Annotated in this window: 108 protein-coding genes, 1 tRNA gene and 2 pseudogenes (1 of these 111 only partly in view); 40 read left to right on the top strand and 71 right to left on the bottom strand. The window is 69.8% G+C overall.

Features of this window, described 5'->3' with window-relative positions:
• A protein-coding gene (locus U3653_RS29725; RefSeq protein ID WP_323124389.1) for a TetR/AcrR family transcriptional regulator crosses the window boundary here: on the bottom strand, positions 1-558 show its 5' portion. 126 nt of this gene lie to the left of the window's left edge; 558 of the gene's 684 nt are visible here — the first part of the coding sequence; its start codon is at positions 556-558; its stop codon lies beyond the left edge, outside the window.
• 100 nt (positions 559-658) lie between these two features.
• Here U3653_RS29725 and U3653_RS29720 point away from each other — a divergent pair, with 100 nt between their 5' ends.
• On the top strand, positions 659-1105 hold the full coding sequence (locus tag U3653_RS29720; RefSeq protein ID WP_195081971.1) for a cupin domain-containing protein: 447 nt from the start codon (positions 659-661) through the stop codon (positions 1103-1105).
• A gap of 120 nt (positions 1106-1225) precedes the next feature.
• On the opposite strand, the gene U3653_RS29715 is transcribed toward U3653_RS29720, so the two are convergent.
• The 6 genes from U3653_RS29715 to U3653_RS29690 all read right to left on the bottom strand — a co-directional run bounded on the left by U3653_RS29715 (position 1226) and on the right by U3653_RS29690 (position 5874).
• Positions 1226-1624, bottom strand: coding sequence for a hypothetical protein (locus U3653_RS29715; RefSeq protein WP_195081970.1), 399 nt, complete (start codon positions 1622-1624; stop codon positions 1226-1228).
• Positions 1625-1692: 68 nt separating this feature from the next.
• Positions 1693-2310, bottom strand: coding sequence for a DUF1109 domain-containing protein (locus U3653_RS29710; protein WP_195081969.1), 618 nt, complete (start codon positions 2308-2310; stop codon positions 1693-1695).
• 72 nt (positions 2311-2382) lie between these two features.
• Positions 2383-3699 carry a glycosyltransferase 87 family protein gene (locus tag U3653_RS29705; protein ID WP_195081968.1) on the bottom strand — a complete coding sequence of 439 codons (1317 nt, stop codon included), beginning with the start codon at positions 3697-3699 and terminating at the stop codon, positions 2383-2385.
• A 255-nt stretch (positions 3700-3954) separates the two neighbouring features.
• Positions 3955-4686, bottom strand: coding sequence for a TVP38/TMEM64 family protein (locus U3653_RS29700; protein ID WP_195081967.1), 732 nt, complete (start codon positions 4684-4686; stop codon positions 3955-3957).
• A gap of 261 nt (positions 4687-4947) precedes the next feature.
• Positions 4948-5157 carry a hypothetical protein gene (locus U3653_RS29695; protein WP_195081966.1) on the bottom strand — a complete coding sequence of 70 codons (210 nt, stop codon included), beginning with the start codon at positions 5155-5157 and terminating at the stop codon, positions 4948-4950.
• A gap of 219 nt (positions 5158-5376) precedes the next feature.
• Positions 5377-5874, bottom strand: a complete 498-nt coding sequence (locus tag U3653_RS29690; protein ID WP_195081964.1) for a DNA-directed RNA polymerase subunit beta — start codon at positions 5872-5874, stop codon at positions 5377-5379.
• A 229-nt stretch (positions 5875-6103) separates the two neighbouring features.
• Here U3653_RS29690 and U3653_RS29685 point away from each other — a divergent pair, with 229 nt between their 5' ends.
• From U3653_RS29685 to U3653_RS29670, 4 genes are all read left to right on the top strand, one after another.
• A complete protein-coding gene (locus tag U3653_RS29685; protein WP_323124390.1) occupies positions 6104-6997 on the top strand; it encodes a helix-turn-helix domain-containing protein in 894 nt (297 codons plus the stop codon).
• Positions 6987-7193, top strand: coding sequence for a DUF397 domain-containing protein (locus U3653_RS29680; RefSeq protein ID WP_195081962.1), 207 nt, complete (start codon positions 6987-6989; stop codon positions 7191-7193). The genes U3653_RS29685 and U3653_RS29680 overlap by 11 nt, the downstream gene beginning before the upstream one ends.
• A gap of 71 nt (positions 7194-7264) precedes the next feature.
• Positions 7265-7471, top strand: coding sequence for a DUF397 domain-containing protein (locus U3653_RS29675; RefSeq protein ID WP_195081961.1), 207 nt, complete (start codon positions 7265-7267; stop codon positions 7469-7471).
• Positions 7472-7534: 63 nt separating this feature from the next.
• Positions 7535-7717 carry a DUF397 domain-containing protein gene (locus U3653_RS29670; protein ID WP_195081960.1) on the top strand — a complete coding sequence of 61 codons (183 nt, stop codon included), beginning with the start codon at positions 7535-7537 and terminating at the stop codon, positions 7715-7717.
• 76 nt (positions 7718-7793) lie between these two features.
• On the opposite strand, the gene U3653_RS29665 is transcribed toward U3653_RS29670, so the two are convergent.
• From U3653_RS29665 to U3653_RS29620, 10 genes are read right to left on the bottom strand one after another with little or no spacing between them, the layout of a single operon-like run.
• Positions 7794-8093, bottom strand: coding sequence for a gas vesicle protein K (locus tag U3653_RS29665; RefSeq protein ID WP_195081959.1), 300 nt, complete (start codon positions 8091-8093; stop codon positions 7794-7796).
• A complete protein-coding gene (locus U3653_RS29660) occupies positions 8086-8301 on the bottom strand; it encodes a gas vesicle protein (RefSeq protein ID WP_195081958.1) in 216 nt (71 codons plus the stop codon). Before U3653_RS29660 ends, U3653_RS29665 begins: the two co-directional genes overlap by 8 nt.
• Positions 8298-9080: a GvpL/GvpF family gas vesicle protein gene (locus U3653_RS29655; protein ID WP_195081957.1), complete on the bottom strand. Its 783-nt coding sequence runs from the start codon at positions 9078-9080 to the stop codon at positions 8298-8300. Before U3653_RS29655 ends, U3653_RS29660 begins: the two co-directional genes overlap by 4 nt.
• Positions 9077-9460: a gas vesicle protein gene (locus tag U3653_RS29650; RefSeq protein WP_195081956.1), complete on the bottom strand. Its 384-nt coding sequence runs from the start codon at positions 9458-9460 to the stop codon at positions 9077-9079. Before U3653_RS29650 ends, U3653_RS29655 begins: the two co-directional genes overlap by 4 nt.
• The gene (gene gvpO, locus U3653_RS29645; protein WP_195081955.1) at positions 9457-9780 is read right to left on the bottom strand and encodes a gas vesicle protein GvpO; all 324 of its coding nucleotides are present in this window, start codon (positions 9778-9780) and stop codon (positions 9457-9459) included. The genes U3653_RS29650 and gvpO overlap by 4 nt, the downstream gene beginning before the upstream one ends.
• A 28-nt stretch (positions 9781-9808) precedes the next feature.
• A complete protein-coding gene (locus tag U3653_RS29640; protein WP_195081954.1) occupies positions 9809-10042 on the bottom strand; it encodes a gas vesicle protein GvpG in 234 nt (77 codons plus the stop codon).
• Between the two features lie 4 nt (positions 10043-10046).
• On the bottom strand, positions 10047-10808 hold the full coding sequence (locus tag U3653_RS29635) for a GvpL/GvpF family gas vesicle protein (protein WP_195081953.1): 762 nt from the start codon (positions 10806-10808) through the stop codon (positions 10047-10049).
• Entirely contained in the window at positions 10808-11215 is a 408-nt protein-coding gene (gene gvpJ, locus U3653_RS29630) for a gas vesicle protein GvpJ (RefSeq protein ID WP_195046704.1), read from the bottom strand. Before gvpJ ends, U3653_RS29635 begins: the two co-directional genes overlap by 1 nt.
• Positions 11212-12387, bottom strand: a complete 1176-nt coding sequence (locus U3653_RS29625; protein ID WP_195081952.1) for an SRPBCC family protein — start codon at positions 12385-12387, stop codon at positions 11212-11214. The genes gvpJ and U3653_RS29625 overlap by 4 nt, the downstream gene beginning before the upstream one ends.
• 6 nt (positions 12388-12393) lie before the next feature.
• Positions 12394-13170, bottom strand: coding sequence for a hypothetical protein (locus tag U3653_RS29620; protein WP_195081951.1), 777 nt, complete (start codon positions 13168-13170; stop codon positions 12394-12396).
• 319 nt (positions 13171-13489) lie between these two features.
• Between U3653_RS29620 and U3653_RS29615 the strand changes: the two genes are divergently transcribed.
• Positions 13490-13945, top strand: coding sequence for a VOC family protein (locus U3653_RS29615; RefSeq protein WP_195081950.1), 456 nt, complete (start codon positions 13490-13492; stop codon positions 13943-13945).
• 66 nt (positions 13946-14011) lie between these two features.
• Here the strand turns inward: U3653_RS29615 and narI are convergent, their stop codons facing one another.
• The 13 genes from narI to U3653_RS29550 all read right to left on the bottom strand — a co-directional run bounded on the left by narI (position 14012) and on the right by U3653_RS29550 (position 29496).
• The gene (narI, locus tag U3653_RS29610; RefSeq protein ID WP_195081949.1) at positions 14012-14770 is read right to left on the bottom strand and encodes a respiratory nitrate reductase subunit gamma; all 759 of its coding nucleotides are present in this window, start codon (positions 14768-14770) and stop codon (positions 14012-14014) included.
• The gene (narJ, locus tag U3653_RS29605) at positions 14767-15447 is read right to left on the bottom strand and encodes a nitrate reductase molybdenum cofactor assembly chaperone (RefSeq protein WP_195081948.1); all 681 of its coding nucleotides are present in this window, start codon (positions 15445-15447) and stop codon (positions 14767-14769) included. The genes narI and narJ overlap by 4 nt, the downstream gene beginning before the upstream one ends.
• Positions 15444-17186, bottom strand: a complete 1743-nt coding sequence (gene narH, locus U3653_RS29600; protein WP_323124405.1) for a nitrate reductase subunit beta — start codon at positions 17184-17186, stop codon at positions 15444-15446. The genes narJ and narH overlap by 4 nt, the downstream gene beginning before the upstream one ends.
• A 62-nt stretch (positions 17187-17248) precedes the next feature.
• Entirely contained in the window at positions 17249-20959 is a 3711-nt protein-coding gene (locus tag U3653_RS29595; RefSeq protein ID WP_195081946.1) for a nitrate reductase subunit alpha, read from the bottom strand.
• Between the two features lie 609 nt (positions 20960-21568).
• A complete protein-coding gene (gene mtnC / locus U3653_RS29590; protein WP_195081945.1) occupies positions 21569-22261 on the bottom strand; it encodes an acireductone synthase in 693 nt (230 codons plus the stop codon).
• Positions 22258-22833: a 1,2-dihydroxy-3-keto-5-methylthiopentene dioxygenase gene (locus U3653_RS29585; RefSeq protein WP_195081944.1), complete on the bottom strand. Its 576-nt coding sequence runs from the start codon at positions 22831-22833 to the stop codon at positions 22258-22260. The genes mtnC and U3653_RS29585 overlap by 4 nt, the downstream gene beginning before the upstream one ends.
• Positions 22830-24527, bottom strand: a complete 1698-nt coding sequence (gene mtnA, locus U3653_RS29580) for an S-methyl-5-thioribose-1-phosphate isomerase (RefSeq protein WP_195081943.1) — start codon at positions 24525-24527, stop codon at positions 22830-22832. The genes U3653_RS29585 and mtnA overlap by 4 nt, the downstream gene beginning before the upstream one ends.
• A gap of 76 nt (positions 24528-24603) precedes the next feature.
• Positions 24604-24945 (bottom strand): DUF1330 domain-containing protein, encoded by a 342-nt coding sequence (locus U3653_RS29575; protein WP_195081942.1) that lies wholly within the window; start codon positions 24943-24945, stop codon positions 24604-24606.
• A gap of 171 nt (positions 24946-25116) precedes the next feature.
• Positions 25117-25287 carry a hypothetical protein gene (locus U3653_RS29570; RefSeq protein WP_195081941.1) on the bottom strand — a complete coding sequence of 57 codons (171 nt, stop codon included), beginning with the start codon at positions 25285-25287 and terminating at the stop codon, positions 25117-25119.
• Between the two features lie 483 nt (positions 25288-25770).
• Complete coding sequence (locus tag U3653_RS29565; RefSeq protein ID WP_195081940.1) at positions 25771-27510, bottom strand: NTP transferase domain-containing protein; 1740 nt, start codon at positions 27508-27510, stop codon at positions 25771-25773.
• A gap of 82 nt (positions 27511-27592) precedes the next feature.
• On the bottom strand, positions 27593-28348 hold the full coding sequence (locus tag U3653_RS29560; RefSeq protein WP_195081939.1) for a VOC family protein: 756 nt from the start codon (positions 28346-28348) through the stop codon (positions 27593-27595).
• A 54-nt stretch (positions 28349-28402) separates the two neighbouring features.
• On the bottom strand, positions 28403-28714 hold the full coding sequence (locus U3653_RS29555; RefSeq protein WP_195081938.1) for an MGMT family protein: 312 nt from the start codon (positions 28712-28714) through the stop codon (positions 28403-28405).
• Between the two features lie 5 nt (positions 28715-28719).
• The gene (locus U3653_RS29550) at positions 28720-29496 is read right to left on the bottom strand and encodes an alpha/beta hydrolase (protein ID WP_323124391.1); all 777 of its coding nucleotides are present in this window, start codon (positions 29494-29496) and stop codon (positions 28720-28722) included.
• A gap of 72 nt (positions 29497-29568) precedes the next feature.
• Between U3653_RS29550 and U3653_RS29545 the strand changes: the two genes are divergently transcribed.
• Together U3653_RS29545 and U3653_RS29540 are read left to right on the top strand one after the other, a co-directional pair.
• A complete protein-coding gene (locus U3653_RS29545; RefSeq protein ID WP_435406597.1) occupies positions 29569-32985 on the top strand; it encodes an ATP-dependent helicase in 3417 nt (1138 codons plus the stop codon).
• A 40-nt stretch (positions 32986-33025) separates the two neighbouring features.
• Positions 33026-37105, top strand: a complete 4080-nt coding sequence (locus U3653_RS29540; RefSeq protein WP_195081935.1) for an ATP-dependent helicase — start codon at positions 33026-33028, stop codon at positions 37103-37105.
• Here the strand turns inward: U3653_RS29540 and U3653_RS29535 are convergent.
• A complete protein-coding gene (locus U3653_RS29535; RefSeq protein WP_195081934.1) occupies positions 37062-37475 on the bottom strand; it encodes a DoxX family protein in 414 nt (137 codons plus the stop codon). The two genes, U3653_RS29540 and U3653_RS29535, sit on opposite strands and share 44 nt — an antisense overlap.
• 776 nt (positions 37476-38251) lie before the next feature.
• Here U3653_RS29535 and U3653_RS29530 point away from each other — a divergent pair.
• Positions 38252-39307 (top strand): potassium channel family protein, encoded by a 1056-nt coding sequence (locus tag U3653_RS29530; RefSeq protein ID WP_195081933.1) that lies wholly within the window; start codon positions 38252-38254, stop codon positions 39305-39307.
• A gap of 46 nt (positions 39308-39353) precedes the next feature.
• A complete protein-coding gene (gene nudC, locus U3653_RS29525) occupies positions 39354-40259 on the top strand; it encodes an NAD(+) diphosphatase (RefSeq protein ID WP_195081932.1) in 906 nt (301 codons plus the stop codon).
• 36 nt (positions 40260-40295) lie between these two features.
• On the opposite strand, the gene U3653_RS29520 is transcribed toward nudC, so the two are convergent.
• Positions 40296-40526: a mycoredoxin gene (locus U3653_RS29520; RefSeq protein ID WP_157111606.1), complete on the bottom strand. Its 231-nt coding sequence runs from the start codon at positions 40524-40526 to the stop codon at positions 40296-40298.
• A gap of 117 nt (positions 40527-40643) precedes the next feature.
• Between U3653_RS29520 and U3653_RS29515 the strand changes: the two genes are divergently transcribed.
• From U3653_RS29515 to U3653_RS29485, 6 genes are all read left to right on the top strand, one after another.
• A complete protein-coding gene (locus U3653_RS29515) occupies positions 40644-41066 on the top strand; it encodes an SRPBCC family protein (RefSeq protein ID WP_195081931.1) in 423 nt (140 codons plus the stop codon).
• On the top strand, positions 41063-41506 hold the full coding sequence (locus U3653_RS29510; RefSeq protein WP_195081930.1) for an EVE domain-containing protein: 444 nt from the start codon (positions 41063-41065) through the stop codon (positions 41504-41506). Before U3653_RS29515 ends, U3653_RS29510 begins: the two co-directional genes overlap by 4 nt.
• Positions 41507-41515: 9 nt before the next feature.
• Positions 41516-41980 (top strand): MarR family winged helix-turn-helix transcriptional regulator, encoded by a 465-nt coding sequence (locus U3653_RS29505; RefSeq protein ID WP_195081929.1) that lies wholly within the window; start codon positions 41516-41518, stop codon positions 41978-41980.
• Positions 41981-42512: 532 nt separating this feature from the next.
• On the top strand, positions 42513-44660 hold the full coding sequence (locus tag U3653_RS29495) for an ATP-dependent DNA helicase UvrD2 (RefSeq protein ID WP_195082134.1): 2148 nt from the start codon (positions 42513-42515) through the stop codon (positions 44658-44660).
• 113 nt (positions 44661-44773) lie between these two features.
• The gene (locus U3653_RS29490; RefSeq protein ID WP_195081928.1) at positions 44774-45112 is read left to right on the top strand and encodes a hypothetical protein; all 339 of its coding nucleotides are present in this window, start codon (positions 44774-44776) and stop codon (positions 45110-45112) included.
• Positions 45113-45247: 135 nt separating this feature from the next.
• A complete protein-coding gene (locus U3653_RS29485; RefSeq protein WP_157106825.1) occupies positions 45248-45571 on the top strand; it encodes a WhiB family transcriptional regulator in 324 nt (107 codons plus the stop codon).
• A 355-nt stretch (positions 45572-45926) separates the two neighbouring features.
• On the opposite strand, the gene U3653_RS29480 is transcribed toward U3653_RS29485, so the two are convergent.
• From U3653_RS29480 to U3653_RS29470, 3 genes are all read right to left on the bottom strand, one after another.
• Complete coding sequence (locus U3653_RS29480; protein ID WP_195081927.1) at positions 45927-47270, bottom strand: ABC1 kinase family protein; 1344 nt, start codon at positions 47268-47270, stop codon at positions 45927-45929.
• A gap of 135 nt (positions 47271-47405) precedes the next feature.
• Positions 47406-48281, bottom strand: a complete 876-nt coding sequence (locus U3653_RS29475) for a hypothetical protein (protein WP_195081926.1) — start codon at positions 48279-48281, stop codon at positions 47406-47408.
• 85 nt (positions 48282-48366) lie between these two features.
• Positions 48367-49779, bottom strand: a complete 1413-nt coding sequence (locus U3653_RS29470) for a zinc-dependent metalloprotease (protein ID WP_195081925.1) — start codon at positions 49777-49779, stop codon at positions 48367-48369.
• A 127-nt stretch (positions 49780-49906) separates the two neighbouring features.
• Here U3653_RS29470 and U3653_RS29465 point away from each other — a divergent pair, with 127 nt between their 5' ends.
• The gene (locus U3653_RS29465; protein ID WP_195081924.1) at positions 49907-50932 is read left to right on the top strand and encodes a YlbL family protein; all 1026 of its coding nucleotides are present in this window, start codon (positions 49907-49909) and stop codon (positions 50930-50932) included.
• A gap of 146 nt (positions 50933-51078) precedes the next feature.
• On the opposite strand, the gene U3653_RS29460 is transcribed toward U3653_RS29465, so the two are convergent.
• Positions 51079-51660, bottom strand: coding sequence for a PPA1309 family protein (locus U3653_RS29460; RefSeq protein WP_195081923.1), 582 nt, complete (start codon positions 51658-51660; stop codon positions 51079-51081).
• A gap of 210 nt (positions 51661-51870) precedes the next feature.
• Between U3653_RS29460 and U3653_RS29455 the strand changes: the two genes are divergently transcribed.
• Positions 51871-54873 carry a UPF0182 family protein gene (locus U3653_RS29455; RefSeq protein ID WP_195081922.1) on the top strand — a complete coding sequence of 1001 codons (3003 nt, stop codon included), beginning with the start codon at positions 51871-51873 and terminating at the stop codon, positions 54871-54873.
• A 79-nt stretch (positions 54874-54952) separates the two neighbouring features.
• Here U3653_RS29455 and U3653_RS29450 read toward each other — a convergent pair whose 3' ends face one another.
• Positions 54953-55498, bottom strand: a complete 546-nt coding sequence (locus U3653_RS29450) for a transglycosylase family protein (protein ID WP_195081921.1) — start codon at positions 55496-55498, stop codon at positions 54953-54955.
• Positions 55499-56033: 535 nt separating this feature from the next.
• Here U3653_RS29450 and U3653_RS29445 point away from each other — a divergent pair.
• Both U3653_RS29445 and U3653_RS29440 read left to right on the top strand, forming a co-directional pair.
• Positions 56034-56107 (top strand) — tRNA-Met (locus tag U3653_RS29445).
• Between the two features lie 696 nt (positions 56108-56803).
• Positions 56804-57610, top strand: coding sequence for a VOC family protein (locus U3653_RS29440; protein ID WP_195081920.1), 807 nt, complete (start codon positions 56804-56806; stop codon positions 57608-57610).
• Between the two features lie 197 nt (positions 57611-57807).
• Here the strand turns inward: U3653_RS29440 and U3653_RS29435 are convergent, their stop codons facing one another.
• Positions 57808-58479 (bottom strand): response regulator, encoded by a 672-nt coding sequence (locus U3653_RS29435; RefSeq protein ID WP_195081919.1) that lies wholly within the window; start codon positions 58477-58479, stop codon positions 57808-57810.
• Positions 58476-59633 carry a sensor histidine kinase gene (locus U3653_RS29430; RefSeq protein WP_323124393.1) on the bottom strand — a complete coding sequence of 386 codons (1158 nt, stop codon included), beginning with the start codon at positions 59631-59633 and terminating at the stop codon, positions 58476-58478. The genes U3653_RS29435 and U3653_RS29430 overlap by 4 nt, the downstream gene beginning before the upstream one ends.
• A gap of 226 nt (positions 59634-59859) precedes the next feature.
• Between U3653_RS29430 and U3653_RS29425 the strand changes: the two genes are divergently transcribed.
• Positions 59860-60780 (top strand): sterol desaturase family protein, encoded by a 921-nt coding sequence (locus tag U3653_RS29425; RefSeq protein ID WP_195081917.1) that lies wholly within the window; start codon positions 59860-59862, stop codon positions 60778-60780.
• Positions 60781-60860: 80 nt separating this feature from the next.
• Here U3653_RS29425 and U3653_RS29420 read toward each other — a convergent pair whose 3' ends face one another.
• A complete protein-coding gene (locus tag U3653_RS29420) occupies positions 60861-61667 on the bottom strand; it encodes a nuclear transport factor 2 family protein (RefSeq protein WP_195081916.1) in 807 nt (268 codons plus the stop codon).
• Positions 61668-61793: 126 nt separating this feature from the next.
• Here U3653_RS29420 and U3653_RS29415 point away from each other — a divergent pair, with 126 nt between their 5' ends.
• Positions 61794-63143, top strand: coding sequence for a TIGR01777 family oxidoreductase (locus tag U3653_RS29415; protein ID WP_195081915.1), 1350 nt, complete (start codon positions 61794-61796; stop codon positions 63141-63143).
• Between the two features lie 199 nt (positions 63144-63342).
• Here the strand turns inward: U3653_RS29415 and U3653_RS29410 are convergent, their stop codons facing one another.
• On the bottom strand, positions 63343-64206 hold the full coding sequence (locus tag U3653_RS29410) for a MerR family transcriptional regulator (RefSeq protein ID WP_195081914.1): 864 nt from the start codon (positions 64204-64206) through the stop codon (positions 63343-63345).
• Between the two features lie 450 nt (positions 64207-64656).
• Here U3653_RS29410 and U3653_RS29405 point away from each other — a divergent pair, with 450 nt between their 5' ends.
• A complete protein-coding gene (locus U3653_RS29405) occupies positions 64657-65280 on the top strand; it encodes a lipocalin family protein (protein WP_323124394.1) in 624 nt (207 codons plus the stop codon).
• A gap of 152 nt (positions 65281-65432) precedes the next feature.
• On the top strand, positions 65433-66758 hold the full coding sequence (locus U3653_RS29400; protein ID WP_195081913.1) for a cryptochrome/photolyase family protein: 1326 nt from the start codon (positions 65433-65435) through the stop codon (positions 66756-66758).
• 10 nt (positions 66759-66768) lie between these two features.
• Here the strand turns inward: U3653_RS29400 and U3653_RS29395 are convergent, their stop codons facing one another.
• Both U3653_RS29395 and galE read right to left on the bottom strand, forming a co-directional pair.
• Entirely contained in the window at positions 66769-67329 is a 561-nt protein-coding gene (locus U3653_RS29395; RefSeq protein ID WP_195081912.1) for a hypothetical protein, read from the bottom strand.
• A 374-nt stretch (positions 67330-67703) separates the two neighbouring features.
• A complete protein-coding gene (galE, locus tag U3653_RS29390) occupies positions 67704-68681 on the bottom strand; it encodes a UDP-glucose 4-epimerase GalE (RefSeq protein WP_195082132.1) in 978 nt (325 codons plus the stop codon).
• Between the two features lie 278 nt (positions 68682-68959).
• Between galE and U3653_RS29385 the strand changes: the two genes are divergently transcribed.
• The 3 genes from U3653_RS29385 (at position 68960) to U3653_RS29375 (ending at position 70462) form a co-directional block, all read left to right on the top strand.
• Complete coding sequence (locus tag U3653_RS29385) at positions 68960-69163, top strand: hypothetical protein (protein WP_195082131.1); 204 nt, start codon at positions 68960-68962, stop codon at positions 69161-69163.
• An 80-nt stretch (positions 69164-69243) separates the two neighbouring features.
• A complete protein-coding gene (locus U3653_RS29380) occupies positions 69244-69639 on the top strand; it encodes a hypothetical protein (protein WP_323124395.1) in 396 nt (131 codons plus the stop codon).
• 22 nt (positions 69640-69661) lie between these two features.
• Positions 69662-70462, top strand: a complete 801-nt coding sequence (locus U3653_RS29375) for a PIG-L deacetylase family protein (protein ID WP_195081911.1) — start codon at positions 69662-69664, stop codon at positions 70460-70462.
• Between the two features lie 402 nt (positions 70463-70864).
• Here U3653_RS29375 and U3653_RS29370 read toward each other — a convergent pair whose 3' ends face one another.
• The 5 genes from U3653_RS29370 to U3653_RS29350 form a co-directional block, all read right to left on the bottom strand.
• Positions 70865-72397, bottom strand: coding sequence for a sensor histidine kinase (locus U3653_RS29370; protein WP_195081910.1), 1533 nt, complete (start codon positions 72395-72397; stop codon positions 70865-70867).
• Positions 72394-73110, bottom strand: coding sequence for a response regulator transcription factor (locus tag U3653_RS29365; RefSeq protein WP_195081909.1), 717 nt, complete (start codon positions 73108-73110; stop codon positions 72394-72396). Before U3653_RS29365 ends, U3653_RS29370 begins: the two co-directional genes overlap by 4 nt.
• A 204-nt stretch (positions 73111-73314) precedes the next feature.
• The gene (locus tag U3653_RS29360) at positions 73315-75510 is read right to left on the bottom strand and encodes an ArnT family glycosyltransferase (protein ID WP_195081908.1); all 2196 of its coding nucleotides are present in this window, start codon (positions 75508-75510) and stop codon (positions 73315-73317) included.
• 110 nt (positions 75511-75620) lie between these two features.
• Positions 75621-76229, bottom strand: a complete 609-nt coding sequence (locus U3653_RS29355; RefSeq protein WP_195081907.1) for a malonic semialdehyde reductase — start codon at positions 76227-76229, stop codon at positions 75621-75623.
• A gap of 25 nt (positions 76230-76254) precedes the next feature.
• On the bottom strand, positions 76255-76674 hold the full coding sequence (locus tag U3653_RS29350; protein ID WP_195081906.1) for a nuclear transport factor 2 family protein: 420 nt from the start codon (positions 76672-76674) through the stop codon (positions 76255-76257).
• Positions 76675-76844: 170 nt separating this feature from the next.
• Here U3653_RS29350 and U3653_RS29345 point away from each other — a divergent pair, with 170 nt between their 5' ends.
• Positions 76845-77627 (top strand): SDR family NAD(P)-dependent oxidoreductase, encoded by a 783-nt coding sequence (locus U3653_RS29345; RefSeq protein ID WP_195081905.1) that lies wholly within the window; start codon positions 76845-76847, stop codon positions 77625-77627.
• Between the two features lie 15 nt (positions 77628-77642).
• The gene (locus U3653_RS29340) at positions 77643-78122 is read left to right on the top strand and encodes an acetyl-CoA carboxylase biotin carboxyl carrier protein (protein WP_195081904.1); all 480 of its coding nucleotides are present in this window, start codon (positions 77643-77645) and stop codon (positions 78120-78122) included.
• Here U3653_RS29340 and U3653_RS29335 read toward each other — a convergent pair.
• Together U3653_RS29335 and U3653_RS29330 are read right to left on the bottom strand one after the other, a co-directional pair.
• Complete coding sequence (locus U3653_RS29335) at positions 78083-78517, bottom strand: lipocalin-like domain-containing protein (RefSeq protein ID WP_195081903.1); 435 nt, start codon at positions 78515-78517, stop codon at positions 78083-78085. The genes U3653_RS29340 and U3653_RS29335 overlap by 40 nt on opposite strands.
• Positions 78518-78546: 29 nt before the next feature.
• Positions 78547-79038, bottom strand: coding sequence for a luciferase domain-containing protein (locus tag U3653_RS29330; RefSeq protein ID WP_067798258.1), 492 nt, complete (start codon positions 79036-79038; stop codon positions 78547-78549).
• A 103-nt stretch (positions 79039-79141) separates the two neighbouring features.
• Between U3653_RS29330 and U3653_RS29325 the strand changes: the two genes are divergently transcribed.
• Entirely contained in the window at positions 79142-79513 is a 372-nt protein-coding gene (locus U3653_RS29325) for a winged helix-turn-helix transcriptional regulator (protein WP_195081902.1), read from the top strand.
• A 7-nt stretch (positions 79514-79520) separates the two neighbouring features.
• Here U3653_RS29325 and U3653_RS29320 read toward each other — a convergent pair whose 3' ends face one another.
• From U3653_RS29320 to U3653_RS29290, 7 genes are read right to left on the bottom strand one after another with little or no spacing between them, the layout of a single operon-like run.
• Positions 79521-80282: an alpha/beta fold hydrolase gene (locus U3653_RS29320; protein ID WP_195081901.1), complete on the bottom strand. Its 762-nt coding sequence runs from the start codon at positions 80280-80282 to the stop codon at positions 79521-79523.
• Between the two features lie 2 nt (positions 80283-80284).
• Positions 80285-81538 carry an FAD-dependent oxidoreductase gene (locus tag U3653_RS29315; protein ID WP_195081900.1) on the bottom strand — a complete coding sequence of 418 codons (1254 nt, stop codon included), beginning with the start codon at positions 81536-81538 and terminating at the stop codon, positions 80285-80287.
• Complete coding sequence (locus U3653_RS29310) at positions 81526-82452, bottom strand: MBL fold metallo-hydrolase (RefSeq protein ID WP_195081899.1); 927 nt, start codon at positions 82450-82452, stop codon at positions 81526-81528. Before U3653_RS29310 ends, U3653_RS29315 begins: the two co-directional genes overlap by 13 nt.
• Complete coding sequence (locus U3653_RS29305; protein ID WP_195081898.1) at positions 82449-83387, bottom strand: aromatase/cyclase; 939 nt, start codon at positions 83385-83387, stop codon at positions 82449-82451. The genes U3653_RS29310 and U3653_RS29305 overlap by 4 nt, the downstream gene beginning before the upstream one ends.
• Complete coding sequence (locus U3653_RS29300) at positions 83384-83638, bottom strand: acyl carrier protein (RefSeq protein WP_323124396.1); 255 nt, start codon at positions 83636-83638, stop codon at positions 83384-83386. The genes U3653_RS29305 and U3653_RS29300 overlap by 4 nt, the downstream gene beginning before the upstream one ends.
• Positions 83635-84873, bottom strand: coding sequence for a ketosynthase chain-length factor (locus U3653_RS29295; protein ID WP_195081897.1), 1239 nt, complete (start codon positions 84871-84873; stop codon positions 83635-83637). Before U3653_RS29295 ends, U3653_RS29300 begins: the two co-directional genes overlap by 4 nt.
• Entirely contained in the window at positions 84870-86138 is a 1269-nt protein-coding gene (locus U3653_RS29290; RefSeq protein WP_195081896.1) for a beta-ketoacyl-[acyl-carrier-protein] synthase family protein, read from the bottom strand. Before U3653_RS29290 ends, U3653_RS29295 begins: the two co-directional genes overlap by 4 nt.
• Positions 86139-86336: 198 nt before the next feature.
• Here U3653_RS29290 and accA point away from each other — a divergent pair, with 198 nt between their 5' ends.
• Both accA and U3653_RS29280 read left to right on the top strand, forming a co-directional pair.
• Entirely contained in the window at positions 86337-88025 is a 1689-nt protein-coding gene (accA, locus tag U3653_RS29285; RefSeq protein ID WP_195081895.1) for an acetyl-CoA carboxylase carboxyl transferase subunit alpha, read from the top strand.
• Between the two features lie 10 nt (positions 88026-88035).
• A complete protein-coding gene (locus U3653_RS29280) occupies positions 88036-89385 on the top strand; it encodes an acetyl-CoA carboxylase biotin carboxylase subunit (RefSeq protein ID WP_195081894.1) in 1350 nt (449 codons plus the stop codon).
• Positions 89386-89447: 62 nt separating this feature from the next.
• Here U3653_RS29280 and U3653_RS29275 read toward each other — a convergent pair whose 3' ends face one another.
• The 3 genes from U3653_RS29275 to U3653_RS29265 form a co-directional block, all read right to left on the bottom strand.
• Entirely contained in the window at positions 89448-90290 is an 843-nt protein-coding gene (locus U3653_RS29275) for an AfsR/SARP family transcriptional regulator (protein ID WP_324722490.1), read from the bottom strand.
• A 222-nt stretch (positions 90291-90512) separates the two neighbouring features.
• Positions 90513-91172, bottom strand: a complete 660-nt coding sequence (locus U3653_RS29270; RefSeq protein ID WP_195081892.1) for a class I SAM-dependent methyltransferase — start codon at positions 91170-91172, stop codon at positions 90513-90515.
• 92 nt (positions 91173-91264) lie between these two features.
• Positions 91265-91468: a hypothetical protein gene (locus tag U3653_RS29265; RefSeq protein WP_195081891.1), complete on the bottom strand. Its 204-nt coding sequence runs from the start codon at positions 91466-91468 to the stop codon at positions 91265-91267.
• 459 nt (positions 91469-91927) lie between these two features.
• Here U3653_RS29265 and U3653_RS29260 point away from each other — a divergent pair, with 459 nt between their 5' ends.
• Positions 91928-92758: a mycofactocin-coupled SDR family oxidoreductase gene (locus U3653_RS29260; protein ID WP_195081890.1), complete on the top strand. Its 831-nt coding sequence runs from the start codon at positions 91928-91930 to the stop codon at positions 92756-92758.
• 125 nt (positions 92759-92883) lie between these two features.
• On the opposite strand, the gene U3653_RS29255 is transcribed toward U3653_RS29260, so the two are convergent.
• Complete coding sequence (locus tag U3653_RS29255) at positions 92884-93912, bottom strand: DoxX family protein (RefSeq protein ID WP_195081889.1); 1029 nt, start codon at positions 93910-93912, stop codon at positions 92884-92886.
• Between the two features lie 190 nt (positions 93913-94102).
• On the opposite strand from U3653_RS29255, the gene U3653_RS29250 reads away from it, so the two are divergent.
• Positions 94103-94387 (top strand): hypothetical protein, encoded by a 285-nt coding sequence (locus tag U3653_RS29250; protein WP_195081888.1) that lies wholly within the window; start codon positions 94103-94105, stop codon positions 94385-94387.
• A gap of 7 nt (positions 94388-94394) precedes the next feature.
• Here U3653_RS29250 and U3653_RS29245 read toward each other — a convergent pair whose 3' ends face one another.
• From U3653_RS29245 to U3653_RS29220, 6 genes are all read right to left on the bottom strand, one after another.
• Complete coding sequence (locus U3653_RS29245; RefSeq protein WP_195081887.1) at positions 94395-95246, bottom strand: alpha/beta fold hydrolase; 852 nt, start codon at positions 95244-95246, stop codon at positions 94395-94397.
• Positions 95247-95333: 87 nt separating this feature from the next.
• Positions 95334-97085: an N-acyl-D-amino-acid deacylase family protein gene (locus U3653_RS29240; protein ID WP_195081886.1), complete on the bottom strand. Its 1752-nt coding sequence runs from the start codon at positions 97083-97085 to the stop codon at positions 95334-95336.
• Between the two features lie 4 nt (positions 97086-97089).
• The gene (gene casG, locus U3653_RS29235) at positions 97090-98739 is read right to left on the bottom strand and encodes a steroid-24-oyl-CoA synthetase (RefSeq protein WP_195081885.1); all 1650 of its coding nucleotides are present in this window, start codon (positions 98737-98739) and stop codon (positions 97090-97092) included.
• Between the two features lie 37 nt (positions 98740-98776).
• Positions 98777-99823: an NAD(P)-dependent alcohol dehydrogenase gene (locus tag U3653_RS29230; protein ID WP_195082128.1), complete on the bottom strand. Its 1047-nt coding sequence runs from the start codon at positions 99821-99823 to the stop codon at positions 98777-98779.
• The gene (locus U3653_RS29225; RefSeq protein WP_195081884.1) at positions 99823-100980 is read right to left on the bottom strand and encodes a serine hydrolase domain-containing protein; all 1158 of its coding nucleotides are present in this window, start codon (positions 100978-100980) and stop codon (positions 99823-99825) included. Before U3653_RS29225 ends, U3653_RS29230 begins: the two co-directional genes overlap by 1 nt.
• 7 nt (positions 100981-100987) lie before the next feature.
• Positions 100988-102355 (bottom strand): flavin-containing monooxygenase, encoded by a 1368-nt coding sequence (locus U3653_RS29220; RefSeq protein WP_195081883.1) that lies wholly within the window; start codon positions 102353-102355, stop codon positions 100988-100990.
• Positions 102356-102567: 212 nt separating this feature from the next.
• Between U3653_RS29220 and U3653_RS29215 the strand changes: the two genes are divergently transcribed.
• Both U3653_RS29215 and U3653_RS29210 read left to right on the top strand, forming a co-directional pair.
• On the top strand, positions 102568-103188 hold the full coding sequence (locus U3653_RS29215; RefSeq protein ID WP_195081882.1) for a TetR/AcrR family transcriptional regulator: 621 nt from the start codon (positions 102568-102570) through the stop codon (positions 103186-103188).
• A gap of 155 nt (positions 103189-103343) precedes the next feature.
• On the top strand, positions 103344-104096 hold the full coding sequence (locus U3653_RS29210; RefSeq protein WP_195081881.1) for a DUF6319 family protein: 753 nt from the start codon (positions 103344-103346) through the stop codon (positions 104094-104096).
• A 1-nt stretch (position 104097) separates the two neighbouring features.
• Here U3653_RS29210 and U3653_RS29205 read toward each other — a convergent pair whose 3' ends face one another.
• Positions 104098-105630, bottom strand: a complete 1533-nt coding sequence (locus U3653_RS29205; RefSeq protein WP_195081880.1) for a diguanylate cyclase domain-containing protein — start codon at positions 105628-105630, stop codon at positions 104098-104100.
• A gap of 614 nt (positions 105631-106244) precedes the next feature.
• Here U3653_RS29205 and galK point away from each other — a divergent pair.
• The 3 genes from galK to U3653_RS29190 all read left to right on the top strand — a co-directional run bounded on the left by galK (position 106245) and on the right by U3653_RS29190 (position 109578).
• Positions 106245-107366 (top strand): galactokinase, encoded by a 1122-nt coding sequence (galK, locus tag U3653_RS29200; RefSeq protein ID WP_195081879.1) that lies wholly within the window; start codon positions 106245-106247, stop codon positions 107364-107366.
• A gap of 256 nt (positions 107367-107622) precedes the next feature.
• Positions 107623-109314 (top strand): sodium:solute symporter family protein, encoded by a 1692-nt coding sequence (locus U3653_RS29195; RefSeq protein WP_195082127.1) that lies wholly within the window; start codon positions 107623-107625, stop codon positions 109312-109314.
• 12 nt (positions 109315-109326) lie between these two features.
• Positions 109327-109578, top strand: a complete 252-nt coding sequence (locus U3653_RS29190) for a hypothetical protein (RefSeq protein ID WP_195081878.1) — start codon at positions 109327-109329, stop codon at positions 109576-109578.
• 226 nt (positions 109579-109804) lie between these two features.
• Here the strand turns inward: U3653_RS29190 and U3653_RS29185 are convergent.
• Positions 109805-110260: pseudogene (locus U3653_RS29185) on the bottom strand (SRPBCC family protein); the annotation flags it as partial.
• Positions 110261-110356: 96 nt separating this feature from the next.
• On the bottom strand, positions 110357-110662 hold the full coding sequence (locus tag U3653_RS29180) for a hypothetical protein (RefSeq protein ID WP_195081876.1): 306 nt from the start codon (positions 110660-110662) through the stop codon (positions 110357-110359).
• A gap of 384 nt (positions 110663-111046) precedes the next feature.
• On the opposite strand from U3653_RS29180, the gene U3653_RS29175 reads away from it, so the two are divergent.
• Positions 111047-112855 carry a serine/threonine-protein kinase PknD gene (locus U3653_RS29175; RefSeq protein WP_195081875.1) on the top strand — a complete coding sequence of 603 codons (1809 nt, stop codon included), beginning with the start codon at positions 111047-111049 and terminating at the stop codon, positions 112853-112855.
• A gap of 240 nt (positions 112856-113095) precedes the next feature.
• On the opposite strand, the pseudogene U3653_RS29170 reads toward U3653_RS29175, so the two are convergent.
• Positions 113096-113220 (bottom strand): annotated as a pseudogene (locus tag U3653_RS29170) (Rv2640c family ArsR-like transcriptional regulator); the annotation flags it as partial.

Here is a 113220-nt window from a genome sequence, read left to right as displayed (position 1 = left end):
TTCGTTGTTCCCGGTCAGCCTGAGCACAGTGCGCTCCATGGCGGGCAGGATTTCGGCGATGTCGAGATCGGCGTGGGCGAAGCGGCCGATCAGCGCGTAGATCATGTTGGTCAGCACCAGCGCGATATCGGCGGCGTAGTCCGGATCGGCATCGGCGAGCAGGGCGCTCGCGGCGGGCAGCACGGCGTCGAAGCCTTGCGCGTCCAGTCGCCGGCCGCCGGGGCCCGAGCGCGCGCGGTAGTAGGCTTCGAGCATTCGGGGATTGCGTTCCCAGGGTTGGAATACGTAGCGCAACAACCGCATCAGGCCATCGGCCAGCCTCTCGCCTTCGATGGCCGGGGCGGGGGTGGCGTAGGTATTGGTCGCCATCCATCGTTCGACGGCGGCGAGCATCAGGTCGTCGCGGGTGGGGTATCGCTTGTAGACCGTGGCCAGGGAGACGTGCGCGTTCCGGGCGACCGCACGCAGTTGAACCGCGTCGTAGCCGTCCGATTCGAGCAGCGACACCACGGCGTCGAGAATGTTCGCCGTGGAATCCGCTTCGTCTGTCCTGGCCACGTACGTACGGTAATCCAGGATCGCGGCGCGGGTGCTCGTCGCCGCGGCGGCGTTCGGCGAACGGGCGTTCCGCTGCCGCCGACGTGGCTAAGCTGCCAGGATGACGCTCTTTCTTCGCGTCGCCGCGATGCCGGTTGCGCTCGCCGGTGCGCTGGTGAGCGCGGCGCCCGCCGACGCGACGCCCGGTAGCGACATCACCGCCGTCACCCTCGGCCAGGCGCAGATCCCCGCCGGGCTGGTGCCGTTCGTCGCGGGCACCGATCTGGTCGTTCGGGAGATCACCATCGGCCCCGGCGGCTCCACCGGTTGGCACTACCATCTCGGCCCGGTCTTCGGTTTCGTCCGCTCGGGGACGCTCACCCACCCCGGCCCCGACTGCGACGCTCCGGTCTTCCGCACCGGCGAGTTCATCTACGAGCCAGCGGGTGAATGGAATGTGCACATCGGCCGGAACCTCGGCGCGGAGCCGCTGGTCCTCGACGTCGTCTACGCCCCGCCCACGGGCGAACCGCTGTTCGTCGACGCACCAGCCCCGGCCTGCGCGTAGGACCTTCGGTCGCATGGGCGGCTGTCCGACCCGCTGGCGTCGGGGTGTCGGCGGTCGGGCGATCCGGCGGCGCGGGCACCGCAACGGTGTCGGCAGCCGAGAATTCGACCCGTGCCAGGGTTACCGACCGGCGGGACGGGCCGACGCCCCGAGGAGCCAGCGCCAACGTGGCAGTTCGGTGATCGTCGTGATGACCGTCAGCGTGGTGACGACGACGGCCGGCCAGGCCGGCCAGGTGGCCCAGGACGCGAGTACGGCGGCGACGAGTTGGAGCACGACGAGTCCGATGGTGACTACGCCGGGGACAGGGATGAGGACCTGTTTCTTGTCGCCAGGGGTGGAGAAGAGGGTCGGCAGCCCGATGAGCAGGACCAACGCCGCGACCGCGAGCACGAGCGAGTGATCGGCCAGTGCCAGCGGGGTGGCGATCCAGGCGATCAATTCGGTGGTGAACCGCAGAATCGAGGCGGTACGTCCATGGTCGGTGAGGTTCGGCGAGGTGGAGGCCCGGGTGGACATGACGGACAGCCTGTCATACCAGCTGGTCTGGAATGCTCGATGCTCCCAGGGGTGAGCAGGCGGCGACGTCAGCTACGCCACACAGCGGTGAACTCGTACCACGGGCCGCCGAGGTGAGTTGCGGTGAAGTCGTCGAAGCCGACCGGTGTGCCATGAGGGGAGTACGCCCACCCGTTGCTCACCGTGAGCCCGAGCCCGCCATCCTCGATGAAGTACACGGCTCCGTCGGGGTCTTTCCTGGCATAGCTGATGTCGAACCGGCCGATTTCGAAACGGGAGCGTGAAGATTCCGAGCTCGCCAGTAGGTCCAGGGCCACCTGCTCGAACTGCGGACGGGTGTCTTCGAACGACGGGCGAGGCAGGAGCGCAATGGTGCCCGCGACCGCGAAGATCATCGCGGGGGCAGCCGCGATCCACCATGACCATGTCCGGCGCCTACCTACGACATACAGCGTTCGGACCGCCCATACCGCACCGCAGATGAGGAGCACGAGTACGGCCGCAGCGCCGAACAACAGCGGATCGGCCCAGGCGAAGCAGCCGTAGCGGGACGGCCACCAGTCGTAGTAGACGCACACCAACACAACGACTGGAACGAAGGTGAATGCCAGGTGAATCGGCCCGGGAGCCCAGTTCGGCTCATCCTGGTCTACCAATGCCCGGCCATCGGGCTCCCGGTTGCTCACCGGGCCGAAAGTACCGCGCCGCAGTGGTCCTGAACACCGGCACAGGGACGATCGGGGATTTTCGAACGTGCCCTAGTTGTGGCTCGAGACCGGGATCGGCGGCTGTGTGCCGACGATGTTGCTGGCTCGGCGCGAGCGGAGCCAAGAGACGAGGACGGCGGTCACCACCGCGAGATAGATCGCGGGCGGAACACCGCAGACGACCGCCCGGAACCACTGCGGCATTCGTTCCACCGCGGCGTTCATGGCCGGGATGTAACTCGGTGCGCCGGTGAGGTCGAGTCGTTCGATTTCGGTGAAAACGACGGTGGTGAACCACATCGAGGCGGCGGCGGCACTCGTCACCGTGGCCGCCGCGAGAACTGTCCGGATACGGGAACGCTCGCGAATCGCATAGTGCGACAGCAGAATCAGCAGCGGCACGAACCATACCCAGTGATGCCCCCAAGCCAACGGCGGGATCGCGCAGCCGATCAGTCCGGTCACGACCAACCCGAGCAGTTCCTGGCGCAGTCGGTGGGCCGCCCACGCGGCAGCGAAACCGAGTGCCGCCGCGATCGATACGCACAGCAGCCATGTCCCGGTCGGCACCGTGGCCGGTGCCCAGATGTTGGCCAAGACCCCGTTGATCGATTGGTTGCCCGGATGCGTCACCGGCCCGATCCGATCGGTATCGCGCACCGCGTGCAACCAATACTCACGGGTGTCCGACGGCGCCACCAGCCAAGCGAGCAGCATGGTGGCAGCCGTGGTCGTCAGCGCCGTGGCCGCCGCCCGCCACTGTCGCGTGACGATCAGATAGGGGACGAACACGATCGCGGTCAGTTTCACGCCGGTCGCCACTCCCACCGACCACCCACGGAAACGCGCTGACCTGCGACGCGTCAAATCCCACACGATGATCGCCATGAGCACCAGATTCACCTGGCCCTGCCACAACGTCCCCCGCACGGCCTCGATGTCCACCGCGACCGCCGCCAAGCCCAGGCAGAACACCGCCAGGCGCGCGTCGCCGCGGTAGCCGAGCACCCGCCAGCACCGCCAGACGGTGGCCAACAAGGCGAAACAGGTGATCGCGAACCCCGCGATCCGCGCCGTGTCGAACGAGAGCAGCGCCAGCGGAACGAAACACATCGCCGCGAAGGGCGGATAGGTGAACCAGCCACCCGGAGGCACCGGAGCCGCGTACAGCGGGTCCCGATGCAGCAGTTGCCAAGCGCCGCTGCGGTAGATCTCCAGATCGCCTTGGTTGACCAGCAATCCGAATTGCGGAGCTGCCCACAACGGGACCAACACCGCTTGGACGATCAGCGCGCACACGCCGCCCGCGAGCGCGAGCACCGCCCAGCGAGCCGGCACCGCGATTTCATCCACATCGTCACTGCGCAAGCCGCACCCCCGGATCGTCGGCCGGAACGAAACGTTCGCGACAAACGCTAGCAAGCACGCCGACAGCTTCGCAGCAGCATGCGCTTGGAGTCATCGGGGTCGCGTATTTGGAAGAGGCGCTTGCCGTCTCGCGTCAGCAATGGGCAAGCGGTGAGGGACGTAACGGTTGACCGATCGTTTTTTCTCGGTGTCCGAGCCGGGTTAGGCGTAGGGCCACATCGTGTGGGGGAATCGCAACAGTCGGCGCAGGTAGGTCTACTTGTTCGAGTCCCCGCAGCGATCCGGCGCAGCTTCTGGCTCGCGGTTCGCGCCGCCCCGCCAGCTGCGGTATCCGCGGTGGGCGGCGAAGGCTCCGATGATCGCGGTGGCGCACCAGACCGCGATGGCGGTGTAGGCCAGCGGGGCCGACAGATCGCCGATGGACGCGCCGAGCGCGGTGTAGACGAAGGCGCGCGGGGCCGATCCGATGAACGCTCCGACGGCCATCTGCCACAGCGGGACTCCGAACGCGCCGAACACATACGACGCAAGCGCATCCGAGATGCCGGGCACGAAGCGCTGGCCGACGACCGCCCACAGGCCGCGCCGCTCGATCTGTGCATCGATGCGTTCGGCGCGCTCCGCCCCGAGCAATCCGCGCGCGCTTTCGCGGCCCGCCCGCCGCCCGAGGAAGCTGGTGATGATCGCCGTGCCCACCGCCGAGCCAAGGGTCACGAAGGTCCCGACCAGCGGACCGAACAGCAGACCGCTTCCCGCGGCCAGCATCGGGCCGGGCACGAAGATCGCGCCGAGCACCGCCGACGCCACCAGATAGGCGAACGGGGCCGCGGGTCCGGCCGCGGCGATCGCGTCGCGCACGCGTTCGACGTCGATCACTCCGGCGACGGCGACCAGATAGAACATTCCGAACAGGAACACGACGAACAGCGCCAGCCGCGCGATGTGCCGCCGTCGTCCGGTGCGGAGGGAGCCGTCGTTGTCCGTCATGCTGCCCGCAATCCTGCCTCGAGCTGGCCGGACGTTCGCGTCGAGGGCGCAGTGTGCCCGCCGCCGGAGTACGGGGGCACGATCACGAAGCGGGGCTCTACGGTTTGAGCTATCGGCGGTGGCCGACCGGGGTGTGAATCCCGAATCTCCGCGCTTCTGTGGAAACCCGGTCGCGAACCGGCGGGGTCTGTACCCGGTTTCCTGCGCCTTGTCAGGTGCGCACCGTTCAGTTTACTGGTGATCGAAGGAGTCGCCGTCGATTCAGGGTTCCAGATACAGGCGTTCGTTCGGTAGGCGGCGTAGGCCGCTGGTGTCGGTGATCGCTACGGTCACCGCATCGGTGTAGCGGCGGGTCTGGTGTTCCTGGACGAACAGCAGGGCGGCGGTGAGGCAGGCGACGAAGTCGAAGCGCATGCCGTGCAGAGAGATCGACAGGCGGACATCGGGTTCGTCGGGGCGCGGGGATGTCACGGGCGCTCCGATTCGCGGTCGCGGAAGTAGCGGAAATCCTCTCGGCTCACGATCACGGCGGCGACGAGGGTGGAGCAGGTGTGATAGTCGCAGTCACAGTGGAGGTCGAGGGCTCGTATCGCGTTCTTGCGGCCGGACACCGGCCAGTGCGGGTTGTCGTGGGCGAACCGGGACCGCACTGGAAGCGTTCGATCGGTGCGGAAGGGGACGATGACACGGTCATCGCGCACTGGACACCGCCCTGAGCCCGCGACGGCGGTCCGGCATCTGATCAGCCCATGCGCGAATGGCTTCCAGCACGACGCGCCCCGATGGCCGGTACGGTCCGCGCGGCGGCACTATCCACTGGCGGATCGCGCCGGACGAGGCAGTGGGCGAGGGCAGCGCGATCGTCGCTCCGCACCGGGACACGCTCACGTCCAGCCGGAACAGTTCAGCGAACAGCCGGTCGTCCTCGGGCAGGTCCGCGACGACGAGGAACGTCCAGCGCCCCGAACGCGGATGTGCCACAACGGGTCCGAGCGAAGCGCCACGGCTCTGCATATGAGCCTTCACGGCTTGCCCCAGGCGGGTGGGCATCGTCACCCCGGACACGTACCCGGCTCGCAGGACGATCCGCCCCAACTCGGGCGGGCCGATCACGGCGGGTAGATCGCACTCGCGCCGGTAGTACTGACACCTGGATCGCGGTGTGTCCCCGAACGATTGCATCGCCATCGGCGCTCCCCTCGGATCTGTTGCTGGTCATGCGCCCAGACTTGGAGAGGTCTCCTCGGTGGGGAGAAATCGCTCTCGCCAAGACGCGGGGTAAGCAGACGAGAAGTGCTTGGTCCTGGGAGAAGTAATGTGGGAACCCAAGAAAGACAGCCCATTTCCCAGCAGGTTGCCCATGAGAGGTGTCACCATTTCCCCGACAGGGAACTCGGACGACCTCGGGAGGGAAGGCTTGTCAGAGGACGAGACCGGCAGCACGCTGCCGCGTCGCCAACTCGGCCGCCATCTGCGCGACGCGCGAGAGGCGCTCGGCATGACTTTGATCGAATCCGCGAAGCTCATGGAGTGGGGCAAGAGCACGCTGCAACGTCTGGAGAAGGGACAGACGGAGAAGGTCAGGTCGCACGACATCCGGCTGCTATGCGAGCAGTACCAGCTAGGCGAGGAGCGGACTGCGGACCTGCTGTCGCTGGCTGAACAGATACCGGTGAAATCGTGGTGGCACGACTATGGATCGTTGATCACACCGGCGTTCGATGTGTACATGGGACTGGAGTCTTCGGCGGCTCAGCTCACCCAATTCCAACCATCTGTCGTACCTGGCCTGCTGGAAACCGCGGACTATGCTCGTGCTCTCGACATCTTGTACTTCCCCAATGACTCGCAAGAGGAGATCGACCGCCGCGTCGAGCTTCGTCTACGTCGGCAGGGGCTGGTTGCTCGGAGGCGTCGTCCGGCGACGTTCAGTGCGGTACTGCACGAGGCCGTGCTGCGAACGGTGATCGGCTCACCGAAGGTGATGTCTGCCCAGTCGCGCCACCTTGCGGATCTCAGCACTCTTCCGAATGTCGACATTCGGGTGTTGCCATTCCGAGCCGGGTTGCCGGTCGGAACATCCACCGGCCCGTTCCTGATCTTGGACTTCGATACGGACAAGAAGGGTCAGCCGGAGGAGCCCAGTGTCGTCTACGTCGAAAGCTTCACAGGAGGGCTCTTCCTGGAGCGGGTCAGTGATATAGACCGGTACCGTGACGCATATTGGGTGATCCACCGAGCCGCGCTCGATGTTCAACCCAGCCGAGATCTGTTGCGTCAGTTGGCGAAGGAGTACGAACGTGGACATTGACCTATCCGGAGAAAAGTGGTTCAAAAGCAGCCACAGCAGCGGCGGCCAAGATTGTGTGGAGGTCGCCCATCTGGCAGGCGGGATGGTCGCTGTCCGGGACTCCAAGAATCCGACCCGCTCAGCACTGGTCTTCGCGCCTGGCGAGTGGGACGCCTTCACCGCTGGTGTCGTGGGTGGCGAGTTCGACCGCTCGTAGCTGGAGGCGGGGAAAGCCAGCCGCTCTCGCGCACACACTATCCGGTTCATTCACCAGCAGGGAGTACGAAGGTGCACGTCAACCTGTCGAAGGCGCATTGGTTCAAGAGCAGCTACAGCAGCGGCGGCCAGGAATGCGTGGAGGTCGCGCACTTGGCAGGCGGGATGGTCGGTGTCCGAGACTCGAAGAACCCGACTGGCCCGGCGTTAATCTTCGTGTCCGGCGACTGGGATGCCTTCACCAGCGGTCTCGTGTGCGGCGAGTTCGACCGCTCGTAGACCGATGCATGGTGCGCGGTAGTCGCTCTCGCCAGCTTCTTACACCAATAGGGGAGTACAAACGTGCACGTCAACCTGTCGAATGCGAATTGGTTCAAGAGCAGCCGCAGCGGTGGGGGAAAGGAATGCGTCGAGGTCGCCCATCTGGCAGGCGGCATGGTCGGCGTCCGCGACTCCAAGAACCCCACCGGCCCGGCGTTGGTCTTCACCCCCGCCGCGTGGGACGCCTTCACCGCGACCCTCTAAGCCTTCAAGATCAACGGCACATGGCTGTGGCGTTTGCCGAGAAGAGCTCTCCACCATGTGCCGTTGATCTTGATGTTCAGGGTGGGTCGCGGGGGAGGAGGGTGCCGAGTGGGCCCAGGTCGATGTTGAGGTCTTCGGGGGTGAGGCCGAAGTGGTCGCGTAGTTCTTCCATGCGTTGTTCCAGGAGCATGAGGGTGGTGCCGATGCGTTCGATCTGGGCGTCGGTGAGGTCGCCGGCGTCGACGCGGCGGATCGCTTGACGCTCCATGAGTTGGCGGAGCAGTTCGACCAGGGTGAGGACGAGGCTGACCAAACCGCGCTCTACGGATTCGGGCTCGGTGTCGATACGCGGTGGGATGCCGCCGAATTCAGTCATCGCCGGGGGGCTCCAGCGCGGGATGCGTCGCGGGTCCGAGTGATCCGGACAGGGTGCTGATGGAGGAGATGAGTGCGCGCAGCGAGATCTGGACCAGGTCCACGTCCGCGATGGCGAGCTTGATGTCCCCGGTGATCACCACGCCGCCGGCCAGCACCCGATCCAGCAGATCGACCAGCGCGACGCGGCGCTCTTCATCGACCGTCATGCCGGTTCTCGTTCCACACCGGCGAACGAATACGGCGGCCACGGACCGGTGAGTTCGAGGCGGATGCCGGGGAACTCGTCACCGAGCGCCTTGACCGCGGTGGCGAAATCGTCGGTGCGATCGTCGTCCACCAGGTAGGTCCCGTTGAGCACCAACCAATCCCGGCGGCCGCTCAGCGCCGGGTCGGTCAGCGCTTGGCGTCGTCCCGCCGCGGCGTGCCGGAGCAGGCGGTTGTGGATCTGCTCCGCGCGCTGCGCCGCGTCGCGTTCCACGGATTCCTGCGCCGACAGTTGCGCCCGCCGCCGCGCCAGATACGCCGCTCCCGCGCCCTTGCCTTCGCTCGCGGTGCGGGCCTCGGCCACGGCGGCGGTCAGGGCGGCGCGATCGCCGTAGGCCTTCACGCCCCACTCGGTGCGGCCGCTGACCAGCTCCAGCGCGGCGGCGAAGTCGGCTCGCCGTTCGGTCAGCAAATCGCGGACCCGATCGTCACCGAGGAACACGGTCGCCAGCCGGAGCGGAACGACCGGACCCCGGCGCACCATGGCCGAGACGACGGCGTCGTGCGCGCGGGCCGTCGCTTCCAGCCAATCCAAATCCTCCAGCCGCGCCTTCAGCGGTTGCTCGCCGTACACCTCGAGCGGCACCGAGCCGACGATCGCCGTCAGCCCGTCCACGACCACCGCGCGCACCGGCTCGCCCGCGACGCCGGTCAGCCCGCCCAACTCCTCCTCGCCGCGGCCGGGCGTCACCGCGTACAGCCAGACCCCGAGATCCGTCACGAGCGTTCTTCCCTCGGCTGGCGGCGACGCTCGATGGGTTGCGGCTGCCGCTTCGCGCTCTCCAATTCGGCGATCCGGTCGCGGAGCTTCTGATTCTCGAGTTCGAGATCGCGATCCTGCCGTTCCAGCGTGCGGGCCTTGCTGTTGAGCCAGGGATCGGTCTCCCACCAGTCGATGCCCACCGCCTTGGCGGTCTCCAAGGACGCGATCACCAACCGCAGTTTGATCGTGAGCAGTTCGATGTCGAGCAGGTTCACCTGTATGTCGCCCGCGATCACCAAGCCCTTGTCGAGCACCCGCTCGAGGATGTCGGCGAGATTCGTCGACGAATGCCCTCCGAGCGGCTGCGGTGCGGACGATCCGCCGGGCGCCACCGTCATGACCGGGCCCCGCCGATGTCGGTACTGCCGCGCCCGTAGCGCCTGGTTCTGCGGTAGGCCAGCATGTTCCCGTCGAGATCGATCTCCACTTCGTAGAGCGCGAGGATGTCCGCCGACGACGGGATACGGCGGTCCTCCAGCACCTCGATCTCCACTACCCAGCCGTCCTCCGTCGGTTCCATCGAGGTGACGCCCTCGACCTGTTTCGATGTCAGGTCCACGAGGTGTCCGACCGCCACCGCGGCGGCTTGCGCCGGAGTGGCGGGAGGCGGCTCGTCCGAGCCCGAATGGACGTCCTCGGAAGTGGTCTTGCGTGCCACACGGATCACTCCTTCCGGCCGGTGGCGGTCACGCCTGCCGACCGGTCATGCGGTCCAGCACCGCCTGCTGCGCTTGTCTGCGTTCCTCTTCCGACAATCGACCGGCGGCCGCGGCCGCATCGATCTCCTCGAGTTCGCGGCGCATGAGGGCGGGATCGTGCATCTTCTGGTCCACCTGGTCCTGGATCAACTCGCCCAGCCAGATCACCCCGCGGACCGGCGCCAACGGCAACGACAGAATCGATGTGACCACGCCGAACATGTCCTCACCCCTCCGGTCCGCGCTTCGCCACGAAGTCGTAGGCCGCCATCGGGCCGAGCAGATTCAGCTCGACCCGGCCGTCCCACTCCTCGCCGAGCTCGCGCAGCGTCTCCTCCAGCTCTTGCTGCCGTTCCAGTTCGACCAGCAGCGCGATGTGCACGGCCTCCTCCTCGTGGGTGGGGTCGCGGTAGTTGACCAACGGCTCGAACCGCTCGAGCGCGTCGACCACCTTGCGGGTGTCCGCGGCGCGCTTGGACTCGATGGCCTGGTTGATCATCTCGCCGAGCGCGATGCGTTCGTTGCGGGTGGCGTCCTCCGGTTTGTCGCGGATCGCGTCGCGTAGCCGGGCGGCTTCGGCGTTCTCCTCGAGCAGTTCCCGGAGGATGGTGTTCTCGACGTAACGGCCTCTGACCACGAACTGCGCGCGGCCCTCCAACTGCTCCAGAGCGGAGCGGAACTCGGCTTCGTTCGCCCCGAGCAATTCGTTCTCCACCGCCTCGGTGTCGGTCATCACCGCGCCGAAGCGCAGCGGCAGCACCGGAGCGACGGCAGCCGAGCCGTCCAGCAGCTCGGCGTGCGCGGTGAGGTCGTCGGGCGTGCCGAGCGGTCGATCGGATTCGAGCCTGCTGATCAACGCGGCGATCTCGCCGTGCCGCACCACTCCCACCTCGCCGGGTGGATCGCCGACGCCGCTGGCATGCGGCTCGGGCTCCACGTCGGCGGGCACGATGCCGTAGACGTATACGGCGGCTTGACCGGTGGTCATCAGCCCTCCCTACGTTTGGGCCTGTTCGCCGTCTGGCGCTTGTCCTGCACGTCGCCGAGGAAGTCCATGACCTTCTCGCCCGCTGCCTCGAGCGCACCCTGTGTCTTGTGCTTCGCCAAGCCCTGGGTGCCCTCGCCGACGAGGTCGGTGAGTCCCTTCGGCTGGGTGGAGATCTCGAGCCGGTTGACGGCTTCGGCGAAACGCAGATAGGTGTCCACGCTGGCCACCACGACGCGGGCGTCGATGGTCAGCAGTTCGATGCCGACCAGCGAAACGCGCGCGAACGCGTCGATGACCAGGCCTTTGTCCAGAATGGTGTCGATCACGTCGGCCAGGCTGGAGGAGTTCGGGCGCGCCATCGTGCCCGCTCCGCCACCGCCTCCGCCGCCTGCGGGTTCGATTGTCATGCGTGTGCTCCTCGCTTCTCACGCGACCGGCGGGTCACCGTGCTGCGGCGGGCGGCGGGTCGACGACGAGGACGCCGATCTTCGGCTTGCCGGTCCTCGTCTCGCTCGTCCGTCTCTTGCTCGTCGGTCTCGTCTTGCTCTTCCTCGTCCGGTTCCCGACCCGTTTCGTCCTGCTCGCTGTTCTCCTGTTCCTCGCGTCGTGCGGTCTCGTCGTCCTTGACGACCTTGCTTTCGTGGATTTCGCCGTGCCAGCCGACGATGTCGTCGCGGTGCAACACGGACTCGGTCATCACGTGCCGCTGGAAGTGCTTCAGTTCCAGGCGGCAGCGGCGGCCGGCCGCGCGCCAGATATTGGCGGTCTTCTCGAAGACTCCCTGGGGGTGGTACTCCAGCACCACGAGGATGCGGGTGTACTCCGGTGCGATCTCGTGGAAGGTGACCGCGCCGTCGATGTAGCCCTTGTGCCCCTTGGAACGCCAGATGATCCGCTCGAACGGCACCTGCTCGAGAATCGTGGATTCCCAGGTGCGCCGGGACCAGAACACCTTGCCGGTCCAGCTGAGCTTCTCGTCGGCGACCTGCTCCACCTGCTCGAGCTTCTTGGTGAACTTCGGGAAATCCGCGAACTGGGTCCACTGGTCGTAGGCCAAGTCGACCGGAACGCCGACATCGATGTGCTCGACGATGTTGGTCAGCTTGATCTTCTTGCCGCCGCCCTTGCCCTTGCCGCCGGTCAGCGATTCCTTCACGTTCTCGAACTGATCGCGCAGCGTGTGGCCGAGCTTGCTCTTGCCCATGCTCATGGCCGCTTGTAACGGCGAGCCGCCTTCACTGAGCTTCTGCACACCCGTCAGCGCCGTCAGCAAGTTCCCCCCGCCGCTGCCCTCGGCGTATTCGTTCAACCTCCCCGCCGTCTTCGACACCTGGTTGCTGAGGCCCGAGACCGCGCGCTCGGCCAGTGTCCCGGCGAGGTTCTGCACCGACTGCTGCAACAGACCGGTCGGCGTGGGCGGTGGCGCCTTCTTCTTGGCGGAGGACCCGGCTTTCCCGGCGGAGGTTCCCGCCTTCTTCGCGGATGCTCCCGCTCCGGAAGCGGCTTTGCTCGCCCGGCTCGCCGTGTCGGCGGCTACCTTGCCGACTCCGGCCGTCGCGTCGCGCAAAATCTTCGCCATTTCCGGTCACCTCCTGGTGCGACGCACGGGGGCTTGACCGGCCTCTGCGCGAGTTCGGCGGCCACGGGTACCGGACGGTTTGCGGTCCGCGGAGTCGGGCGAACGGTCCGCGGCCCGCGAACTCGCTCCGCGCTTCGCGGTGGTGCTCGACCGGCGGGCATGCCCCCGCGCGGCGGGTCGCTCGGTGTCGTCTTCTTCGGCGTCCTGGTCGGAGGCTTCCGCCCCGGGCGCTCGGTCTTCGTCCTCGTCTTCGGGGGCTTGGTCTTCGTCCTCGTACTCGGCTTCGAGCACGTCTTCGGGGGCTTGGTCCTCGTATTCGTCGTCGGGAGCCCGATCCTCGTCCTCGGAAGCCTCGTCCTCGTACTCGGCTTCGAGCTCTTCGTTCTCGTCCTCGGACGCCGGCTCCTCGTACTCGTCCGACTCCTGGTCGTACTCGCCCTCGTCGGAATCCGTCGCCCGCGAGCCGCCCCGATCCTGGTCCGCCAGGAGCGTCGCCCCCTGCTGCAACCGGTTGCTGAGCGCGTCGATGCGATTGCTCGCCGCGGTGACCGCTGCCGCGCGCGCCGCGCCGAGCAGTTCGTCACGCACGGTGTCGGTGATCCGGGTCAACTCCGGCGTCGATTTGAGCAACTCGGTCCCGCGCCCGATCAGATCCCCCGGCCCTCCCGCGGAGCGCCGGGCCATCGCGGCGCCCGCCAGCGACAACGCGAAGCGCATCTTGCGGGTGCGGCCCAGCAGGTAACCGATGCCGACCCCTAGCGCAATTCTTCCTCCGCCTTTCATCACTCACTCCTTGCTCGCCTCGACTGCCACCGCACCGGCGAAGCCGGGGCGTCGAGACTTGACGTCCCCAGAAGTGGGGTAGACCACATTGCGGCGGCCAAACTTCAGCGTATGCCTGGTTACCGATGAGGTCGATGTCTTTGCCTGCGAAAACTGGTGATCAGATGGGTCTGTCGAGGCTGGTCAGCGACCACTTGGCAGAGAGCAGTGGACACTGCCGGAAAAATAATTCGGGAATCTTCGCGAACTATGTCGAAGGCGAGCGGGCGGCTCCGACCGGTAGGTGACAGCAAGTCACACCACAGCACAGGAGCACATCATGTCCGTCAACACGTTCCTCTGGTTCGACAACGCCGCCGAGGAAGCCGCCGCCATGTACGCCGCGGTGATCCCGAACTCGCGGGTGGTCGAGGTCTCCCGCGATTCCGACGGTTCGGCGTTCATCGTCTCGCTGGACCTGGACGGTCAGGCGGTCACGCTGATGAACGGCGGACCGGATCACCCGCACACCGATGCCGCGTCGCTGCAAGTGGTCGTGGACACCCAGGACGAGGTCGACCGACTGTGGGACGCGCTCACCGCGGACGGCGGCGAGCCCGGCCCGTGCGGCTGGCTGAAGGACCGCTACGGCCTGTCCTGGCAGGTGGTGCCCTCGGCGCTGCCGAAGCTGATGGGCGGTGACGATCCGGCCAAGACCATCGCGGTCGGCACCGCCTTGCGGTCGATGTCCAAGCTCGATGTCGCGGCGCTCCAGAACGCCTACGACAACGCCTGATCACGCGCCGCGAACGCCGAAGACCCCGCCGGGACGCCGTTGTCCGGGCGGGGTCTCGCGGCGTCGTCAGCGCCAGTGTTCGGGCGTCACGGGGGCGTCCCACGCACGGGCGTAGCGGCGCTTGTCCGGAGCGTTGTATTCCTTGCTGCGGTAGACCACATACGGCCGCACCAGGTAGCCGACCGGTGCGCTGAACATGTGCACCAGCCGGGTGTAGGGCCACAGCCCGATCAGGGCGAGCACCACCAGCCCGTGCAGCTGGAAGGTCCACGGGGTGTCCACCATCAGCTCCGGTCGCGGGCTGAGCGTGAACAGACTGCGAAACCACGGCGACACCGTCTCGCGGTAGTTGTAGGTGCCCCACAGCAGATTGCTGCCCCAGGTGTTGAGCAGACCGGTGATCAGCGCCGCGGCCAGCAGCGCGTACATCAGCTTGTCGTTGCCCGTGGTCGCCTTGCGGACGGCGGGAACGGTGAAGCGACGGTAGAGCAGGATGCCGACGCCGGCCAGCACGGCCAGACCGGCCACCGAGCCGGCCCCGACGGCGATCACGTGGTAGACGTGCTCGGAAATGCCGATCGCCGAGGTCCACGATTCCGGGATCAGCACGCCGAGCACGTGCCCGCCGAACACCCCGACCATGCCGAAGTGGAACAGCGGGCTGCCCAGCCGCAGCAGGCGGCTCTCGTAGATCTGCGAGGAGCGGGTGGTCCAGCCGAACTGGTCGTTGCGGTAGCGCCACAGGTGCCCGAGCAGGAACGAGGTGAACGCGACGTACGGCAGGATCAGCCACAGCGAGACGGGCAGATGCGGCGTTGCGTTCATCGTCGGCCTTCCGATCCGTCGAACAGGGAGGGGTCCATCGCGAAAGGTTCCAGCCCGACTTCCTCTTCGGGCGGGCCCTGGGCGGCGAGTTCGGCGATGCGCCTGCGGTCGGCGGTGGTCGGCGGCGGCAACGTCGCCCCGATCGCCGCCAGCACGCCCGCGTAGGGAGAGTTGTTGTCCGACAAGGAGAGTCGCAGCAGTTCCAGCACCGGAACGTGCTCGCCGAGCAGCCGTTCGCCGCCGATCGGGTCGACGGTCGCGGCGAACTCCAGCAGCACCGGCAGGTGATCGGGCAGCTCTTCGTCCCCGAGTTCCACACCGGCGTGCCGGTAGGCGTGCTTGAACCGCAGCAGCGCCATGCCGCGCTTGCGGGTGTCGCCGTAGGCGTAGAAGGTCAGGTGCAGGCTGGCGCGGCGGCGCATGTCGAAGGTGGCGACGTAGGCGGCCGCGAGTTCCAGCGGCGGGGTGGTCCGCAGGTAGTCGAGGCATTCGTCCAGGTGCGCGCGCACCTCGTCGGGCAAACCTGTCGCGGCGCTGGTCAACTGGCCGATCATGGCCAGCGTCTGCTCGCTCGGGTAGTCCAGCAGCAATGCGGCCATGCGCCACACCAGCTGGCGGTCGCGCTGGGCGAGTTCGACCACCGCTTCCGGGCGGCGGCGCAACTTCAGCAGGCTCATCGCCCCGCTCCGCTCGGCGCGGAGGCCGGGTCACCCGCGACGCTGCCCGCACCGTGCCCGTCGCCTGCGACCCCGTTGCCCGCGCCGTTCGCGTGTCCGTTACCCGCGTGCCCGTTGCTCGTGCCGTCGGCGTGCCCGTTGCCGTTCGCGGCGCCATTGCTCGGCACCAGGCCATCGGTGCTCTTGCCGTCCCAGTTCAACAGGTTGATCCGGCCCGACTTCTGCTCCGGCGCGGCGCCGTTGGTGTCGGTGAGGTGGAACTTCTCCACCATCTGGTCGAACGCCGTCATGCCGGGACCGCCGTCGGTGTCCAGGCTGCACCCGGTGGCCAGCGAGTCCAGTTCGTGCGCGCGAGCTCCCGCACCCGTCGGAATGACGTAGCGATGCTCGTACTTGGCGATGGCCAGCAGCCGGTACATCGCCTCGATCTCTTCCGGCTCCAGCCGCACCGACGGCGCGATGGAAGGGTCCGGTTCCTCGCCGAGATTCACCGACCGCATGAAGGAGCGCATGGCCGCGAGGCGTTGCAACGACGCTCGCACCGGCCCCACGTCGCCCGCGGTGAACAACTCGGCCAGGTACTCCACCGGAATGCGCAGCGCGTCGATGGCGCCGAACAGATTCGACACGTTCTCGCCGTCGTGCCCGGTCTCGCTGAGCACGTCCACCACCGGCGACAGCGGCGGCACGTACCAGACCATCGGCATGGTGCGGTACTCCGGATGCAGCGGCAGCGCGATCTGGTAGTCCACGATCAGCTTGTAGACCGGCGAATCCTGCGCCGCCTGAATCCATTCCGGCGAGATGCCGGCCCGTTCCGCCTCCGCGATCACGCGGGGGTCATGGGGATTGAGGAACACCCCCAACTGCGACGGGTAGAGATCCTTGTCGTCGGTGACCGAGGCGGCCTCGAGCACGGCGTCGGCGTCGTAGAGCATGACGCCGATGTAGCGCAGCCGCCCGACGCAGGTCTCCGAGCACACCGTCGGAATGCCGACCTCCACGCGCGGGTAGCAGAAGGTGCACTTCTCCGCTTTGCCCGTCTTGTGGTTGAAGTAGATCTTCTTGTACGGGCAGCCCGACACGCACTGCCGCCAGCCGCGGCACTTGTCCTGATCCACCAGCACGATGCCGTCCTCGGCGCGCTTGTAGATCGCGCCGGACGGGCAGGAGGCCGCGCAGGAGGGATTCAGGCAGTGCTCGCAGATGCGCGGCAGGTAGAACATGAAGGTCTCTTCGAACTCCAGTTTCACCTGCTCCGACAGCTTCGCCAGCAGCGGGTCCCTGCCGACCTGCTCGGGGCCGGAGCCGAGGTCGTCGTCCCAGTTCGCGCCCCAGGTGACCTTCGTGTCCTCGCCGGTGATCAGCGATTTGGGCCGCGCGACCGGCGTGGTGTCCACCGGCGGGGAGGACAGCAGGTTGTCGTAGTCGTAGCTCCACGGCTCGTAGTAGTCCTCTACCGTGGGCAAATCCGGGTTGGCGAAGATGTTCAGCAGCCGCTTCAGCCGGGACCCGGACTTCAGGGTCAGCTTGCCGCGCTTGTTCAGCGTCCAGCCGCCCTTCCACTTCTCCTGGTCCTGGTACTGCCGCGGATACCCCTGCCCGGGGCGGGTTTCCACGTTGTTGAACCAGACGTACTCGGTGCCGCCGCGATTGGTCCACGCCTGCTTGCAGGTGACCGAGCAGGTGTGGCAGCCGATGCACTTGTCCAGGTTCATCACCATGGCCAGCTGTGCCATGACGCGCATGTCAGTACCGCTTTCTCGCGTCGGTGGATGGTGCCGTGCCGCCATCGCCCATGTCAGTACTCCACTTCCTGCGAGCGCCTGCGAATCGTGGTCACCTCGTCGCGTTGGTTTCCGGTGGGGCCGTGGTAGTTCAGCGCGAAGGACTGCTGGGCGTAGCCGCCGATGAGATGCGAGGGCTTGATCATGATGCGGGTGAGCGCGTTGTGGATGCCGCCGCGCTTGCCCTGGCCCTTGGTGTCCTCGCCGAGGCCCTCGATGCGCGGCACGTCCACCGCGCGGTCCTGGGCGTGGTACATGAACACGGTGCCCTCGGGCATCCGGTGGCTGACGATGGCGCGGGCGACCACGATGCCGTTGCGGTTGATCGCCTCGATCCAGTCGTTGTCGGCCACGCCGATCTTCGCCGCGTCACGATCGGACATCCAGATCGTCTGCCCGCCGCGCGAGAGCGTCAGCATGTGCAGGTTGTCCTGGTAGGCCGAGTGGATCGACCACTTCGAGTGCGGCGTCAGGTAGCGCACCGTGACGCCCTGCTCGCCGACCGCGCCGATCGACGGCTCGCGGAACAGCGCAGTCATGTCCAGCGGCGGCCGGAAGATCGGCAGCTGCTCGCCGAGTTCGATCATCCAGTCGTGATCGAGGTAGAAGTGCTGCCGCCCGGTGAGCGTGTGCCACGGCTTGAGCCGCTCGGTGTTGATGGTGAACGGCGAGTACCTGCGTCCGCCGGTCTCGCTGCCCGACCACTCCGGCGAGGTGATCACCGGCACCGGACGCGCCTGGGTGTCGGCGAAGGTGATCCGTTTGCCCTCGTGCTCGGCGGCCAGATCGGCCAGTTTCGTTCCGGTGCGGCGTTCCAGCGCGTGGAAGCCCTCCACCGCGAGGCGGCCGTTCGTGGTGCCCGACAGCGCGAGGATCGCCTCGGCCGCGTGCGTGTCCTTGGCCAGCGAAGGGCGGCCCTGCGCGACGCCGGACACCACCGTGCCGTTCACCCCGGCGAGGTACTCGACCTCCTGGTCGGGGTAGGTGGTGACGCCCTTGGTGGTGACGCCGAGCGTGTCGACCAGCGGCCCGAGCGCGGCCATCTTCTCCGCGATCTTCGGGTAGTCGCGTTCGACCACCACCAGCTTCGGCATGGTCTTGCCCGGAATCGGCTCGCATTCACCGGCTTTCCAGTCCAGCACGCGCCCGCCCGCCTGCGCCGTCGCGTCCGGCGAGTCGTGCTGCAACGGCACGGCGACGATGTCCTTGCGCTTGCCCAAGTGCTTCTCGGCCATCCAGGAGAAGCCGCGCGCGATGCGGTGGAAGGCGTCGAAGTCGGTCTTGGCCTCCCAGGGCGGCGAGATGGCCGGGGAGAAGGCGTGCACGAACGGGTGCATGTCGGTGGAGGACAGGTCGTGCTTCTCGTACCAGGTGGCGGCGGGCAGCACGATGTCGGAGAACAGCGTGGTGCTGGTCATCCGGAAGTCCAGCGACAGCAGCAGATCCAGCTTGCCGGTGGCGGCGGTGTCGCGCCAGTTCAGCTCCTGCGGCCGCACGCCGGCGGCCTCGGCGGCCTGCAGGTTGGAGTCGGCGCCCAGCAGGTGGCGCTGGAAGTACTCGTTGCCCTTGCCGGAGGAGCCCAGCAGGTTCGCCCGCCACACGGTCAGGCAGCGGGGGAAGTTCTCCGGCGCGTCCGGGTCCTCGCAGGCGAACCTCAGCTCGCCGGACTTCAGCCCGTCCACCACGTGCTCCGGCGCGGTCTTGCCCGCGGCCTCGGCCTCGTCCACCAGGTCGAGCGGGTTGCGGTCGAAGGTGGGGTAGCTCGGCATCCAGCCCAGCCTGCTGGCCAGCGCGATGTTGTCGGCGGCCGTGCGTCCGGCGAACTTGCCGGTGCCCAGCGGCGAGGCGAACGACTCGGCGGTGAACGGGTCGTAGCGCCACTGGTCGTTGGTCAGGTACCAGAATACGGTGCCCTGCATCTGCCGCGGCGGGCGCTGCCAGTCCAGGCCGAAGGCCAAGGTGGACCAGCCGGTGACGGGGCGGCATTTCTCCTGTCCGACGTAATGCGCCCAGCCGCCGCCGTTCACGCCCTGACAGCCGGTCAGCAACGTGAGCGTGAAGAACGCGCGGTAGATCTGGTCGGAGTGGAACCAGTGGTTGGTGCCCGCGCCCATCAGGATCATCGAGCGGCCGCCGGACCGATCGGCGTTGTCGGCGAATTCCCGTGCGATGCGCTGCGCCTGCACGGCGGGCACGCCGGTGATGGCCTCCTGCCAGGCCGGGGTGTAGGGCTCGGCCGCGTCGTCGTAGCCGCTGGGCCAGGTGCCGGGCAGCCCGTCACGGCCGACGCCGTACTGGGCCAGCAGCAGATCGAAGACGGTGGTGACGCGCCTGCCCGCGACGGTCGCGGTCGGCACGCCGCGCACGAGCACACCGGGAACGTCGCTGTCGAAGCGGGGAATCTGTACAGCCGCAGCGTCGTCGGTGCGGCCGTACAGACTCAGGAGGGGATCGACGTCCCCGAGATCGAGGTTCCAGCGCCCGGCTGTCGCTTCGCCGAACCGATGTCCGAGCGACCCGTTCGGCACCACCGGCTGCGCCTGCGCGTCCAGCAGCACCGTCTGGAACTCGACGCCCTCGCCGGTGCGGCCGAGGTCGGCGGCGGTAAGGAACTTGCCCGGCACGAACGCTCCGTCGCGCTCGTCCAGCGTGATGAGGTACGGCAGATCGGTGTAGCGCTTGATGTAGTCGAGGAACCGCGGCGTCGACTTCTCGACGAAGAATTCCTTCAGCACCACGTGGCCCATCGCCATGGCCAGCGCGGCGTCGGTGCCGGGACGCGCGGGCACCCACTCGTCGGCGAACTTGGTGTTGTCGGCGTAGTCGGGGGAGACCACGACGACCTTCTGGCCCCGGTAGCGGGCCTCGGTCATGTAGTGCGCGTCCGGCGTTCGGGTGACCGGCACGTTCGAGCCCCACATGATCAGGTAGCCCGCGTCGAACCAGTCCGCGGACTCCGGCACGTCGGTCTGGTCGCCGAACACCTGCGGCGAGGCCACCGGCAGGTCGGCGTACCAGTCGTAGAACGACAGCATGGAGCCGCCGAGCAGCGAGATGAAGCGGGCGCCGACGGCGTGGCTGACCATCGACATGGCCGGGATCGGCGAGAACCCGGCCACCCGGTCGGGGCCGTACTGCTTGATCGTGTAAACGTGTGCGGCGGCGGCGATCTCGGCCGCTTCCCACCATTCGGCGCGGACGAAGCCGCCCTTGCCGCGCGCGGCCTTGTAGCTGCGCGCCTTCTCGGCGTCTTCGACGATCTCGCCCCAGGCCAGCACCGGATCCTTGAGCCGGGACTTGGCCTCGCGGTACAGCTCCAGCAGCGTGCCGCGCACGTACGGGTAACGCACCCGGGCGGGCGAGTAGGTGTACCAGGAGAACGACGCGCCGCGCGGGCAGCCGCGCGGCTCGTACTCCGGCTTGTCCGAGCCCACCGAGGGGTAGTCGGTCTGCTGCGATTCCCAGGTGATCACGCCGTCTTTGACGTAGATCTTCCACGAACAGGATCCGGTGCAGTTCACGCCGTGCGTGGAGCGCACCACCTTGTCGTGCGACCAGCGATCCCGGTAGAACTCGTCGGCGCTGCGCCCGCCGACCTTGTGCAGCGTCCGCTGATCGGACGACACCTCGCCCCGGTGGAAATATTTCCCCAGCCGCAGGAGCGCGTCCCCGGCGTCGGTGGCCGGGCCGGAGGGTGTACGACCCTGGGCACGCGAATTAACCACGAGGTCCCCTTCGAGCTGTGCGATCGGGTGGATGTTCCGACTGTAAAGAGGCGCGCACAACTGACCAAACATCTTTCTCACAGCCCATTCGCACACGTGGTGAGTTGTGAGATCGGCGCAACGTCACGGTCACGGTGACGGGCGGCTGCCGGGCGTCGTCCGTGGGGTCGACCTGGGGGAACCCGCTCTGAACTGGAGAGGACCGGATCCGAGGAGTCCGCTCGCACCCGCGCCGGTGATGCTTTGGAAACGGCGGGTTCTCCAGTGATTTACATTTGTTAACACATCCGATGAGCCGTCGGCGGCGCTGCGTTTATCCGATCCGACGGGTTTCTGCGTCGACTTCCCGGCAATATATTGTAAGCGCAATCACAATTCGCCGGGAATTCGCCATGGCCGATGAATTCCCGTGACCGGGTGGGGCTCCCGGGCCCCGCCGCCGTCGAATCCCTGCTCTCCACGGACGGCGGCTTCCTCAACGGGGGCCGCCGTGCCCGCCGACGGTGGACGCTCGGGTCACACGATTCGGCTACCCGTCGACCGGTTGTTCGGGCGGCGTACCCGGCTCGAACGATTGCGGCACCGGCCATCAAGGTGCCCGCCGCCGGTTCAGGCGGGGGTGACGGGATCGATGGCGGCGAACGTATCGACCCAATGGTGGGGCGGCCGTGGGGGATTGGGCTCGCCGGGGCGGGCGAGACCGACGACGCGCCATCCGGCGGTGACGGCGGCGTCGAGTTCGCTCGGGTGGTCGGACAGGAACAAGATGCGTTCGGCGGGGGCGCCGATGGCTCCCGCGATCTTGTCGTAGGACGACGACTCGCGCTTGCCGCCCGCTGTCGACAGATCGAAGTAACCGCTGATCAGGCCGGACAGGCTGCCGCCGCGCGCGAAGGCGAACCAATCCTGCTGATTGCGAATCGATCCCGAGGAGTAGACGTACAAGGCGAGACCAGCGGCGTGCCACGCGGCCAGAGCCGGTGGCACGTCCGGGAAGAACTCGCCGTGCAGCGCGCCGCTGCGGAAGCCTTCCGCGCAGATCAGGCCCTGCGCGGTCTTCAGAGGCTCGGCCTTGACGTCGGTGTCGAGCCACCCGCGCAGGATCGCGGCGACCTCGGCCGGGTCCGCGTCCGGCCGCCCGGTCAGCTCCCTGGTCGCGGCCAGCACGGGCGCGGCGTCCCCGGAGCTGTTCTCGGCCAGCCACTCCGGGAGCCGCGCGCGGGTGTAGCCGTAGAGGTCCTCGCGAACGGCGGAGGTCGGGCTGGTGGTGCCCTCGATATCGATGACGACGGCGTCGGTCACGGCGCGGTCAGCAGCTGGTCGAGGGTGGGGAAGCCCGCGCTGATCTTGTCGCCGGTGAAGTCGCCGACCCAGCCGTCCTCCTCCTCGAAGAAGCGGATGGCGATGAAGTCCGGGCGCTCGCCCATGTCGAACCAGTGCAGCGTCCCCGCGGGAACCGAGAGCAGGTCGCCGCCCTCGCAGACCACCGCGAGTACTTCCTCGCCCAGATGCAGGTAGAAGCAGCCGCGCCCGGCGGCGAAGAAGCGCACCTCGTCCTCGGCGTGCCGGTGCTCGTCGAGGAACTTGCCGCGCGCGCCCTCGGCGATCTCCGGCCACCGCGGGTCGGCGTCGTCGGGGTGGATGCGCGCGATGTCGATGTGCTTGTAGCGTCCGGACTCGTTCAGTTCGGCGACGTTCTTCTCGTAGTGCGCGAGCAACTGCTCCGACGGCACCGAGGCGGCGTTCTCCATCACCGGCCAGCGGCCGAACGTGATGCCGTGCTTGGCCAGTTCGGCGCCGATCACCTCGTCGTCGCTGGTGCGTACGCGCACGTCGGCCGCGTCGCCGGCGGCCATCACCTGCAGCAGGGTCATGTCAGTCCAATCTCGAGAAAGTCGTCGCGCGGTCCGAACGCCGCCGGACTGCCGGTGCGGGACACCAGCTCACACAATGCTTCCAGGCATTCGGCGCGATTGCGCGCCTGAGCGAGATCGTCGCCCCACGCGGTGATGCCGTGCCCGGCGATGACCAGGACCGGAAGGGCGTCGGGATGGTCGAGCAGGTAGCGCTCGATGTCGGCCCCGATGCGCGGCACCTCGGGCCAGTTCGGGAAGACCGGGATGTCCGCGACGGCCGGGTCGCCACCGCCGAGTCCTTTGATCAGCTCGTAGTCGGTGATCCGCAGCGTGGCGAACGTGCCCGGCGCCGCCGAGCGGGTAGCCAATGCCGTGGCGAACGGCGGATGGATGTGCACCACCGCTTGCGCGGGCCGAGCCCGGTAGACGGCGGTGTGGATCGTGGTCTCCGCCGACGGTTTGCGCCCGGAGCAGGACACCGGCGCTGCATCCGCGACCCGCACGGTCACCATGTCGCGTTCGGTGAGTTCGCCTTTGGACAGCCCGCTGCCGGTGACGACGGCGGTCACGCCCGTGCGCACCGAGATGTTGCCCGCCGTGCCGGGCATCCAGCCGCGTCGATAGAGCTCGCGGGCGATGTCCGCGATCGCCGTGCCGTGCGAGGGATCGGTTCGGAGTTCGCGGGATGGATCCGCGATCGACGCTTCGTGGGAGCGATCATTGCGGTGTACGACGCCGTGCTCGGTGACCACCGCGGTCACCAATTCGGCGGGCGTCACGTCGAAGGCCGGGTTGAACACCTCGGTGTGCGCGGGAGCCGTTGCCACACCGCCGAATCCGGTCACCTCGGCCGCCGCGCGTTCCTCCACGACGATCTCCCGGCCGGTGGCCGTCTTCGGATCGCGGGTGGACTCCGGAGCCACCACGATGAACGGGATGCCGTGGTGGCGGGCGGCGAGCGCGAGACCGTAGGTGCCGATCTTGTTGGCGACGTCGCCGTTGGCGGTGACCCGGTCCGCGCCGACCAGCACGCAGTCGACCTGGCCGGTCGCCATCGCCCACGCGGCGGCGGAATCGATGGTCAGCCGGTGCGGGATGCCCGCCTCGGCCAGTTCCCAGGTGGTCAGCCGCGCGCCTTGGAGCAGCGGGCGGGTCTCGTCCACCAGTACCTGCTCGATCGCGCCGCGCCCGGACAGCACCCGCAGCGTGCCGATGGCGGTGCCGAACGCGCTGGTCGCCAGGCGCCCGGTGTTGCAGTGGGTGAGTATGCGCAGCGGCCGGTCCGGACACAGGCGCTGTACCAGGTCGGCGGCGTTGGTGGCGGCGGCCCGGTTGACCCGGCCGTCCTCGGCCAGCATGTCGAGGGTCTCGGCGAGGACCGCGTCCGCGCCCCGGCCCACCTTCGCCCTGACCCGCCGAACCGCCCAGGCCAGGTTGACGGCCGTCGGCCGCGCCGCCGCGATCCGGTCCGCCTCGGCCTGCACGGCCGCCTCGTCCACCACGCCGTCGAGGGTGTGCGCGGCGGTGGCGAGGACGACGCCGAACGCGCCCGCGATGCCGATGGCGGGCGCGCCGCGAACGGCCAGCGTCTTGATCGCGTCGATGACCTCGTCGACGGTGCTCAACCGCAGTTCACGCACGTCGTGCGGCAGTCCGCGCTGGTCGATGGTGACGAGCGCGCCGTCGTCCCAGACCAGTGAGCTGTCGTCCATCAGGCGCATCCTTCGCGTCGAACCGGGTCGTGCCTGGTCAACGGTATCGGACCGGGGACGGCGAGCCGAAATCGCGTCAGGCCGTCCCGGCGCGCAGCTTGGCGGCGCGTTCGCGCGGGTCGTAGTCGGGGCCCACGCCCTCGATGAGCAGCAGGTCGCCGTCGATGTGATCGGCGCGCAGCCGCAGGATGTCCTGGTAGGCGGGCGAGTGGTACCACTCCCGCGCCTCGGCCATCCCGGGGAACTCGATCAGCACCATGCTGCCCGGCCAGCTGCCCTCCACCACCTCGGCCGGGGGCCCGTGGATGACGAAGCGGCCGCCGAACGGGTCCAGCGTGGCCTGGATGCGCTCCAGGTATTCCAGGATGTCGGGATGCGGCCTGCGACTGCGGAGATGGGCGAAGCCATAGGCGGACATGGTGTGGCGTTCCTTCGTTCGATGACACCGGGGATGACGTCGAACCGACGGTAGGTTCGCCTGGCGCGGGGTGACAATTACCTCTCGGGTAAAACGCACGGCCCCCGGAACGACCGCAGCCGCCGGTCCCGGGAGGAGGTGGGGGCCGGCGGCGCGGGTGGCGCAGATCAGCTAGCGGCGGCGCTCCTGCTCGCCGCGCCGGTCGGGCATCTCGGACCGGTTGCCCCGACGGCCTTCCATGTCAGCGCCCTCACGCATGTCCTGCTCCTGGCGCTGTTGCTGCTGCTGCCTCGGCATCTGCTTCGGCATTTTCTTAGGCGTTTTCTTCGACTTTTCAGCCATCTCCACTCGGTCCTTTCCGGGTGATTGATATTCGCCTAACGAACACACGATAGCGAGCGGATATGGCCCGTGGAAGGGGAAATGGAAAATATGGCTCCGAGCGGCCGGGGTGTTGCATTACTCCAGGTAGAGACGTTTTTGGTGCTTGGATGCAGTAATGAATCCAGTTCAGCTGGAGTCCGGTGCGGACCTTTCTTCCGGTCGGTTGAGCAGCGTCGAGGGAGGAAGTGGACCGATCAAAACATCGCGGTCATGCGTTCGTTTATTTCCTCTCGGTTCGCGTTCTCGGCGCACTCGCGTCGAATTCGGCTCCGCTGTCGTATGGGATTGCGCGCGGCTCGGCGCGGTCCAGGCGAAATCGCTGGAGTGCAATGGTTTCGGGCGAGATCGGCTGCGTGTCGGCATACTGTCGTCTTCTGCTCGTGCCTATTGATCGATGAATTCAAGTGCGGCAACGACTTCCGAACACCGCGACCGAGGAGTTCAGCGCAGCGGCAGGAATTCGACGATCGCGCCGTCCCCCGCATCGGGCGGGACGATCACGAGACCGTCGCGATCGACCAGGCCGCCGAGATGAGCCGTCCGGATGGTCGGGTCGCCGATCCATCCGCCTTCCTCGGCGAGGCGAGCCGGGACGATGCGCGTCACCTGTCCGGCGATCTCGGCGGCGTTGCGCAGCGGCCCGCGCAGCGGGCGCGCGGTGGACGCGCCGGTGCGGCCCTCGACGATCGCGGGAGCGAGCGCCATGAGCGTCGCGACCGCGGCGAACGGGTTGCCGGGCAAGCCGAGCACCGTGGTGCCAGCGGCGAGCCGGGCGACGACCGTGGAACCGCCCGGCCGCAGCCGCAGCCGGGGCACCACGATCGAAGCGCCCGCCCGGGTCAGGGCGGCACGCAGCTGGTCGGCCGCCCCGCCGCCGGTCGCGCCGACGATCACCAGCAGGTCGCACTCGGGCGCGGCGGTGAGGACCTCGTCGAAGCCGTGCGGAGTGTCGCGCAGGTGCACCCGGTCGGTAGTGCGAATGCCGCACCGGGACAGCAGTTCCGGCAGGATCGGGCCGATCGAGTCACGGGTCTGGCCCGCCTGGAGCGGACCCTCGCTGCGGATCTCGTCACCGGTCATGACGACGCGCGCGCGGACCGGCCCGCGCACCGGGGCGGCGGTGACCTCGACGCTCGCGGCCGCGGAGACCAGCGCCGGGGTGACCGGCGTGCCCTCCGGCGCGATCGGATCACCGGCGCCGCGGTCCTCGCCGCGGCGGCGGATGTCGTCGCGCAGCGGGGTGTCGGGCAGGCGGTACAGCGTTTCGTCGGCCACGTGGGCGAACTCGTCGCGCAGCACGCTCGTGGTGCCGTCGGGGACGTGCGCGCCCGTGGCGATGCGCACCGCCTCGCCCGGCAGCAGCCCCACCGGTCGCCGTCCGCCCGCGAAGCCGATGTCGCGCCGCAGGCGCCAGGGTCCGTCGCCCGCTACCGCGTACCCGTCCATCGCCGAGACGTCGAAGCGCGGCAGCGGCCCGGCGGCCGTCAGCGGACTCGCGAGCGCGGCCCCGATCACCGAACGCAAATCGGCCTCGTACGCGGTGAGCCGAGACAGCTGCGAGCGCAGCGAGTTCCGTGCCTCGTCGAGCTCGAGCGGCGGCTGCCGGCGTGGCGCGTCGACCGCAGCCCTGGCCTGCCGCACCTCCTCCTCGGTGTCGCAATCGCCGACGCCGGACAGCGGGATGATCGCGGCGGCGGCGGGCACCAGCGCCTTCATCGGCTGGTTGATCAGCGCGTCGAGCCCGTCCAGCGCGGCCGCGAGCGCCGAACGCCGCCACACCCCGATCAGGTACTGCGGGCGACCGGACTCGTCGGCCGCGAACACCGCGTCCGCGCCGGACTCGGTGGCGTGCCGGATGAGTTCGGCGACCGCCCATGGCGACAGGAACGGCAGGTCGGCGGCGAGCACCACGACCAGCGGTGCGGCGGAGCCGAGGGCACGCAACCCGGTGTCGACCGCCGCCACCGGACCCGATCCGGGCGGCACCTCGCGCACCTGGACGATCTCCGGCGGCAACTCGGGGCGGTGCGGCCCGACCACCACCGTCCGCCCGCACGAGGCGACGGCGGCGAGCGCCACCTCCAGCATGGAACGGCCGCCGATGACGATGGCCGGTTTGTCCACGCCGCCCATCCGGCTGGCCCGCCCGCCCGCGAGCACGATCGCGTCGGCGGCCGTCACACGCCACGACCCGGAGCTAGGTACACCATGGCGGCCATGCTAATTCGTCGGCGCAGGGAAGCCGGGGAGCGGACGGCGCCGATCAGGCGTTCGACCAGAACCGCGCAGGGGGCAGCAGCCGGAACTCGTTGAGTTCCGGGTCGGCGAGCACGAGGTCGGTGTCCCTGGCCGGAGCCGGGGCGCCGCGGTCGATCGAGGTGGCGCCCGCCGCGTGCAGCCTGGCCACCTCGGCGGCCCGGTCGTCGGCCGGGAACGAGGTGAGATCCAGGCGCAGTCTGGTCCGGCCGGTGCCCGCGTCCGGCGTGCGGACGAACTCCAGCCAGGAACCGAGGCCGGTCGGCGCGCGCAGTCCGGCCAGCCGCTCACCGCGCCGCATGGACGGCCAGCCGGTGGCGGCCGACCAGAATTCGGCGAGCCGCTGCGGATCGCGCGTGTCGACCACGATCGCCGCGACGGCTCCGGTGTCCACGTACTCCTCCCTGGGTTCGAGCACGCAGAACTCGTTGCCCTCCGGGTCGGCGAGCACCGCCCACGGCACCGCGCCCTGCCCGATGTTGATCGAGCGCGCGCCCAAGGCCAGCGCCCGGTCCACCTGGGTGCGCTGGTGGTCCAGCGAGCGGGTGGCCAGATCGAGGTGCAGGCGGTTCTTGCCGATCTTGGCCCGCATCGCGGGCAGGAAGGTCAGCGCCAGGTCGCCACCGTCTACATCGGGGGCCGCGACGTTGACCTCGTCGGGACGGTCGACGGTGATGCTCCAGCCGAGCAGTTCGGCCCAGAAATCCGCGACCGAACGCGGCCGGTCGGCGTCGAAGACGACACATGCCAGGCGGGTGGGCATAGATCCACGGTACTGGCCGCCCTCGCGGCACGGAGCCGATTCGGACAGCGGCGCTCAGTCACCGGGGAGATCGGGAAAGCAGTAGCGCGCGGCACGCAGATCGACGCGCCCGTCCCGGATCGGCACGCCCTCCTCGGCCAGCAAGCGCAACTGGCGATGGGCAAGGTGAGCGGCGGGCTTGCCGCCGGCGCCGAGCACCCGGTGCCAGGGCAGGTCGGCGGAGTCGGTGCGCATGATCCAGCCCACCGTGCGCGGGGTGGACAGACCGGCGGCCGCCGCGATGTCGCCGTAGGTGACCACCCGGCCGAGCGGGATCGCCGCCACCAAGGCGCGCACCTGCTCGATCTGGGCGTCGCTGGTCGGCATCGGGCTCAGAGCACCGATCGCACGAGTTCGCCGGTCCGGGCCGGATACGCCTGGGCGACCATGTGATCGCAGTTCCATTCCAGCACGGTCAAGCTGGCGCCCATGTGTTCGGTGAGCGCCGCGCGGAACTCCGGCGTGACGAACGGCGGGTCCACCTTCATCGCCTGCACCAGCACGGTCGGCAGATCGGCGGGCGGCAGCACCCAGTGGCGGGCCAGCTGGCCCCAGTAGGAGTTGATCGCGGGCAGGCTCATCCGCCAGCCGAAGCGCCCGTCCGCGGTGGGCATCAGGTGTTCGTCGAGCTCGGCTTCGAGCAACCGGGGCTCGACGTCGCCCCAGCCGGTGTCGAGTTTGTCCTGACGCGCCTGGTCGACGCTGTCGTAGTCGGCCGAGACCAGGGTGGACAGCGCGATCTCGTTGAGCCATTCCGGCTCCAGCGCGATCGCCGGATCCAGCAGCACGAGCTTGCGCACCAGGTCCGGATGCCGGTGCGCCAGGTGCAGCGCGCACGCCCCGCCGAAGGAGTGCGCGACCACCACCACCGGGCCGTCCGCTTCGGCGGTGACCAACTCGACCAGGTCGTCGACGATGGTCTCGAAGTTCCACGGTGGCAGCGAGGTCGAGCGACCGTGCCCGCGCAGATCCGGCGCGAGCACCCTGACATCGGGCAGGTGCCGGGTCGCCAGGTCTTCCCAGCGTTTGCCGTGACCGGTGACACCGTGCAGGGCGAGCACCACCGGTCCCGTCGCCGGACCGAACCGATGGACATTCAGAACAGACACCGGTCCATTCTGACCTGCGCCGCGATCGGCCGCAGTGCCGGTCGGGCGGAGGCGTGTACCGGCGTGTCGGTCGTGTCTGTTGCAATAGCCCGCGTGGTGCGATCGGATGGCGCGGTGCGACTGGTTCGCCGGAATGTGGTGGCGCCCCGGCCGCGAGACTGGGGGGCCGACGTTCGCGTGCTGCTGGACGCCGCGGCCGCGGACGGTCCCGCCCGTCCGGGGTGGCGGCCGTGGCAGGTGCTCGGCGGACCGGGCTCGGGGAAGACCGCCCTGCTGGTCGACATCGCCGCCGGGCGCATCGCGGCCGGAGCCGATCCGGAATCGGTGCTGGTACTGACCCATTCGAAACAGGCAGCGGGCGCTGTGCGCGATGCCATCACGACGCGGCTGAGCGGTCCGGGGCCCGGCGCGGAGGGCGGTGTGCCCGGCGCCACACGAGAACCCTTGGTGCGCACCCTGCACTCGTACGCCTTCTCCGTGCTGCGCAGGCACGCGATGGCGCACGGCAACCCGCCGCCGCGTCTGCTGACCGGAGCCGAACAGGACGCGGTGGTACGCGAGATGCTGCGCGGCGATCTGGCCGACATGGCCGAGGGCGCGCGCGGACTGTGGCCGGAGCGGCTGCGGCCCGCGCTCGCCCTCGGCGGGTTCGCCGAGCAGTTGCGCGATCTCATGCTCCGGGCCACCGAACGCGGCATCGGGCCGGAGGACCTGGAGCGGCTGGGCCGCGAGCACGCCAAGCCCGAGTGGGTGGCGGCGGGCCGGTTCGCGCTCCGCTACGAGCAGACGATGCTGCTGCGCTGGTCGGTCGGCGTCGAGGCGCCGGAGGCCACCGCGCCGGCGCTGGACGCCGCCGAACTGGTCGGCGCGGCACTGGACGCGCTGGCCGCCGACCCGAATCTGCTTGCCGCCGAACGCGCCAGGATCAGATACCTGCTGGTCGACGACGCGCAGCACCTGGACCCGCAGGCCGCGATCCTGGTGAAGGCGATCGGGCACAGCGCGCGGACCACGGTGATCGCGGGCGATCCCGATCAAGCCGTCTTCACCTTCCGCGGCGCCGACGCGCGGTTCGTCGCCGAACTCGACGTGCCGCCCGAGCGGCGCGTCGTGCTGCGCGACAACCATCGGTTCGGCGGTCAGGTCGAGTTGGCGGTGGCTCGGATCGCCGCACGTCTGCCCGGCACTGCGCCGCAGCGCATCCCCGTGCCGAAGGACACCGGGCCGCGGGAGGACGGCACCGAGGTGCGGGTGCGCGTGCTGGCCACGCCCGCGAAGGAGGCCGCGCTCATCGCCGACCACTTGCGCCGCGCGCATCTGACCGGTGGCGTGCCGTGGTCGCGGATGGCGGTGATCGTCCGCTCGGTGCCGCTGTCGCTGGCGCCGCTGCGCCGCGCCCTGCTCGCCGCGGGCGTGCCGGTGCGGCAGCCCGCGCTGGACACGCCGCTGGCGCGCAGGCGCGGCGCGGCATGGATGCTGCTGTCCCTGCGCGCGATTCTGGCGGGGGAGGCGGCGTCGCGGGACGCGGAACCGGCGTTCGAGCCGGAGGACGCCCTCGACCTGCTGTCCGGACCGCTCGGCGGCGCCGATCAGATCGCCTTGCGCCGATTGCGCCGCGGCATCCGGCGCGCGGTGCTGGAATCGGTGCGCGCCGGGGCGAAGTCACCGGACCAGGGCGACGACTCGCCACCCGCTCCCGATGCGGACATCGACCGCCCTTCCGCGCTGATGCTGCGCGATCTGCTGATCGGAACCGGCGATCCGGTGATCCTGGACCGGCTCACCGAAGTCGAGGCCGCGCCGTTGCGCCGGGTGCTGGACACGCTGCGCCGGGCCCGCAAGGTGCGCGGGCGGGGGGCGGGCCTGGAGGACGTGCTGTGGGCGCTGTGGACCGGTTCCCGGTTGGAGCGGCGCTGGCTGGCGCAGTCGGAGCGGGGCGGCGCGGTGGGCATGCAGGCCGATCGCGATCTGGACGCCGCCGTGGCGTTGTTCGACGCGGCCGCCGCCTATGTCGACCGGCTGCCGCGCGCGAGCATCGAAGGGTTCGTCGAATACCTGACCCAGCAGGAGATCCCGCAGGACGCGGCGCCGCGCACGCTGGCGGGTGAAGCGGTGGCGCTGCTGAGCGCGCACGCCGCCGCGGGGCGGGAGTGGGATGTGGTCGCCGTCGCCGCCGTCCAAGAGGGGATCTGGCCGAATCCGCGCGCTCGCGGCACCCTGCTGCATACCGAGGATCTGGTCGATCTCACCGCCGGGGTGTCCGACGCGGGGGAGCGGGTGAGCCGTGCGGCGCCCATCCTCGCCGAGGAGCGCAGGCTGCTGCTCGTCGCGTGCAGCCGGGCTCGGCGGTCGCTGTTGGTCACCGCCGTGGAATCGGTCGCGGGCGATCGCGATCTGGTCCCGTCGCGCTTCCTCGCCGAACTGCTCGGGCACGACGAGGACGGCGAGCCCGGTGCGCTCCCGGTGCTCGATCCCGGCCGCGCCCTGGTCATGCACGCGCTGGTCGCCGAATTGCGCGGCGTGGTCTGCGATCCCGACGCCGACCAGGAGCGCAGGCGCCGCGCCGCGCACCAGCTCGCGCGACTGGCGGACGCGGGCGTGCGTGGCGCCCATCCCGACGACTGGTACGGCACCGCGGAACTCAGTTCGCGGCGACCGCTGTGGGCCGAGGACGACGGCGCGGTGGCGCTGTCGCCCTCCACCGTCGAATTGCTGCGCACCTGCCCGCTGCGCTGGGCGTTGGAACGCAACGGCGGCACCGACGGCGACAACCCGCACGCCGTCAAGGGAAATCTGGTGCACACGCTCGTGCAGGCGCTGGCGGGCAAAGTGCCGGAGGACCAGGTGCGCGCCGCGCTGGAACGCGCCTGGCGGGCCGTTGATCCCGGCACCGGCTGGCATTCCCGCCAGGAGTTGCGCCGCACCGAGGCGATGCTGGAGACCTTCTCGGCCTGGGTGCGCAACACCCGCGGCGAACTCACCCAGGCCGGGGTCGAGGTGCCGGTGGACTGCGTGCTGCCCGCGCGCACGGAAGACGAACGCGACGTGCGGATCCGGGGCCGCGTCGACCGGCTGGAGCGCGACGCGCAAGGCCGTTTCGTCATCGTGGACGTGAAGACCGGCAAGTCCCCGATCAGCAAGCAGGCCGCCGTCGAGCACGCGCAGCTGGCGACCTACCAGGTGGCGGCCGCCGCGGGAGCTCTCGACGCGGCGGCGGAATCGGGCTCCGCCGAAGCGGCATCCGGCGAACCGGGCGGGGCGCGATTGGTCTACGTCGCGAAGCCGAGCAAGACGGAGGGCGCCACCCAGCGCATGCAGCCGCCACTGGACGCCGAGGCGCTCGAGCACTGGCGCGACACGATCCACCAGGCCGCGTCGTCCACGCAGGGCCCCAGCTATCTCGCCATGCGCAACGACGGCTGCCGCCACTGCGCGGTGGCGGGCAGTTGCCCCGTGCAGGACAGCGGGAGGCAGGTGACCGACGAGTGAGCGCGCTCGCGGTCCCGCCGCCGGTCGCCGGGGCGCCGCCGTGACGGGCCGGGTGACGCCGCATCAGCTGGCGCAGGCGCTCGGCCTGCCGCCGCCGACCGACGAACAGGCCGCCGTGATCGCGGCGCCGCCCGGCCCCACCCTCGTGGTCGCGGGCGCGGGCGCGGGCAAGACCGAGACGATGGCCGCCCGGGTGGTGTGGATGGTCGCCAACGGTCTCGTGCTGCCGGACGAGGTGCTCGGGCTGACCTTCACGCGCAAGGCCGCCCAGCAGTTGACCGCCCGGATCCGGACCAGATTGGCCCGGCTCGCCGGAGCGCCGCTGCTGCGTGAACTCGACCCGAGCGGCCGCCTGCGCGCCCAGCTGACCGGCGCGGAGCCGGAGATCAGCACCTACCACTCGTACGCGGGCAGGTTGCTCACCGAACACGGCCTGCTGCTCCCGGTGGAACCGTCGGCGACGCTGCTGACCGTGACCCAGCTCTGGCAGCTCGCCCACCAGGTGGTCCGCACCTGGGACGGCGACCTGGAGACCGATCGCACCCCGGTGTCGGTCACCGAGGCGGTGCTCGCGCTGTCCGGGCAGCTGGCCGAGCACCTGGTCGAGCCGGAGCAACTGGCCGAGGCGCACACCGAACTGGCGAAGCTGGTGCACACGCTGCCCCCCGGCCCGCGACAGCGTGGCGGGCCGAGTCAGGCGCTGCTCAACATCGTCCAAGTGCAGCGGGAACGGGTAGCGCTGCTGCCGCTGGTGCAGCAGTTGGCCGAGGCTTTGCGTCGACGGGGCGCGCTGGACTTCGGCTCGCAGATGTCCCTCGCCGCCCGGCTGGCCGCCGAGCATCCCGAGGTCGCCGCGGCCGAACGCGCCCGCTTCCGCTTGGTCCTGCTCGACGAGTACCAGGACACCGGCCACGCCCAGCGGGTCCTGCTCTCCGCGTTGTTCGGGGGCGCGTCGGGAGACGTTCGTTCGGTAACGGACGATTCTCGCGACGACGATGATGATCGGGCACACGCGGACATCCACAGCGGTCCGCAGCGGGCGGCTCGGGCAGATGGTCCGGGAAGCGGCGGCGAGTCGCTCGCGCGTGGCGCGGCGGCGAATCCGAGTGCGCAGGGTGGTCCGTCCTCCCGTGCGGGCGGGTCCGGTGGGAGGCCGTCGGCTGACGACGACTCTGTGCAGGGCACACCGTCGCGCGTCGGCGTGGACGACCCCGAAGGGCAAGCGCGGTTCGCCGGCGCACACGACCCGCACGTCGTGGCGAGGCGAGGCGACCAGCACTCGCACGAAACGCAACGCCTGGCGGTGACCGCCGTCGGCGACCCGATGCAGTCCATCTACGGCTGGCGCGGCGCTTCGGCGGCGAACCTGCCCCGGTTCGCCACCGACTTCCCCAGTGCGCCGGGCGTGCCCGCTCCCACGTTGTCGTTGCTGACCAGCTGGCGCAATCCGCCGGAGGCGCTGGCATTGGCGAATCTGGTCGCGCAACCGTTGCGGCGCAAGGCGACCGAAGGCGGCGGGGTGACGGTCGACGCTCTGCGGGCCAAGCCGGGCGCGGGTCAGGGTGTGGTGGCGCTGGCGCTGACCGGCACCGTCGCCGATGAGCGTGAGTGGGTGGCCGAGCGAATCGCCGCGGAGTGGGCCGCCCGGCGTGCGGACGGGCAGCAGCCGCCCACGTCCGCCGTTCTGGTGCGCCGCAACGCCGACGCGGCTCCGCTCGCCGAAGCGCTACGCGCACAGGGGCTTCCGGTGGAGATCGTCGGGCTCGGCGGTCTGCTCGCCACGCCGGAGGTCGCCGACGTCGTCGCCACCCTGCGGTTGATCGCCGAACCGGGTTCGGGCAGCGCCGCCATGCGCGTGCTGACCGGCGCGCGGTGGCGCATCGGGGTCGCCGACATCGCCGCGCTCGCCCGCCGCGCCAGGGACCTGTCCATCCGGCGTCCCGGCTCGGAGAGCCCGGCCGAGATCGCCGACGGCGCCGCGCTGAACGAGGCGTTGCGCGAAGTGGCCCCGGAACCCGCCGAACAGGCCGGGCTGGCCGACGCGATCGCCGATCCCGGTCCGCCCGAGCGGTATTCGCCCTCCGGGTTCGCCCGCATCGAGGCGCTGGGACGGGAGCTGGCCGCGTTGCGCGAACGCAGCGGTCAGCCGCTGGCGGAATTGGTCGCCGACGTGGAGCGCACCATCGGCGTCGGGGTGGAGACCCAGACCAGGCGGGCAATGGCTGGCACCGGGGCCGGCCGCGAGCATCTGGACGCGTTCGCCGAAGTGGTGGCCGGATACGCCGCGGAAACCGGCGCTTCGCTCGGCGGACTGCTGGGGTTCCTCGCCGCCGCGGAAGAAGTCGAGAACGGGCTGGAACCCGGCGAGGTCGAGGTCGCCAAGGATCGAGTGCAGGTGCTGACCGTGCACGCGGCCAAGGGCCTGGAATGGGAGATCGTCGCGGTGCCGCACGTGGTGGACGGCGTGTTCCCGTCCAAGGTCGGCTCCGGCACGTGGCTCGGCGCGCTCGCCGAGTTGCCCACGTCGCTGCGGGGTGACCGGCAGCAGGACGACGCTGCCGAAGGCGTGCCGGTGCTCGAACTCACCGATCTGTACGACCGCGCCGACCTCGATCGGGCGATCAAGGCGCACAAGGAGGCGCTGGAGCGCCGCCGGATCGATGAGGAACGCCGCCTGTTCTACGTCGCGCTCACCAGAACCGAACGCGTGCTGCTCGTTTCGGCCCACTACTGGGCGGAGACCGGCAGCGCCCCGAAGGGCCCGTCGGATTTCCTGCTCGAGCTGAAAGCCGCGCACGAGGACCCCGGCAGCCCCGCGTACGGCGTCTTGGCGATCGACCGCTGGGACGACCCGCCCGCCGCCGACGCCGTCAACCCGTTCACCGACAACCCGGCGACCGCCGAGTGGCCGCGCGATCCTCTCGGCCCCCGCCGCGACCCCATCGAACAGGGTGCCGCCCTCGTCCGCGCGGCCTTGGCCGAGTTGCGCGCCCGTCCCGCCGATAGCAGGGGGCTGTCCGATGCTGCTGCTCGCAACCACAGCGCGGGGTCCGTCCGCGCCGAAATGCCGCCCGGCGACGGTCCGGGGTTCGCAGACGAAACGGGTCACCACCCGCCCGCCGACGAGCCGAGTTTCGCGGACGAATCTGCCTACTACCCGCCCGACGACGACTACCCCCCCGACGATTTCGCGGACGAATCCGAGGTCACGTCGATCGAATACGCCGATCCCTATGCCGATATCGAGCCCTATTTCGGTACGGCGCCGGACCCGGTGGAGGAGTATCTGTCCGCCGACGAACCGGCATTGGCCGCGAGCGGCTTCGCCCCGCCCCCGCCGGAGGACCTGTACCGGCCGGAGCAGGCCCACCCCGTGTCCGACCCCGACGATCCGGAGGGCTGGGCCGCCGATGTCGACGCCTTGCTCGCCGAACACCACGCGGCGGCGGTCACCGACGAAGCGGTCGAGCTACCCGGGCAGATCGCGGCGACCGCCCTGGTCGAGCTGCGCGCCGACCCGGCGAGACTCGCTGCCCGCCTGCGTCGTCCGTTGCCCTACCCGCCGAATCCGCTGGCGCGCCGGGGCACCGCGTTCCACGCCTGGGTGCAGCGCTGGTTCGGCTCGACCCGTCTGCTCGGTCTGGACGAACTGCCCGGCGCGGCCGACGGCGGCGCGGCCGACGCGAGCTCGGACGCCGAGCTGAGTGCCATGCAGGAGGCGTTCCTGAACTCGCGCTGGGCCGATCGCAGCCCGATCGAGGTCGAGATTCCGTTCGAGACGTCGATCGCGGGCACCGTGATCCGCGGCCGGATGGACGCGGTGTTCGCCGAACCCGGCGGGCGCTGGATCGTGGTCGACTGGAAGACCGGCGCCGAGCCGAGCGCCGCCGAAGAGCCCGCGGTCGCCATGCAGCTGGCCGTGTATCGCCTGGCGTGGGCGCGGTTGATGGCCGCGCGCGAGGGACGGCCCGAGCACGAGATGCTCCCTCGGATCGGGGCCGCGTTCCACTACGTGCGCACCGGGCGCACCATCGCGCCGGCGAACCTGGCCGGTCCGGACGAATTGGCGGAGCTGATCAGGAACGCCGCGCCCGCCGGCTCACCGCCAGCGCCTGAATGACGAGCGGAATCTGCAGCGGAAGCCGCAGCGCCGACCCGATCTTCAGCAGCCGCGGCGCCTTCTCGCTGGCCAGCATGTCCACGGTGAACTGCACGTTGGCCGGGAACACCGCGATGAACAGCAGCGCCGCCAGCCGTCCGCCGAACCCGCGGGTGCGCGGAACGGCGAGGGCGGCCGCGACGCCGATCTCGGCCACGCCGGAGGCGTAGGTGTAGTCGCGGGCGCGTCCCGGCAGGAAGCGCGGCACGATCGAATCGAAGGGCTTCGGCCAGACGAAATGCAGGACCCCGGCCCCGAAGAGAATGGCGGCCAGAGCCAGCGCGGGCCGCCGCCCACCATCGGACCCGGACGTCAGCGTGTTTTCTGCCATGCAGGCACCCTTACATCTACTCCGCTTCCCGTCGACCCCGGGCGGCCCCGACATCCCCACACTCAGTCCGAGCACTTACCCGAGCCCAGCGGAGAGGCGTATCCAGTAGCGGCCTGGCTCCAGTTCCATCGAACGGGATAATCCCGCGATTCGTGAGTGCCGGTCGCCCGACGGTCGGTCGCCGTGGAGGAGCGCTCCGCATCGTGAGTTCGAATGCGAACCTGCTCAGCTCCCCCGGCCTCGTGTTGCGAGCGAAGCGGCCCGAGCATGCACTGTGCGCGGATTGGCTGCGGTTCGATCGGCTGGGGCGAATCGGGCCTTGGTGGTGTCGGTCGGCGGGATGGCCGCTCGCAGGAGGCGCGCCGGACTCGTGAGTTCGAATGCGAACGTGCTCAGCTCGCCCGGCCTCGTGTTGCGCGGCTCGCCCGGCCTCGTGTTGCGCGCGAAGTGACCGCGAGCATGCGCAGTTCGCGGCCTGGCCGCGGTTCCGATCGGCTGGGACGTATCGGGGGCATCGCGGAGTCGGCCGACTCGACGTTCGTCGCCGTGCGGCGCGCGCTGGATCGTGCGCTCGAACGCCGACGTGCCCAGCCGACCTCCACCACGACTTTCGAGCGAAGCGAGACCGAGCATCCGCCGTTCGCGCAAACGCGAGCCATAAAGGGGCCGCGAACACGCCGCGACGCAGTCGCGGCAAATAAAACACAGTAGGCTCCCCGGTGTGCCGGAGGGACAAGGATTACCGGGTATGACCGACGCGACGACAGGTGTGCCCGGTGTTCGGTGACCGAGCGCGCGGCCTCGGCTTGGCCAGTCGCCCCGATTTCGCCCTGGTCGGCGTGCTGCGCATCCCGGAAGTGCAGACCAGCCCATGGATTTCGCTGACCAGAAGAGTGCTGTTCGCGACGGCGCTGCTGTTCCTGGCCGCGATGGTGGTGTACCTGGGACGCGCGGGCTACCACGACAACTCGGGCAATGAGCTGTCGTTCCTGGACGCGTTCTACTACGCGACGGTGTCGCTGTCGACCACCGGATACGGCGACATCCACCCGGTGACGCCCGAGGCGCGGCTGGCGAACATCATCATCATCACCCCGCTGCGCATCCTGTTCCTGATCGTCCTGGTCGGAACGACGCTGGGCGTGCTGACCGAACGTTCCCGGCAGGCTTTCAAGATTCAGCGATGGAGGCACACCGTGCGCAATCACACCGTGGTCGTCGGATACGGCACGAAGGGGCGGACCGCGATCGACGCCATGCTCGGCGACGGAGTGCAGCCCGCCGACATCGTCGTGGTCGACACCGACGTGGTCGCCTTGGAGGCGGCCGCCAACGCCGGGCTGGTCACGGTGCACGGCTCGGCCACCCAATCCGACGTGTTGCGGCTGGCGGGCGTGCAGAACGCCGACTCGGTGGTGGTCGCGACCAATCGGGACGACACCGCCGTGCTGGTCACCCTCACCGCCAGGGAGTTGAACAAGGCCGCCAAGATCGTGGTTTCGATCCGGGAGGCGGAGAACACCCATCTGGTCCGGCAGTCCGGCGCGAACTCCGTGGTGGTGTCCTCGGAGACAGCGGGCCGGTTGCTCGGCATCGCGACCACCACGCCCACGGTCGTGGAGATGATGGAAGACCTGCTCACCCCGGAGGAGGGCTTCGCCGTCGCCGAACGCGAGGTGGAGGCGTCCGAGATCGGCGGCTCGCCGCGGCATCTCAGCGATATCGTCCTGGGCGTGGTGCGCAACGGGGTGCTCTACCGGGTGGGCGAGCCGGAAGTCGACGCGGTCGACGCGGGCGACAAGCTGTTGTACATCCGTCGAGCGGGCAAGTGACCCGGCGCGAACCAGGTTGTTGCTCGGGGCGCGATAGTCTCGAACCGTGCCGGCGTTTCAGCTCAACAGTGTTCCGTTGCTCTCCCGCTCCGTCATCGACCGGGCCGAGCACATCCGCGGTGATGCCCAGGCCCTGAAGGAGGGCTGGGCGGAAGCGAAACTTCTGCGGGTCAACCGTCGCGGACAGGTGCGCTTCGACGAGGGCGCCCTGGTCCTGGAAGCGGCCGTGGAGTTCTCCGCCGAGCCGAGTCCTGCCGCGGTGTTCCTCGGTGTGGAGGAGGGCGTGCACCTGTGGGCGGTGCGCGATCCGGAGCTGGAGGGGGCGCTGACCGATCTGCGCGCGCTGGCCGGCGGCGCCGTCGACGACCGCACCGCCGGGTTGCTCTCCACCGCGATCGCGCTGCTGAACTGGCACGACAAGGCCGGCTTCCACGGCGCGGACGGCGCTGTCACCACGTCGGCGAAGGCGGGCTGGTCGCGCATCACCGAGAGCGGTTACGAGGAGTTCCCGCGCATCGATCCTGCGGTGATCTGCCTGATCCACGACGGCGGCGAGCGGGTGCTGCTTGCCCGCCAGAGCAGCTGGCCGAAGTCGCTGTTCTCGCTGCTGGCCGGGTTCGTCGAGGCGGGAGAGTCGCTGGAGCGCTGCGTGGAGCGCGAGATGCGCGAGGAAGTGGGTCTCGACGTGCGCGAGATCAGCTACCTGGGCAGCCAGCCGTGGCCGTTCCCGCGCTCACTGATGCTCGGCTTCGCCGCGGTCGCCGATCCCGCTCAGCCGCTGACCTTCACCGACGGTGAGATCGCCGAGGCCGAGTGGTTCACCCGCGCGCAGGTGCGGGAAGCGTTGGCGGTGGGCGACTGGTCCAACCGGGACGGCGGCTCACGGCTGCTGCTGCCCGGCTCGATCTCCATCGCGCGCACGATCATCGAATCCTGGGCCGCGATCGACTGACGCGCGGGCCGAAGCCGGCCCGCGCGCGACGGCTGCTCAGGACAGACCGGCGAGGACCTGCTTGACCGCAGCCAGCGACGGGTTCGTCGCGGTGGAGCCATCCGCGAACTTGACGGTGGGCACCACGTGGTTGCCCCCGTTCACGCTGCCGACGAACTCGGCCGACGCGGGGTCTTGCTCGATGTCGATCTCGACGTAGCTGATGCCTGCCTCGTCCAACTGCTTCTTGAGCCTGCGGCAGTAGCCGCACCAGGTGGTCGAGTACATCGTCAGGGTGGGGTTCGCGTCAGTCACGGACACTGCAACGCCGGACGACCGCTGACTGTTCCGACTCGAACAATCCGGGACCTTGCGCGACATTTAGTATGCGCGCATACTAAATGCATGACGATCATCGCCAGCGCGCACGCCATCTCCAGTGCGCCGCCGACCGCCTTCTTCGCCCGCTGGGCCGACGTGGCCACCTGGCCGGAGTGGAACACCGACACGGAGTGGGTGCGCTTGGACGGACCGTTCGCCGAGGGCGCCACCGGAACGTTGCGGCCGAAGGGCGGCCCGAAGGTCCGGTTCGTGGTCGCCCGCCTGACCGACCGCGAGTTCGTGGACGTCTCCCGGCTGTTCGGCGCGCGGCTCACCTTCGCCCACGAGGTCGCCGTCGCGGACGGCCGCGCCACGGTCACCGTGACCGTCTCGATCGACGGGCCGCTGCGGGTGTTGTGGACGAAGATTCTGGGCGCCGACCTGGCGAAATCCGTGCAGCCCGACCTGGACGCACTGGTGGCCGTCGCCGAGGGGGTTGCGGTATGAGCGCGACCGGATCGAGCGCGAAGTACTGGCTGGCCGTGGTCTCGAGGGAGCATGTCCGGCGCGGCGTGCGGCTGGGCATCGCCCAGGCCGACCACGGCAAGCGGGCGGCGGTGGAACGCATGCGGCCCGGCGACGGATTGGTGTACTACTCGCCGCGCGAGGGCATGCGCGCCGGAGCGCCGGTGCGCTCGTTCACCGCGATCGGCACCATCGACGACCGCCCGGCCTGGCAGGCCGACCCGCAGGACGGCGGCTGCTTCCGGCCGTGGCGCCGGTCGGTCAGCTACCGAGCGGAAGCGCGGGAGACCCCGATCGACACGCTGCGTGCCGAGCTCGACCTCACCAGCGTGCCGAACTGGGGCATGGTCCTGCGCCGTGGCCTGATAGAACTCAGCCCGCACGATTACGCGTTGATCGCGCGAGAGATGACCGACGAGTGAGGGAGGCCGATGCGCGAGGCGCAAGACGGGCGGCTGCGTTCCCGATTTCGCGCGGCTGAGGAAAGTCCCGGCCTGTTGCTGTGGCAGGTGACCAATCGCTGGCAGGCGGCGCAGCGGGCGGCGCTCGCGCCATTCGACCTGACCCACGTGCAATTCGTGCTACTGGCTTCGCTCACCTATTTGGCTACGGGCCGCGAAGATCCGGTGCGGCAGCGTGACCTGGCCGAATACGCCGCCACCGATCCGATGATGACCTCCCAGGTGTTGCGCGCGCTGGCGCAGAAGGGCCTGATCGAACGCCGCGACCACCCGAGCGATCGCCGGGCCAAGGCGCTGGTCGCCACCGAAGCGGGCGTGGCGCTGGTGAACCGGGCCATCGTCGCGGTGGAGACGTGCGACGCGGAGTTCTTCGCGCCGCTGGGCGCCGAGGACGGCGCCTTCGCCCGCTCCCTGCGGCAGCTACGCGGCCGCTGAACGCCGCGCACGCCCGGCTCGCCGGTCCGATGGTGATGCCCGGTCCGAACGACGAGATCGCGCATGGCGGCACCGCGGGCATCCCTGTCTGCACAGCCGAGCACCGTCGGCGGCCGCGCGGTGCCGGTCCGATGGTGACGCCCGGTCCGAACGACGAGATCGCGCATGGCGGCGCCGCGGGCATCCCTGTCTGCACAGCCGAGCACCGTCGGCAGCCGCGCGGGCCGATGCCGGGCCGTCCTGGGCTGGAATCGATGGGGCGGGCCGGCCACGCTGATCGCGGCGACAACTTCCTCCAACTCGCGAGCCGGAGCGGCCACGCAGACGATGCCTGGGTACACCACCGAACACTGCTCGAGCGTCCGCATGGAACATCCAAGGTTTCGCCGACGGGCCGCACCACCGTTCGGGCTACTGCGGCATGGACTGCGCTGGGCGGTTTCGGCACCCCGGCGCCTTCCCTACTGTGCGGCCGACCCACCGGCGCGTGGCGCCCGCCATGGCGACCGGCGGCTTGTCGGTGGGCGCTGTCATGATGGACCGCGTGCCCGCTCTCGACCTCGCCGACCTCGATCCCGAGCAGGCCGCCGCCGTGCGGGCGCCGCGCGGCCCGGTGTGCGTGCTCGCGGGCGCGGGCACCGGCAAGACCAGGACCATCACCTATCGCATCGCGCATCTGATCGCACAGGGGCACGTCAAGGCCGATCAGGTGCTCGCGGTGACGTTCACCGCGCGCGCCGCGGGCGAACTGCGCACCCGGTTGCGCGCGCTCGGTCTCGGCGGCGAAGCGACCCAGGTGCAGGCGCGGACGTTCCACGCTGCGGCGCTGCGGCAGCTGAAGTATTTCTGGCCGCAGATCGTCGGCGATGTGCCGTGGCGGCTGATCGATGCCAAGTTCCCGATCGTCGCGCAGGCCGCGCACCGGGCCGGGCTGTCCACGGCCACCGACAGCGTGCGCGACCTGCTGAGCGAAATCGAGTGGGCGAAGGCCTCGCTCATCGCGCCGGAGGATTACACGGCGGCGGTCGCGAAGCAGCGGCGCGAGACGCCCTACGACGCATTGCGGGTCGCGGACGTCTACGCGGGCTACGAGAAGCTGAAGGCGACACCGGACGGGTTGCTGCTGGATTTCGACGACCTGCTGCTGCATACGGCCGCCGCGCTGGAGGACTATCCGGCGGTGGCCGACGAGTTCCGCGGCCGCTACCGCAGCTTCGTCGTGGACGAATACCAGGACGTCACCCCGCTGCAACAGCGCGTGCTCGACGCCTGGCTCGGCGACCGCGACGACCTGACCGTCGTCGGCGACGCCAACCAGACCATCTATTCGTTCACCGGAGCCACGCCGAGCTATCTGCTGGACTTCTCCCGGCGCTTCCCCGACGCCACCGTGGTCCGGCTGGAACGCGACTATCGCTCGACTCCGCAGGTGGTGTCGCTGGCCAATCGGGTGATCGGGTCGGCGCGCGGGCGTATCGCGGGCACCAGGCTGCAACTGATCGGCCAGCGCGCCGACGGACCCGAGCCCGCGTTCGCCGAATACGACGACGTGCCCGCCGAGGCGGCGGCGGTGGCCGAGGCGATCGGCCGGTTGATCGCGGCGGGCACACCGGCGGCGGAGATCGCCGTGCTCTATCGGATCAACGCCCACTCGGAGAGCTACGAGCAGGCGCTCACCGAGCGCGGCATCCCGTACCAGGTGCGCGGCGGCGAGGGTTTCTTCGCGCGCGCGGAGGTCAGGCAGGCTGTGCACGCGCTGCGGCAGGTCGCCGCCCGCGAAGACTTGCCCGATCAGGCACGCAGCGGCAGCTCCCTGGTCGCGCTGGTCCGCGCGGCGCTCGCCCCGCTGGGCCTGACCGCCACCGAGCCCGCGGGCGCCCAGGCGCGCGAACGCTGGACCTCGCTGGTCGCGCTGGTGCGGCTGACCGAGGAACTGGTCGGCCACGACGAGCGGCTCGACCTCACCGGACTGCTGCGCGAACTCGCGGCCCGCGCCGAGGCCAGGCACCCACCCACGGTGCAGGGTGTCACCCTGGCCTCCCTGCACGCCGCCAAGGGCTTGGAGTGGGACGCGGTGTTCCTCGTCGGTCTGTCCGACGGCACCATGCCGATCGCGCACGTTCTCGCCGATGACGGTTCGGTCGCCGACGAAGCGGCGCTGGAGGAGGAGCGGCGGCTGCTCTACGTCGGCGTCACCAGGGCACGCGAACATCTGCGGTTGTCCTGGGCGCTGGCCAGGAACGAAGGCGGCAGGCGCACCAGGCGGCGTTCGCGATTCCTCAACGGCCTGGTTCCGGACGATTCACCTGCCTCGCGCATCGCGGCGCCGCCGTCGGCGCCCAACGGCGTCCGCCCGGCCTGCCGGGTCTGCGCGAAACCGCTGATCGGCACCTACGCGACCATGCTCGGCCGGTGCCGTCGCTGTCCGGCCGAACTGGACCCGGAATTGCTTGCGGCACTGCGGGACTGGCGCGCGGAGAAGGCGGAGGCGCTGCGGGTGCGCGAATTCGTCGTGTTCACCGACACCACGCTCACCGCGATCGCCGAACAACTGCCCGCCGACGACGCCGCGCTGGCCGCGATCGCGGGCATCGGCGCCAAGAAGATCGATCAGTTCGGCGCCGAGGTGCTCGCCATCGTCGCGTCGCGACTTCGATCCACATCACAAAACCGCAGGTAGAAAATAGGTTGTCCCGCTCGGCGATCTTGCCTATGGTGTATTTCACGCACCGGGAGGGCATCTCGGCGCGCACAGTTACCGACACACAACGAGTACAGGAGGGAGGCAGAGCAGTGGACAACATCATGAACTTCGGCGCCAGTGGCGTTGCGGTCTATGCGCCCATGGCGGCCTCCCGGGGGATCCTCGCCTTGCAGGGGATCGGTCTGTCCGGAATCGGTGCGTTCGGCACGTCCGGCACGCGAGTGAATTGCGCTGCCATGCATGCGTCGCTGCGTACCCAGATCCAGGACAAGCCCAGCGTGGGCTGGCGCCCGACGGCTGCCGAGGCAGCAGTCGGTGTCTTCGCGGATGAAGCCGGCTTCGAGCCGGCGGACCCGCGGGCAGCACGCCTCCGCACCGCACACCCAGCGACCGTGAACAGGACTCGACACAGATGTCGACCTAGGTAGGGAACTCCTCCCCGACCTCCTGGCCACGGATCGCACGACAGCGAAACCGTGGCCAGTATTCTCCGGCCCTTCAGCCACCGGCACCGGTTTCGCCACAACAAACGAACCGCTGCAAACGAGCTGAAGGAGAACGACGTGTTCACCGCACAGGGTTGGCCGCAGGCCACTACTGACGTGACATGCCGAACCGTGGCGTCGACTACTCGGACCCAGGAGATCACCAAGGTCCTGCCCTGCCGTGCTGGAGACCCGGACCTCTGGTTCGCCGAGAGCCCGGTCCAGCTGGAGCAGGCCAAGGCGCTGTGCGCGACCTGCCCGATCCGCAAAGGCTGCCTGAGCGCCGCCATGGATCGTCGTGAGCCATGGGGTGTTTGGGGCGGTGAGATCTTCGACCAGGGTGTCGTGATCGCCCGCAAGCGTCCCCGCGGTCGTCCGCGCAAGGTCGCGGTCCCGGCATGAGCCGGGGAGTGACTTCCCTCCCTCCGGTCGATGTGCTCGATTCGGTCGGTACCGGCACGGGCCGAGCCAACGAACGAGAAAGCAGAACAGCCGCCCACCGCATAATGGTGGGCGGCTGGTCTGCTGTGTTGGTGTTGGTTTTGCAGCGCCTGCGGCGCTGCGTGTTCGCGGCCCCGGGAAGTCTCGCGTCCGAGCGACCGAGACTCGCGACTGCGTCGCATGCGCTTCGGTCACTCGGACGCGAGACGGGCCGCGAACGGCGCTCGTAAGACTCGCACCCGCCGGGGTCGGGAGCGGCCTGAGTGCGCGATTCAACGCGGGGGCTGCCGCTTCGACCGAGTGGTGGGGATTCGGCTCAGGAGGCTGTGCGTTCCTCGGTGAAGCCGGGCATCCAGGTGCGGACCAGTTGCATGAACGGCAGTTCGGCGTCGAGTTGCGCCAGGATGCCGACGGAGCCGCCGAGTACGCGGAAGATCATCACGTATTGCGCCGGGAGTTGCAGTGCGCGTGCGGTTTTCATCTCGGGGCTGGAGATTTCCGAAGCCTTGCCCGCCACCCGCTGCATCCACCTGCGGGTGAAGTGGAACGAGTCGGCCTGGATCGGGTCGGTGAACGGCCGCAGGTAGTCGGCGATCTCCTGGTGGGTGACCACTCGGCCGGGAATCACCCAGCCGTGGTCGTAGAGCAGCTCGGTGAGTTCGGCGAAGCGTTCCTCGACCGCGAGGGCCAGCATTCGCCCCAGCACCGGAGGGAAACCGTCCGGCATCGGCGCGCAGGCGCCGAAATCGATGACCGCCAGCTTGCCGTCGGGCAGCATCATGAAATTGCCCGGGTGCGGGTCGGCGTGCAGGAGTCCGACGACCTCGGGGGAGGAGAAGTGGAACCGCCCCATCAGCCCCGCGACGCGATTGCGCAACGCGCGGGTGCCCTCCGGATCCTCGGCGCCCTGCTTGATGATCGTGGAGACGGGGACGCCGTCGAGCCATTCGGTGACGATCACCTTCGGCGCGCTCGCCACCACCTTCGGCACGACGATCTCACCGTGCCCGTCGAAGCCCTTGGCGAAAGCGCGCTGGTTGGCCGCTTCGTTGCGGTAGTCCAGCTCTTCTTCGGTGCGTTCGGTGATCTCGGCGAGGATCGGTTTCACATCCGCGCCGGGGATCACCGAAGCGACCAGACCGGACATGCGGTTCAGTGTCTTCAGGTCCGCGCGCAGCGCCTCGTCGGCGCCGGGGTACTGCACCTTCACCGCGACGGTGCGGCCGTCCGACCACACCGCCCGGTGCACCTGCCCGATGCTGGCCGACGCGGCCGGAGTGTCGTCGAACTCACGGAAGCGGGTGCGCCACTGGGTGCCGAGCTGCTGGTCGAGCACGCGGTGCACGGTCGCGGCCGGCATCGGCGGCGCGGCGGCCTGCAGCTTGGTGAGCGCCTCGCGGTAGTGCTCGCCGAACTCCTCGGGGACCGCGGCCTCCATCACGCTGAGCGCCTGCCCGAACTTCATCGCGCCGCCCTTGAGCTCGCCGAGCACTGTGAACAGCTGCTCGGCGGCCTTCTGATTGAGCTGCGCGTTGATCTCGGACCTGTCGCCTCCGGCGAGCTTCTTGCCGAACCCCACGGCCGCCCGTCCGGCTATGCCGAGCGGAATCTTGGCCAACTTGGCGTTGCGGGACGAGCGACGGCGCACGATCTCAGACACGTACCCATCATGGCGGAAGGACCGGCCGGTCGGCCACGGCAATCTTGATCACGCCCGGATTCGGGTGCCGTGTCCTGCGGAAACGTGCGTAGATCCGGGTGCGGGGTGAGGGGGCCCAACCACGCCGATCTTCGATCACCTCCGGATTCCGGCGTCATGTTCGGCCGAAACGTGTGCGCACCCGCAGGCGGGGTGGCGGTCCCATCCGCGGCGGTCGAGGGTGTGGGAATCCAGGTCCAGTTCGAGGGTCGCGTTCAAGGTGGCGGGGGCTCGCCGGGGTGAGCAGTCGATGATCGTCTCTAGTTCGGCCAGGGCGATTGCCGTGGTGGCGGCTATTCCGGCGGGGGAGGCGTGGCCGACGCGGCCGAGGAGTTGGGCGGCGAGGTGGGGCCAGTCGGTGTCGTTGTGCGCGCGGATCAGGTCGGCGCAGCGCAGGCAGCTGGTGACGCCCGGGAGCACCAGCGGGCCGACGACGCCCTTGCTGTCTCGGATGCGCAGCTGAAGATGCGGTATCCGGTGCAGGACCAGGTCGCTCACCAGACGGGGATCGGGCATCAGCGTGTCGGCTAGCACTACGAGATCCGCTCCCCAGGACCGCACCGTCGCCGGACCGGACGGGTAGTCCCGGGAACGGCTCGGCCGCATACCGAGCGCCCGCAAACCGGCCGACACCGCGTCCGACAGCGGGCCGAGACCGTGCACCCGCACCGTTCGCACATGCCCGGCCCGCTCCTCGGGGTGGTCGAGCAGTCCGGCTTCGTCGACCAGCGTGAGCAATGCCACGGCGCGTTCGGCATCGATGCCGCATTCTCCGGCACGCCAGATGATCTGCGGTTTGGTGCGCAGACCGTCGAGCAGACGCAGGAAAGCGACGACGGTCTCGGCGTCCATGCCGTCCGGATCGAGCACCACCGCGGTCTCCGGATCGCACCCGAGCTGGACGACACCGGTCGGGCGGACCAGGACGGTCACCCTCGGGCGCAATCGCGGACCGCGACACATCGTTGTCATGTCATCAGTATGCGGATCGCGCGATGTGCTACCGGTGCCGAAATCCTCGGTTATCCACAGGATTTCGCGTCATCCACAACCCGGATCAGGACGATGCGCCGCCCTCTTCGCCCTGGTCGGCCCCGCTGTCGTCGTCCTTGCCCTCGCGGGCGGCGCGCTCGCGAGCCTCGGTTTCGGCCAATTGCGCCAGCGGGTCGTCGAAGACGGTGGCGGCGCCGCCGATGACCGAGTCGATGAAACCGGCGGGGGAGTCCAGGTCGTCGGAATCCGGCAGCAGGTCCGGGTGCGCCCACACGCGGTCGCGGGCGGTCATGCCCGCGTCGCTGGTGAGCCTGCGCCACAGCGCCGCCGCCTCGCGCAGCTTGCGTGGACGCAACTCCAGCCCGACCAGCGTCGCGAAGGTCTGTTCCGCGGGCCCGCCGGTGGCGCGCCGCCTGCGCAGCGTCTCCGCCAGCGCTCCCGCGCCGGGCAGGCGGTCGCCAACGGCGTCGGCGACGACGACCTGAACCCAGCCCTCGATGAGCGCCAGCAGCGTTTCCAGTCGCTCGAGCGCCTGCTTCTGCTCGGGTGTGGTCTGCGGCTCGAAGGTGCCCTGGGCCAGGATCTCCTCGAGCTTCGCCGGATCGGTCAGCGACATCGGATCGATGTTCTGCGCGGCTTGCTCCATCGCGGAGAAGTCCATGCGGATGCCGCGCGCGTAGTCCTCGACCGCGCCGAGCACCTGCTGACGCAGCCACGGCACGTGCGCGAACAGCCGCTGGTGGGCGGCCTCACGCGCGGCGAGGAAGACCAGGATCTCGCTCTCCGGCTGCTCCAGCCCGGCGCTGAACTCCGAGATCGCCGCGGGCAGCAGCGCCGCGGTGCCGGTGGGGCCGAGCGGCAGACCGATATCGGTGGAGGTCAGCACTTCTTTGGCGAGCTGGCCGAGCGCCTGGCCGAGTTGCGATCCGAAGGCCAAGCCGCCCATCTGGCCCAGCATGCCGACCATCGGCGCGGCGAACTGTCTGGCCTCCTCCGGCAGCGCCGCGGTCCACATGCCCGAGATCTGCTCGGCGACCGGGTCGCACAACCGCTGCCAGGTGGACAGGGTCTGCTCGATCCAGTCGTTGGCGGTCCACGCGACCGTCTTGGCGGCGCCCGCGGGCAGGGTGGTCGCGCTGTCGAGCCAGAGTTCGGCGAGGTGCGCGGCGTCGGCCACCGCGCTCGCGGCGCCCGAACTCACCGGGGCGACGGACGAGCCGAGCTGCTGGCGGGCCAGCCGCTTGGCGACGTCGTAATTCACCGGCCCGGCCTGCGCCGAGCCCGGTTGCCCCATGCCACTGAGCATCTGGCCGAGCGAGGTCAGCATCTGGCCGAGTTGCGCCGGGTCGAATCCGCCCGCGCCGGACCCACCGATACCGAAACCGAACGGGTCGTTCGGGCCGGGACCGCTCGGCTCGTCACCGCGCTTGCGATCGTCGTCGTCGCGGTTGGAGAATCCGAAGGGGAGGTCGTTCATGTTCTTTACGTTACGCGTGTAGCACAGCATCCCTCTGTTCGCGCGGCGCGAAATCGGCGGCGGCGCGGCGGGCCGAAACGACCGCCTCCGGCCACTCGCGCCGCGGGCTGTCACTACTGTGGTCCAGGTGAATCGTCGGATCCTCACCCTGGTGGCCGCCCTGATCCCGGTCCTCGTGCTCGGTGTCGTAGGCAGTGTGCTGACTGTGCCGTACGTCGCACTCGGGCCCGGCCCCACCTTCAACACCCTCGGCACGGTGGACGGCAAGGACGTCGTCGACGTGCGAGGCACCGAGGTCGATCCGACCACGGGCCATCTCAACATGACCACGGTGTCGGTGCGCGACGGGCTGAGCATCTTCGAGGCGTTCGGCTTCTGGGCCAGCGGCAAGCACGGCCTGGTGCCGCGCTCGGAGGTCTACCCGCCCGGCGTCTCGCGCGAGGAGATCGACAAGTCCAACCAGGAGGACTTCAAGGACTCCGAGGGCAACGCCGAGGTCGCCGCCCTGCACTATCTGAACCTGCCCACGGTCGTGCTGCTGCGCAAGGTGGCCGACGACGGGCCCGCTCGCGACGCGCTGCGCGCCGGTGACGAACTGATCAGCATCAACGGCACGCCGGTGACGACGCCCAAGGACGTCGTCACCGCGGTCGGATCCCAGGCGCCGGGCAGCACGCTGACCGTGGTGTTCCGCCGCGACAACGCCGAGCAGACCGCGACGATCGCGCTCGGCGCCCGCCCCGACGACCCGGCCAAGGGCTACCTGGGCGTGACGCCGGGCGAAGGCGCGCGGCCGCCGCTCGAGGTCGCGTTCAACCTCGCCGACATCGGAGGTCCGTCGGCGGGCCTGATGTTCAGCCTCGCCCTGATCGACAAGCTCACCCCCGGCGAACTGGACGGCGGCAAGTTCGTCGCGGGTACCGGGACCATCGATCAAGACGGCAAGGTCGGGCCGATCGGCGGTATCCAATACAAGATGATGGCCGCGCGGGAGGCGGGCGCGGAGACCTTCCTGGTTCCCGCGGCCAACTGCGACGAGGCCAGGCAGCGGACTCCCGACGGCCTGCGGCTGGTGCGCATCGAGAACCTCACCGGCGCGGTGCAGTCGCTCAACGAGATCAACACCGGCAAAGAACCGGTCAGCTGCGGGTGACGCCGGAGCGGTGATCCGCACCGGAAGCCGCGCGCATCTGCCCGGGCGCTCACCGCGGCCACGGCGTGATCCCCGCGCAGGCGAACGACCCGCGTTGTCTGCGCGTGATGCAGCGGCGTCGTGCCGTGGTCTGCGAGGCCGGTAGTTCATTCGAGCGTGTGGTGCAGTGCCTCGACCAGATTCGGCGCCAGGTTCGGGTAGGTGCGCAGGTCGAGGTCGCCGAAATCGTCCGCGTCGTCCTCGGGGCGCAGCTGCAACAGGCACAGCGACGCGCCGTCGCGCAGCACCGCGGCGAACAACCTGGCCTCCCTGCGTTCCGGGTGGGCTTCGGCGGCGGCGCGCGCGGCCGCGTCGGCGGCTTCGTGGTCGGCCAGCAGCGGGGCGAGCGCGTCGTCGAGCGTCGACTCGGCGTCCGGCGGGAGCACTACGATCTCCTGCACCAGCACGCAACCGCGGACGGCGGGCGGCCAGCTGGTGGTGGCCAGGAATTCGTCCAAGGCGATCGAGCCGCCGGTGATGTCGTCCGGGAACGCCTCTTGGGCGACCGGCGTCAGCTCGCCGCCCTCGTCGAGTTGCTCCTCCAGTTCCGGCTGCGCCGCGACCAGGTCCGCGGTCGGCACCAAGGCGAACATCTGCGGGGGACGGCCCCACCCCTCGGCGTCGACGAATTCCGCCACCTCCCGGACGGATCGGGCGAGGACGAGTTCGGCGTGCAGGTCTGGGGTCACCCGAACATCCAATCAAACCGCCGGTGAGCGCAGCCGCAAACCCGGGCGAACGGTTCCCCGGCGCGGCAAGCGCAACCCTGCCAGCTGCATGGTGTCCGATTTCCGTAGAGTGGGCCGGGACGGTCCGGAAGGACCACCCGCAACATCGGACTGCGGCGCATCGGCCGGGCCTCTCGGTGCGAGCGTCGCCGGACCTTGGAGAGTGGCATCGTGGGCATGCGGCCCCCCACCGGCTTACCTTCGCTGTCCCGACGCAGCCGTGTGCTGCTGGTGGCGGCCATCGTGCTCGCGGCGCTGCTGCTGCTCGGGCCGCGGTTGACGGACGCCTACACGAATTGGCTGTGGTTCGGCGAGGTCGGCTTCCGCAACGTGTATCTCACGGTGCTGCGGACCCGGGTGCTGCTATTCCTCGTGGTGGCGGCCTTCGTCGGACTGGTGGTCTGGCTGGCGCTGCTGCTGGCCTACCGCTCCAGGCCGGTGTTCGTGCCGGTGGCGGGCCCGAACGATCCGATCGCGCGCTACCGCACCACCGTGATGAGCAGGCTGCGGCTGTTCGGCGTCGGCATCCCGGTGCTGCTCGGCCTGCTGTCGGGCCTGGTGGCGCAGTCGAACTGGGTGACGGTGCAGCTGTTCCTCAACGGCGGATCGTTCGGCGAGAAGGACCCGGAGTTCGGCCTCGACGTCGGCTTCTACGCCTTCGACCTGCCCTTCTACCGCATGGTGCTGAACTGGCTTTTCGTCGCGGTGGTCATCGCGTTCTTCGCCAGCCTGGTCACCCACTACGTCTTCGGCGGGCTGCGCCTGAGCGGCCGCGAGGGCACGCTCACCCGCCCGGCGCGCATCCAGCTCGCCCTGCTGGCCGGGTTGTTCGTCCTGCTCAAGGCCATCGCCTACTGGTTCGACCGGTACGAATTGCTCTCCAGCAGCCGCAAGGAACCCACCTTCACCGGCGGTTCGTACACCGACATCAACGCGGTGCTGCCCGCCAAGCTGATCCTGCTGTCCATCGCGGTGATCTGCGCGCTGGCGTTCTTCGCCGGCATCGTGCTGCGCGATCTGCGGGTGCCGGCGATGGCCGCCGCCCTGCTGGTGCTGTCCTCGATCCTGGTCGGCGCGGTGTGGCCGCTGGTGGTCGAGCAGTTCTCGGTGCGTCCGAACGCCGCGGACAAGGAGAGCGAGTACATCGAACGCAACATCGCCGCGACCAGGCAGGCGTTCGGCATCACCGACGACAGGATCGATTACAAGGACTACAAGGGCGAGAGCAGCAAGAGCCCGCTCGAGGTGCCGGTGGACGCCGCGACCATCGGCAACGCCAGGCTGCTGGACCCGAACATCCTCTCGCCCACCTTCACCCAGCTGCGCCAGCTGAAGAACTTCTACGGCTTCCCGGAGTCGCTGGACATCGACCGCTACAACCTCGACGGTGACGTGCAGGACTACATCGTCGCCGCTCGGGAGCTCTCGCCCGCGGCGTTGAGTGGCAACCAGACCGACTGGATCAACCGGCACACGGTGTACACCCACGGCAACGGCTTCGTCGCCGCGCCGGCCAACCGGGTGAACAAGCCGCCGTCGGACGATCCGAACGCCGCGGGTGGCAGCGGCGACGGCGGCTATCCGATCTTCATGGTGAGCGACCTGTTCACCCCCGCGGACAAGCAGCGGATCAAGGTGGACCAGCCGCGCGTCTACTTCGGCGAACTGATCTCGCAGGCCAACCCGGACTACGCGATCGTCGGCGCGATGGACGGTCAGCGTCCGCGTGAGTACGACTCCGACACCGCGCAGTACACCTACACCGGCAAGGGCGGCGTACCGATCGGCAACTGGTTCAATCGCCTGGCCTTCGCGGCCAAGTACGCCGAGCGCAACATCCTGTTCTCCTCGGCCATCGGCGACGACTCGAAGATCATCTTCAACCGCAGCCCGCGCGAGCGGGTGCAGAAGGTCGCGCCCTGGCTGACCACCGACGGCAACGCCTACCCCGCGGTGGTCGGCGGACGGATCGTCTGGATCGTGGACGCCTACACCACGCTGGACAACTACCCCTACGCGCAGACCACCTCGCTGGAGGGCGCGCTGGAGGACAGCATCGACAAGAAGACCGGGCGGCTGCTGCCCCGCAAGGCGGTCAGCTACATCCGCAACTCGGTCAAGGCGACGGTCGACGCGTACGACGGCAGCGTCACCCTCTACGAGGTCGACTCGTCGGATCCGGTGCTGAAGGCCTGGCGCGGGGTGTTCCCCGGCGCGGTGAAGCCGGAGAGCGAGATCTCGCCGGAACTGCGGGCGCACTTCCGCTATCCGGAGGATCTGTTCAAGGTTCAGCGCGAGATGCTGTCGAAGTATCACGTGGACGATCCGCGAGAGTTCTTCACCAACAACGCTTTCTGGTCGGTTCCCGCCGACCCGACCACCGAGGGCGGGACCACCGCCAACCAGCCGCCGTATTACGTGCTGCTGGGCGATCCGAAAACGAACAAGCCCACGTTCAATTTGACCAGCGCGATGACCGGCTACAACCGGCCCTATCTCGCGGCCTATATCTCGGTGCGTTCCGACCCGGACGGCTACGGTAAATTCACGATCCTTCGATTGCCAACGGACACACAGACATTGGGTCCGCAGCAGACACAGAACCGGATGACGACATCGCCGGAGGTGTCGCGGGAGAAAACGCTGCTGTCCAATTCGAACAAGATCAAATATGGCAATCTGCTGACCCTGCCGGTCGCCGACGGCGGCATTCTCTATGTGGAGCCGTTCTACAACGAGCGCAACACCGGCCCGAACACCGCGACCTTCCCGCAGTTGCTGCGGGTGCTGGTGAGCTATCGGGACGAGGCGGGCAACGTCAAGGTGGGCTACGCCTCGACCTCGGCGGACGCGCTGAACCAGGTGATCCCCGGCGCGGGCGCGCTGGCGACGCCGTTCGGCGGCGACTCGGGCACCAGGCCCAAGCCCGGCACCACTCCGGCGCCCGCCGAGCAGGGCAACAACGGGACGAGTAACGCCTCGACGCCGCCGCCCGCCTCGGCGCAGCCGCCGGCGACGGGCTCGTCCGCCGCAAAGGACGCCGCCGCGGCCGAACTCAACCGCAAGATCGAGAATGTGCGAAATGCGATGCGCAGCGGGAATTTCCAGGACTTCGGCCGGGCGCTGGACGAGCTGGAAGCCGCCGTCAAGGCCTACCAGGACGCCGGTCGCTGAGTAGCGCCGTTTCCACGGGCACAACGAAAGACGCCGCCATCATCGCGATGGCGGCGTCTTTCGTTCGGCGCGGAACGCGTCAGCGACCGAGGGAGTCGATCAGCGCGCTGTTCTGGCTCAGGATCTGCTCGACCTGACCCTTGAAGCCGTACTGCTCGGCCAGCTCGCTTGCGGCGGACTGGGCCTGCTCGACCAGGGACTGCGCGGCGCTCACGGCGGGCTGGGCGGGCTCGGGCACGGTGGGAAGTTCCTCGGCCCGGACCAGCGGCTCGGGCTCGGAGGTGCCGGGACGCAGGTACTTGCCGCACGTCGGCCACGCGCCGGGGCCCTGGGTGGCGAGCACGTTCTCCGCCACGCGGATCTGCTCTTCCTTGCTGGCGGTGTGGGCCGAGCCCCTGCCGCCGTTGGCGGCCCAGGTGCTCTGCGAGAACTGCAGGCCACCGTAGTAGCCGTTTCCGGTGTTGATCCCCCAGTTGCCACCGCTCTCGCACTGCGCGACGCCGTCCCAATCGTGGGTGGCCGCAGAGGCGGAAGCGGTGGAGAATGCGAACGGGACGGCAACAAGAGCGCCGGTGATGGCGGCGAAGCCGATGGCGCGGGTGCTGATCTTCCGGTTCTCGGTCATGGTCGTTTCCCTCCCTGCGCCCGCCGGCACGGCGATCGAAGCTTTTGCCGTGCCCCTGTCCCCAGGTCGTCGGGGATCCTCGAACCGCGGGACAGGGTCACCGGTGTTCGGCGGTTCGAGTTCGAGCCCGTCTCGGATGATCCGGGCCGTGGAGTGACGGTAACGAAGAATTCTCAGCAGATCACATCTTGATAACGCCGGAATTGCATGAAGCGAATAACCCGAATATCGGTGTTTTACCAGCTGGGAAACGCTGTCAACACGCTGAATCTTGGTGAAGTTATCGCATCGTTATGTGAGTGAGATCACCACGATATGGTGAAATAGGTCACGTTTGAAGTGGGTATTCAGTGGTGAATCTTGTGGGCGCGGTGCCGTGGCGGGGAATATCGCCGCCATCGGATTGCCGCAGGGCCTTTCCGGCTCGGAGATGGGGCCGCGGGGATGTCGCGTGGTCTGTTCAACTCCTCGAAACCGTCCCTGAGCTGGCGATTTGCAGACTTCGCGAACCCGTGTGTAATGTTGTGTTCACCGACGCGGGGTGGAGCAGCTCGGTAGCTCGCTGGGCTCATAACCCAGAGGTCGCAGGTTCAAATCCTGTCCCCGCTACTAGGAACGGCCCCGGAACACTGGTTCCGGGGCCGTTTTGCGTTTGATCTGGAAGTGCGTCGTCTTGTCTCGGCGGCGGCGGATCCGGTGTCGATGGCGGGGTGGTTGCGGCGGGTGTGCTCGGACGCGTCCCCTGCGTCGAACCCGAAGGGGGAACGCATGCCGTGAAGCCTCCGACGGGACGGCCGGCGAACAGGGCGGCATTGGTAGGCGAGATGGCGTACCTGTCCCGCGCCCTCGGTTGGGATGCCGAGCGCGCACGGCGCGATCCGCTGTGCTGAAGGATGTCCGCGCTGCCGTGGGTGGCGCCCGCTCCCCGCCGGAGAATTGGCCCCGCCGACCTCTTGACTAGCGGAAAATGTGGAGGAAACTGGTCATTACACCGGAACAACGGTCGGTGAGCGCACTGTCAGCTGAGACGTCGGCAGGCAGTGAAGACACCGATACGGGATCCGGCTAGGCCCCCGGCAAGCCAGTCGAAGACCGGAGCCGTCAGCGACGACTGAGGCTCACGGAACGACGAAGACTACCGGGGACTGATCTGTGTAGGGGGTCTTTCGCCTGGGTTTCCAGGCTCGCGAACTGGACCGGAGTGCTCGGCCGAATCGCCCACTCCAACGGAATGCTGATGGTTGACTAGCCGTGTGCCGGCTGTCTCGGCCGGACATCGGCAACCCGTATCAGGAGGCACCCGCAATGCCCACTCATGACGGAAGCTGGCCGCAGGGAACACCGTGCTGGGTCGACTGCCAGGTCGACGACCCGGCACGCGCCCGCGAGTTCTACGGCGAACTCTTCGGCTGGGACATTCAAGACAGCCCGCCCGAGGCGGGGGGTTATCTGATGGCGATGCGCAACGGCCGGGCGGCCGCGGGCATCGGGCCCAAGCCGGAAGGCATGCCGATGCCGTCGGTGTGGACCACCTACCTCGCCGCCGACAGCGCCGACGCCATCGCGGAGAAGGTGAACGCCGCGGGCGGCTCGCTGATGATGCAACCGTTCGACGTGCTCGATGTCGGCCGCATGGTCGTCGGCGCCGACCCCACCGGCGCGGTCTTCGGCATCTGGGAGGCCAAGGCCCACAGCGGCGCGGGGATCTACAACGAGCACGGCGCCTACTGCTGGAACGAGCTGCACACCAGCGACTACAAGCAGGCTCAGCAGTTCTACGCCGAGGTGTTCGGCTGGCACTACACCGAGATCGGCGACGGCGAGAACTTCGTCTACTCCACCTTCAGCCTGGCGCCCGACGGCGACGCCGTCGGCGGCATCAACGATTCGACGAAGATGCCGGGCGACAATCCGTCCTATTGGCTGGCCTGGTTCCAGGTCGGCGACACCGACGACGCGCTGGCCAAAGCGCGCGATCTGGGCGCCACCGTCATGACCGGGCCAGACGACAGCCCCTTCGGCCGCATGGGCATCGTCCAGGGGCCGCAGGGCGAGGTGTTCGGCGTCATCGATCCGACCAGGACCGTCGGGGAGCCGCCGACCGGCGCGTGAGTCGTCCGGCGGCGACACCCGAGCCGCCGCGCTCGGTTGTCGCCGCCGCGGCAATCGTGGTTTCGGCGGGGGTGTCGACGGGCTCCGCGGCTCGCGGCGAGAGAGCGTAGGGCGCGGTCGACACGACTCGTGCACGACGCTCGTGCCGACGGGTGCGGCGATTGGTCGAGGTCCGGGCGACGGCCGGTATACCCGGGTCAGTCGGAGCGCGCCGATCCCGGCGCCACCAGGCCGTGCTGATGGGCGTAGACCACGGCGTGGATGCGATCGCGGACGCCGAGTTTGGCGAGGATACGGGAGACGTGGGTCTTCACCGTCTCCTCGCCGACGCCGAGCTGCGCGGCGATCTCGGCATTGCTGCGCGCGTCGGCGAGCAGCAGCAGCACCTCGAGTTCGCGGGCGGTGAGCTGCTGGACCTCCGGCGGGGTGCGCGGCGGTGCGAGCGTGTTCGCGAAGCGGGAGACCAGGCGGCGGGTCATCGAGGGGTCGATCAGCGCGTCGCCGCGCGCCGCGATCCGGATGGCCGTGACCAGTTCTTCCGGCGGCAGGCTTTTCAGCAGGAACCCGCTCGCGCCCGCTTGCAGGGCGCGATACAGGTTGGCGTCGCTGTCGTAGGTGGTGAGCACAAGGACGTGGGTGCCCCCCGCGGCGACGATCGCGGCGGTGGCGGCGAGACCGTCCAGCTTCGGCATCCGCACGTCGAGGATCGCGACGTCCGGGCGCAGCAGGGCGGTCTCGCTGATCGCGGCGCGGCCGTCGCTCACCTCGGCGACGCAATCCAGGTCCGGCTGGCTGTCTACGACGGCGCGCAGGCCGGAGCGGAACACACTGTGGTCGTCGGCGATCAGGACGCGGATGGGCGGGTTCACGATCCTCCGATCGGCACCGACACGGTGGTCTGCCAGTGCGTGGCGTCGCGGCCGTAGTCCACTTCGCCGTCGAACAACTCCGCGCGGCGGCGGATGCCGTTGAGGCCGCGCGGCACCGAGGTGCCGGTGGTGACCGGTCCGGGAGCGAGGGGGTTGGTCGCGCGCAGCACGACCCGCTTCGGCAGGTACTCCACCTCCAGGCGCGCGTGCGTGCCGTCCCCGTGCCGCAGCGCGTTGGTCAGCATCTCCTGCACGATCCGGTACAGGGTGATGTTCAGCGAATCCGGCAGTTCCACCGCCTCGCCGCGCAGGTTCGTCTCGACGTCCAACCCGGCGGCGCGGACGTGCTCGATCAACCCGTCGATGTCGGCGAGGCCGGGCTGGCGCTGCCCCTCGTCCTCGCGGCCGTGCAGCAGGTCGAGCTGGCGGCGCAGATCCACCATCGCGGCCCTGCTGCTGGACTCCACCGCGGACAGCGATCGGGCGGCGGCCGCGTTCGCCGTGCCGCCGAGCGCCAGCCGCGCCGCACCGGCGTGGATGCCGATCGCGCTGACGTGATGGGAGATCACATCGTGCAGGTCGCGGGCGATGGCCGCCCGTTCCTCGGTGACCGCGCGCTCCACGGCCGTCCGGTGCTCCTGCTGCCGCAAGCGCGCCCGCTGCTCCAGATCGGCGATGTAGGAGCCGCGCGCCGCCGTATAGCGGCCGACCAGCCAGGGCACGCAACCGGCGGAGACGGTCGTGGCGAGCAACAACCTCCAGTCGTGCGCCGCGGCGCTGTCGGTGAACAGGTGCGCCCCGGCGACTCCCGCGCACAGCAGCAACATGGTGAACACGGAAGTCGGCCCGGCCAGCCATGCTCCCGCGCGGTATCCGGCCACCAGGAACCCGACGTCGGCGAATCGCACCGGGAATCCGTGCCGGTACAGCAGCAGCGCGGCCAGCAGGCGCACCAGCACCTGCACGACCGCGACCACGCCCGCCGTGCGTGGCGGCGCGGCCAAGGCGAGATCGGCGGCGACGATCGCGATGATGGCGGCGACCGTCTGCCACGGCGCCACCGCGAACACGCCGCACAGGCCGAGCACCACCGCGTCGATGGCGGCGGCCACCACGGCGACGACCACCGACTGACGCGCCAGCGACCTGCTCACGTCCAACAGTTCGTCACCGCCTCCGTCTGGTTCCGGTGCCCGTCCTGAGGGTGATCCTAATGATCGGAACCTCCCCGGAAGACGACGCACGGTCGACAACTCTGCCGGTGCGCCTGCGCGCCCGCGTCCCCCGCGCGAGGGACGCGAAGTCCCTCGGCGGCGCGATGTTTTCCCAGGCACGAGCCCGTAGCGTCGGAGGCCGACGGCAGACGACGAAGGAGTACCCATGGGCCGTGTGGAGTTCGAGTTGCTGACCTATGCCATACCAGCATTCGCGGTGCTCATGCTGGTCGAGTGGATCGCCTACCGGCGTGATCCCGACCGATCCGGCAACGGCGGTTCGGCCCGCGACACCGCCTCCAACGTGGCGACGTTCACGTTGGGCCGGTTGACCAAGCCGCTGATGCAGTACGTGGTGCCGTTCTCGGCGGTGGTCGTCGCCGCGGCGGTCACGCCGCTGCACCTGTCGCCGCGATCGTGGTGGGTCTGGGTGCTCGGCCTGATCGTGACGGATCTGTGCTACTACTGGGCCCACCGCGCCGATCACCGGGTGCGGCTGATGTGGACCGCGCACAACGTGCACCACTCCAGCGAGCACTTCAACCTCTCCACCGCCATCCGCCTCTCCTGGCTGCATCCGGTCCCCAACATCCTGCGCGGCCTGGCGTGGGTGCCCGCCGCGCTGCTCGGCTTCCCGGCCTGGATGATCTTCCTGCTGCAAGGCATCGGGCTGCTCTACCAGTTCCCCATTCACACCCAGCGGGTGAAGACGCTGCCGCGCCCGATCGAGTTCCTGTTCAACACCCCCTCGCACCACCGTGTGCACCACGGCTCCAACAAGCCCTACATCGACAAGAACTACGGCGGCATCCTCATCATCTGGGACCGCATGTTCGGCAGCTTCGCCGCCGAGTCCGAACCGGTTCGCTACGGCCTGACCAAGAACATCGGCACCGACAATCCGCTGAAGGTCAACTACCACGAACTCGCGGCGCTGATCCGCGACGTGCGCGGCGCGAGCACCTGGCGCGGGCGGCTCGGGTACATCTTCGGCCCGCCCGGCTGGACCGAGCACCCCGCGCCGCCCGCCGCGGTGGCGGAGCCGTCGCCCGAGGAGCGCGTCACAGCCGTGCAGCTCGCGTCCTGATCGACCGCTGTGGAGCCGGGCGGTGCGAGCCGTCCGGCTCCGGCATGCCGAGCGCGTGCCGCAGGTGACCTCAGCCCGGATCAGGCGGGATCGAGGTAGAACCGCAGACTCGCGATGCCGTCGCCGCCCTGAGCGAACTCCACGACCGCCACTCCGGATACCGCGCCGAGCCGCACACTCGCCGTGACGGTACGCCCGGCCGCGATCACCTTGCTCCAGCGCATGTTGCGAGCTCGATTCGTGAATTCCTCCACCGACACCGGTGTGCCCGCGGGCAGTTCGATGTCGGCCCGCTGCCCGAGCAGCTCGCGCACACGGCTCAGGTCGGTGCTCGCCGCGGCGGCGAAAAGCCTTGTCGTAGCCCGCTTTCCGCGACCACCCACGCCGCCGAGCGCCCGCAGCATGCCCAGTGCTCCGCCGACGCCCTGATTGACGACCAGTTGCGGCCCGAGCTTCACCGCGGCGGCGATGCCGGGTAGCCCGGTGCGCAGCAGCTGCCGGATCATGCCCGCCAGCTCCCAGTGCGCGGCCAGGTAGGCGATCTTCCAGACGCCGTCCTGCTCGACGAGCCGGTAGCGCAAATGCATCGGGACGAAGACGGTGGCGCCGGTCGACATCGTGGTGACGATGGTCAGGTCGCGCACCACCATCGGCGGATGGACCAGGTCGCGGTCTACCCGGAACGCGATGGTGTTCGGCCCGATGAAGGTGTCGTAGAAGCGTTCGATGGCGGCGCGGCCGATGTGCGGGCGGGAGCCCACCGGGTCGTTGACCTCCGCGTCCGGGGCGAACAGGCCGACCCACGCGGACTTGTCGTGCGCCGCGACCGCTCGTGGCGACGCTTCGACGGCCGTCAGCAGCGCTGCGCCCGAATGATCCAGCGGCATGGCGGAACCTCCGTCGACGTGATCAGGTCTGGACCAATGGTAGAACAAGTTCTAATTCCGGCGTCTCGATGGCGAGAAACGATGCGGGAACGCTGCATCGAGTCGGGTGCGGACTACAGTCGGGACATGGGTATCGAGTACGCGAGCGTCATCGATCTACCCCGCTCCGAGGTGTTCGCCTGGCACGCGCGCCCCGGCGCTCTCACTCGCCTTGCCCCGCCATGGCAACCGGTGTCGCCGCGCGCGGAAGCGGACTCGCTCTGCGACGGGCAGGCGGTGCTCGGACTGCCCGGCGGGCTGCGCTGGGTGGCGCGGCACGACTCCCGCGAGTACGACCCGCCACGCCGGTTCGTCGACGCGGTGACCGTCGACGGCATCGGGTCGCTGCCCGCCGGACTGCTCCCGTGGCGGCACACCCACGATTTCGAGGTCGTCGACGAGACGCGCACCCGGGTGGTGGACCGGGTGGACGCGCCGGTGCCCGCCGCGGTGCTGCGGCCCATGTTCGCCTACCGCCACCGTCAGCTCGCCGACGATCTCGCGGCGCACGCGCGGGCGGCGCGGGAAGGTTTCGTGTCCAAGACCATCGCGGTGACCGGAGCGTCCGGCACGGTCGGTTCGGCGCTGGCCGCGTTCCTGTCCACCGGAGGGCACCGCGTGCTGCGGCTGGTCCGGCACCCGCCCCGCGCCGGGAACGAAAGGCGCTGGGACACGGCCGATCCCGCGCCGGACCTGCTCGACGGGGTGGACGCGGTGGTGCATCTGGCCGGAGCCTCCATCGCCGGCCGGTTCACCGAGGGGCACAAGCGTGCCGTCGCCGACAGCCGGATCGGCCCAACCCGCGGCCTCGCCGAGGTAGCGGCCGCGGCGGGGGTGCCGGTGTTCGTGAGTGCCTCCGCGATCGGCTACTACGGCGCCGACCGGGGCGACGAGGCGCTGACCGAGCAGTCGGCGCGCGGTGCGGGCTTCCTCGCCGGCGTGGTCGACGGGTGGGAGGCGGCGACGGCGTCGGCGGCGGAAGCGGGGGTGCGGGTGGTGCGTGTGCGTACCGGGATCGTGCAGTCCCCGCGTGGGGGCACGCTGCGGTTGTTGCGGCCGTTGTTCGCGGCCGGGCTCGGCGGGCGCATCGGTAGCGGTCGGCAGTGGCTGTCGTGGATCGGGATCGATGACCTGATCGACGTCTACCATCGGGCGCTCTGGGACACCGGATTGTCGGGGGCGGTCAATGCCGTTGCGCCGCAACCTGTCCGGAACGCGGAATACGCCGAGATCCTCGCGGGCGTGCTGCGCAGGCCCGCGCTGTTCCCGGTTCCAGGTTTCGGTCCGGCGCTGTTGCTGGGCCGGGAGGGCAACCGGGAGGTGGCGTCCGCCTGTCAGCGCGTCGTGCCCGCGCGGCTGACCGCAGCCGGTCACCGGTTCCGTACCCCTTCCTTGGAACCGGCGTTGCGGCATCTGCTCGGCAGGACTGCGGACTGACCACGGCGATGATCAGGGGTGGAAGCCGGATGCGCTGGACGAAGGGGCGCTCTGGATTCGGCCGGGCGTAGCCGGACAGCCGGCGGAAACTATCGGCGGGATTCGGCTGTGTCCGCGTGAGTTGCTGGGGCATGGGCCATCGAGCCGACTTGCGACGACGATGTCGCAGCGAGACGTCCGGCGGTCGTTCGGCCCGGCGTCATCCGTCGGACGCGCGCACAGCGAGCAGATCCGCGGCGTCGAGGAGACTGTCGACGCGTTCCACGCCGTCCGGGAGGAAGACCGCCTCCCATCCGGGGCCGCCGACCAGGACGCGTGCGCCCGCGCCGAGGCAGGCGCGCACCGCGGAGGTCAGCGCGGTGGACTCCTGCTGCGACCACAGCAGCACGGCGGCGGGGCGGTCGAATCGGGCCAGGGTGTCGGCGAGCGCGGCGGCGGGCACGTCGGCGCCGAGCATCCGCGCCCCCACACCGCGTTCGGCGAGGGCGGCGCGCAGCACCTCCAGCGGAAGCGAATGCGTTTCTCCGCTGGTGCAGGCGAGCACCACCGGCGTAGTCCCGGCGGGCGCCGACGGCGGATTCGTCCGCTGCAGCACCGAGATCACGCACCAGGACAGCAAGTGCTCCACATCGATGCAGCCCTCACCGCTGAGCTGGCGCTCGACGATGTCGGCGAAAGCGGGACGGCACAACAGATTCCAGGTGTCCACCACGCCGAACGCGCGGACGTGCGCTTCGATCCGGTCGGATACCGCGGTGGTGTCCAACGCGAAGGCCGCCTCCAGCAGCGCTTCGCGGCGGCCGAGAGCGGGTGCGGGCCCGCGCACCGCGGCGGCCGCTCCCGCCGGGCTCGCGCCCGTGCGGATCAGCGTGAGCATCCGCTCGAGCATGGCGATGTCGGCCTCGGTGTACAAGCGGTGTTTCCCCGGGCGATGCTGCGGCGGGCCGATGTCGTAGCGGCGGTTCCAGCTGCGCAGCGTCGCGGTCGGGATGCCGAGACGTTCGGCGACCGCGCGCACCGTGTATCCGGCCGCGTCGGACACGGGGACGGGACCGGCGGGCATCGCCCCATTCTGCCCGCCGCCGACGAGATCCGTTCCACCCGGCCGGTCGGTGGGCCCGGGCGGCGGCGTCACGTCACCCTCGCTCGCGCGGCGAGCCGTTGCGCGCGAATGCGCGGCGGCCACCGCGGTTCACGGCAGTGGAGTGCGGCGGCGTCCCCGGTGCGACGGCATCCGAGCATCGCAGCGACTAGGACCGGCGACTCTCGGTGGAGAACGGTCCTCGCGCCGACGCGGCGCCGCCGGAGAACGGTGGATGGCCGACGGGGTGGCTGCGGTGCGCCGAGGTTGTCGGCCTGCGGCGTGGCGCAGCGGCGCGGGCGTCCGAGCCCGGCCGTGCCCGCGAGACGGGGCGCTGCTGTCGGCGTCATCGTTCCTCCAGAAGGACTGGATGCATCAATTATGCATCGTTTATGCTAGTGTGGTCAGCGTCGCCGATTACGAGGAGTCAGCGTGCACCGTCGCAACCTGCTGCGTACGTCGACCCGCCTGCTCGTCGGGGTGGTGTCGGCGCTGTCCGTCACGGCGCTGGCCGCGGGCGGCGCCTCCGGTGAACCGGGCGCGGTCGCCGGGCCCGCGCCGGTGCCGCGCCTGGAACTGGACCGGTACCTGGGCACGTGGCGTCAGCTCGCCGCCGTCCCGCAGTACTTCAATCTCGCCTGCGCGCGCGACACGCAGGCGAACTACGCGCTCGATCCGCAGGGCAACATCGCGGTGCGCAACACCTGCACCACGTGGTCGAACACGCGGAACGAGATCACCGGCACCGCGGTGGTCAACGACCGGGAGACCGGGGCGCAATTGCACGTCAGCTTCCCCGGCGTGCCGACCCAGGACCGCCTGGACGGGCCGACCAACTACATCGTCACCGCGCTCGGCCCGGACTATTCGTGGGCGGTGGTCACCGACCCGAGCCGGACATCCGGATTCGTTCTCGCGCGCGCCGCGTCGCTCGACGCGGACGCATGGCAGCAGGTGCGCGCCGCGATCGTCGCGGCAGGACAGAACCCGTGCCTGTATCTGACCTCCCCGACCACGGGCGGTGAGTCGCGCATCGTCCCGCTCTGCGCGAGCTGATCCGGCGTGCTCGGCGCTCGCGAGGGACGCGTCGCAGACGGTAGGGCTGAGCCGCCCGATGCCGCCGCGGCGCGGCCCTCACGGGCGCCGAGCACGTTCCGGCGAAAGGACTTGCTGATGACCATCCGGGCCGTGCTGCGGAAGCGTGCGCGATGACCGTCACGATCGCGTTGTTCACCCGCGATCTACGGGTGCGGGACAATCCCGTGCTGACCGCCGCGCACCGGGCGGGCGCCGCGGTGGTGCCGCTGTTCGTCCTCGACGACGCCATCCTCTCCGGCCGCTTCGCCGCGCCGAACCGCGCCCGGTTCCTCGCCGCCGCCCTCGCCGAACTGGACGACGAATTGCGCGCCGTCGGCGGCGCCCTGGTCCTGCGCCGCGGCGACGTGGCCGCCGAGGTCGATCGCCTGGTGGCGCAGGTGCGCGCCGAGAGCGTGCACGTCGCCGCCGACGTCAGCGGTTACAGCCGCAGGCGCGAACGCGCGCTGCGTGAGCTTCTCTCCCGCCGCGGCTGCCTGCTGCACACCCATCCCGCCACCGTCACCGTCGCCGATCCGGCGACCCTGCTGCCCGCCACCGGGCGCGATCACTTCGCGGTCTTCGGCCCGTATTTCCGGCGCTGGTCCGACGCGCCGCGGCGCGAGCCGCTCGGTAGGCCGCGCCGCCTCACGGTGCCGCCGGTGGCCGGCCTGCCGCTGCCGGACGCGGCCGAACTGTGCGCGGGCCCGACGTCGCCTCGACTGGCCGTGGGCGGTGAGACGACGGGCCGCAAGATCGTGCGGGACTGGCTGTCCGGGCCGGTCGAGCACTACGCGCGCGACAACGACGACCTCGCCGCCGACGCCACCTCGCGGCTGTCGCCGTATCTGCATTTCGGTTGCGTGTCGCCGGTGGAGCTGGCGCACCGGGTCGACATGGCCACCGAGGGCGGGCACGCGTTCGCCCGGCAGCTGGCCTGGCGCGACTTCCACCATCAGTTGCTGGCCGCTCGCCCGTCCGCGGCCTGGTCGGACTATCGCCCCCGCTCGATCCGCTGGCGCGACGACCAGCAGGCCGTCGACGCCTGGCGGGAGGGACACACCGGGCACCCGGTCGTGGACGCGGGGATGCGGCAGCTGCGCGCGGAGGGCTGGATGCACAACCGGGCCCGCCTGATCACGGCCAGCTTCCTGACCAAGTCGCTGCGGATCGACTGGCGAGTGGGCGCGCAGCACTTCCTGCGCTGGCTGGTGGACGGCGATCTGGCGAACAATCAGCTCAACTGGCAGTGGGTCGCGGGCACGGGCACCGACACCAGGCCGAACCGGGTGCTCAATCCGCTGCGCCAGGCGCAGCGCTACGACCCGGACGGCGCGTACGTCCGGCGCTGGATCCCCGAGCTGGCGCATCTGCCCGGGGCGCGCGTCCACCGGCCGTGGCGCGAACAGGTCGATCCGGCGGACTATCCGGCGCCGATCATCGACGTCGCCGGGATGTGACGGCCCCGGATCACCTTCGCGGCGCGCTCGGTCGCCGCACGGCGTCGGCGACCGACTCGAAGGCTCGCACCACGTTCTCCAGTTCGTCGCCCATGTCGCGCATCCCGGCCACCGCCGCCGGATCGTCGGTGTCGAAGTACCACCGTGCGAACAAGCGGCGGAACGCGTCGTCGGCATCGCGGGCGAGTCGCAGGATCTCGGCGCGGTAGCGTTGCGCGCCAACGGAATCCAACGGCGCCGCGAACGATCGGGCCGTGCTCCGGCCGCAATCCTCGACGATGCCGATGAGCTCGGCGAGTTCGTCCGCGAGCGCTGTCACACTGTGCCGGTGTGTCAGCTCGGCTGTCGTCCCGAGATGGACGACCACGGCGCGCAGAGCGCGGGTGAGATCGCAGTCCGGCTCGCACGTGTCGTCCTCGGCGAGTGCCGCGAGCCCGGCGTAAACGGCGGCGTGATCGGCGGGAACGAGATGGAGCATGCCGAGGATCGCCGTGGCTTGCCCGACCGTGCTCGCCGCATGCCGAGCGCAGTCGTGCGAGGGTTTCCGGGCCAACGGTTGCGAGGACGTCACAGGTGCTCCTGACGGTGGATCGAAAGGCGTGCGCGCGGCGATGATCGGCCCCACGGTCGCGGCAGGCGCCGCGACACAGATGATTCGAAGAGCACGGCCGCGCGGATCAACCCTCCTGGACCACACGTGTGGCGGCGTGAGCTTGGCGAATACCGTTCGCGCGGGTTTGAATTGAGATGTCGAGGATTTGCCGCATCGGAGGAAAGGGGCCTGTCATGGGCACCGTCGAAATCGCGATCACCATCGGCCGCATCGTGGACACTCTGCAGAAGGCGCTGATTCTGCTCATTCTCTGAGCGACCCGTGCTTCCCGGGCTCGCCGGCGGAGGTTGCCCGGGAATTACGGAGCTTCGCCGGATCGTCCTCCCGATCGATCAGCCGCCGTAGCCCGACCGGTGGAAGTCCCATGCGTCGGCGACGATGTCGGCGAGGTCGGGACGCTGTGGCTTCCACCCGAGCCGGGCGCCCGCCTTGCCGCTCGCGGCCACGCAGACGGCCGGGTCACCCGGCCTGCGCGGGCCGTAGTGCACCGGGAAATCGCGCCCGGTGACTTCGCGCACGGTGTCGAGCACCTGCCGGTTGGAGTACCCGCTGCCGTTGCCGAGGTTGTACACCTCGTACTCGCCGGGGCGGATGGCCTCCAGCGCCAGCAGATGCGCGGCGGCCAGATCGGCCACGTGCACGTAGTCACGGATGCAGGTGCCGTCCGGCGTCGGGTAGTCGGTCCCGTAGAGAGTGAACGAATCACGTTGTCCCGCAGCGGTTTGCAGCAGGATCGGGATCAGGTGCGATTCCGGCTCGTGCCGCTCGCCCAGCCGCGCGTCCCCGGTGACGACGGCGCCGGAGGCGTTGAAGTAACGCAGCGACGCCGCGCCGAGCTCGCTCGCGCCGCATTCGCCCGCGATCATCATGTCCACCGTCGCCTTGGTCGCCGCGTAGGGATTGGCCGGACGCACTTCGGCGTTCTCGTCGAAAGGTGTGCTGCCGTCGCCGGTGTACATCGACCCGGTGCTGGAGAAGATCAGGCGCGGGGTGCCGGCGGAGCGAACGGCGCGCAACAGCGCGAGCGAGCCTTCGATGTTGTTCCACCAGTACTTCTCGGGGTTGGCGACCGATTCGGCGACTTCGATCTTGGCGGCGAAGTGCAGCACGCCGTCGAAGCCTGCCGCCGGGGTGAGCACGTCGGCGACGCGGTGGATCGACAGCTCGTGGAACGTCGCGCGCGGCGGGAGGTTCGACGCGAAGCCGGTGGACAGGTCGTCGAGTATCTCCACTTCATGGCCTGCTTCGACGAGCTGGTGCGCGACGACGCTGCCGATGTAGCCGGCGCCGCCGGTGACGAGAAGTTTCACGGGTGTCCTCTCCTTGGATGGCTGGCCGAAGACCTCAGGGTAGGCCGTGGCGAGCGCGCCGACGGCCGGGTCGGTGTTCGGATTCATCATCGCGTCCGGATCCGCCCCGGCGGCTCTGCCGAGCCTGTGCGTTGGCTCGAGATACCGGCCCCGGTTGTCAGCTACTTCTCAGCGCACTACCGGGATCTCTCGAGATCCCGCGCCGAGGATCGTTCTCACGGTCGAAGTCCGGCCGGCGGCCCGAGGGGCCCGGACCTAGGAGAACGAGTATGAAGGCGTTGAAGTCCAAGGTGGCGAAGGCCGCGGCGGTCGGAGGCATCGCTCTGGCGGCGGTCGGCGTCGGCGCGGGCGTCGCGAGCGCGGATCCCGGTCACGACGACCGTGACCGCGGCCGCGGCCCGGTTCCCGAACAGCACCACCAGGACCCGCAGCCGAGCCCGCACGGATTCTGGTTCTTCAACCAGTGGATCCCGCTGCCCTGAGTCCGTCGACTCGCCGCCGATCAGGTCGATTACCTCGCGGGTAATCGACCTGATCGGCGTTGTGGGCCAGGCTCGGGACCATGGTGACGAACAGCATGCGGCAACACCGCTCGGCGCTGGCCGGTGCGCTGCGCGGCCTTGCGCTCGGACGGGTCGCGCTCGGCTCGGCCGCGCTCGTGGCTCCGCGGACGCTGAGCAGGGCGCTGGGCGTGCGGCCGACGCCCGAACTCGACTACATGACCCGGATCTTCGGCGCGCGGGCGATCGCGCTCGGCCTCGGATATCTGACCGCGCCCGCCGAGGAGCTGCCGCGCTGGCAGCGCCTGGCGTTGCTGGTGGACATCCTCGACACGACGCACGGCGGGGTGCGCCTCGTGCGCGGCGACGTCCCCCGGCCCACCGCGGTCGCGCTGGTCGCTCTGACCGGCGGGTACATGCTGGTCGGCGCGACCAGGCTGGCAAGGGACCTCGTGTGAATGTCTTTGGCACACTGTTGCGATGGCGACCGTTGTGGCATTCCACGCGCACCCCGACGACGAGACGCTGCTGACCGGGGGGACGCTGGCCGAGCTGTCCGCCGCCGGGCACCGCACCGTCATCGTGGTGGCCACCGACGGCCACATGGCCGATCTGGACGGCCGGAAGGCGCTGCGGCTCGATGAGCTGGAGGCCAGCGCCGCCGCCCTCGGCGTGCACCGAGTGGCCCACCTCGGCTACGCCGACAGCGGGCACGGCGCGGTGCTGTACGCCGACCCGCCGGACCGGACGCGTTTCGCCCGCGCCGACCCCGAGGACGCGGCGCGGCGGCTGGCCGCGATCCTGCGCGAGGAGAACGCGGAGATCCTGCTCAGCTACGACGCCAACGGCGGGTACGGGCATCGCGACCACGTCCGCGTGCACCAGGTGGGCAAGCGCGCGGCCGAACTGGCCGGGGTGGCGCGGGTTCTGGACGCCACACTGCCCCGCGATGGCTACACCCGCCTCGTCCGTTCACTGACACGGCTGGGCTTTCCTTTCCGCTACGACTCATCGGTTCTGGACTCGCTCTACAGTCCGCGTGCGGCGATCACCCATCGCATCGACGTCTCCGCCCACGCCGCCCGCCGCAAGACCGCCCTGGCCGCCCACCGGTCGGTCATCGAGGGCTCCAGCCGCTTCGCGGCCATCGCCAAGGTGCTGCTGCGCATGCCGACCTCGGTGCTGGCCCGGGTCATGCGGTGGGAGTGGTACGCCGAAGAAGGCGCTACCCCTACCTCCGGCCCTCCCCTCGACGACATCTTCCGGCCCGCCTCCCGCTGAGCGGTTCGCGTGCGGAGGTTCGTGACGAGCCGACCCGTGTGCCGAGACCACCCGCGACCCACCTCGCTACGCGCGCGGTGCCGAGGGGTCGGTGATCCAGGCCGATTCGACTACATCGCAGGTCGCGATGCGATCGCGGTCGCCGATCCGAGCCGTACGATCGTCGGCGGGTCCCGGTGGGCCGGGTCGTTCTGCGGCGGGCCTGCGCGTTCCTGTGGTGGACCGGCTCCTTCCGCGGTGGACCCGGGCGGACCGGCGCCTTTCTGCGGTGGACCTGCGCGTTCCGGTGGTACCGATGGACCACGCCGGCTGGCCTGTGGGCCGACAGGGAAGCCGACCGGTCCTCGACGGCGACACCTGGCGAGCACGGGCTCGGCGGCGGGCTTCGGCGCGGAAGCTCGCCTACCGCGCCGGCACCGCGCCGGCGGTGTCGACGGGCTCCCGAGGCAGCACCACGGTGAAGGTCGCCCCGCATCCCGGTTCGCTGTCGACCGACACCCGTCCGCCGTGGGCGGTCACCAAGGCTTGGACGATGGACAGGCCGAGGCCGGTGCCGCCGCTGGCGCGGGTGCGTGAGGCGTCGGCGCGGTAGAAGCGTTCGAACACCCGGGCCGCGGCGTCGGGGGACAGGCCGGGGCCCGCATCGATCACGTCGATGCGGACGCGATCGGGCGCTGGGGTGAGCCGCACCGTGATCGGTGTTTCCCGCGGAGTGTGGGTGAGTGCGTTGCCGATCAGGTTGTTCAGTACTTGGCGCAGGCGGGCCTCGTCGCCGACGACGTCCATGGTCCCCTCGCCGTCGCCGAGCGCCAGCGTGATCGGACGATCCGGCGCGTCGGGGGAGGGTTTCTGGCGGGCGGCGATGGCCCTGGCGTTGTGCACGGCGTCACCGGCGAGCGCGAGCAGGTCGACGGGTTTGCGCTCCAGCGGCCGTTTCTCGTCCAGCCGCGCCAGCAACAGCAGGTCTTCGACCAGCAGTCCCATTCGCTCGGCCTCGGCCTCGATCCGGCCGACCACCATCCCCGCGTCGCTGCTCGCGCCCTGGCGGTACAGCTCGGCGAAACCGCGGATCGTGGTCAGCGGCGTGCGCAGTTCGTGGCTGGCGTCCGCGACGAAGCGGCGCATCCGCGCCTCCGATCGGCGGGCCGCCTCCTCCGAGGCCTCGGTCGCGGCCACGCCGTGCTGGATCTGCGCCAGCATCTCGTTCAACGACCGCGCCAGATGATCGACCTCGGTGTCGACGCCGCGCACCGGCACGCGCCGGTGCAGGTCGCCGCCCGCGATGGCCGCCGCTGTCTGCTCCACCTCGCGCAGCGGCCGCAGGCTGCGCCGGATGACCAGGTAGCCGACGGCGCCGAGGGCCAGCAGCGCCGCGGCTCCCGTGCCGATCTCGAAGAAGATCAGCCGCGAGACCGTCTCCTGGTTGTCGGTCAGCGGCAGGCCGATGGTGGTGGAACCGTACTGGTTGGTGGTGGTCAGGACACGCCAGCGCACCGAGGAACCGTCGGCGGAATCCACCGTCCGCGGCGTGCGGGTGTTCGCGCCGTCGAGTTCAGGGGCGCCCGCGGCGTTGTTGGCGCCCGGTAGCTCTTGGTACACCTGCCCGTCGGCTCCCGTGCGCAGTTCGAAGAAGCGGCGCGGCTGCTCGCCCGCCGACCTCGGCTGCACCGGCACGGCCGGGAGGTCGGCCGGAATCCATTGAGTGCGACCGTCGTTCGTGGTGACCTGCCGCATCGGGCGCGGCTGCGCCCAGGACCGCGCCGCGTCGTAGAGCTGCTCGTCGGTGCGCTGGGTGAGCGACCGGCTCAGCGCCGAGGTCACCGCCGCGCCCGAGGCGAACAACGCCGCCGCCGTCAGCAGCAGCAGCACGATCACCAGCCCGATTCGCAGCGGAACCGCCGAGACCCGCCGCGCGAGTTCCTCCCGTGCGCTCACGTCCGGCTCGCCTGGGGTTCACGCAGCACGTAGCCCACCCCGCGCAGCGTGTGCAGCAGCTTCGGTTCGGTGGTGTCGATCTTGCGCCGCAGGTAGGACACGTACGACTCGACCACACCCGCGTCGCCGCCGAAGTCGTAGCGCCAGACGTGGTCGAGGATCTTCGGCTTGCTCAGCACCTTGCCCGCGTTGACCATGAAGTACCGCAGCAGCGTGAACTCGGTCGGCGACAGCGACACCGGCGCGCCCGCCTTCCACACCTCGTGGCTGTCGTCGTCGAGCACCAGGTCGCCGACCGCGATCCGGTTGGCGCTCTCCTGGACGGACTGTATTCCGCTGCGGCGCAAGATGACTCGCAGACGCGCGATGACCTCCTCCAGGCTGAACGGCTTGGTCACGTAGTCGTCCGCGCCGAGGGTGAGGCCGGTGAGCTTGTCGTCGACGTCGTCGCGTGCGGTCAGGAACAGCACGGGGGCGCTCACCCCGTCGGCGCGCAGCCGCCGCAGCATCCCGAACCCGTCCATGCCCGGCATCATCACGTCGAGGATGAGCGCGTCCGGCCGGAAGGTGCGCACCCGGTCCAGCGCCTGCGTGCCGCTGAGCGCGGTGGCCACCTCGAAGCCCTGGAACCGCAGGCTCACGGCGAGCAGTTCGATGATCATCGGTTCGTCGTCCACGATGAGGACGCGGGCTTCGGGTTCGGTGCCGGTCATGCACCCATGGTTGCGCCGCAAGCGCTGAGCAACCTGCGAGCAAGCTGGACGTTTCCTGTGAACGGGGATCACCGCAGACGTGCGTGGGCAACGCCCGGCTGGCCTTGCCGGGCGGTCGTGGACAGTGATGCCGCGCGGCCCTCGAACCCGCGGAACGCGATATCGCCGCGTCGTGGGACGCGGCGATATCGCGGACCGGAATCGTCAGCTGGTCGGTGCGGTCAGGTCGTAGACCGTGACGCCGCCGACTGTCTTCGCGGTGTAGTGCGCCTTCACCCACTCGGTGATCTGGTCCGCGGCCGACTTCTCGCCACTGGAGCCGGGCCGCATGCCCTGCCCCTGCGCGATGAAGTAGTGCACCTCGCCGTTCGCCACGTACTGCTGGAACTGGGCCAGCGTCGGCGCGTCGTCGCCACCGCTGAAGCCGCCGATCGCGATCACCGACGTGCCGGTGCGCAGTTCCAGGCTGGAGGCGGTGCCCGAGCCGATGCTCGCCGCCGACCACCGGTTGTCGGTGTCGGCCAGCAGGGCGTCCAACTCGGCGTTGTCGGCGCTGCCACCAGGTCCGCCGCCGCCGGGACCGCTCGCGGGAGCCCCATCGCCGGTCGGCAGGCCGCCGTCGGCGAGAGCCGCGTCGCCGGTCGGCTGGCCGGTGGGGGCCGCGTCGCCGGTTGCTTGGCCGGTGCCGGTGGGGGCCGCGTCGCCGGTTGCTTGGCCGGTGCCGGCCGAGTCTCCGGTCGGCCGACCGGTCCCGGACGCTCCGTCTGCGGCCTGGGCGCGGCCGTCGTCGGCTCCCGCGCCCCGGCCGGGTGCACCAGGCCCGCCCATCGACCCCGTCTGCGCGGGTCCGGAGGTGGGGATGCCGCCGCTGTGCGCGTGCGTGACCGTCTCGATCGCGTAGGCCGTCGATCCGGCGAATCCGGCGAGCAACGCCGTGGCCGCGATCACGACGGCGATCCGGCGCGACCGGTGCGCGCCGAGCAGCAGCGCCACCGCGGCGATCGCCGTCACGGCCACCACCGTCCAGCGCAGCCACGGCAGCCAGTCCGGCGTGCGGTTCAGCAGTACGAAGGCCCAGGCGCCGGTGACCGCCGACAGCAGGGCCAAGGTGATCCTGGCCGCCACGTGTCCGCGCCGCCACCACAGCTGCGTCACCGCGATCGCGGCGACACCGGCGACGCCGGGCGCGAGAGCCACCGTGTAGTACGGGTGGATGATGCCGCTCATGTAGCTGAAGACCAAGCCGGTGCCGACCAGCCAGCCGCCCCACAGGATCATCGCCGCCCGCAGCCGATCGGTGCGCGGTGCGCGGCCGCTCAGCCAGAGCCCGGCGACCAAGCCGATCAGCGCGACCGGAAGCAGCCAGGAGATCTCGGTCGCCATGGTGCCGCTGAACAGCCGGGCCAGTCCGGTCTCGCCGCCGAACGCCCCGCCCATGCCGCCACCGCCCGGGCCGCCCGAGCCGCCGCCGCTCGGATTGCCGCTGCCGCCGAGCAACCGGCCCATGCCGTTGTAACCGAGCGCCAGTTCCCACAGGCTGTTATCGGTCGATCCGCCGATGTACGGGCGCGAATCAGCGGGCCACAACTCGACCAGCAGCACGTACCAGCCGCCCGCGACCACCATGGCCGCGCACGCGGTGATCAATTTGCCGACGCGCGACCAGAATCCGCCCGCTCCCGCGACCAGGAACACCAAGCCCAGCGCCGGCAGCACCAGGAACGCTTGCATCATCTTGGTCAGGAACGCGAACCCGATGGCGGCACCGGCCAGCGCGAGCCAGCCGGTACTCGCCGAACGCCAGCGCGGGGCGTCCGAGTCGATCGCCCGCACCGTGCAGTAGGCCGCCGCGATCAGCAGCAGGGTCAGCAGCGCGTCCGGGTTGTCGAAGCGGAACATCAACGCGGCGACCGGCGTCGCCGCCAACGCCGCACCCGCGAGCAGGCCCGCGCCGGGCCCACTCCACCGCCGCACCGCGGCATACAGCAGCGCCACCGAGCCCACGCCCATCAACGCCTGCGGCGCCAGCAGCGACCACGAGCCGAACCCGAGCAGCCGCCCCGACAGCCCCATCACCCACAGCGCCGCGGGCGGCTTGTCCACCGTGATCGCGTTGCCCGCGTCGTGCGCGCCGAACAGCAGCGCCTTCCAGCTCTGCGTGCCCGCCTGCGCCGCCGCGGCGTAATACTCGTTCGCCCAACCGGACACCGTCAGATTCCACAGATATAGCACCGCGGTCGCGACGAGCAGCGCGAGCAGCGCCGGGCGCGCCCACCGCGGTTGCGTCGCGGGCCCGAAGAACACGCGATCCGCCCAGGACCGTCCGGCCGGGGCGCGATGGGCGCCGACGAGTCGCTCGTCGGCCTCGACGCCCGGCGGGACGCTCGTGATCAGCGCCATGATTTCGCCTTCCTTTCGTCAACCTCTGCTCGAAGGCTAGGAAGGCGGGCTGCCCGCAAGCTGGGGCAAAGCTGGGAGTGCGCTGTGCGGCCGGGCAGCGCTCGCCCGGATCACACCGTGCTGACGACCTCCGCGTACTCGAGTCGCGGCGAACGCGGGAACCAGGCGTTCGGACCGGGTTTGCCGATGTTGACCACGACGAGGCCGGTGTGTTCCCCGCCGGGGAAGAAATCCGCGTCCAGACCCGCGCTGTCGAAGCCGTTCATCGGCCCCGCCGCCAGCCCGGCGGCGCGGACGCCGAGGATGAAGTAGCCGATCTGGATCGACGCGTTGAAGCGCGCGGACTCGGCGCGATAGCCGGGGTCGGCGAAGTAGTCCTTGGCCTCCGGCGCGTGCGGGAACACCTTGGGCAGGTGCTGGTGGAAATTCAGGTCGGCGGCCAGGATCGCCGACAGCGGCGCGGCGGCCGTCTTCGGCTTGTTGTTGTCGATCATGTGGCCGACCAGCCGTGCCCGCGCCTCGGGACTGCGTACCAGGACGATCCGCAGCGGCTGCTGGTTCATCGACGTGGGTCCGTATTTCACCAGTTCGTAGATCTCGCGGATCTGCTCGTCGGTGACCGGCTCGTCGGTGAACGCGTTCGCCGTGCGGGCCTCGCGGAACAGCAGGTCTTGAGCGTCGGCGGCGAGTGTGAGCAAGGCGGGCTGAACGGAGTTCACGGGTTCTCCTCGAAGGGTGGTCGGATCAGTCGTGGACGACGCGCCGCGACCGGGTCAGCAACCCGCCGTCGGTGCGGACGAGCACGTCGTGCACGACGCAGCTCGGCGCGATCTCCGGCTTGCTGTTCGGGCGGATCTTCACCACCAGGCAGTAGGCGGTGGACACGATGGTGCCGTTGTCCTGCGGTTGCAGGTTGATCATGTTGAACCAATGCCTGCGCTGCATCGGGTCGGTGTCGAAGCGCTTGTGGAACTCGACCAGGTCGGCGATGATCCCCGCCCTGGTCCGGGCGGGCGAAATGCCCGGCGTGTGCTCGAATTCCGCGTCCTCGGTGAAGGTGGCGGCGTAGCCGGGGATGTCGCGGTTGTCCAGCCGCTGCATCTGCTCGGCGTAGAACTGCTGGACCTCGGCGTACAACTCGGTGCGGCTGGCGACGGTGGTCATGGTTGCTCCTGTGGTCGCGGCGGGGCTCGGCTGCACGCCAGCGTGGTGCACGCCGCTAGAGCCTCGGTTGAGCCGAGGCACGGGCGCGGTTGACCGGATCTATAGGACGCGGGTCGACCCTGGTGGTCGAGAAGCCCGGCGGGTTCGGAAGTTCGACCGATGGAGGAGTCATGGCGGAAAATCGGCGCGTCGCGCTGGTCACGGGAGCGACCAGCGGAATGGGCCTGGAGATCACCAAAAGCCTTGCGGCCAAGAGTATCGCGGTGTTCCTCTGCGCTCGCGATCAGCAGCGGGTGACCGACACGGTGAAGAGCCTGCAGGACGACGGTCACGAGGTGGACGGCACCGTCTGCGACGTCGCCGACGCCGCGCAGGTCCGCGAGTACGTCGACGCCGGTGTGCGGCGCTACGGCCCGATCGACATCCTGATCAACAACGCGGGCCGCAGCGGCGGCGGCGTCACCGCGCAGGTGCCCGACGAGCTGTGGTTCGACGTGATCAACACCAATCTCAACAGCGTGTTCCTGATGACGAAGGCGGTGCTGAACGCGGGCGGCATGCTCGAACGCGGCAGCGGCCGCATCGTCAACATCGCCTCCACCGGCGGCAAACAGGGCGTGGTGCACGGCGCTCCGTACTCCGCGTCCAAGCACGGCGTGGTCGGCTTCACCAAGGCACTCGGCCTGGAACTGGCCAAGACCGGGATCACCGTGAACGCCGTGTGCCCCGGCTTCGTGGAGACGCCGATGGCCGAGCGGGTGCGCGAGGTGTATTCCGGGCTGTGGGGCGTCGACACCGACGAGGTGCACGCCCGGGTCAGCGCGCGGGTGCCCATCGGCCGCTATGTGCAGCCGTTCGAGGTGGCGGCGATGGTCGACTATCTGATCGGTCCCGGGGCGGGCGCCGTCACCGCGCAGGCGTTGAACGTCTGTGGCGGGCTGGGCAATTACTGACGAGGAGTGACGGCGATGACCGCAGTGGAGGAAAACGCTCCCGCTACCGGACACGAGGACTATCTGCGCGTGCTGGAAGCGATCCAGTCCGGCGCGTTGCAGTTGCTCGCGGGTTTTCCGCGGCAGCCGAGCGCGCTGCGCTTCCAGGTGGGGGAGGTGACCGTCGAGGCCGAGTGGGCCGAAGCGAGCCCCGTCGGGTCCGCCCCGCCGCTCGCGGTGGCCGAGGTGGAAGCCGTCGCCGTGCCGGAGGCGCTCGGCGCGGTCGTGCGCGCTCCCAGCGTCGGCGTGTTCTATCGATCCCCCGAGCCGGGCGCGGACCCGTTCGTGGCGGTCGGCGATCGGGTGAGCGCTGGGCAGCAGGTCGGCATCGTGGAGGCGATGAAGCTGATGATCCCGGTGACCGCCCAGGCCGGCGGCGTGATCACCGGGATACTGAAGGAAGACGGCGAACCGGTTCACTTCGATGAGCCCTTGTTCTCGTATACCGCGGAATGACGGTCGGATTCGGGCGGGCGGCCGCGACGCCAGGTGAGCACCCGGCGTTGGGTCCGCCCGCCGACCTGTGCGGCGCCGATCAGCGTCAGCACGTCACCGTTCAGCGACATCTGCCGCACCTGCTCCGTCCGCGCCCACGCCGGGTTGGAGCACACGCTGATCGCGTGCACCACCTCCGCGCCGGTGCGCCGCCAGGTGCCCGCGTATCCCATGAACGGGGTGGCTCCCGTGGCTGCGTCCGTGCGCATCATGCTCACGGACATGTAGCCGTGCGCGCCGTAGATCAGCAGGCCGCGCGGGGCGTCGCCGAGCGGTCCCTCGCTGGTGACGCCCTGCTCGTCGATGTCGTAGTAGGACACCAGTTCCCAGGTGCCGACAAGATCGGATGCGTTCATGACACCGACGATGGCGGCCGCCGCTCTAATCACGCTGTAGCCGGTCGGGCGGCGAAGCGGTGACTGATCCGCACCAGCTGCCAGACGACCTCCAGCTCCGCGTGATCGCGCGGCCCGTACACCATCACCAGCGTCCCCGGCAGGTAGCCCTGCCGCGCCATCGGATGCGCCTCCGCCCATCCTCGGGAAACCGCCTGCGCCACCACGTCTTCCGGCAGGCACATGTGCAGGCTGCCGTCTCCGTGCCCGTGCAGGTGGGCGAATTCCGTGCCGGCGAGGTACGCCGCACGCGGCCCTCGGGCGATCCCCGGTCGCAGGTGCAGCGCCCGGGTGTCGGGCAGGGAGACGCCACTGCGGCCGAGCAGGACGCCGTCGAGCGTGGTCATCCGCGACCACAGCTCCTCTTGCAACTCGGGCGGCGCGATCTGGTCGAGCTGCTGGTGTGGGTTGTGCTCCCGGGTGCGCGGCCGCTCGCCGGAGCGGCGCGGCAGGTCCAGGCGGCCGTCCACTGTTGTCGTCATGACTGTGCTCCCTTCGGTTTTCGCGTACTCGCGACCCCTGGAAACACATTACTTTCCAAAGTATAGTAGTAACCAAGGGGAAAGTGACTTACCAGGAGGACGTATGCCAGCCGTGCCGGAGCCCGTCGATCCTTGTCCGATCACGCCCGTCATCGACCTGGTGTTCGGCCGCTGGTCCACCCAGGTGCTGTGGGTGCTCACCCACGACGGCACGCTGCGCTTCACCGAACTGCAACAGCGCATTCCCGGCCTGACCCCGAAGGTCCTCACCCAGCGCCTGCGTCAGCTCGAACGCGACGGCCTGGTCGCGCGCACCTATTACCCCGAGGTCCCGCCGCGCGTCGAATACGAGGCGACCCCGCTGGCCAGAACGCTCACTCCGGTGTTCGGCAGCATCGTGGCCTGGTCCGCCGAGCATCTCGGCGAGGTTCTCGCGGCGCGCGCCGCCTTCGACGCGGGGGAGCGAGTGAGCTGATCCGCGGTCAGCGGGCGGATGTCGGGCGCGGCGCCACGGTGAGCAGGAATCCGGCCAGTTCGCGAGGCATCGTGATCATGCAGTCGTGCCCGGTGGGGAGGACGTGCAGGCGATCGGCGGGCAGATCGGCGGGTGGCAGGGTGCGGGGCATGGCGGCGCGCATCGCTTTGAAGTCGTCGCCGCCTTCGCCGCAATGGACGTGCCGCACCGGGATCGCCGCCAGCGCCTCGGGGTTCGTCAGAACCATCGGCTGCTGGAAGGTCTTCAGCGACTGCGGCGTCTGCATGGACGCCAGCCAGCTGAGATCGGGTTCCTCCGTGACGCCGTACAGTCCGCCGTCGCCGGCCGGCTCGGTCTGCGGCGGCACCAGCCAGCCGTCACCGGCCTTCGCCGCCGCGGCGGCGAAGGCCTCGACCATGCCCGGCATGATGTCGGCCACCGCCTCGCCGTCGCGAGGCACGAAGGTGTCGATGTAGACGAGTTCGGCGATGCGGTCGGGCACGGCGTCGGCCAGCGCGGTGACGACGATGCCCGCGTAACTGTGCCCCACCAGGACGATGTCGGTCAGATCTTCGGCGGTGACCAGGTCGATCAGATCCTCGACGTGGGTGTCGAGGCCGACATCCGCGGTGAGCAGGTCCGCGCGGTCGCCCAAACCGACCAGCGACGGGGCCAGGACACGATGCCCCGCGTCCTCCAGCAGCGGAGTCACCCGCTGCCAGACCCAACCGCCGTGGAAGGCGCCGTGAATGAGCAAGTAGGTCGACACGATCAGTTCTCCCTGAGTCTCGTCAGTGCGGTGACGGTTCCGGTCGCGGGCGGCACCGGCTCGGGCCGGATGCCGAGGCCGATCACCCGGGCCACCAGCCGGGGCAGGCGCGGGAAACGGCGCAGCAGCCGGACCAGCAGCGGATTGTCGGTGCCTGGCCGTCCCGCGCTGGGGTAGAGGTCGGCCAGCAAGTGCAGCTGCGCGAATTGCACGACGCGCATGGGCAATTCACGGCGGCGCTGAATGGTGCGCAGCTGGGCCGTTGACGGGTTCACGCCCGCCGCGAGGACAGGCGCCAGCAGCCGGGCGGTCGCGATGGCATCTTGCACCGCGAGATTGATGCCGACTCCGCCCGCCGGGGACATCGCGTGCGCCGCGTCCCCGATCGCCACCAGTCCGGGGCGGTACCAGCGGCGCAGCCGGTCCACCCGCACGTCGAGCGGTTTCACGTCGTCCCAGTCCAAAATCTCCGCGTCCAGCCGTGGCGCGAGCACGGGATAGATGGCCGCCAGATCCGCACGGAACCGCGCCGGCCCCGCCGCCCGGATCGTCGCGAAACCGCCCTTCGGGATCATGTAGGCGACTTGCAGATAGTCGCCGCGATCGATACAGACGATGAAGAAGCCCTTCCCGCTGCGCACCGTGGGCAGGCGCTCGCCCTCCGGCTTGCCGACCCGGAACCACAGCACGTCCATGGGCGCCGCGGCGGCGGCGACCTCGAGCAGCCCCGACCGGCGCACGATCGAATGCCGCCCGTCGGCCGCGATCACCAGATCCGCGGCGACCTCCAGCGGGCCGTCGGTGGTCTCGGCGCGTACGCCCGTCACCTTGCCGTCGCGCAGGATGAGCTCGGTCACCTCCGCTTCCTGCACCAGCCGGAAACCGGGATAGCGGCGACCGGCTTCGGCGAGGAAGTTCAGCACGTCCCACTGCGGCATGAAGGCCACGAACGGGAACGGCCCTGGCAGCGCGCTGAAATCGGCGAACACAACCGGCCCGGTGGCGGTCGCCATCGGCAGCCGGGGCAGCTCGACGTGCGGCAGCGCGAGGAACTCTTCGGCCAGGCCGAGTTCGTTCATCGCGAGCAGTGTCGAGGTGTGCACGGTGTCGCCCCGGAAATCCCGCAGGAAGTCCGGATGCTTCTCCAGCACGAGCACCTGTACGCCGGAGCGCGCCAGCAGCAGACCGGTCATCAGCCCCGCCGGACCGCCGCCGATCACGCACACCCGCACCGATTCGGTGCTCACGCCAGGCATGCCGGCACCTGCCCGCCGTTGTAGAGCACCATCTCGTCGAAGATCGCCAGGACATCCAGCGGCTCACCGGGCTCGCCGCCGGACAGTTCCGCGTCCGCGCGATACAGATTGCCGACCAGCCGCTCCTGATCCACCAGGTCGGCGAACTCGCCGTGGTCGGCCTCCAGCGCGATCGCCAGCGGCGTCAGCCCGAGCGCGCGTCCCTCCACCGCCAGGTCCTGCACCCAGCGCAGATAGCGCAGCGTCTGGTCGAAGATCTCCGGCCCGGTGACCGGGCCGTGCCCGGCGACGACCGTCTCCGCGCCCAGCGCGGCCAGCCGCCGGACGGCGGTGATCGCCCCGCTGACCGACCCCATCAGGCAGAACGGCGCCGCGCCCGACATCACCAGATCCCCGGCGAACAGAACGCGTTCCTCGGGCAGCCACGCCACCACGTCATTGGTGGTGTGCGCGGCCGTGCCGAAGTGGAGCAGTTCCACCCGGCGCAGGCCTTGATGCAGGGTGAGGTGATAGCTGAACGTGATGCTGGGCAACGTGACCCGCACATCGCCCCATTCGACGTCCGGCCACAGCTTCGTCAGCGCCAGGCCGGTCTCGATCATCTCCGGCCGGATCCGGTCGTGGCCGACCACGACCGCCGCCGGTCCGAACAGGTGGTTGCCGAAGTTGTGGTCGCCGTGGTGGTGGGTGTTCACGATGGTGCGGGCCGGGCCGGCGCCCAGCCCGTCGACGAACTCGACGAGCGCCCGGGTGCGCCCTTCCGTCGCCAGCGTGTCGATCACCACCGCGCCGTCCGGCCCGGTCAGCACACCGGCGTTGCTGACGCACCAGCCGCCGCGGCTGTGGGTGTAGGCGTAGACGCCGTCGGCGATCTCGTGCACGCGCGGTGCCGCGGCCGTCTCGGTGGCGGTCATGTCGGCGACTTCGTCGACGCGGCATGGCGTTCCGCGCACCGCAACGTGTTGCGGCTGTTGCTGGAAAGGGCCTCGGTGAGGTACGCGCGGGCATCGGCGAGATCGGTGTTCGCACCGAGGATCTCGCGCGCGGCCGCGGGATCGATCGCGACCGTGTGCCGCGCGGTCACCACCGCGCCGCCCGGTCCGTCGGCGAACTCCCACCCGCCGCTGTGGCCGAACAGTATCGCGGGCGGCACCAGCTGCTTGTAGTCGATCCGTTCGCCCGCGACGCATACCCGGATCGATTTGGTGGTGTGCGGGAGGCCGCCCGCCGTCACCGTGTCCATCTCCATCAGCTGCACGCCGTCGGCGTCCTCGGTGAGCTCTACGCGGCCGACGTGCGGCACCTGCTCGGGCCAGCGTTCGCTGTGGTAGACGAAGTCGTATGCCTCGGAGGCCGAGCAGTCCAGCGTCACCGTGTCCTCGAAGGTGTGGACCACCTCGCGCGCCGGGTGACCGAGTTCGGCGATACGGGCCAGCGCCGCGAGCTCGGACACGCTGTTGCGATCCACCGCGGCGGCGACCTGCGCGGCATCGGCCCCGTCCACCACCGTGAAGTGGTGGTCCAAGACCACCTTCGTCGTGCCGGGGCCGAGCTCGCGGAACGACCAGCCGCCGCCCATCGACGCGATCGGCGCCTGGCTGCGCTCCTGCTCGAAGGCGATGCGGCGCTGTCCGGCGTCCAGCACCCGCCGCGACGTCCAGTTCCGCACCGCGCCGCCGACGGTCGCCCACAGCCGGAAGCGTTCCTCGTCCGGCCCGCGGTGCAGATGCCGCACCAGCACGCTCGGCTCGAAGATCACCGGCCACCTGGTGACGTCGGCGACCAGGTCGTAGACGACGTCCGGGGCGGCCCGCACCACCCTGGAGTGGGACATCACTTCCGCGCTCATGCCGCACCGCGCAGTTGGGTGTTCACGATGTCGACCAGCTCTTGTGGCGTCTTGACCTCGATGAGCTGTTCCTCGGGGATTGTCACGCCGAAGTCGCGCTGGATGCGCGCCGCGGTCTCGATGAGCGCGAGCGAGTCGTAGCCCAGCTCCTCGAATTCCACGCTCGCGATGTCGCCGCCGAGTTCGGCGAGGTCTTCGCCGCCGGCGCAGTCCACCAGAATGCGGCGTAAATCGGTGATGGTCATGGTCATGATTCGCTCCTCGGCAGATCTCGATCGGATACGGCGCGCACGACGACCGCGGAGTTGAAACCCCAGCGCCCGCGTGCAAGGACGAGCGCGCCGCCGACGGTGGCGGAGCGCGGGGCGCCGAGAACCAGATCGATCCGGCAGTCCTCGGCGAGGGTGGTGGTGTGCGCGGTCGGCGGGAGCACCGAGTCGCGCATCGCCAGCAGCGCGGTGACGACGTCGAGCGGGCCGGCGCCGGAGAACAGGCGCCCGGTCAGCGGTTTCGACGCGGTGACCGGAACGCCGCCGGGCCCGAACACCGCCTCGATGGCGGCGGCCTCGTCGCGGTCGCGATCGGGTATGCCGGAGGCGTCGGCGAACACCACGTCGATGTCGCCGGGCGTCATCCCGGCGTCCGCCAGCGCGAGCTCGGCGGCGCGGCGCAGGCCAGAGGGCCGGCCGGAACCGGGCGGCGGGTCGAAGGTCGATGCGTACCCAGCGATCTCGCCGTGCACCTTCGGCACGCCACGAGCCCGCGCCGCGGCGGCGTCCTCGATCACCAGCATCGCGCCGCCTTCGCCCGGCACGTACCCGGCGGCGCGGGCGTCGAACGGCAGATACGCGCGCTCGGGGTCGGTCGCGGTGCTCACCGCACCGCTGGACAGATGCGAGGCCCACCCCCACGGATCCAGCGCCGAATCGACGCCGCCGGTGACCACCAGCGGCGTCCCGCGCCGCACGGTGCGCCGCGCGTGACCGATCGCGTCCAGGCCACCCGCCTGCTCGGCGACCAAGGCGCTGCTCGGTCCGCGCATGCCGTGCCGGATGGAGATCTGGCCGGTGTTGACCGCGTAGAACCACGCGAAGGACTCGTAGACGCTGACGTGCTCGGAGCCGAGCGACCACAGCTTGTTGAACTCCCGATGGGTGAATTCGAAGCCGCCGGAGGCATTTCCGGTGACCACGCCCATGTCGTAGTCGGTCATCGCCGCCGTGTCGACCTTCGCGTCGTCCAGCGCCCACTGCGCGGCGACCAGCGCCATCCGGGTCGAGACGTCCGTCTGCGGCAGCAGCCGGCTCGGCAGGTGGGCACCGGCGTCGAAATCGGCCACCTGGCCGGCCAGGCGCGCCGCCGAGCGGCTGGTGTCGAACCGGGTGAGCGGCGCGACCCCGCCGCGCCCGGCCAGCACGGCGTCCCAGAAACGCTCCACGCCGGTGCCGTTGGGCGCGAGCACGCCCATTCCGGTCACGAGGATCATGCCGCCACCGCTTCCGCTTTGCGCAGCACCATCGCGCTCTGGAAGCCGCCGAACCCGCTGCCCACGGTGAGCACGGTGTCCATCCGGTGGTCGCGGGCGACCAGCGGCACGTAGTCCAGATCGCATTCGGGGTCGGGTTCGTGCAGGTTCGCCGTCGGCGGCACCACCTGGTATTCCAGCGCGAGCAGCGAGGCGGCGATCTCCACCGAGCCGATCGCGCCGAGCGAATGCCCGACCATCGACTTGATCGAGCTCATCGGCGTGGCGTAGGCGTGCGCGCCGAGACTGCGCTTCACCGCCGCGGTTTCGTGGCGGTCGTTCTGCCTGGTTCCGGAGCCGTGCGCGTTGATGTAGTGCACGCTTGTCGGGTCGATCCTGGATTCGTCGAGCGCGACCCGGATCGCCTCGGCCATCTCGCGGCCGTCGGCTTTGAGTCCCGTCATGTGATAGGCGTTGCACCGGGTCGCGTACCCGGAGATCTCGGCGTAGATGTGCGCGCCCCGCCTGCGCGCGCTCGCGTACTCCTCCAGCACGAACATCGCGGCGCCCTCGGCGAGCACGAATCCGTTGCGCGAGTTGTCGAACGGACGCGAGGCCACCTCCGCCTCGTCGTTGCGCGGGGTGGTCGCTTTGATCGCGTCGAAACAGGCCACCACGATCGGTGTGATGGGCGTGTCCGACGCCCCCGCCACCATGACGTCGGCCGTTCCCTCGCGGATCAGCTGCACCGCGTGGCCCACCGAGTCCAGTCCCGACGTGCAGCCGTTGGAGACCATCGCCACCGGTCCTTCGGCGCCGACGCTCCAAGCCACTTCGGCGGGCATCACGCTGGGAATCATGTAGTCGAACATGTGCGGGGACAGATACGTCTCGTCGACCAGCCAGTTCTTCCCGGAGTCCGACAGCACCAGGTACTCACGCTCCAGGCTGGTGGCCGCGGCGACCGCGCTGCCGAGGCTCACACCGAGCCGGTGCGGATCGACCGCGGCGAGGTCGATCCCGCTGTCGGCCACCGCCTCCCGCGCGCAGACCACGGCGAACTGCACCGCACGGTCCATGCGCCGGATCTCTCGGGGGGACAACCCTTCCCGTACCGGGTCGAAGTCCGCTTCGCCGGCCACCTGGGACCGGTACGGCGAGGCGTCGAAGAACGAGATCCGGCGCGTCGCGGTGCGGCCTTCCGACAGCAGCTTCCAGAACTCGTCCTTGCCCGACCCGCCGGGCGCGCGGACGCCGAGCCCGGTGACGACGACGCGGCGGCTCATCGTGGACCACCGGATGCGTTGAGGTTCATGGCGTTCTCCCTTCGATGGTGCGATCGAGCATCGGCGACGGCCCTCGAACCTCGCTCGAGCGAAGGAGTCGAGCTGTTCTCTAGCGGTGCGGCGCAGGCTGTCGCAGTGATCATTCGGCCGGCGCCGCCCGGATCGATCACCCGTTCCCGAGCACAGGAGACACGCGTGATGAAGTCAGCACACGGCCGAGACGGCGCCGCGGACTGGGTGCTCTGCCCGGCATGCCTGATCCCGCTGTACGGCAAGCGGTTCGCCCGCGACCTCGGCGTCTGCGGCGAATGCGGCAGGCACACGCCGATCACGGCGCGCCAGCGCATCGAGCAGCTCGCCGACCAGGGCCGCTTCGAGCCGCTGCCGGTCCCCGCCACCGACGAAGACCCGCTGACGTTCACCGACACCAAGCCCTACCTCGACCGGCTGGCCGCCGCCCGCGCTCACACCGGCATGCACGACGCGGTGCTGTGCGCGGTGGCCACGATCGAGGGCAGGCCGGCGGTGATCGCCGCCATGGACTTCCGCTTCCTGGGCGGCAGCCTGGGCACCGCCGTCGGCGAGATGATCACCGCGGCCGCCGAAACCGCGCTGGCCCGGCGTCTTCCGCTGATCATCGTCACCGCGTCCGGCGGCGCCAGGATGCAGGAGGGTCCGCTGTCGCTGATGCAGATGGCCAAGACCAGTGCGGCGCTGGAACAACTCGACCGCGCGGGCATCCTCACCGTCACCCTGATCACCGACCCCACCTACGGCGGTGTCGCGGCTTCCTTCGCCACCCTGTCCGACGTGCTGATCGCCGAACCGGGCGCGCGCCTCGGGTTCGCCGGGCGGCGGGTGATCGAGCAGACCATCCGCCAGGAGCTGCCGCCGAAGTTCCAGACCGCCGAATTCCTGCTGGAACGCGGGCTCATCGACCTGATCGTCCCGCGCGCGGGTCTGCGCCAGGCGCTCGGCTCGCTGCTGCGGGCCGCAAGTCCGGTCGATCCCGCCGACACCTTCGTCCCCGCCGACGCGGGAACGATCACCGATCCGGCCCGCGTCCCCGTGACCGATCCCTGGACGCAAGTAGGCCGGGCTCGATCACCGCGGCGGCCCACCGCGATGGACTACTTCGCCCTCGCCTTCGACGAATTCCGCGAGCTGCGCGGCGACCGGATCTCCGGCGATTGCGCCGCGGTGGTCGGCGGAACGGCGTGGCTCGGGGGGCGGCCGGTCATGGTGATCGGCCACCAGAAGGGACACGATCCCAAGGAACTGATGGAACGCAACTTCGGCATGCCGACCCCGGCCGGGTATCGCAAGGCGGCGCGGCTGATGCGGCTGGCCGAGAAGCTCGGGCTGCCCGTCGTCACCTTGATCGACACGCCCGGCGCATATCCGGGCGCGACCGCCGAAGAGCAGGGGCAGGCGATCGTCATCGCGGAGAACATCCGGCTGATGTCCGCCCTGCGGGTGCCGGTCGTCAGTGTGGTGATCGGCGAGGGCGGCAGCGGCGGAGCCCTGGCGCTCGGTGTGGCCAACCGGGTGCTGATGTTCGCGAACGGCACGTACTCGGTGATCAGCCCGGAGGGCTGCGCGGCGATCGTGTGGAACGATCCCGCCGCCGCGCCCGACGCCGCCGCCGCGCTGTCGCTGACCGCCCGGGACCTGTTGCGTCTCGGGGTGGTGGACGCGGTGCTGGCCGAGCCGGACGACGATGTGGGCGCGGCTCCCGTGGCCGCGGCCGACCGACTGCGCCGCGCCTTGGCCGCGACCCTCGGCGAACTCGCCGGTCGCGGCGGCGCCGAGCTGGCCGACGAACGCCGCGCCCGGTTCCGGCGCTTCGGCGCGCGGCAGCAGGTCCTGGTCCGGTCGGTCGCGTAGGAGTGGCGTCGTGTTCGAGAAAATCCTGATCGCCAATCGCGGCGAGATCGCGCTTCGCGTCGCGCGCACCTGCCGCGAACTCGGCGTGCGCACCGTGGCGGTGCACTCGGTCGCCGACGCCGAGTCGGCGGTGGTGCGTTTCGCCGACGAGGCGGTGCAGATCGGCCCGTCCGCGGCCAAGCGCAGTTATCTGAACGCCGCGGCGATCCTGGCCGCCGCCGAGCTCACCGGCGCGGACGCGATCCATCCCGGCTACGGATTCCTCTCCGAGTCGCCGGATTTCGCCGACGCGTGCCGAGCGGCGGGCAGAACGCTGATCGGGCCGCCCGCCGACGTGATGGCCCAGCTCGGCGACAAGCAGTCGGCGCGCACGCTGATGGCGAAGGCCGGGCTGCCCCTTCTGCCGGGCAGCCTCGATCCGCTCGAACTCGACGAGGCGCACGCGCTCGCGGATTCGATCGGTTATCCGGTGATCGTCAAAGCGGCCGCGGGCGGAGGCGGGCGCGGCATGCGGGTGGTGCACGAGAGCGCGGCGTTCCCGCGCGCATATCAGGAGACGAGGGCGACGGCGCGGATGCTGTTCGGCGACAGCCGGGTGTATCTGGAGAAGTACCTCGCCGCGGCCAGGCACGTCGAGATACAGGTGCTGTGCGACGCCTTCGGCAACGGCGTGTACCTGGGTGAACGCGACTGCTCGGTGCAGCGCAGGCACCAGAAGCTGATCGAGGAATCGCCTGCGCCGCTGTTACCGGACGGCCTGGCCCGGCGAATGGGCGAGTCCGCCGTGCACGGTGTGCTCGAAGCCGGGTACACCGGCGCGGGCACCGTGGAATTCCTGGTCGATCGGGACGGCGATTACTACTTCATGGAAGTGAACTGCCGAATTCAGGTGGAACACCCGGTGACCGAAATGGTCACCGGTATGGATCTCATCGCCGAGCAGATTCGCGTCGCGGCGGGAGAACCGCTCGGCCTCGCGCAGGAGGATATTGTTCTGCGTGGCGCGGCGATCGAATGCCGGATCAATGCCGAAAATCCTGCGGCCGAATTCGCGCCCGCTCCCGGCATCCTGACGGAATTCACCCCGCCGGGCGGTCCGTTCGTCCGTGTCGACACCCATGCCCACGCCGGCTATTCGATACCTCCGAACTATGACTCGCTGCTGGCCAAATTGGTGGTTTGGGCGCCCGATCGCGACCGGGCGCTGGCCAGGATGCGCAGGGCGCTGGCGGAATTCCGGATCTCGGGCGCCCACGTCGCGACCACCCGCGATTTCCTCTACGAGGTGCTCGACCACCCGGCCATGCGCGCCGCCACGCACACCACCGGGTTGGTGGACGAACTGCTCGGACGGGAATGAGCGCACCGGACCGTTGCCCGGCCCCGCGTCATCGAGCGTGGCCGGGCTCGGACGCGGCCGCGTCATGCGGGCTCGGCGGTGGCGCTGAGCTCGGGGGAGTGCCAGCCGATCAGGTAACCGGCGTGACAGCTGTTGAGCATCGCGCTCACCGAGTCGTCGGAGGCGGCCAGGATGTCCTGGTGCAGCTTCCGCAGCTTCTGGCACGGGTCGAGCCCGAGCTCGTCCTGCATGGACCTGCTGAACTGCTGATAGGAGGCCAAGGCGCGGGCGCGCTGTCCCGACCGGCACAGGGCGAACATGTAGTACGCCTGCAGCCGCTCGTGCAGCGGATGCTGCATGGTCAGCCGCGCCAGATCGGGGCACACCTCGCGGTGCCTGCCCAGCCGCAATTCCGCCTCCACCCGCAGCTCGATGTTGGCCAGACGCAGGTGGTCCAGATGCGAGATCTCCGCGGCGAGCGGGATGCCGCCCTCCACGTCCACCAGCGCCGGACCGTTCCACAGCGCTTCCGCCGCGCTGAACAGATCCACCGCGCGCTCGTCGTCGCCGGTCTTGGCCGCGCAGCGGGCAGCAGCGGACATGGACTGATAGTCGCGCAGGTCGAACACACAGTCCCGCACGTCGAAGGAGTAGCCCTTGCTGCACGTGCGCAAAAAGCGTTCGGCTACCTCGGCCTGTCCGATCCCGAGCTGCTCCGCCATCTTCTTACGAATTCCGAGCACATATGTCTGCACGACGGTCACCGCGCTGCGCGGCGGATCGTCGTTCCACAGTTCTTCGATCAGGGCCGTCACCGGGACGACGGTGTCGTGCCGAACCAACAGTAATGCCAGCAACTGCCGCTGCTTCTGCGCAGTCGGCGTCGCGTTGTGATTGTTCAGAGCAAGCGTCAACGGGCCTAGCACGCGAGCGCATACTGGATACTTCACTGGGAACTCTCCTACGGGCGAATGTCCCCCCGACCGACGTGAGATTCTCGATTGCCACCGCGTTGTAGGCTTCGTCCACAGTAGCGAGAAAGCCGTATCGACGCCATGAATCCTGAGTAATATCGGAGTTAATTTCACCCGCTGTTTCGCCGAATTTCCCTCGGCCGCAAGGAGATTCGCCCGTTATTTGCAGACCTGTCAGCCGCGGCGAATTCGTAGGATGTTGTCTTTTCTGGTGCCGGGCTGGCCCTCCGGTCCGGCGTGTTCGCGCTCGACCTCCTCCTCCACTTCCACCCGCCATTCGGCCGGGTCGAGCGCGAGACCGGCGCGCACCTCGGCCGTGGTCGGGAAATGCACGTCGGCGGGTGGTTCCAGCACCCAGGAAGGCCATTGCGCGTGCCCGACGATCAGCAATACCCCGCCGGGGGCCACCGCCTCGGCGGCGCGGCGCAGGATTCGCGTCCGTTCGCCGTCCTCGGCCGCCGGTGAGTGCAGATACTGCGCCGTGACGAGGTCGAAACGTCCGGCGGGGAAGGTGTGATCCAGATCGTGCCGCTGCCAATCGATTTCGCCGTCGAGGTCGTGCCGGGCCGCGTTGGTCCTGGCGCGGGCCAGCGCGGTCTCCGACACGTCGACCGCCGTGACCCGCCAGCCGCGCTCGGCCAGCCAGATCGCGTCGGCGCCCTCGGCGCAGCCCAGATCCAGCGCGGTGCCGGGCGCGAGCGCCTCGATCTCGCGGACCAGCAGGAAGTTCGGCCGTCCCGACCAGACCCGCTCGCGCTCCTGGTAGAAGGCCTCCCAGTACTCGACGGTCGTCGAGGTCATCCGGTCGGCGTGGTGATGGGGTGTCGCACTCATGTGTCCCACCCTCCATCGGCCCGGCCGAAACGGCAAATATCGTTGCCGCTTCGGCAACCGATTGCCGACCGCGGCCGTCGCCGGCCCGTAGGTCAGCAGTCGTCGAGCGGGTCGCGCAGGATCATGCCCTCGGCCGCACGCAGGCGCGTGGTCATGGTCGTCAGCAGATCGACGGAGTCCTCGGAGAGGCCGATGGCCGTGTGCAGGAGCCTGCGCAACCGCGGGCTGGCGAGGCGGTCGACGAGGGTGCTGTCGTGTTCGGTCGGATCGGCGTCGAGCTGTCGGTCGAGATTCACGGGAAGGTACTCACAATCGGTCATCGGGCCCCCAGGAAACCATGTGCATGCGACGCTCGTGCCTGGAACGACTGTGTGGGCACGGGCGAGATCGTTCCGGGGCGCAGCGTACATCGCAACTGGTCGGTCGCTGTACCGGGTCGGAATGGGTGCGGGTGATCTCCGTGCCGCAGTCGGGTCGGCTCGTCCGTGCCGTGGCCGCGCCGGCTCCGGCGCGGAGATCGTGCCCATTGTTCCACTGTCCCAGGGCAATTCGGCAAAACGGGCGCGTCAGCGCAGGTGGTGGTCGTGTTGCGGCGCGCAGAGGCGCCCGCCGCGCCCGCCGCCAGGTCCCGGCCGTTCCCAATTCTGGGAAATCGCGCCTCCGGGCCGCCGACCGCAAAACCGGGAGCTCAGCCGGTTCGTCCGTGACACGATGGGTGACGGCCGAAGCAGGCAGCGACCGACGAAAGGCCCGCCATGGGAAACCTCGACGACCGGGTTGCGGTGATCACCGGCGGAGCCCGCGGACAGGGGCGCGCGCACGCCTTGGCGCTGGCGAACGCCGGGGCCGACATCGTGGTGTGCGATATCGCCGCACCGCTGTCCGGCCTTCCCTACGAGCTGAGCACGCCCGCCGACCTGGCCGAGACCGCCGCGCTGGTGGAGCGGACCGGCCGCCGCTGCGTCGCCGTCCGGGCCGACGTGCGCAGCCTGGAACAGATGCGGACGGTCGCCGAGCGCGCGCTCGAGGAGTTCGACCGCATCGACATCCTCATCGCCAACGCGGGCATCGCGTCCAACTCGCCCGTCGCCGAGATGGACGAGCAGTTGTGGCAGGACATGATCGACACCAATCTGACGGGGGTGTTCCACAGCTTCCGCGCGGTCGTGCCGCACATGATCGAGCGGCGCTGGGGTCGCGTGGTGGCCACCTCCTCCATCGTGGCGAAGATGGGCGTGCGCAACGCGGCGCACTACGCCGCGAGCAAGTGGGGCGTGCTCGGCCTGGTGAAGTCGCTGTCGCTGGAGGTGGCGGAGTACGGCATCACGGTGAACGCGCTGCTGCCCTCCGGCGTGGACACCGACATGATCCAGAACCCGGCGACCTGGCGGCTCATGGTGCCCGGCAAGGAGAATCCCACCAGGGAGGACTGGATGGCGATCATCGAATCAGGGCCGCCCAACGGCGATCTGATCCAGCCCGCCGAGGTGGCCGAGGCCATGCTGTTACTGGTCTCCGAGCACGGCCGTCACTTCAACGGGGAGGCCGTCACCATCTCCTGCGGCGGGAGCGCGAGCACCTCTTAGGGTCCGCGCCGGAAAACCGGCCGGTGGACCACCGACCCTGGCCTGCGCGTCGTGGCGTTCCGGGTCGTACCCACACCGGTGGCCCGCCGAACGCGTCGTTCGGCGGGCCACCGATCCTGGCCGCGTCAGCGGCGACGCGACTCGATCGCTTCGCGCGCCGCCTGCGCGGTCTGCGCTCCCCGCTCGCGGGCCACGTCCACCGCGTGCGTCCCGCGCTCTTTGGCGGTTTCGGCGAGTTCAGGTCCGCGCTCTTTGGCGAGGTCGGCCCATTCGGCGCTGCGCTGCTTCGCCAGATCCGCCAGGTGCGCGCTTTGCTCCTTGGCGATCTCGGCCCATTCGGAGCCGCGTTCCTTGGCGATCTCGGCCCATTCCGCGCCGCGCTCTTTGGCGATCTCGGCCCAGTCGGAGCCGCGTTCTTTCGCGATTCCGGCCCATTCCGCGCCGCGCTCTTTGGCGATCTCGGCCCATTCCTGCCCGTGGGTCTTGGCGGTGTCGGCCAGCTCGCTGCCGTGTTCCTTGGCCGCGTCCGCCAACCCCGGTCCGTGCCGCTGGGCGGTTTCGGCGAGTTCGGCCCCCTTGCTCGCGGCTACCGCGCCCAGCGCCCGCGCCTTGTCCGCGGCTTCGTGCGCGTGCTTGCGCAGCGCCGCGCCGGTGGTGTCCGAGGCCGCGCCGAACGGCAGCGCCGCGGTCACCGCGGCCGCGGCGTCACGGGCGGCGCGGCGGCCGCGCCAGCCCAGCGAGGGCTTGCCCTCGGTGTCGGCGGCGGCGATCATCAGTCCGCCGAGCAGCCCGACATCCTTGAGGAACGCGTTCCGCTTCGCCGACTTGCGGGCCGGATCCTGCTCGTTCCAGAAGTCCTGCTCGGTGACGGCCGCGGGCACGACGGTCGCGGCGAGCACCAGCGCGGCCAGGCGCGGCGCCTTGCCGAGGGCCAGCAGCACACCGCCGCCGACCTGAGCGAAGGCATTGACCTGCACGACGGTCGACGGATTGGACGGCAACTTCGCGGCGATCTCTTCGGGGAGCTGCCGCTGTCCCCGTTCCAGTAGCGCGTTCGCGGACTTGACCCGCTCGTCCGGGTGCCGCAGCGTATCGACCCCGTCGACCACGAACGCGGTGGCCAGTAGCGGCCGGGCCAGTCGGCGCAACAACATGACGAAACCCCTTCCATTGATGGCGTCACAATTCGGATTCCCGCGCGGTTCGGGGCCAAACACGCCGGTCCGCCGCCGTGTGAAGGCCGCCTCATCCGGGTAACAGCTAATCGAGAGAAATCGATCTGGGGGGTGAAGGCGCCGCCGCACCGCTCGTTTTCCCGCCCTGCTCCGCCGGAAGGTATCTGCTGTGAACACCCGTACGGCCGCAACAGCGTTCGACGCCGTCGTCGCCGAGTTGCCCGCCGCGCCGAAGTGCACGTTCCGCTTCGATTCGGTGCCCTGCCGTCATCGGGCGGAACGGTTCATCCGTAAACGGTCCTGCTGCCATCCGGCGGGCGTGGATTTCCTGTGCGAGACCTGCCATACCCGCATCCATTGGATGCTCGACATGGGTGTGGTGTTCGAATGCGTCGGATGCGGTGTGCACTCGGCCAGTTTCGCCGAACTCTGCCCGACCGCGGCTCCGCTCTGAGCGCGGTTCAGCCGCCGGTCGGCTTCGGCAGGGGCGCGTCGATCGCGGCGAGGAAGCCGGTGATGATCGACGCGACCCGTTCCGGGGCCTCCACCATCGGAAGATGACCGCAGTCCGGTAATTCCACCGCCGTGTGCGGGCGCAGCGCACGGTTGAGCCGCCCGCCCGCCTTCGCCGACAGGATGCGGTTGCGCCGCCCCCAGATCGTGCAGATGGGCGGGAAACCGGAGGGCGGTTCGAACGTATCCAATGCGCGGTAGGACGGGAAGTCCTGCACCAAGCCGTGCAGCGCTTCCAGTCTGCCCCGATCGGTCCAATGCGCCCGCACCCGCGGGTCGTGCTGGTCGCGCTTGCCCCGGCCGCGGGGGCCGAGCTGATTGCCGACGATCAGCGAGACCACCGGGTTCGGCAGGCTGATCCGCCGGGCCAGCGGAGCCAGCGGCAACCGCGCGTCCAGCCAGGCCAGGCCCGCCGACTGCCCCGAACTGACGGTGTCCAAGGTGAGCGGATTGATCAGCACCAGCGCGCGCACCCGGTCCGGTCGCTCCATGGCGTAGCGCAGCGAGGTGGCGCTGCCGAGACAGTTGCCGATCAGCACCACGTCGGTGAGCCGGTGAGCGTCCAGGAACGCCGCGAGCATGTCGGCGTAGTCGATCAGGCGGTAGCCGGTCGCGGGCCGGTCGGATTGCCCGTAGCCGGGCAGGTCGAGCGCGAAGACCTCGTGTCCGCCCCGCAGCGCCGCGACCTGGTCGTCCCAGATGCGGCGTTGTGTGCCCGCGTTGTGCAGGAGCACGACCGGTGATCCGCTGCCGGTCCGGTCGAAGACCACGGACCTGCCCCGATGTTCGAATACGCGCACGCCGACTCCCTGCGAACCACCGGCGAGCGAACCGCCGGGTAGCAGCGATTTTACGTGGGCGGGGCCGGCCCGAGCGGGTGATTGGGGCTATCCGACGGCGGTCGAGGAGCGCAGGAACCGGCCGGTCCGCTGGGCGCCGAGCACCGGAGCGGGGACGCCGTCGCGGAATACCGGCACGCCGCCGACGAAGACCGCCGTGACGGTCTCGTCGTTGCGGTTCACCATGCGCGACAGGTTGTCGAACGGCGCGATCGGGGATTCGTGGTAGGCGTCGAGCGAATCGTCCAGGCGCGCCGGATCGAGCACCACGACATCGGCTCGATCGCCCACCCTCAGGTGCCCGGCGTCCAAGCCGTACCAGTCCGCGAGTTCGCCGGTGAGCCGGTGCACCGCCTGTTCCACCGACAGGAACGGACGGCCCGCGTTCGCGGCGTCGCGCACCCGGCGCAGGAAGCGGAGCCCGAAGTTGTAGAACGCCATGTTGCGCAGATGCGCCCCGGCGTCGGAGAAGCCCAGTTGCACGCCGGGATCGGCGGCGAGCCGGTCGAGCACCTCGGGTCGATGGTTGGAGATCGTGGTGCGCCAGCGGACCTTGGTGCCGTGCTCGACCACGAGGTCGAGGAACGCGTCCACCGGGTGCGTGCCGCCGCGCTCCGCGCCGACCTCGCCGAAGGTCTTGCCGATCACGCCCGGATCCGGGCACTCCACGATCTGCGCGTCGAAGAAATCACGGTGCCAGACGCGGGGACCGAACTTCTTGTCGTAATCCTTGCGGAAGCGACGGCGGTACCGCTCGTCCCGCAGCAGTTCGCGGCGCTGGTCCACCTGGTCGGCGAGGTGCAGTGCTTCGGCGCCGGAACCGAACTCCTCGAACACCACCAGGTCGATGCCGTCGGCGTAGACCTCGAAGGGCACCGGAAGATGCTGCCAGCGGAAGTTGCCGCCCAGCGCGTTGAGCACCCGCGCGATCAGCGGGAACAGGTGCACGATGCCGGGAATGGCCTTGAGGTCGGCGGCCGAGAGCAAACTCACCTTCAACGGCCTGCGGAACAGGCCGAGGCTGCTGGCCGCCATCGTGACCAGGCTGTGCGGCCGGGACACGTCGGGTCCGCCCTGCAGCGCCCCGCCGCGCCGTCGCAGAATGGCGTTGAGCCTGCGCCTTTCCCGGGTGGTCGCGTAGGTGGACGGCAGGGTGCGCGACCGGCACACCGCACCGTCGAGTTTGTCGAACAGCAACTGCTGGGAGGACATGCCGACGAATCCGGCGTCCAGCGCCTCGATCAGCTTCGCCTCCATCCCCGCCAGTTCGGCGGCATCGGGCCGCACGTCTGTGCGGGTCGCGCGATCCAGACCCAGTTCGGCGGCCCGGATGTCCGAATGACCGATGAACGCGGCGACATTCGGCCCCAACGGCAGCTGTTCCAGCGCGGCGGCGTACTCGTGCGCCGAGCGCCAGGTCTTGTGCTCGCCGACCGCGGCTAGGACGTGCTTGCGCGGAATCGCCTCCACCCGTGCGAACAGGTCGCCCGCGTCGGAGGCGTCGACGTGGACGGTCGACAGCGAGCACGAGCCCAGCAGCACCGTGGTGATGCCGTGCCGCACCGATTCGGTCAGCGCCGGATGCTGCAGCACTTCCACGTCGTAATGGGTGTGGATGTCGAGCATGCCGGGGATCACCCATTTCCCGGTGGCGTCCACGACGTCCGGGCAGTCGGGATCCTCGATCGGGTCGGCCGAGACGGTCGCGACGCGCCCGTCCCGGATGCCCAGGTGCCGGATCGCCGAGGGCGCTGCGGTGCCGTCGAACCACTGGCCGTTCGCGATGATGGTGTCGTACATGGCTTTACACCTCGAGATCGGCGCGCACGACCTTGCCGGTCGCGTTGCGCGGGAGTGCGGTGGTGGTGAGCCGCCAGCGGGCGGGCACTTTGTAGTAGGCGAGGCGCTCGGCGGTGAACGCCCGCAGCTCCTCTTCGCTGGTCGCCGTGGCGCTTTCGACCACGACCAAGGCGGCGACCTGCTGTCCGAGGTCGGCGTCGGGCACCCCCAGCACCGCGCATTCCCGCACCGCCGGATGCTCTTCCAGGCACTGCTCGATCTCCGTGGGATAGACGTTCTCCCCGCCGCGCAGAATGAGATCCGAACGGCGCCCGGACAAGCGCAGCCTGCCGTCCTCCAGCACACCGATGTCACCGGTGCGCAACCAGCGGTCGGCGGTGATCGCCGCCGCGGTCGCGGCCTCGTCCTGCCAGTACCCCAGCATCACGTAGGGGCTGCGCACCCAGATCTCGCCCTCGGCGCCGTCGGGGAGGGTGTTGCCCGCGCTGTCGCGGATCTCCAGCGTGACCCCGACCACCGGGCGGCCGACGGTGTCCGGGTACGCCGCCAGCTCGGCCGGGCTCGCCAGCGTCGCGGCCGTGCTGCACTCGGTGAGCCCGTAGCTGGTCACCAGCGCGTTTCGGGCGACGGGCAGCTGATCGCGCAATTTCTGTTGCAGCGCGGCCGACGACGGCGCGGAGTTCAGGGAGAAGGCGGCCAGCGAGGACAAGTCGTAGCCGGACAGGTCCAGTTCGAGCATCCTGGTCGCCATGGTGGGCATGGCGCCCCAGTTGGTGACCCGTTGCGCCTCGATCAGCCGCAGCACCCGGTCGGCGTCGAACGATCCCTGGTGGATCACCGCCGCGTCGCCGGTGACCAGCCGGGGCACCACCAGGTTGTGCAGGCTGGCGATGTGGAACAGCGGCGAGGTGAGCAGGAAACGCCGCCCGCTGGGCAGTTCGGCCGCCCCGGTGAGCGCGGCGGCCAGCGCGTCGTTGAAAGCGTGATAGTCGGTGACCGCCACCAGGTTCCGATGCGAGTGCACCGCGCCCTTGGGTCGTCCGCTGGTGCCGCTGGTGTACAGGATCACCGCCGGATCGTCCTCGTCGATGTCGGCGTCGGGCAGCTCGGCGGTGCGGTATTCGGTCAAGAGCGCGGGTACGTCGTGCTCCATGGTGAGCACCGGGACCCGAAGGTCCAGCTCCGCCACCAGCGCCGCGCGTTTCGCGTCGACGACGAGCACCGTGGGGCTGGTGTGTTCGACGCCGTAGGCGACCTCGCGCGGCGCCCACCACGCGTTGTAGCCCACCGCGATCGCGCCGAGCGCCTGGGCCGCCCAGAACGTGAGCACCCACTCGGGCGTGTTCGCGGCGAGAATGCCCACCCGGTCGCCCTTGCGAACGCCGAAGCGGTCGCGCAGGGCCGTGGCCAGCGCGGCGACCGCGGCGGCGTGCTCGGTGAACGACATCGTCCGGTCCGCGGTGACCAGGTAGTCCCGATCACCGTGCGCGGCCGCGGCGACCAGCACTTCCCGCAGCGAGGACTTGCGATGGCGCACCACCGGCATCGGTGCGCCGAGCACGTCCTCGACCACCATCTCGAATCGACCGCCGGGTCCGGTGAGCCTGCTCGCGGCCTGCGCCGCGAACGCCTGCTGGTCGATGGCCTTTGTCATATCGGATACTTCCTCGTCACTGCGCAGGGATGATTCGTCACGGCTCGGGGACCAGCACCGCGCGCCCGGTGACCAGCCCGCGCTCCAGCCGGTCGAGGGCGGCGCGTGCTTCGGCGAGTGGGTAGCGCTCCACCTCGGCGCGCAGTTCGCCCGCCGCGGCCAGCGCCACGGAGTCGATCAGGTCGGATCTGGTGCCGCCGTAGGACTTGCGCACCGTGGCGCCCCACGGCCAGCCCGTGCCGGTGGCGGGGGCCGCCGTGATCTCCGGCGCGCCGCCGCCGAGGCCGACCATGCGGTAGGCCCCGTTGGGCGCTACCGATTCCACCGCCAGGCGCGCGGTCGCGTCGACGCCGACGAAGTCGAACACCGCGTCCGCGCCCCGCCCCTCGGTCCGCGCGAGAATCTCGCTCGCGGTGCCGTCGCTCGCGATGAGTCCTTCCGCCGCACCGCAGCGCGCGGCGAGCTCCAGCTTCTCGGCGCTCACGTCCACGGCCAGCACCCTCGCCGCGGTGGTAGCGGTCAGGATCTGCACCGCGAGGTGGCCGAGCCCGCCGATCCCGACGACCACCGCCACCGACCCGGGCCCCAGCCGATCACGAGCGTCGCGGATGGCGTGATAGCTCGACAGCGCGGCGTCGGCCAGCGGAGCGGCCTCGGCGAAGTCGAGGTCACCGATCGGCACGAACGAACTGGCAGGCACCCGCACGTAGTCGGCCATCCCGCCGTCCGGTCCGAGCCCGGGGCACGGTGGCATGGCGGTGCGTCCCGCGGCCAGGCACACGTTCTCGTTGCCTGCGGCGCACTCCCGGCAGACGCCGCACGACCAGCACAGATACACGATGCCGCGCTCGCCGGGCCTGCGGCCGTCCACTCCCTCGCCGACGGCTTCGATGGTTCCCGCGATCTCGTGGCCGAGGGTCAACGGCTCCTCGCGCATCCGGAAGGGGATGTGCAGCACGTGCAGATCCGAATGGCAGATTCCCGCGGCGCCCACGCGCAGCAACAGATCGGTGGGACCGATCCGCGGTATCGGCACCTCGCGCAGTTCCAGCACACCCGGCTCGGTGAGCTGGAGCGCCCGCATCATCCGCGCACCGCCGCGAACGTCGCGCGCAGATAGGCGTCGGCGCGGTCGGAGCCGATCAGACCCGGCGCCATCCGGTTCATGGCATAGGCGAACGTGGTGCGGTGCTCGAGGTCGTTGACCACCATCGCGCCTCCGTACCCGGCCCACCAGCACACCCGGCCGTCGGGCACTTCCGGGGCGGTCTGCCGCTGCGGCAGACCGTAACCGATGCCGAACCGCAGCGGCGTCAGAAGCGCCAGATCCACACCGTCGGACTGCTGTTGGAAGATCAACTCGATCGTCCGCTCCGACAGCAGCCGCCGCCCGTCGAGTTCGCCGCCGCAAGACACCAGCGATTGCACCCGCGCCACCGATCTGGCGTTGCCGTGGCCGTTCACCGCGCCGATCTCGGCTTGGCGCCACTCGGCGCTGGCCGTCGCGGCGATGTCCAGCAGCGGGCTGGTGAGCGTCTTGACCAGCACGCTGTCCTGGTCGAGCGCGGCCAGGTCGAATTCCGGCACCTCCGGCGGAATCAAGGTCGCGATCCGCCCGTGGTGTTCGGGCGCGGTGCCGATGTGGAAGTCGGCGCCCAGTGGCCCGGCCAGTTCCTCGGCGAAGAACTCGCCCAGCGACCGGCCGGTGACGCGGCGGATCACCGCGCCGATCAGGTGGCCGTAGGCCAGCGCGTGATAGCCCGACGCGGTGCCCGGCTCCCACCACGGCGGCTGGCTCGCGAGGCGGGCGGCCGACGCTTCGGTGTCGTAGATGTCGGCCAGCTCGATCGGCGGCTGCCATCCGGAGACGCCGGAGGTGTGCGCGAGCAGATGGCGAATCTCGATGCCGTCCTTGCCGTTCGCCGCGAACTCCGGCCAGTACCTGGCCACCTTCGCGTGCACGTCCAGTTCGCCGCGCTCGACCAGGAGCAGAGCGCTCAGCGCGGTCATGGTCTTGGTGATGGAGAAGACGTTGACCAAGGTGTCCTCGGTCCACGGCGCGGCGCGTTCCGGGTCGCGGTGGCCGCCCCAGAGGTCGACGACCGTTTCGCCGTCGACCGTGACGCAGATCGACGCGCCCAGCTCGTCGCCGGAGGCGAGCCGGTTCTCCAGTTCCGTGCGCACGCGCGCGAATCGTTCGGCGCAGAATCCCGAGGTGGCGGTGCCCGTGGTGGTGGTCATCGCCGCCTCACACATGTTCGGGCGTGCGAGCGGGAACGGGCAGCGCGTTCCCCGCGGCGGCGGCGCGTTTGGCTCCGCGTGCCAGCTCCCGTCGCAGGTCGCGCACGTACGGTTCGAATTCGATCTGGATGGTGTGCCGTGGCGAGTCGTAGTAACGGCCCGACCTGGCCGATTCCGCCGACCGCATGGCCGCCCGCATCTCCTGCGCCGACGGCAGGTGGTAGCGGCCGGTCAGGTAGGCGGCGACCAGCTTGCTCTGCTGCTCGGCGAAGTTCACCAGCGTGGGCAGCGGCTGGGCCAGACCGAGGAAGAACAGATTGTCGATGCCGGGCTTCACCATCTGCTTGAACAGCGGGAAACGGTTGTCGGCGTCGGGCAGCAGTTCCGGATCGGAGAAGAACGGGAAGCTGATGCGGTAACCGGTGGCGCAGACGATCACGTCCACCTCCTCGGCGCTGCCGTCGGCGAAGCGCACCCGCGCGCCCTCCAGGGCGGTGATCGCGGGCTTGAACGTGATGTCGCCGCAGCCGGCGCGGTGCAGGAACTCCTCGCTCGCCGACGGATGCGCCTCGAACGGGAGATGGTCGGGCTCGGGCAGGCCGTAGTCCTCCATGTTGCCCCGGAACTTGCGCACGAAACGCTGCTTGAGCTTGAGACCCAGCTTCGGCGGCATCCACCGCGGCATCGAGCGCTTGTCGCCCACCTTGCCGTTGACGTACTTCGGCAGCACCCAGACCCCGCGCCGGGCGGAGACGTAGAGCTTCGCGGCGATGAACCGTTGCGACAGCTCGGAGGCGATGTCGAGGCCCGAGTTGCCCATGCCGACCACGACGACGCGTTTGCCGCGCATGTCGACCGGGTCGAACGGGTCGTTGTAGGCGTGGCTGTGCAGCAGCGTGCCGTCGAATTCGCCCGGATAGTCCGGGACGCGGGGGTCCCAGTGGTGTCCGTTGCAGACGATGAGCGCGTCGTAGTCCTTGGTGCTCCCGTCGCTGGTGGTGATCACCCAGCGGCCGTCCGCGTCGCGCTCGGCGGCGGTCACCTTCGTGTTGAACACGATCCGATCGCGGATGCCGAAATGGTCGACGTAGTCGCGGAAGTACTGGAACAGCTGCGAATGGTGGGGGAAGTCCGGCCACTCCTCGGGCGCAGGATAGTCCTCGAAAGCCAAGCGGAACTTGGACGTGTCGATGTGCAGGCTCTGGTAGCAGGCCGACATGCCGTTGGGGTTCTTGAAGTACCAATTGCCCCCGACTTCGTCGGAAGCCTCGTAGCAGTCGAACGGGATGCCGTGGTCGTTCAGGCGCTTGGCGGCGGTGATCCCGGACGGGCCCGCCCCGATCACGCAGACGCGGGGGAGTGCGGTTGACGTCATTCACTGTCCTCGTGCTGGAGGCCGTCGTCGGTGACGGCCGAACCGTCCGGCGCGGCTCGCGCGCCGGAGTGACGTAGGCAACAAAATAACAGTCGGTAGACAGTACGTCTAGTGAGTGACGCACTGTCCATCGAGATCGTTCGCGCGTAGACTCGGTCGGCGCAGCCGCACGTCGAGCCCTCTTTTCAACGGATATGAGGTACCTGTCCACCATGCGTACGAACGCGAGCACGAATCTGCGGGACGAGCAGAAGCAGCAGACCAGGGCCCGGCTGATGGAGGGCGCCAAGGAGCTGTTCGCCACCCGTGGCTACGCGGCCGTGCGGGTGGACGACATCGCCGCCGCGGTCGGCTGCAGCCGCGCCACCTTCTACTTGCACTTCGCCGGGAAACAGGAGATCTTGCGCGCGATCGCCGAGCAGGGCACCGTGCCCACCGTGCTGCACTTCTATCAGGATCTCGACCGGGTGCTCGAGACCGGTTCGCGCGCCGAGTTCTCCGGATGGATGACCCGCGCCATCGAGTGGTTCCACGAATACAAGGACCTGTTGCCCGCCTGGGACGAAGCGACCGCGCTGGAGCCGGAGTTCCGCGAGATCGCCCGCACCGGGATCCTCGCGTTGCCCAATGCGATGACCGCCTACCTCGCCGGGTGGCCCGACGACCGGCGCGACGAGGCGCGGCTGCGCGTGGAATTGCTGGTCGCGCAACTGGAACGATTCTTCACGCGATGGGCGATGCAGGGCACCATCGATGTCTCGGTGGACCAAGCCGTCGAAGTGCTCACCGACATCTGGTTTCCCGCGCTGCGCGCGCCGACGACGGCGAGCTGAACCGAGCGCGGGCCGACCGCGTATGTTGCCCATCGTTCGCTGAGAGCTCGAACATTGGCGTGGACGGGCCGTATTCGATGGTGGCCCGCGAATGTGTCGGCGTCGTGCGGCATCATCTGTGCACGCAGCCAACCACGAATCGCTCGGAGTTACCCATGCCGTCCCCACGAACCAAGCCGCAGCCCTTGTCCGACAGCGAGATTCAACAGATCGCCGCGGAGATCGCCGGCGGCCGACCGCCCATGGTGTGGTTCACCGCCGCCGCGGTCGGCGTGCCGGAGGGGCGCTCGGGCAAGGTGATCTCGCTCGGCGACCCTGCCGACGGTGACTTCTTGCAGGTCCGGCCGACCGGATCGAAGGATGTACTGTCCTTCTCTCCCACCGAGGTGACCTTGACCAAGCCGCCGCGAGGGGCGGCGGGCGCCACCGCCCAGCCGAAGCAGTCAACCAGGAAGGAATCCCCTGTGACCCAGTCGTCGACCACGACGAGCGCCACGACCGAGCCCGCGCCGCCGAGCGCGCCCGCGCCGTCGGCCGCCCCGAAGCCGGCGCAGGCGGCCGCGGAAGCGAGCCGAGCCGACAGCGCGGCCAAGCAGGCCCCGGCGCCGAAACCCGCCAAGGCGGCCGCCGCCCGCAAGGCCAAGGCGCCCGAGGTCACCGTGACGCTCACCGGCACTTCCGACGGCGAGTGGTCGATCGACGTGGTCAGCGGCAAGAAGCGCACCCTGCGCGGCCTGCCGGTGGCCGGTTCGGCGGTGGCGCAGGCGGCGAAGATCCTGCATCCGGAGGTCGCCGAAGTGGTCGCGGGCGTCCTGGAGGCGTTGCGCGGGGTGCAGGAGGCCAAGGTGCAGCAGTTACAGGCCGAGCTCGAGGAGGCCAAGCGCCTGCTGGACGAGCTGAGCGACTGAATCACACGGCGGGAGTGGCGGATCGGGCGGCCGTGCGCCAGATCCGGCGCTCGGTGCCGGGTGGTGTGCGCCGCATGTCGTCGTGGAACGCGTAACCGAGCGAGTGCTGCTTCGCGTGGTACATGGCCGCGTCCGCCTCCCGGAGCAGGCCGTGCATGTCGGTGTCCGAGCTGCGCGGACCGACGCACGCCACGCCGACGCTCGCCGTGATCGGTATCTCCCCTGCGCTGAGCCCGAACGGCCGGACGAACGCGCCGAGCAGCCGTTCGGCCAGCACGGCGGCCTCCGGCCGGGACAGCCGGGCGAGGACGACGAATTCGTCGCCGCCGTAGCGGGTCACCACGTCCTCGTGGCGCGCCACCCGCCGGATCCGGCCGGCCGCCGTCGCGATGAGCTCGTCGCCGACGGCGTGCCCGTAGCTGTCGTTGACCCGCTTGAAGCCGTCGAGATCGATGAACAGCAGCGAGATCGGTTGCTCCGCCCACTGTTCGCCGCGCTGCCGCAGCGCGCGCAGCAGCGCGGCCCGGTTCAGCAATCCGGTGAGTATGTCGTGGTCGGCCTGGTACTGCGCGCGCCGCTCGCTGCGGGCGCTGCGCACGATCGCGCGTTCGCTGCGCACCAGCATGCCGATCAGCAACAGCGCGAACAGCGACGACACCACCACGCGGTCCAGCGGACGCAGGCTCGACCCGACCACCGGCACCAGCGAGGCCACGATCAGCGCGATCGCGATGAGGCTGGCGCGCTGCCTGGAGTGGTGCGGATGGATGCGCCGCGGCGCGCCGAGCGAGGTCATGGTGGGGTGCAGCGCCGCGACACCGACGGTGGCGTAGGCGGCGAGCAGGGGAGCGAGCAGCACTCCGCGCCCGAGCGCGGTCGCGCCCGCCGTCTCCAAGCTGTAGCCCAGGTCGCCGAGCAGCACCGCCACGAGTCCGGCGTGCAGCAGCCACAGCGAGGTCTCCGCGCGCGTGGAGGTCGCCATCGAGTGCGCCACCAGGGTGAGCAGCAGCGCGTCGAGCACCGGATAGGTCGCCGCCACCAGCGCGTCCGGACCGGTCGTTGTGGCCTGCAGGATCGGGGAGATGAGGAAGGTCCAGGAGGCGAGCAGCGCGCCGAGCCCGATCAGGGCCGAGTCCAGCAGCAGGTCGTAGTCGCCGTGCACGTGGCGCGGCAACAACCAGATCAGCGCGGCGAGCCCGACGCCGAGGTAGCCGAGCAAGGTGAACGCGTCGTCGAGCGGGTGTACCGCGTGGTCGCAGACGTCGCGCAGCGTGGTGCCGGTGGCGAACAGCACCGCCGAGCCGGACAGCAGATACCACGGCAACGGGTGCGCCGGCCGGTGGGTGCGCACGCCGACGGCGATCATGGCGAGGGTCTCGCCGACGATGACCGCCATCGTCACGAACGCCGCGACCTGCGAGTCCAGTGCCAGATAGACCGCGATCGCGGCCCCGCTTCCCCCGAGAAGCGCCGCGTACCAACCCGTTCCGATGCTGCGCCGACAGCTGGTCTGTGGCGGTTCGCTGGGTGTCATCAGCCCCCCTTGGTCGCTCCATCCCCGGTGCACCGGGCCGCGTAATAGATCTGGAATCCTCCACCGCGACTTCGACGTTCGCCTGTTCGCCGAGCACCGCCCGGATGCTGTCGGCGAACGAGAACCGAGTGTTGTTGTACGAGCAGATGTCCCAACCGACCGCGGCGCGCTCGGCAACCAATATCTGGACAACTGATTTGATCATGGCACGGAATGCGGCCCCTTGGCGGGCACTTGACGCAACAAGGGGGAATCCCGCGTAGTAGTTCGCGTCCCGGGTTCGGGAGAGCGGGCCGCGAAATGGTCCGGGCCGATCCACGGCACGGTTAGGGTGCGGCCTCACGCGCGCTGCGACCGATCGGCCGCCAGCAGCCAGCCCCATCGCCGCGCAGTTCTCCGGCCGCACCGCGACCCTGACCCCGCACCGACGAACACGAGTGGCACACCACTGCGGCCGGCGTCGCCGCGCCCGGTATGTCCGCCAGGCCGGCGCAGAGGGGGATGGCGACTGCGGGTGGGCGGCACGAACGCCTTCCGCAGCCCAGCGGGTCGAGAGCGGAGTCGGCGCGGCGTGTCTCGTACCCTGGCAGCGATCGGGACAGCGAGGAGCGAGCGTGCGGACATGGGTGGCGCCGGGGCGGGTCAACATCATCGGTGAGCACACCGACTACAACGACGGCTACGTCCTGCCCATCGCGTTGCCGCTGGTGGTGCGGTGCGCGGCGGCGGGGCGCACGGACGGGTTGGTGCGGGTCGGCTCGCGGCAGCGGCCCGGCGAGCCGGTGCACGTCGCGGTGTCCGACCTCGACGGCGCGCGGGCCAGGGTGCCGGGATGGGCGCGCTACCCGCTCGGCGTGGTCGCCGAGTTCATCCGGCGCGGGCACGGGGTCCCCGGCGTGGACCTCGACGTGGACGGCGCGGTGCCGATCGGCGCGGGACTGTCGTCCTCGGCGGCGCTGTCCTGCGCGGTGGCGATCGCGCTGCGTGATCTGTTCGCACCGGAGCTGACCGACCGCAGGCTGATCGACGTGGCCCGCGCCGCCGAGAACGACTACGTCGGCGCGCCGACCGGCTTGCTCGACCAATCGGCCGCGATGCTGTGCACCGCGGGGCACGCGCTGTTGCTGGACATGCGGGCGTTCGCCGCCGACATCGACGCCCCACGCTGCGCCGAGCAGATTCCCTTCGACCTCGGCGCTTGCGGGCTGGAACTGCTCGTGATCGATACCGGCCAACCGCACGAACTGGCCGACGGCCGCTACGCAGAGCGCCGCGCGGAATGCGCGGCGGCGGCCGAGGCGCTCGGCGTAGGCGCTTTGCGTGAGGTGGCCGCGGCCGCGGACACCACCCGGATCGCCGACGACGTGCTGCGCCGCCGCGCCAGGCACGTGGTGACGGAGAACGCCAGGGTGCTCGCGGTTGCCGAAAAGTTGCGCGCGGGCGTGGACCCCCGTGGCATCGGCCCGCTGCTCACCGCGGGACACGCCTCGCTCCGGGACGACTTCGAGGTGTCCACACCGGCGCTGGACACGGCGGTCGAGGCCGCGCTCGCGGCCGGGGCGCATGGCGCGCGCATGGTCGGCGGCGGGTTCGGCGGCAGCGTCATCGCGCTCGTCGACCGGGACCGCACCGAGGCGGTGGCCGAGTCGGTGCGGCGGCGTTTCGCCGACGCGGATCTGTCCGGCCCGCGGACCTTCGCGGTGGCCCCGGCCGACGGAGCCCACCGGGTCGCCTGAGCGACCGGCCGGATTTGTGCGCGAATGTGCCACGCCGGTCGGGCATGATCGCGCAGAGTGGTGTCTGCCGACACCATTCGGCGGGCGACGATGAGGTCGCGCGCGCCGGGCTCGACCAGCACGGCGCAGCTCTCGCACGACGAACGACCTCGCTCGCCGCCCCGGTTTCACCGCCAGGAGGAACGCTGTGCCGCTCGTCGATTCGTCCGTTCTCGCCGCCGTGCCCGGCCCGCACCCGGCCGCATCGCCACCGTCCCTGGTAGCCGCCGAGACCCTCCGCCTGGACGCGCAGCCTGTGGATTACGCGCTGGTGGCGCTGTATTTCGTGTTCGTGCTCGGCATCGGCTTGCTGGCCAGGCAGCGGGTGTCCTCGAGCATCGACTTCTTCCTGTCCGGGCGTTCGCTGCCGGCGTGGGTGACCGGCCTGGCGTTCATCTCCGCCAATCTCGGCGCCGTGGAGATCATGGGCATGTCCGCCAACGGCGCGGAATACGGGTTCCCGACCTTCCACTACTTCTGGATCGGGGCAGTGCCCGCCATGCTGTTCCTCGGCGTGGTGATGATGCCGTTCTACTACGGCTCCAAGGTGCGCAGCGTGCCCGAATTCATGCGCCGCCGGTTCGGCACCGGTGCGCACCTGGTGAACGCGCTGAGTTTCGCCATCGCGCAGATCCTCATCGCCGGGGTCAACCTGTATCTGCTCGGCTCCATCGTGAACGTGCTGCTGGGCTGGCCGCTGTGGGTGTCGGTGATCGTGGCCGCGGTGATCGTGCTGTCCTACATCACCCTGGGCGGACTGTCGGCCGCGATCTACAACGAGGTGCTCCAGTTCTTCGTCATCGTGGCCGCGCTGTTGCCGCTGACTCTGGTCGGGTTGCACCGCGTCGGCGGCTGGAGCGGTCTGCAGGACAAGGTGACCGCGTCACCGGGAGGGGCGGCGCAGTGGGAGTCGTGGCCGGGTAACGCGCTGAGCGGATTCTCCAACGATTTCCTGTCCATTCTCGGCATCGTGTTCGGCCTCGGGTTCGTGCTGTCGTTCGGGTACTGGACCACGAACTTCGTCGAGGTGCAGCGCGCGATGGCGACGCACTCGATCTCGGCGGCGCGGCGCACCCCGATCATCGGGGCGTACCCGAAGATGTTCATCCCGCTGATCGTGGTGATCCCGGGCATGATCAGCGCGGTGCTGGTGCCGCAGATGGCGGAGTACAAGGCGGCGGTGACCGCGAATCCGGACTTCGAGAGCGACACCACCTACAACCAGGCGCTGCTGTACCTGATGAAGGATGTGCTGCCCAACGGGCTGCTCGGGGTGGGGCTGGCCGGTCTGCTCGCGGCGTTCATGGCGGGCATGGCGGCCAACGTCTCGGCGTTCAACACCGTCTTCAGCTACGACCTGTGGCAGCAGTACGTGCGGCGCGACCGCCCGGACGGCTACTACCTGCGCGTGGGCAGGCTGGCCACCATCGGCGCGACCGTGGCCGCGATCTTCACCGCGTTCATCGCCTCCGGGTTCAGCAACATGATGGACTACCTGCAAACCCTGTTCAGCTTCTTCAACGCGCCGCTGTTCGCCACGTTCATCCTCGGCATGTTCTGGAAACGGATGACGCCGACGGCGGGCTGGATGGGGCTGGTCTGCGGAACCGCTTCCGCCATCGTCGTTTTCATCCTGCACGAGACGAAGGTCTTCGAGCTGTCCGGCCAGGGGGCGAGCTTCGTAGCCGCCGGTGCCGCGTTCGTGGTCGACATCGTGGTCAGCGTCGTGGTCACCCAGGTGACCCTGCCGAAACCGGCGGCGGAGCTGATCGGGCTGGTGTACTCGGAGACGCCGAAGGAAGTGCGCACCGACCCGGAGGCAGGCACGCTGCCCTGGTATCAGCGCCCGGTCCTGCTCGCGGGCATCGCGCTCGTGCTCGTCATCGCGCTCAACATCCTCGTCGGATAAGGAACCATCGCAATGCTTTTCGATATCCGCACCATCGTCGGTGGCTTGCTCGGCTGCTACGCGATCGTTCTCGTCGTCACCGGACTGGTCCACGACACCGCCGCCGAGCAGGCCAAGACCGGCGGAGTGAACGTGAACCTCTGGGCCGGGCTCGGCATGGGCGTGGTGGCGGTGGCCTTCGTGGCCTGGGCCTTGCTGCGCCCGGTCCAGGTGCCGCCGGAATCGCGCCCGGCGGACGCGGAGGAGGAGCGCGACTCGGCCTGACACGACGATGCCCCCTGGGAAGACCCAGGGGGCACCGTTGTCGTACGGGTCAGACGCCCGGAGTGCCGGTTCCGCCGGGCCAGGTGCCCGTTCCACCGGCGCCGGTTCCGCCGGCACCGGGAGTGCCGGTTCCGCCGACGCCAGGCATGCCGGTTCCGCCCACACCTGGCGTACCGGTCGTGCCCGGGCGGGGAGCGGCGCCGCGCTCCGTGGCGGTGCTCCCGGCATCGGGACGCGGAATGTCACCGCGCCACGCGCCGGTCTCCCGGCCCTGATGCTCGATGAAGTGCTTGAAGCGCTCCAGGTCACCGTTCACCCGGTGCTTGAGCACACCGAGCTTGTCGGCGACGTTCTCCACGAAGCCTTCGGGATCGACGTCCATCTGCGCGGTCACCCTGGTGTGGGTGTCGTCGAGCCGATGGAACGTGACGACGCCAGCGTGCTTGGGCCCGCTGTCGGACTTCCAGGCGACGCGTTCGTCGGGATGCTGCTCGGTGATGGTGGCGTCGAACTCCCGCGTCGACGGGCCGACATGGACACGCCAGTGCATATGCCGGTCATCGATCTGCTGTACCGCTTCGACACCCTCCATGAACTGCGGAAACGACTCGAACTGCGTCCACTGGTTGTAGGCGGTGCGAACCGGGACCTCGACGTCCACCGTGGCGGCCATTGTGCTCACTTGCTACCCCTTTCCTCGCCTGCCCGCGTCATTCGCGGACGGGCGTCTCTCGGTTGACAAGCGCTCCCTTGTGGGGCGACTCGGGACATTGGTCGCTTACCCGAGGGGTTCGGGCGCAAACAGGCGACGGTTGGGCCACCCGCGCTCTGAAGGGCCGGTCGACGCGCGGGCACGGATCATGGTCGGCCGTATTTGCGCTGGTAGCGACGCTGAAATCCGGACCGATGAGTCACGCGCACCGGAAACTGGCGGAAACGCGAATTCGCCGATGATCACGCCGAACCGGGTGATGTGACCACGGCGCGCCGTGAAATCCGTCACCGTAACCCGTTGCGCCGAAGCGGCATTCGACACCGGTACCGAAACCGCGCGTCGTGCGATGCCCGTCTCGGCATCGCTCATCGTCCGATGCGCCGGCGACGCGTGGCGGCTGTGAACGGCATCTTTCGCGCACCCGCGGCAGCGGATGCGAGGACCACCCGAAACGTGCGAGGGCACCCGAGAACGCGGAGCGGGATCCTGGCCTCTGCGGCGGTGACGCATTCGTCATGGCGACCGCACGAGACCATCGACCAGAGGACCCCCAGCCTCGAGGAACCGGCATGCTCTGGAGCGTGGCCCCCATGACCTCCTTCGACGGCCACATGTACGAATGCGTCACCGCCCTCCCTGCCCGACTACGGGCGTCCGGCCTGGCCGGATCGACTAGGGTGGAGCTATCTGCTCGCGAGCGGGTCGGGATGCGAGCGAGGCCGTTAGCCAGACAAGTGGTCACGGGACGGCACTATGGATGACGCGACAGTTGATGGCGGGGGCACCGCCCGGGGGCCGGAGTCGGCCGAGGTGTTCGGGCGCTATCGGCTGTTGTCGCTGCTGGGTCAGGGCGGCATGGGCCAGGTGTGGCGGGCGCACGATTCGCTGACCAACCGGGTGGTGGCGCTGAAGGTGCTGCCCGAGCGCTTCGCCGATGACGAGCAGTTGCGCGAGCGGTTCCGCCGGGAGTGCCGCGCGGTGGCGCAGTTGACCGAGCCGCATGTGATCCCCATCCACGACTTCGGCGACATCGATGGTCGGCTCTATCTGAATATGCGCTTGATCGAGGGCACCGACCTGCGCACGCTGATCACGCGCGAAGGCCCCTTGGCGCCGCGGCGGGCAGTGGCGATCATCGCCCAGGTGGCCGGTGCGCTGCAGGCGGCCCACGACGCCGGGCTGGTCCACCGGGACGTCAAACCCACGAACATCCTGCTGGGGGCCGATGAATTCGCCTCCTTGATCGACTTCGGCATCGCGCACGCCGCCGACGACCGCACGCTGACCGCGACCGGCGAGACCATCGGCACCGTCGCCTACATGGCGCCGGAGGAGATCGGCGCGGAGGTCAAGGCCGATGCCAGGGTGGACGTGTACGCGTTGACGTGCGTGCTGTACGAGTGCCTGACCGGTCGGCCGCCGTTCGCGAGCGATTTCGGAATGCAAGGGGTGATCGCCCATCACCTGCACACCCCGCCGCCGCGCCCCAGCGCCACCACACCTGATGTACCGGCTGCGTTCGATGCGGTCATCGCCAAGGGGATGGCCAAAGACCCCGGCGATCGCTACCAGACCGTGCGTGAACTGGCCGCGGCGGCCCGCGCCGCGGTGGACGATTCCTCGGCCGGCGTCACCGTGGGCGTGCCTGCGCGCCAGGGGCGGCGGTTCGGATTGTCGCCCAAGACCGCCGGGGCGCTGGCCGCCGCGGTTGCGGTCGCGGTGGTGGCCGCCGTAGCCGTCGTCCTCGGTGTCCAACGGGAATCGGGCGGAGGTGGCAGTTCACCCACGCTTATCGCCCCGGGCTACTCGTCACAGACTGCGTTGCCGTTCACCGGCATCAGCCTGCCCACCGGTGTGGCGGTCGACCCGGCGGGCAACGTGTACGTCACCGACATGGATAGCGATCGGGTGCTGAAATTGGCGGCGGGCGCGTCGGCTCCGACCCCGCTGCCGATCACGGGCTTGAAGAATCCGCAGGATGTGGCGGTCGACCAAGCGGGCAACGTCTACGTCAGCGACACGAGTAACGATCGGGTGCTGAAATTGGCGGCGGGTGCGCCTACGCCGACCCCGCTGCCGATCACCGGCCTGAAGGACCCCCATGGTGTGGCCGTCGACAAGGCGGGAGACGTGTACGTCGCCGACCGGGGCAACGATCGGGTGCTGAAATTGCCGGCGGGCGCGTCGGCTCCGACGACGCTGCCGTTGACGGGGCTCCAAGGCCCCGATGGTGTGGCGGTCGACCCGGCGGGCAACGTCTACGTCACCGAACTGGGTACCGAGCAGGTGCGGATGTTGGCGGCGGGCGCGCCGGCGCCGACCATGTTGCCGTTCACCGGGCTCAAAGATCCCCAGGGCTTGGCGGTCGACGCGGCGGGCGATGTGTACGTCGTGGACTGGGGTAACAAATGGGTGGTGAGGTTGGCGGCGGGCGCGTCGACGCCGACCCCCTTACCGTTCACCGGCCTGAAGAATCCTCAGGGTGTGGCGGTCGACTCGGCGGGCAACATCTACATCACCGATCTGGGCCACGATCCGGTGGTGAAACTCTCGGTCGGCTGAACTGTCCTACCTTCCACCGTCCCGGCGAGGTAGGCGCAGGAGCCGCCATGCCGGACCTGGACACCCTCGCCGCACGAAGGCGGACCAGGCCCGGTGGAAACGCCCTCGGCACCTGGCTGCTGAGTCAGGGTCTTCACCGGTCGCGCGGCCGTCTTCCTCACGCAGGCCTGCTACCGCCGCTACCGGCTGCCACCAAGGCGGCGGCGCCCGGCCAGGACCGACGCCGAGGACAGGTGCAGTTCAGCGGCAGCAGTTGGGGTCCAGCACCACACACAGCGCCGCCAGGGCATCGCGGCGGGCGCGGTGGAAGGTGTTCATACCGCGCCGTTCGGATTCCACGAGCCCGGCCTTGCGCAACTGGCCGA

The sequence above is a fragment of the Nocardia implantans genome, from assembly GCF_035544775.1.
Classification (GTDB): Bacteria; Actinomycetota; Actinomycetes; order Mycobacteriales; family Mycobacteriaceae; genus Nocardia; species Nocardia implantans.
This window is presented reverse-complemented; position numbering and strand designations above follow the sequence as displayed.

Coding starts and splice junctions, on each gene's coding strand:
- gvpJ (WP_195046704.1), bottom strand. CDS start 11,215: ATGACAATCGAACCCGCAGGCGGCGGAGGCGGTGGCGGAGCGGGCACG.
- U3653_RS29720 (WP_195081971.1), top strand. CDS start 659: ATGACGCTCTTTCTTCGCGTCGCCGCGATGCCGGTTGCGCTCGCCGGT.
- U3653_RS29215 (WP_195081882.1), top strand. CDS start 102,568: ATGCGTACGAACGCGAGCACGAATCTGCGGGACGAGCAGAAGCAGCAG.
- U3653_RS29450 (WP_195081921.1), bottom strand. CDS start 55,498: ATGACCGAGAACCGGAAGATCAGCACCCGCGCCATCGGCTTCGCCGCC.
- U3653_RS29220 (WP_195081883.1), bottom strand. CDS start 102,355: ATGACGTCAACCGCACTCCCCCGCGTCTGCGTGATCGGGGCGGGCCCG.
- U3653_RS29510 (WP_195081930.1), top strand. CDS start 41,063: ATGAGCGCGACCGGATCGAGCGCGAAGTACTGGCTGGCCGTGGTCTCG.
- U3653_RS29715 (WP_195081970.1), bottom strand. CDS start 1,624: ATGTCCACCCGGGCCTCCACCTCGCCGAACCTCACCGACCATGGACGT.
- U3653_RS29505 (WP_195081929.1), top strand. CDS start 41,516: ATGCGCGAGGCGCAAGACGGGCGGCTGCGTTCCCGATTTCGCGCGGCT.
- U3653_RS29225 (WP_195081884.1), bottom strand. CDS start 100,980: ATGACCACCACCACGGGCACCGCCACCTCGGGATTCTGCGCCGAACGA.
- U3653_RS29375 (WP_195081911.1), top strand. CDS start 69,662: ATGGCGACCGTTGTGGCATTCCACGCGCACCCCGACGACGAGACGCTG.
- U3653_RS29410 (WP_195081914.1), bottom strand. CDS start 64,206: ATGCCCGCCGGTCCCGTCCCCGTGTCCGACGCGGCCGGATACACGGTG.
- U3653_RS29420 (WP_195081916.1), bottom strand. CDS start 61,667: ATGCCGCTGGATCATTCGGGCGCAGCGCTGCTGACGGCCGTCGAAGCG.
- casG (WP_195081885.1), bottom strand. CDS start 98,739: ATGACAAAGGCCATCGACCAGCAGGCGTTCGCGGCGCAGGCCGCGAGC.
- U3653_RS29640 (WP_195081954.1), bottom strand. CDS start 10,042: ATGTTCGGCGTGGTCACATCGATTCTGTCGTTGCCGTTGGCGCCGGTC.
- U3653_RS29520 (WP_157111606.1), bottom strand. CDS start 40,526: ATGTACTCGACCACCTGGTGCGGCTACTGCCGCAGGCTCAAGAAGCAG.
- narI (WP_195081949.1), bottom strand. CDS start 14,770: ATGAACGCAACGCCGCATCTGCCCGTCTCGCTGTGGCTGATCCTGCCG.
- accA (WP_195081895.1), top strand. CDS start 86,337: ATGAAGTCAGCACACGGCCGAGACGGCGCCGCGGACTGGGTGCTCTGC.
- U3653_RS29190 (WP_195081878.1), top strand. CDS start 109,327: ATGCTTTTCGATATCCGCACCATCGTCGGTGGCTTGCTCGGCTGCTAC.
- U3653_RS29365 (WP_195081909.1), bottom strand. CDS start 73,110: ATGACCGGCACCGAACCCGAAGCCCGCGTCCTCATCGTGGACGACGAA.
- U3653_RS29535 (WP_195081934.1), bottom strand. CDS start 37,475: ATGGCAGAAAACACGCTGACGTCCGGGTCCGATGGTGGGCGGCGGCCC.
- U3653_RS29700 (WP_195081967.1), bottom strand. CDS start 4,686: ATGACGGACAACGACGGCTCCCTCCGCACCGGACGACGGCGGCACATC.
- U3653_RS29415 (WP_195081915.1), top strand. CDS start 61,794: ATGGGTATCGAGTACGCGAGCGTCATCGATCTACCCCGCTCCGAGGTG.
- U3653_RS29650 (WP_195081956.1), bottom strand. CDS start 9,460: ATGACGGTGGCGCCCGGCGGATCGTCCGCACCGCAGCCGCTCGGAGGG.
- U3653_RS29315 (WP_195081900.1), bottom strand. CDS start 81,538: ATGCCTGGCGTGAGCACCGAATCGGTGCGGGTGTGCGTGATCGGCGGC.
- U3653_RS29560 (WP_195081939.1), bottom strand. CDS start 28,348: ATGCCCACCCGCCTGGCATGTGTCGTCTTCGACGCCGACCGGCCGCGT.
- U3653_RS29310 (WP_195081899.1), bottom strand. CDS start 82,452: ATGACCGCCACCGAGACGGCCGCGGCACCGCGCGTGCACGAGATCGCC.
- U3653_RS29615 (WP_195081950.1), top strand. CDS start 13,490: ATGTCCGTCAACACGTTCCTCTGGTTCGACAACGCCGCCGAGGAAGCC.
- U3653_RS29180 (WP_195081876.1), bottom strand. CDS start 110,662: ATGAGCGATGCCGAGACGGGCATCGCACGACGCGCGGTTTCGGTACCG.
- U3653_RS29270 (WP_195081892.1), bottom strand. CDS start 91,172: ATGAGTGCGACACCCCATCACCACGCCGACCGGATGACCTCGACGACC.
- U3653_RS29325 (WP_195081902.1), top strand. CDS start 79,142: ATGCCAGCCGTGCCGGAGCCCGTCGATCCTTGTCCGATCACGCCCGTC.
- U3653_RS29440 (WP_195081920.1), top strand. CDS start 56,804: ATGCCCACTCATGACGGAAGCTGGCCGCAGGGAACACCGTGCTGGGTC.
- U3653_RS29255 (WP_195081889.1), bottom strand. CDS start 93,912: ATGTTGTTGCGCCGACTGGCCCGGCCGCTACTGGCCACCGCGTTCGTG.
- U3653_RS29495 (WP_195082134.1), top strand. CDS start 42,513: ATGATGGACCGCGTGCCCGCTCTCGACCTCGCCGACCTCGATCCCGAG.
- U3653_RS29360 (WP_195081908.1), bottom strand. CDS start 75,510: ATGGCGCTGATCACGAGCGTCCCGCCGGGCGTCGAGGCCGACGAGCGA.
- narJ (WP_195081948.1), bottom strand. CDS start 15,447: ATGAGCCTGCTGAAGTTGCGCCGCCGCCCGGAAGCGGTGGTCGAACTC.
- U3653_RS29350 (WP_195081906.1), bottom strand. CDS start 76,674: ATGACCACCGTCGCCAGCCGCACCGAGTTGTACGCCGAGGTCCAGCAG.
- U3653_RS29475 (WP_195081926.1), bottom strand. CDS start 48,281: ATGACAACGATGTGTCGCGGTCCGCGATTGCGCCCGAGGGTGACCGTC.
- U3653_RS29400 (WP_195081913.1), top strand. CDS start 65,433: ATGACCGTCACGATCGCGTTGTTCACCCGCGATCTACGGGTGCGGGAC.
- U3653_RS29290 (WP_195081896.1), bottom strand. CDS start 86,138: ATGAGCCGCCGCGTCGTCGTCACCGGGCTCGGCGTCCGCGCGCCCGGC.
- U3653_RS29260 (WP_195081890.1), top strand. CDS start 91,928: ATGGGAAACCTCGACGACCGGGTTGCGGTGATCACCGGCGGAGCCCGC.
- U3653_RS29625 (WP_195081952.1), bottom strand. CDS start 12,387: ATGGCGAAGATTTTGCGCGACGCGACGGCCGGAGTCGGCAAGGTAGCC.
- U3653_RS29175 (WP_195081875.1), top strand. CDS start 111,047: ATGGATGACGCGACAGTTGATGGCGGGGGCACCGCCCGGGGGCCGGAG.
- U3653_RS29295 (WP_195081897.1), bottom strand. CDS start 84,873: ATGATCCTCGTGACCGGAATGGGCGTGCTCGCGCCCAACGGCACCGGC.
- U3653_RS29380 (WP_323124395.1), top strand. CDS start 69,244: ATGGTGACGAACAGCATGCGGCAACACCGCTCGGCGCTGGCCGGTGCG.
- U3653_RS29660 (WP_195081958.1), bottom strand. CDS start 8,301: ATGACGGTCGATGAAGAGCGCCGCGTCGCGCTGGTCGATCTGCTGGAT.
- U3653_RS29205 (WP_195081880.1), bottom strand. CDS start 105,630: ATGACACCCAGCGAACCGCCACAGACCAGCTGTCGGCGCAGCATCGGA.
- U3653_RS29665 (WP_195081959.1), bottom strand. CDS start 8,093: ATGACTGAATTCGGCGGCATCCCACCGCGTATCGACACCGAGCCCGAA.
- U3653_RS29425 (WP_195081917.1), top strand. CDS start 59,860: ATGGGCCGTGTGGAGTTCGAGTTGCTGACCTATGCCATACCAGCATTC.
- U3653_RS29585 (WP_195081944.1), bottom strand. CDS start 22,833: ATGACCCTGCTGCAGGTGATGGCCGCCGGCGACGCGGCCGACGTGCGC.
- U3653_RS29515 (WP_195081931.1), top strand. CDS start 40,644: ATGACGATCATCGCCAGCGCGCACGCCATCTCCAGTGCGCCGCCGACC.
- mtnA (WP_195081943.1), bottom strand. CDS start 24,527: ATGGACGACAGCTCACTGGTCTGGGACGACGGCGCGCTCGTCACCATC.
- U3653_RS29210 (WP_195081881.1), top strand. CDS start 103,344: ATGCCGTCCCCACGAACCAAGCCGCAGCCCTTGTCCGACAGCGAGATT.
- U3653_RS29635 (WP_195081953.1), bottom strand. CDS start 10,808: ATGACCACCGGTCAAGCCGCCGTATACGTCTACGGCATCGTGCCCGCC.
- U3653_RS29300 (WP_323124396.1), bottom strand. CDS start 83,638: ATGACCATGACCATCACCGATTTACGCCGCATTCTGGTGGACTGCGCC.
- U3653_RS29330 (WP_067798258.1), bottom strand. CDS start 79,038: ATGACGACAACAGTGGACGGCCGCCTGGACCTGCCGCGCCGCTCCGGC.
- U3653_RS29575 (WP_195081942.1), bottom strand. CDS start 24,945: ATGTCCGCCTATGGCTTCGCCCATCTCCGCAGTCGCAGGCCGCATCCC.
- U3653_RS29470 (WP_195081925.1), bottom strand. CDS start 49,779: ATGAACGACCTCCCCTTCGGATTCTCCAACCGCGACGACGACGATCGC.
- U3653_RS29690 (WP_195081964.1), bottom strand. CDS start 5,874: ATGGCGATGCAATCGTTCGGGGACACACCGCGATCCAGGTGTCAGTAC.
- U3653_RS29340 (WP_195081904.1), top strand. CDS start 77,643: ATGACCGCAGTGGAGGAAAACGCTCCCGCTACCGGACACGAGGACTAT.
- U3653_RS29570 (WP_195081941.1), bottom strand. CDS start 25,287: ATGGCTGAAAAGTCGAAGAAAACGCCTAAGAAAATGCCGAAGCAGATG.
- U3653_RS29240 (WP_195081886.1), bottom strand. CDS start 97,085: ATGTACGACACCATCATCGCGAACGGCCAGTGGTTCGACGGCACCGCA.
- U3653_RS29345 (WP_195081905.1), top strand. CDS start 76,845: ATGGCGGAAAATCGGCGCGTCGCGCTGGTCACGGGAGCGACCAGCGGA.
- narH (WP_323124405.1), bottom strand. CDS start 17,186: ATGGCACAGCTGGCCATGGTGATGAACCTGGACAAGTGCATCGGCTGC.
- U3653_RS29305 (WP_195081898.1), bottom strand. CDS start 83,387: ATGAGCGCGGAAGTGATGTCCCACTCCAGGGTGGTGCGGGCCGCCCCG.
- U3653_RS29555 (WP_195081938.1), bottom strand. CDS start 28,714: ATGCCGACCAGCGACGCCCAGATCGAGCAGGTGCGCGCCTTGGTGGCG.
- U3653_RS29335 (WP_195081903.1), bottom strand. CDS start 78,517: ATGAACGCATCCGATCTTGTCGGCACCTGGGAACTGGTGTCCTACTAC.
- U3653_RS29230 (WP_195082128.1), bottom strand. CDS start 99,823: ATGCGGGCGCTCCAGCTCACCGAGCCGGGTGTGCTGGAACTGCGCGAG.
- U3653_RS29620 (WP_195081951.1), bottom strand. CDS start 13,170: ATGAAAGGCGGAGGAAGAATTGCGCTAGGGGTCGGCATCGGTTACCTG.